Origin of the sequence: Buttiauxella cochleicola (genome assembly GCF_021283185.1) — a bacterium.
Classification (GTDB): domain Bacteria; phylum Pseudomonadota; class Gammaproteobacteria; order Enterobacterales; family Enterobacteriaceae; genus Buttiauxella; species Buttiauxella massiliensis.
The window spans coordinates 1-115343 of sequence record NZ_JAJSOS010000003.1; the positions used below are offsets into that span (position 1 = coordinate 1).

Sequence of the window (115343 nt, forward strand, 5' to 3'; positions counted from 1 at the left end):
TCACCTGCACGTCATTGCTGCCTTCGGAGAGTGCCGCAGTCGCCACCGGTACGGTATAGCGCAACTGGCCGTTTTCATCGGTCACCGTGCCATAGAAATTCTGGCCGTTGACGCTGACCACCACATGATCGCCTTCCTGCGCATCGCCGGACACCTCACCACTGATAAGTGTTGGCATACGGGATTCGGTGGCGTTCACCGTGTCGTCACCGGCCACCGTTTCGATGGTCAGGGCGTTATGCGCCTGCGTGTCCAGCACCACCGTTTTGTGCTCAATTGCCGTGGTGGCGTTACCTGCGCTGTCGGTGCCGGTCACCATCACCTGCACATCGTTACTGCCTTCGTTCAGTGCCTGGGTTGGCACCGGGATGTTATAGCGAAGCTGGCCGTTTTCATCGGTCACCACGTCGCCACGGAATTCGTGACCGTTGACGCTGACCACCACATGATCGCCTTCCTGCGCATCACCGGACACCTCACCACTGATAAGTGTTGGCATACGGGATTCGGTGGCGTTCACCGTGTCGTCACCGGCCACCGTTTCGATGGTCAGGGCATTATGCGCCTGCGTGTCCAGCACCACCGTTTTGTGCTCAATTGCCGTGGTGGCGTTACCTGCGCTGTCGGTGCCGGTCACCATCACCTGCACATCGTTACTGCCTTCGTTCAGTGCCTGGGTTGGCACCGGGATGTTATAGCGCAGTTGGCCGTTTTCATCGGTCACCACGTCGCCACGGAATTCGTGACCGTTGACACTGACCACCACATGGTCGCCTGCCTGCGCATCCCCGGACACCTCACCGCTGATAAGCGTCGGCATACGGGATTCGGTGGCGTTCACCGTGTCGTCACCGGCCACCGTTTCGATGGTCAGGGCGTTATGCGCCTGCGTGTCCAGTACCATCGTTTTGTGCTCAATTGCCGTGGTGGCGTTACCTGCGCTGTCGGTGCCGGTGACCATCACCTGCACATCGTTACTGCCTTCGGTCAGGGCATTTGTCGGCACCGGAATTTCGTAACGCAGGTGGCCGTTTTCATCGGTCACCGTGCCGTAGAAGTTCTGGCCGTTGACGCTGACCACCACATGGTCACCTGCATGTGCATCCCCGGAGACCTCACCGCTGATAAGCGTCGGCATACGGGATTCCGTGCGATTGACGATGTCGTCTCCCGCCACGGTTTCAATAGTCAGGGCATTATGTGCCTGCGTATCCAGTACGATAGTTTTGTGCTCGACCGCAATCGCCGTGTTGCCAACATTGTCGACGCCCGTAACCATCACCTGCACATCGTTGCTGCCTTCATTCAGTGCTGAAGTTGGCACTGGCACGGTATAACGCAGTTTGCCATTTTCATCAGCGACCACTTCGCCATTAAAGCTCTGGCCGTTAACGCTCACTACTACATGGTCGCCAACCTGCACATCACCGGTGGCTTCACCGCTGATAAACGTTGGCATACGGGATTCGCTACGGTTCACGGTGTCATCACCAGCAACCGTTTCGATCGTCAGAGCATTTTGTGCATGGGTATCGAGCGTGACATTGTGATGTTCAACAGCAATCGCTTCGTTACCCGCAGCGTCATGGCTAATTACCTGTACCTGAACATCATTGGCCCCTTCGTGAAGAAGACGAGTCGGAACCGGTACTTCATAGCGCAATTGGCCGTTATCATTAATCACAACGCCATGGAATTGCTGGCCTTGTACTGTAACGGTAATAGGATCACCTGCTTTAGCATCACCACCGACTTCACCAGCAATCAAGGTTGGCATACGAGATTCGCTGGCATTAACGACATCATCGTTAGCAACAGTTTCAATCGTGACTGAGTTATGAACATCGAGATCGATATCCACATGGTGATCGCTTGATGCCTGAGTCGTGTTCCCAGCCTCATCGGTGGAGGTCACAGTGGCATGAATATTCGGATTGGCCAGCAGCCCCTGAGTTGAGACATTAATCCGATAGCCAAGATTGCCATTACCGAGATCGATAACGACATCGTGATATTCCTTACCATCGACGGTTAATGTGATGGCATCGCCGATTTTTGCATCACCAGAGACGCTGCCGTGGACTGAGGTTTGCGGCTGATGTGATTCATTGATGTTAATAACGTTATCAGGCGTGACGCTATCGATGGTTATCTGGTCATGCAAATCAGTTACATCGATCACAGCATCCGTCGTGCTTTGCGCGGTGCGTCCGGAAACATCAGTAGCGGTAGCGACGACACTAATATCACCTTCAACCAAACCACTTAAATCAGGGTTTGCTGTCCAGTGGCCATTGTTCACCGGAACATCAATAGTAATTGTATTTTTTTGGCTATCGGTGAAGGTCAGCGTGATGTGGTTTTGATTACTGGTGCCGTTGATATTGGTATGGTTGATTTCATTTTTGTTAATAAAACCATCGTTACCGGCAAAATCATCAATGTGAACCAACGGTGGGAGCACCGGAGGTGAACCAGAGGAGCCCGCCGTTGTGAAACCATTTTCCGGCAGGTTAAGTTCAGGTGTTGGAGCCCCAATACCTGCCGTATTAAAACCGGCAGTAGGATCAACGATTTTCCCAGTCAAATCCAGCTGCACCAGGGTATGACCACCACCGCCACCTTCGATTTGCACCGGTGCTTCATTACCCGCTGCGGTTGCTTCTAATGCTTGTGTCGGGTCAGCGCCGTCAGCAATAGCTTTCTGTAACGATGCGACATCCTGAGTGTCATGCTCTGCATTACTTACTGCATTCAAGCCATGCTCACTCCAGTGGCTATTACGCCCGAGATCCAGGGTTTTACCATTTGGCAGCTCCATACTGACCGCGCCGCTGACTCCCGTGACAATCTCTTCACCACTATAGATTCTGTCGCCTTCTTTCAAGAGACGTTGTGAGCCGTCTGCTTCAACTACATAAACCAGACCAATTACTGCTTTAATCACACCAAGTAAATTGCTCACTATTACCTCTCTTGAATACTTTCGTTATTTTTATAATTGTTACTATTAATTAAATAACTAATAACATTATTTTCCCATTCATAAATCACCTCCAAATCAGAATGCCCATTAATGGACATTTCATTCGAAAGTAATTAATGAATGTAGAAAAAAACACAGTTATTAGAACTCTATTATCGGAGACTTGACTGAGCGTTAAATATAATCAAAAATGACGGAAAGTGAAACATCACATTACCGAACATTAAATTTCATTGCGAATGAAAGCTGCGTTTAATGTAATCAGATAAAAACCTCTGCACTTGTTAATTAATATGATGTTTCGTGTTAAAGCAGAAATGGATATAAGGCGTGATATAGGGATATCATTAATGCGCGCAATAAAGGCTTCATAAAATGCAGAAGTTTTCCCTTTTTATACTTGGTTGTTTATCAATACCATCAGTTAACGCAGCAACTTTACAAAATACCGTAAATCAAGCTTTATCCAGCCACCCGGAAGTGAATGCATCAGTAAATAGTCGTTATTCTGCAGAGCAGGATTTGCGGGCAGCCCGCGGTGGATATCTTCCTTCCCTGAATTTAGATGCTGAAGCAGGCCAGAAAAATATCAACGATGCTACCACGCGCGCGGGTGGTAGTAAGAGTGGGATGAATCTGTCTCCAAACGACGCCACAATTAGCCTCAACCAAAATGTGTTCGACGGTTTTGCGACGTCAAGTGAAGTTGACCGTCAAAAGGCAACCGTTGATTCCCGGGCTTTTAGCGTGCTGAATATCAGTGAAAATACCGCATTTCAGGTGGTTCAGGCCTATCTTGACGTATTGCAACGTCAGGAATATGTGCATCTGGCAGAAGATGATCTCGCCAACCATGAGCGCATCTACGACCAGATTCGTTTACGTACCGATCAAGGCGTTGGCCGCTCAGGCGATTTAATGCAGGCTGAAGCGCGTCTGGCGCAAGCTCGCAACAACTTGTTGACTGAGCAGACCAACCTCGAAGATGCCAATACTACATTCATGAGTGTGACCGGTGAAGCGCCTGAAAACCTGAGTCTGCCTGAAAGTATTAATGCCATCCTTCCAAAATCGCTTGAAGATGCCAAACGCATAATGGAAGACAACAGCCCGCTGCTGAAATCTGCCAATGCTGATATTCAGGCTGCTCGCCAGCAGTATGAAGCTTCAAAATCAACGTTTTATCCTCGTGTTGATGTGGCACTATCTCGCAGCATCAGTAATGACACCGACACGACTCGTGCCCATTCAGAAGAGTGGGAAGCGATGGTGAAACTGCACTACAACTTGTACCAGGGCGGCAGCGATAAAGCAGCAATGCAATCCCGCGCGTATCTGGAAAAACAAGCTCAGGACGTACGTAATAACACGCTGCGCCAGATGAACCAGGAAATTGGCCTGGCATGGTCAGCATTAAAAAGTGCCAGAGACCAAATTCCCGCAGCCACAGATTATGCCGACCGCAGCGTGAAAGTTCGTACCGCTTATCAGGATCAGTTCAGCCTGGGTGAGCGAACTTTGCTGGATTTATTGGATAGTGAAAATGAAGTATTCTCAGCTAAACGCCGCCTTGTTGAATTACGTTATCTGGAAATTTCGACGGGTTATCGTATTTGCGCGCGTACAGGTGAATTATTAAAAGCACTTAAAATTAATCCAGTGCCTGCAGGTCAACCAATAGACTCTCCAGAAAATAACTCATTACCTGAACTTAATTAGCATTTAATTAACTGAAATAGTTCCCCACTGAACTATTTCAGGATTAGTTCACTTTTTATTTTTTGCTAAATAGTTGCGTCAGGAACATTCCTATCAATGACTTCACAAGTTGAACACATGAATACAATGTCAGAGGCTCCTCCTGTAGAGGAGTCGCATTATCATGACCCGCGCAGTCGCAATGACGATCCATTGCTTGATTGCCTGCTGGTTCTTTGTTCTGTGCATGGTAAATCAGCAAGCCGCTCAACATTGAGTAGCGGGCTGCCGCTGGAGAACGATCGCCTGACGTTGGCTATTTTGCCTCGTGCCGCTGCTCGTGCTGGATTAAAAGCACGTGTCATCAAACGCTCGCTCAATAAAATCGCCGCCATGTCTCTGCCTGCGATACTTTTGCTGCGTGACGGTGGTGCCGCCGTACTGCTTGGCTGGAACGCAGATGGTACTGCTCGCATTATGCCAAGCGAGAGCGAAGGCGGTGAAATCAATATTGATGCAGCAGAACTTGAGAAAAGCTACGCAGGCCAGGTGATTTTCGCACATCCTCGCCATGAGTTTGACTTACAGTCTGAATCTTTCCTGCCACGGACAAAATCCTGGTTCAAAGACACGCTGATGCTTTCTCGCTATCTGTATATGGATGCGATATTAGCAAGCCTGCTGATCAACCTGATTGCGCTGGGAACTCCGCTGTTCACCATGAATGTGTATGACAGGGTTGTACCCAATCATGCCACGGTGACTTTGTGGGTCTTGGCCGTCGGTATTTGCATGGCGTTTGTTTTCGATTTGATCTTAAAAATGCTGCGCGGTGTCTGCCTGGACATTGCAGGTAAAAAGAGTGACCTGATTATCTCAGCCACGCTTTTTGAGCGTATTACCGGCATGGAGATGAAAGCGCGCCCAGCCCGTGTGGGTAGCTTTGCGCAAAACATTCATGAATTTCAGTCGCTGCGTGATTTCCTCTCATCTCTCACGTTGACCACACTCATCGATTTGCCGTTTACGCTGGTGCTGTTGCTGGTGATTGGCATTATCGGCGGGTCGCTCGCATGGATTCCTTTACTGACCTTCCCTATCGCGCTAGTGATTAGTTGGGCGTTGCAGAAACCGGTAAATGCCGCCGTTGCTAAAACCATGAGTTTGGCAAGCGAGCGCCAGGCATTGCTGATTGAAACACTCAGTGGCCTGGACGCTATCAAAGTCAACAACGCACAAAGCGAACGCCAGTATCAATGGGAACAAACTCTGGGCAGTTTAAGCCGCCTGGAGTTACGCGTTAAAACCTTATCCAGCTTCGCCAGCAACTTGACCGGATGGTTCCAGCAAATGTCTGGCGTCATCATGATTATCGTCGGCGTGTATATGATTATTGGCGGCAAGCTGAGCATGGGTGGCCTGATTGCCTGCTATATGCTTAATGGCCGTGCGCTGATGCCAATGGGCCAACTCACCGGGTTGATTGCCCGTTATCACCAGGCGCGTTTGACCATCAAAAACACCGAACAAATGATGTCGATGCCGCAGGAGAGACGCGATCATGAGCACCCTCTGAAGCGCGAAACATTCCGTGGCAGCATTGAGTTCAAAGATGTCGACTTCAGTTATCCCGAGCAGAAAAACCCTTCACTGCAAAAGATTAACCTGACTATTAAGCCTGGTGAGCGAGTAGGTATTATCGGCCGCAGCGGCTCAGGCAAGAGCTCGATTAGCAAGTTGATAATCAATCTATATCAGCCAACCAGCGGTAATATTTTGATCGACGATGTAGATGCTCGTCAGTTGGACGTCAACGATTTGCGCCACAGCATTGGTTATGTTCCTCAGGACATTCAGCTGTTTAATGGATCACTGCGCGATAACCTGATTTGTGGTGCCCGTTATGTTGACGATGAAACAATGCTGCGCGCCGCGGAACTTGCTGGCGTTAACGAATTCGCTCGTATTCACCCTGACGGCTACAACTTGCAAGTTGGCGAGCGTGGTATGCAGCTGTCCGGTGGGCAACGCCAGGCTGTTGCGCTGGCTCGCGCGCTCCTGCTGGAGCCACCAGTTCTGCTGCTTGATGAACCGACCAGTGCGATGGACAACACCAGTGAAGACAAGATTAAACAAGGTCTGGTGCCATTTGTCGCTGATAAAACGCTGTTACTCGTGACGCACAAAGCGTCGATGCTAACGCTGGTTGATCGACTGATTATTGTTGATAAAGGACGCATTATTGCTGATGGCCCTAAAGCCATTGTTATGGATGCGCTGAAGAAGGGTCAAATCAATGCGTCTCGCTGAGTTATTTACACGTTTACGCCCGCAAATTCGCAACTACTTCAAAGGTCGCGATGAAAACCAGGCCGATAACATTAACGAGGTGAGTCATGCTCTGATTGATGACTCGCCGCGCGTTATTCGCCTGACTCTTTGGACTATCCTGGTATTAGTCGTGCTGGCGTTCACTTGGGCTGGATTTGCCAAACTTGATGAGGTTACACGGGGTGAAGGAAAAGCCATCCCGTCATCACGCTTGCAAAAAATACAGAACCTGGAAGGTGGTATTGTCACCGAGCTGTATGTGCATGAAGGGCAAATCGTTGAAGCTGGCGCGCCGTTGATTCATCTGGATGACACTCGTTTTGCTTCAAACGTTGGTGAGACTGAAGCTGATAAGCTTGGCTTACAGGCTAAAATCGATCGTCTGGCTGCGGAAGCTGAAGACAAAGATTTTGTCATCTCTGATGAGATTTCTAAGAAGGCTCCTGATGTTGCACGTGGCGAACTGGATTTATTTAACAGTCGCCGTCGCCAGTTCCAGAATGAAATTGAAGGTCTTCAAGAGCAGCTAGTTCAGAAGAGACAGGAACTGCGTGATTTCCAGTCCAAACAGGAACAGTACAAAAACAGCCTTAGTTTACTGCAGCAAGAGATCAAAATGTCTGAGCCGCTGCTGGCATCAGGTGCAATTTCTAAAGTTGAAATCCTGCGTTTACGTCGTACTGAAGTGGAAACTAAAGGGCTGCTGGATTCCGTCACGCTTTCCATCCCTAAGTCTGCATCTGAGACAAAAGAGATTGAAAACAAGATTGGTGAAAGTCGTAACCGCTTCCAGAGCGATGCGCTTTCACAGCTTAACGAAGCACGCACGAATCTGAGCAAAGCAGAAGCCACTGGCAAGGCACTTGAAGACCGTGTCAATCGAACCATGGTGGTTTCGCCAGTTCGCGGTGTTGTCCAGCAAATTTTGGTTAACACCATCGGCGGTGTTATTCAGCCAGGCAGTGATTTAGTAGAAATCGTGCCACTGGATGACAAACTGCTTATTGAAGTGAAAATTCAGCCGCGTGACATTGCCTTCCTGCACCCAGGGCAACATGCCGTAGTGAAGTTCACCGCTTACGACTACACCACGTATGGCGGCCTGAATGGTGAACTGGTCCAGCTAAGCCCAGATACCGTGACGGATAAAGAAGGCCACAGTTACTACATTGCACGCCTGCGCACAGATAAGAACTACCTGGGAACCAAAGAGCATCCAATGGTCATCATTCCAGGTATGGTCGCATCAGTCGATATTATAACTGGTAAGAAATCGATTCTGAGTTATCTGCTGAAACCGATTATTCGCGCCAAAGCGGAAGCATTACGCGAAAGATAGAAACGATAAAAAAGCCGCAACAGATGATGTTGCGGCTTTTTTTATCGTGAAATTCAGTAGCTGGCTGGCGTTAAATACATAACACCCGGCTTTGTCTTATTGGGCATTAAACGAAGACAACTTCCCACGGTTCAGAGTCAATTTACCCTCGTTAACCAGTTCCTGAAGCACTTTATGGATAGCGCTACGTGAAATGTGGTTCCTACTGAGAATAAATGTATAGACTGATGTTTTTTCACGTATTTCAGGTTCAAGTGACCAAATGTGTTTCACGTGTTCCGTCACAATTTCGCGAATAGTTTTATGCGAACGCAGATTTTCACGCTGGAAATAACGCTGCAGATGGTTAGTCAGAATATCAAATGCATGTATCCATAGGTTTTTCTTGCTAAGCATCTCATTAGCATTAGCCGCATTCATTACCCACATCTCACAGTCCGTGTCACAACGCAGGTAATGAGACATCACATCATTACGCATCTGTGCCAGGCCAAGGATAGCGGGGGCGGTAAAGCTTACCGTAACAAGGTCATTTTCAACTCGGTAAACAGAGACAGAGCCTTTCTCAAGATAAAAAATGTTTCCATCTTTTTTCATTTCAATGCGCTGACGTTTTTTCCTCAGAGAGAAATAGGCGTTTTCAGATTTTTTAATCTCGTCTCCAATGAGCATTACAGATTCATCAAAATTAAGAATGGACATCAGCTTCTCTTACTCTAGTTATGGGATTGAGATTATCTCCTGGCACAAAGCAAAGGAGATCGCCCTAACGCAATCGATACCCCGTTACTCGTAACGTATATCAATATAGGACATTACGGCAAACCTGCGATTGGTAAGCCAGATTTTGAGGATTGTAGGATGGCGATTTGAAATGAATAACCTTATGAACTCCATGCCAAACAATATTCCACGCTCATGAACAACCGCATACATTATTATTACTTCATTATACAACTATGAAATAATCACTCAAAAAATCATATCAGGGCATATTGTTTTTCAAACAATCACAACTGTTATTCCATAAACAGCAGGGATTAAAAATAACTTGAAAAATAACATATATCAAATACAATGGCCAAATAATTGATATCACAATCACTGTATCAATCTTATCTTTGAACCAGGCAAAATCATTTTTCTTATACTTTATAACCTGCATCCAAAGCCATACAACTCTGAATAGCATAAACACCAGGGTTGAAACCCCATAAATACATACTATTAATTGAAATAGTTTATTCATTGGCTATATCCCCGTTGTTATGGTGAGACATCATCAACGAAGAGTAAAGGCGACTTAAATACTCAGGTATTAAATATCATTTTCAAATTTACACTATTGAGCATCTAACTCTGAGATACCATGCCTGCCCCCTCATGCTGCTCTGTCAGTGAGTATATTAATCTGAGGGCAGAAACGTAATTTTTTTAATCTTTGCGGTGGTAATTTTTTCTTTTCAGTTAAAAAAGAAGTAGCACATAACCATAACAAATTGATTTTAAATGATTTTTAACGTATAAAAATAGTTAACACTTGGTTAATCATAAGTATATTGATGATCCGAGAAGTACCTAAAGGGTAAAGTAGCTAAAAGGCTGGATTATTCCATGCCACATTGTGCTTATAATGGCAGGTGGAAAACCAGCCTGAGTCAACGAGAGTAGTGGCAACATGTCCGAAGCAGATAATCTATGTTATCTCATTGAAAACAAAATAGTATTTCTACCAGAGAAACAGTGTCTGGTACATACAGACAGCCATGAAGAGATAAAACTCAAGCCGACAGCCTCATTATGCCTACTGTTATTGCTCAGGAATCACACTAAGATTGTTACTCAGAATGAGTTACTCGCTTTCGCTTGGGGTGAAAGCCACAGACAGGTTAGCTTTAACGCCTTTTATCAAAGCATTCTCTCTCTGCGAAAGTCATTTTTACAAATGAATGTAGAGAAACAAATAATCACCACAATTCCTCGTAAAGGTCTTATCATTCAACAAGAAATAACCGTTGAAAAAAAACGGGATCATGTTGTACCTGAGGTTGAGATCGAACTTACAGAGCCGCACGCTGTAACAGATACGAATGGAATAGAAAATAAAAAACTGCCAAAGGTAAATCTGGCGGAAGCACTTATTATTATGTTTACCATCATAATAGTTGGGGTGCTTATCTACCCTAAAGTATCCAGCGAGAATTACTTTTCGGGTTATGTTGCTTCAAAAAAATATGATGGCCAATGCCACTATTTTTTAAATGATGATGCAAGTAACCATATTCGTCATGAGGATTTTATCAAGCAGCATCCTGAAATGTGCAGTGATGATAAATACCTCTATATAACGGCTTATCCTGAGACGAAAAATATTTCTATCATTACGTGCACTACCAATATGGAATTGTCACATGATAACTCCTGTCAGTCCGTCTATTATCCCCGGTACGATAGTAAATGAAGATGCTTAGCGCGATAGCCACTATCAGAAAACAAACACGTATCATTTTCCTGGTGTGTCTGGCGATACTCTCCGGTCTCGCGTTCTATCTATATATGCCCTCATACGAGAATCCGCACAGCATCGTATGCCGGTCGACGCTACAGATAGTTAGGGGTAATGCGTCATTTAGAGGCATTGTCGATTTCAAATCGGGTGACGGAAAAGGTATTGCAAACATTAACGGCATCATAAACGTCACGCCGCAGGAAGAGTATACGGTTCAGAGGACCATCCTCTTTACGCTTGCTGAGTATGGCCTCAGCCCCGTCTGGGTATCCCAGCAGATCATCATTTCCAACCGTGAAACCGTACCCGCTGCGATTCTGCAACAATTTTTCCCTGATTTTTATCTGAAAAACTCAGGAGTAAGCGATATCGATATTTTTAGGCTAAACAAGGATGCCGCTCTCCTCACCCGTGAAGACATTCCTTATTTATACTGCCAGAAGTATCAGCTTCCCGATGAAGAGTAACTTCGTACAAACATCTACAGCGACTTGAACTAAGTTAAATCATTTCAGGCATGTTTCAGCCCATTAAAAGACAACCAGTGCACGGATTGTCTTTTATTTGTGTAAATTAATAAAAATATCTTGAACATAATAAGTACCACGTTATTATCCACTCGCACATTAAGATGATAATAAACATGCAGCTTCCTAAAAGTAAACTTTAAGTTAAATATGTTATTTAATTATGATATCTCATTAGTCCTACTCGCAGTAATTATTGCGTGCCTGGCTTTTTATGTCTCTTTTTGGCTATGTAAAGCTGGCGCTCGAAAAAAACATTACTGTTGGCCTTTATTTAGTGGCCCAACTATGGGCTGTGGTATTTGGGTTTTACACTACATGGTGATGCAGGCCCATCATCATAGTCATATTATAAATTATAACATTAAGATAACGCTGGCCTCTTTACTCGTCGCTATTATTGGTTGTTCCCTGGGGTTTGGTTGCTTTTTATTCAAAAAATTACGCAAAAATCACTATCTCATTCCTGCATTGATATTTTCTGCCACCGCAGCATCCATGCACTACCTGGGAATGGCTGCAATCATCAATACAGGTGATTGGTATGTTAGCAATGCTCATATCACACTTTCGCTAATCGTTATTTTTATTACTTCATTAGGCATGCTGCGTTTAACCCATTTGATGTTGGTTATGACGAGTAAAAACGACAGCTACGCTAACTTCTGCCGACTGGGTGCCACTCTTACTCTTTGTACCGGTGTAGCAATCATGCACTTTTTAGGTACAAGTAAAATGAATATGGCACCAATGGCCTCCTCATTTATTAGCATAAAACATGATGATTACATCGAAAACACGATAGCTATGACGATGGTAATACTTATTACCCTGGTATTTATGTTAGCTATCTTCATCTGGTTTATTAATTTCAAAGAACATTTGAGTAATGAACTTCTCAAAAGAGAGTTAATTTCGAAGAATTTGCAATTAAAACAAATGACGCAACATGATTCATTAACTCAATTGCCTAATCGCCTTTATTTACAAAACCATTTGAACACTCTATTTGATAAACAAATGCAACCACTGTTCATTATGTTTATTGACCTTGACGGCTTTAAACGTGTTAACGACGTCTGGGGACATGCCATTGGTGATGAACTGCTGGTAAAGATATCTAAAATGCTCAGGAACGTTATTGGCAAGGGAGGATTTGTGGCAAGAATTGGTGGTGATGAATTCATCATCGTCGTTTGCGAAAAAACAGAGGATGCGGCGATCAAACTTGCCAAAAAATTGCTTTCAAGAATCTCAGATAGCTATGAACTCTCAGCAACAACAGTTGATTTCTTGTCTGCCAGTATCGGGATTTCTATTTACCCGGAGCATGGGCAAGATGTTGCCACACTTTTGAAAAAAGCCGATGTGGCGATGTATTACATAAAAGATAAAGGGAAAAACAATGTCATCTTTTATGATGAGATAGCAATGACATTGCCCACGTGATGCCAGGTTAATACCAAAGTGTATTAATAGAGCAAGATAGCCGAGTGTTAGTAACACTTTTTTTAAGCAATGGATGCTTGTAAATCATTCCAGATAGTGGAATTAGTAAAAAAGCAGACATTGATGATGAAATTTACTGCGTTATACAATAAGTACAAAGACAAATGGTGGGCTTTGCCACTTGTCCTCCCCTTCATTCTGTACCCTATAACTCAGTATATGAGTTCTTACGGCTACGTTGACGGTTTCGAGATACCTTTCTTTTATCTCAACATGGCACTGATGACAACCCTTACCATGATTTATGGTTTTAAGGCATTGCCAGGAATCATTCTATGCATATTTTACCGGGTAGCACCTGATCGCGGCTTTGAACCGGCAATTATGTCAGTACTACATTATTTTACTTCAACTGCAATAAGTTGTGCTGGTTACTATTATTTTACGGGTAAACGTGGCCGCGCAAGTTTTGGGCGTTACAATCTAACCTGGCAGCGTATTTTTTGGCTGGTATTTGTTAATGCCACTTTATTCTTAAACTATTTCCAGGCTGTGCTCTATTTGGGGATGTTTGGCGTGCATCAAACAATGATGTACATAACCCCATTCACCACGCGAACATTGATAAATTATCAGGGAATGCTGGTTGGGAATATGATTGGCTTGCCAATGTGTTATTTGGTAATTCGTTCGATCAGAACGCCATCATACATCAAGAAATATATTGAAAAAATCCGTAATCAAGTTGCAGAAGACCTGCGAGCGCTGGAACTCATTTGTCTATTTGGCGCACTGATATTGCTTACAGCGCTCATGATTTCGCCAATCAATCATAAACTAACACTGATAAACTCCGTATATACCCTGACATTACTGTTACCGGTCATGATTTGGGGAACACTACGTCTGGGCCATGCCGCCATTTCTCTCATTTGGTGGGTGTTATTGGTTGTACTAAGTAATAACTCTCAAAGTTATATCCCTCAAACAGCCGATTACAAGTTACACCTGGCCGTTGCAACATCCTGCTTTGCAGCATTTTCGATAACTATTACTTTGATGGCTATAAATATTTCACGACAACGTGCGTTAAATATTAAGTCCAAACGATTAATGAGCATCGATCCAGTTTTGCATCTACCAAACTTGCTGGCACTTGATGCAGATTTAAACAAAAACACTGTGTCTGTTTTATGCCAACTATATATTCCGGATCTTGAGTTATTGGGTCGCCATTATGGCTTACTCATGCAAGTGCAGTACAAACAACAACTGGCTCAGTTTTTAAAACCTGTACTGGAAAGTGATGAGCTTATTTATATCAGCTCTGGTCACGATTTAATCGTACGAATGTCCCCTTTAAATGCTGAAAAAAGAATCTCTGAGCTACACAACAAAGCCAAAACATTCCGTTATACCCGTGATGGGGTAAAGCTCTACCCACAAATTGGTTGTAGCTACTGCATCATTAACTACCCAGTGGGTCATCTATATTTATTAATTGGTGAATTACGAGCACTGGCAGAGATCTCCCTGACAACAAACTTGCCCGTGGATATGAGAAAGCAAAGCAGCCGCCAGGTACAAAGTCAGGTTAAAACTAAAGTCGACATGATGAATCAACTTCAATATGCGCTTGAGTTAGATCGGTTTGTTTTGATGGCTCAGCCAATAGAAAGTAAAAATGGTCACCGCTACCATGAAGTCCTGTTGAGAATGCTTGGTAGTAATGATGAACTTATTTTCCCGGATACTTTTTTACCGCTAGCAAATGAATTTGGCATGTCATCGAGCATTGATCTATGGGTGTTAAATAACACCATGAAATATATGGATGAAACACGTCATGCACGGCCAAACCAATGCTTCGCCATTAATCTGACCCCAGCATCAATCTGCCGCACAGATATGGCGCATCTCATTGAAAACATGCTAATTAAGTACGGTATTGCGCCTGAGCAGATCGTTCTGGAAGTGACCGAGACCGATGAACTTACCAACAACTTACAAGCAGATAAGACACTGGATGCACTACAGCGTTTAGGCTGTAAAATTGCTATCGATGATTTTGGAACGGGTTATGCGAGCTATGCGCGACTAAAAAACATGCAGGCAAATATACTCAAAATCGATGGTAGTTTTATCCACAATATTATTTCCAGTGAAATGGATTACAAAATCGTGGAATCTATTTGTGAGTTAGCAAGAATGAAAAACATGACGTTAGTGGCTGAATTTGTCGAAACTGAAGCTATTCAGAATGCTCTATTCCGCATGGGAATTGACTATGTTCAGGGCTACTTCATTGGTAAGCCTGCTCCTATCGAAACCTTACCGGCAACTGTTTAAGACATAAAATCAGGCAGCAGGAAGCGCAATACATGAGGTTTTCTGCTGTCGCCATGAATAATGATAAAGCAAATTCAGGACGTAAAAGTAGCGTATCGAATGGGTTCGTTGGATTCTAAATAGATTAGGAAAGGTATGCTGGAGCGGGTGAAGGGAATCGAACCCTCGTATGCAGCTTGGGAAGCTGCCGTTCTACCATTGAACTACACCCGCTTAAGAAGTGCGTAGGCATTATAGACGTTCAGCTTTCACTGGCAAGCGCCTTTTCATTTTATGTGGTTAATTATTAAGCGATTGTTTTTATTAGAGGCATGCGAATATCTAACCCTTGTTGGCAAATCATTTCCCTTGTGATTCCCTCACGTTTTCCCCTCGACCCAATAAGTTCTACAATGGTGAACTTTTTAAACTCACCGAGCCCTAAAATGATTGATGAGAACCGCCGCATACAGTCTGTTGAACGCGCAATGACAATACTTGAAGATATTGCCGCTGCAGGTGGTGTCGCTCGTTTAGCCGATTTGTCAGCACGGCTTAATTTGAACAAAAGCACATTACATGGACTGCTCAACACTCTCTCGGCTCTGGGCTACATAACCCGCAAAGGGACGCATTACGCACTAGGTTTGCGTTTGCGGGACATCTCGCAACCTCTGGCGGACGCTGATGAACAATTGCGGGAAGTATTTACGCCGGCTTTATTGAGAATGGCGAGATTAAGCGGGGAAACCAGCTATCTGGCAGCCCCTTGTGGCACGCGTGAGTACCTTTATATTGATGCTATCGAAGGTTGCAATAATCTACGGGTAGCCAGTCCGCGCGGCCGCCGTGAAGGGTTAACGACCTCCGCTATTGGCAAGATATTTTTAGCTAACGAACCTGAATTAGTGCGCAGTTTGCGACGAGCAAATCTCCTGCCGGCAAAACTTGAGCAGGAATTACATATCATCCGCGAGCAAGGCTATGCGCTCGACCTTGAGGAAGCTGAAGTGGGGCTAAATTGTCTGGCTATACCGCTTCGTCGGCAAGGATGCGTTATTGCAGCATTAGGTGTAGCAGCTCCTGCCAAACGTTTAAGCAAGCCAGCCTTAACAGCGCTGGCGATCGCATTCAACCAGGCTTAGTTCGGCATTATCAAACTTAGCCTCCAATCACCCTACCCATCTTCACAAATTGTTAGCTCACAGCAATCATTGGCGACTCTTTATCACATCAAGGAGTTTTCCAATGTCTGCTTTAAGTGAATCAACCGTTGTGCAAGTGATTGAGCGCGCCCGAAAGCTCGCTCAAGAGATGAATTTTGCTATTAATATCAGTGTTGTTGATGACGCAGGTCTACTGCGCGGTTTTTTGCGCATGGACAACGCAGTCCCGGGGGCTATTGATGTCTCAATCAAGAAAGCACGCACCGCAGCACTTTTTCGTACAGATAGCCTGACTCTTGGTGCAGATGCTCAGCCAGGTGGCGCAATTTATTCTCTGGAGTCCACTAACGGTGGGCTGATTAGTTTTGGCGGCGGCGTTGTGCTCTACGATGAACATAACCACGCGACTGGAGCAGTAGGTATTGCCGGTGCAACGGTAGAAGCCGATCAAATCATTGCGCTGGCCGCAGCCGGGAGAACATAAATGAGCACGCCACATCGTATTCATGCGGGTGTCTGGGCCCTGGCAGTTACTGCATTTGCTATAGGTGTGGCGGAGTTTATCGTCGTCGGCGTGTTGCCCGCCATAGCTCAGGATTTACATGTGTCTCTGGCTCAGGCCGGAAGCCTGGTCGGAACCTACGCGCTCGCGCTCGCCATTGGAACACCGATTGTCGTTCTTGGATTTGCGCGATTGCCGCGTAAACCATTGCTGCTGGCATTAGTGACAACCTTTCTTTTTGGTAACCTGCTATCAGCATTTTCTACCGACTATCACATGCTATTGCTGGGTCGCATCATCACAGCAATTGCACACGGCAGTTTCTTCGCTATCGGTGCCACTGTCGCAGCCCGATTAGCAGCACCTGGTGCTGCAAGCCGGGCAATTTCCGTTATGTTTGCAGGCCTGACGCTTGCGATGGTTATCGGTGTGCCATTAGGAAGTATGATTGGTAATGGGCTGGGCTGGCGTTTACCCTTTTTTGGGGTCGCAGTGTTAGCCGCAATTGCTCTGCTGGCAACGGCACGCTGGGTTCCGGTACTACCCGCGCAGAAGGCAGGCCCGGCGTTTATACAATTGTCTGCGTTAAAACAGCCCATGATTCTGGCGATGATGAGTATTACCGTACTAGGCTTTGGCGCAAGTTTTGCTGCCTTCACCTTTATCACCCCTATTTTGACTGGCATCAGTGGGTTTTCGACCCATAGTGCCAGCATGTTATTGGTGGTATTTGGCATAGCCACTTTAGTTGGAAACATGGCCGGAGGACGCTGGGCTGCAAGTCTCGGCTGGCCCACTGCGCTACGTCGTATGCTGCTGGGTCTGCTCGCGGTATTTGTGCTCCTGGTGCTCACCCTCTCCAGCAAACTGGCTGTTGTACCGCTGCTATTTATTTGGGGTGCACTGGCATTCGGGATGTCACCAGGTTTTCAGGCAGGAATGCTGGAAACAGCATCGCGCTGGACTCCTCGCGCAGTGGATTTTGCTTCAGCGTTGAATATCTCGGCATTTAACCTGGGTATTACTTTGGGTGAGATCCTGGGGAGTGGATTAGTGGCACAAAACAAGATTGCGCTAACGCCGTGGGCAGGAGTGCTGTTGGTGCTGGTTGCTCAAATCCCCCTCTTCTGGCTTACGGGTAAACACAATCAACGCACCTGATAGATAAAAGGGAAACCTCGCGGTTTCCCTTTCATTTTTAAGCGTGAGCTACCACTTTTTTCGGGAATACTATTAGAGCCACGATAGGTGAAACCACCATCAGCGCAAACACCCAGACAAAGCCCATTGTGAAGCTACCGGTTGCATCAATTGACCAGCCAATCAGTTGGCTGTTCGCGGTGGCGATAACGAATGTACATACCCAGAACGTCGACATTGTATAAGTCACAGTTTGAGTATTGGCCCCTTTTAATGTCTCTTTTGGGATAGAGAAAATAAAGGCAAACCAGGTCGCAAACACAAAGCCCGTCAGGAATGAACAAACCAGAATCAGAATGTCATTGGTTGCGAACAGCATAATAAAGGTGGTAATTGCCATCGCGATGCTGGTGCTAAACAACCAGTTTTTATAATGGTAGCCGCGAGCTTTGCAGAATGGTCCTGCAATCGCACCGAGCATAATCCCGACCTGGTTTACCGTGCCGCTCAGGTGAGCATGCGATTCTGGCGGCAGGTGCGCGTATTTGGCGTAGTAAAGCGGCAGGAAGGTGAACATGAAAATCATCATGATCATCGCGCCGACGTACTGGGCAATCATCCCCCACACCACGCGGTTAAAAATCGCATCTCTCATAATGCGCAGTTTATCCGTGCTGCCGTCGTGGCTTGCAGTAGTAACAGCAACTTCTTCATCGGTGAAGAAGATTAGCCACACAGCACCCAGAACCAGTGTAACCACACCATAGACCGCCAGCAGATTTCTCCAGCCACCAAAGTAGATAGACAAGCTACCTGCCAGCGTCAACGCGATAATGGTGCCGATGATATTGGAGGTGCAGTTCAGGCTGTTGAGCGCAGATGCGGTTTTGTTATCAAACAAACGTGCCACGGTCGGCACCAGTGAAACCAGGCAAATTGCACCGCCCAGGCCGCCCATAAAGCGAATAACTAACAGCAGGTCAAAATTATTGGTCCATGGGATAAATATCGATAACCCGGTAAGCACACAACCCAAAAGATAGGATTTCTTCGCACCCAATTGTGCCGTCAGAATTGACGTGCAGAAGGCACCAAGAATTTTCGCCCACAGAATCACATTCGACATCAACGCCGCATGAGAAACATCGATATTAAAATCAGCCATGATTTGCGGCATCACTGCACCGGTTGTCGCCCAGGCAGCACCAAAAACCATATAGACCGCATACAGAACAAACTCGATTATCCACTTATTCACGCAGAAACCTCCTGAGCGCTCAGAGTGATGATTTCCAGCAGCATTTCGCTTGCCAGGCGCAGGGATTCTGCAGGGAGAAACTCTTTGGTGGAGTGGAAATTATGAGCACCGGTAAAGATATTCACGGTAGGTAAACCGGCTGGAGTGATGACACTGCCGTCATACCCACCACGCATAATTAGCGGCTTCGGCTCGATTCCCAAATTGCGCATCGCCTGTTGAACACTGGCAATAATTTCCGGCTTTTTGTCGAGACCCGCTTTGACATTATCGTAAGTATCAGATAGTTCCAGAATAACATTGTCGTGGCCGTAGCGATTTTGGAGTTGTTCGGTAATTGAACGTAGTGTTGCTTTTCTATTCTGGTAGCCGTCGACTTCAAAATCACGCAGTGCAATTTCAAGCGTAGCACTGACGGTATTACCGCTAATTTTATTCACCCAGAAATAGCCTTCACGACCCTCTGTTAATTCAGGGCGTTCAGCTTCGGGTAATGCGTTAATCACTTCATTAGCGATTAATACGGCATTAACCAGTTTTCCTTTGGCGCTCATTGGATGGGCAGTCACGCCTTTAAAGGTCATTTTTGCGCTGCCTGCATACCAGTTTTCAACCACATATTCGCCGATACCACAGCAGTCGAGGCAAATACCAAAGTCAGCATTTAATGCGGCCACGTTTAATGCTTTAGCTCCGCGAATACCAATTTCTTCATCCGGGAGCAATACCAGTTTGATATCGCCATGTTTAAAGTCCGGTGTCGCAAGCATATAGCGAATAGCTTCGACGCCAGCGGCAATCGCGGCTTTGTCGTCAGCGCCCAACAGGCTGGTGCCATCGGTGGTAATGATCTCCTGGCCTATGTAGTCCAGCAATTCAGGGAATGCTTCAACGGTAATCGCATCGCCAGTCGCAGGCAGCACGATATCTGTACCGTCATAGTTTTTCACGCGTACAGCGTGGGTGTCATTCGCGTTATCTGGCGCTGTGTCGAGATGTGCAAAGAAGACAATGGAGGGCATTTCCGGGTTATTTGCGGCAAGGCTAAGAACGGTAATAGCATTATCGTTAATGGTGGTCTCAACAGCACTTTCAGTTGCGAACTCATCGGCAACAAGTTGCGCTAATTTGTACTGGTTTTCACAGCTAGGAAGTTGTTGATTATCTGCAACGGAAGTGGTGTTGATTGTTGTATACCTGATAAAGGTATTTATTATTTGGTCTGCATTGATACGTGTTGTCATTATTTGCTACTCACCATTAACATTGAATGGTTGGTAAATATCATAATTGCATCAACCTCGTCATATTCGTTATAACTCAGTTGTTATTTTGCAAAATATTAACCATTCATATTATGAATCGAAGTGTTTAGCATTATTAGTCAGGAAGGCGGGGTAATGCGTGATAGAGATCAATAGCGAGGGGATTTATTAAAAGCCAGATTCGCTCTGGCTTTTAATTATTAGCAGGAAGGTTTGCTGCCCATCGGAGGTAAATAACGCTGAGGATCAATCGCGTTTGCCCGGTAGCGAATCTGGAAGTGGAGATTCACAGAATCCGAACCGCTGCTACCCATGGTGGCAATTTTCTGCCCGGCAGTGACTTTCTGACTGGTGTTCACCAATGTCGTTTCGTTGTGCGCGTAGGCGGTGATGTATTCTTCGTTATGTTTGATCATCACTAAATTGCCGTAGCCACGAAGCTGGTTGCCGACGTAAACCACTGTTCCAGCGGCGGATGCGTAAATCGGTTGCCCGCGTTTTCCAGCTATATCAATACCTTTATTCCCACCATCACTATCGGAGAAAGGCGCAATCACTTTACCCGACGTCGGCCAGAGCCAGCATTTTGAGCCAACCGGAGGTGCAGCGACTTTCGCTACGCTACTTGTGGAAGATGAACGTGGTTTCGAGGTTTTCGCAACGGCTGTTTTCTTTGAAGAAGATGAAGAACCAGAGCTACTTTTAACACGGATTTTTTGCCCTATCTCCAGCGTATAAGGAGCAGGAATACCATTGAGGCGTGCCAGTTGGCCGACACTTGTGCCAGTCATGCGTGAGATTTTGGAAAGGGTATCGCCACGTTTGACAGTGTAAACCGAGCCGTTGTAACTGCCGGAGGATGCTTTAGAGCTGCCCGCTTTATTTGATGAACAAGCGACGAGTAACAGGCTTAGTAGGAGGATGAGGACATTGGGTGCCCATGTTCTGACTGTGCTTTCCTTGCTCAAACCAATCCTCTGAATACATTAACTAAAAAATGGGTTCCTCCCCGAAGGGAGGAACGAGCATAACTTACTTAACCGGGCGCAGAGCCGGGAACAAGATAACGTCACGAATGGTGTGGCTGTTAGTGAACAGCATAACCATACGGTCGATACCAATGCCCAGACCCGCCGTTGGTGGCAAGCCGTGCTCCAGTGCAGTCACGTAGTCTTCGTCGAAGAACATCGCTTCGTCGTCGCCTGCGTCTTTCGCATTAACCTGGTCAGCAAAGCGCTGTGCCTGATCTTCTGCATCGTTAAGCTCGGAGAAGCCGTTACCGATTTCACGACCACCGATGAAGAACTCGAAGCGGTCCGTGATTTCTGGGTTCTCGTCATTACGACGCGCCAGTGGAGAAACTTCTGCCGGGTATTCAGTAATGAAGGTCGGCTGAATCAGGTGGCTTTCAGCCACTTCTTCGAAGATCTCGGTGACTACACGGCCCAGACCCCAGCTCTTCTCGACTTTGATGCCGATAGCTGCTGCGATTTCCAGTGCTTTGCCCATATCGTCCAGATCTGCAATATCAGTTTCCGGGCGGTATTTTTTGATGGCTTCACGCATGGTCAATTTGGCGAATGGCTGGTCGAAGTCAAAGATCTCTTCGCCATACTTAACCTGCGCAGTACCCAACACGTCATGTGCCAGAGTACGGAACAGAGATTCGGTCAGCTCGATCAGGTCTTTGTAATCCGCATACGCCATGTAGAGTTCCATCATGGTGAACTCTGGGTTGTGACGCGGAGAAATACCTTCGTTACGGAAGTTACGGTTGATCTCGAATACGCGATCGAAGCCACCCACTACCAGGCGCTTCAGATACAGTTCCGGCGCAATACGCAGGTACATATCGATATCCAGCGCGTTGTGATGCGTGATGAATGGACGCGCAGATGCGCCACCCGGGATCACTTGCATCATTGGCGTTTCAACTTCCATAAAGCCACGTGCAACCATGAACTGACGGACGCCAGCCATAATCTGTGAGCGGATTTTAAAGGTGTTGCGGGATTCGTCGTTAGAGATCAGATCCAGGTAACGCTGGCGGTAGCGCGCTTCTTGATCCTGCAGGCCGTGGAATTTGTCCGGCAGCGGGCGCAGTGCTTTGGTCAGCAGGCGCAGTTCAGTACAGTGAATAGAAAGCTCACCAGTTTTGGTTTTGAACAGCTTACCGCGAGCACCCAGGATGTCACCGAGGTCCCATTTTTTGAACTGCTCGTTGTAGATGCCTTCTGGCAAATCATCACGCGCAACGTAAAGCTGAATGCGACCACCAACATCTTGCAGGGTAACGAAAGACGCTTTACCCATGATACGGCGAGTCATCATACGACCAGCAACGGCAACTTCAATGCCCAGCTCTTCCAGCTCTTCGTTCTCTTTCGCATCGAAGTCAGCGTGCAATTGGTCTGAGGTATGATCGCGACGGAAATCATTTGGGAAAGCAATGCCCTGCTCGCGCAGGCCTGCCAGCTTCTCGCGGCGTGCTTTCAGTTCATTATTAAGATCGACCGCTTCGGTACCCTGTGCTTGTTGTTCAGACATGTTGGTTCCTCATAACCCTGCTTTCAAACTTGCTTCGATAAATTTGTCCAGATCGCCATCCAGTACCGCCTGCGTGTTACGGGTTTCTACACCTGTACGCAAGTCTTTGATACGGGAGTCGTCCAGTACGTAAGAACGAATCTGGCTGCCCCAGCCGATATCCGATTTGTTGTCTTCCAGCGACTGCTTCTCAGCATTCTTCTTCTGCATTTCCAGCTCGTATAACTTCGCCTTCATCTGCTTCATCGCCTGATCTTTGTTCTTATGTTGCGAACGGTCGTTCTGGCACTGAGTCACTGTATTAGTCGGAAGGTGGGTAATACGCACCGCGGATTCTGTACGGTTAACGTGCTGACCGCCTGCGCCAGATGCACGATACACATCGATACGCAGATCCGCCGGGTTGATTTCGATATCAATATCGTCATCCACTTCTGGATAAACGAAGGCGGAGCTAAAGGAGGTATGGCGACGGCCGCCGGAATCGAACGGACTCTTACGAACCAGGCGATGGACGCCAGTTTCGGTACGCAACCAGCCAAAGGCATACTCGCCCTGAATGCGAATAGTCACCGATTTAATACCGGCAACTTCACCTTCAGACTCTTCAATAATTTCGGTTTTGAAGCCACGTGCTTCTGCCCAACGCAGATACATACGCATCAACATGCTGGCCCAGTCTTGCGCTTCGGTGCCGCCAGAACCTGCCTGAATGTCGATATAACAGTCAGCGCTGTCATATTCGCCGGAGAACATACGACGGAACTCCAGCTGTGCCAGTTTGGCTTCGAGCTGGTCTATCTCAACAATGGTTTCATTGAAGGTATCTTCGTCGTCGGCTTCGATGGCCAACTCCAGCAAGCCGTTAACATCTTCCAGCCCCTGAGTCATTTGGTCCAATGTATCGACAATGGCTTCCAGTGAAGAACGCTCTTTACCTAACGCTTGCGCGCGTTCAGGTTCGTTCCACACATCAGGCTGTTCCAGCTCTGCGTTTACTTCTTCCAGGCGCTCTTTCTTGGCATCATAGTCAAAGATACCCCCTAAGAACGTCGCTGCGCTCAGTGAGGTCCTGGATGCGGTTTTTTACCGGGTTAATTTCAAACATGGTCTGTATTATCTTATGTTGATGACAGAAGACGAAAATGCGGTCGTAGACCGGAAAGTTTACCGGAATTACGCCGCTTTTTATAGCTTTGTTGCCCGTTAATAGCCAAGTAATAGGGCTATAGAGGCCAGATATGATCGATTAACAACTGAACGCTGCGATTACCGCGAAACTCATTTACGTCCAGCTTGAAAGCCAATTCAACTTCACGCACGCCGTTATCCGGCCAGCATCCGGTATCCACATTGAAGGCAATGCCGTCAATCAGCGGGCCACCGCCGATGGGTTCAACCATCACTTTAAGATGGCGTTCGCCCACCAGCCGTTGTTGTAACAAACGGAATTTGCCGTCAAATAATGGCTCAGGGAACATCTGCCCCCACGGCCCGGCATCGCGCAGCATCTCAGCGGTTTCCAGCGTCATCTCTTGCGCGGAAATAGCACCGTCTGACCAAATCACGCCCTGAAGCAATGCGGGATCAAGCCATTCGCCGATCAGATCGCCAAAGCGCTGGCGGAACTCTTCAAATTTAGCTTCCTCCAGCGACAAACCTGCCGCCATCGCGTGGCCGCCAAATTTCAGCATCATGCCCGGATACAGAGTATCGAGACGCTCAAGAGCATCGCGCATATGCAAGCCTTGCACCGAGCGGCCAGAGCCTTTCAGCGTGCCGTCACCAGCGGGTGCAAATGCAATTACCGGGCGGTTAAAGCGCTCTTTGATACGTGAAGCCAGGATACCGACCACGCCCTGATGCCATTCCGGGTGGTACATCGCCAGGCCATATGGCAACTCATCATGGCTGTGCTCAAGTTGTTGGCACAGGGTTAGCGCTTCAACCTGCATGCCTTGCTCAATCTCTTTACGTGTCTGATTGAGTGCATCCAGCTCATTGGCCAACATCCGTGCTTCAGCAATATTTTCACTGAGCAGTAGCGCCACACCTACGGACATATCGTCCAGGCGCCCTGCCGCATTCAGGCGCGGACCTAACGCAAAACCTAAATCGCTGGCAGCAAGTTTTTGCGGCTCACGGTTAGCGACTTCCAGCAGTGCTTTAATACCAGGGCGACATTTGCCTGCACGAATACGGCTCAAGCCCTGCCAGGTCAAAATGCGGTTATTGGTATCAAGCGGAACAACGTCGGCCACGGTGCCCAATGCCACTAAATCCAGCAATTCTGCAATGTTTGGAATCGCCAGGCCCTGCTGTTCAAACCAGCCGCAATCACGCAGATGAGCACGCATTGCCAGCATCAGATAAAAGGCAACGCCAACACCGGCAAGTGATTTTGACGGGAACTCACAATCAACCAAATTTGGGTTAACGATAGCATCAGCCACCGGAAGTTCAGGCCCCGGCAGGTGATGATCCGTCACGACTACCGGAATGCCCAGTGCGTGAGCTCGTTCAACACCGCTATGGGAAGAGATCCCGTTATCAACGGTCAAAATCATCTGCGCGCCACGCGCATGAGCTTGATCCACTACTTCCGGACTCAAACCATATCCGTCGTCGAAACGGTTAGGTACGAGATAGCTAACGTTTTGGCACCCAAGGCTGCGCAGCCCCAACACACTTAACGCGGTGCTGGTCGCGCCATCGGCATCAAAATCGCCGACCACGATAATGCGCAAACCTTCACGGAAAGCGTTATGCAGTATCTCAACGGCTTTATCCATGCCATTAAGTTGTTGCCACGAAAGCATTCCCTTCACACTACGTTCAAGGTCTTGCTCGCCACGTACGCCACGGCTGGCGTACAGGCGCTTTAAAAGCGGATGCAGTTCCTGAGGCAGCACGACAGAATCATCAACGGTACGACGGCGAAGTTGTGTTTGCTGTTTCACCCGTTAACTACCCACCTACATTGGTAAGTTGCTGGTGTGCATCCAGCATTTGCTTCATCTCTTTCGGCCCCTGGTAGCCAGGAATAACCGTTCCGTTACTCAGCACAATTGCAGGCGTCCCCTGAATACCAAACTGCACGCCCAGGTTGTAATGGTTGGCGATATTCATATCGCAGGTCCCACCCGCAACAGCTTCTCCTTTCATCGCTGCATCAAATGCTTTTTTAGGGTCTTTTGCACACCAGATAGCTTTCATATCGTTTTCAGTCTGGCTTTGCAGACCCTGGCGTGGGAAGGCCAGGTAACGCACGGTAATACCTAGCGCGTTGTAGTCTTTCATCTCTTCATGCAGCTTGTGGCAATAGCCGCAGGTAATGTCGGTGAACACCGTAATGACGTGTTTCTCTTGCGGCGCTTTGTAAACGATCATCTCTTTTTCGAGCGCGTTCAGTTTACCCACCAGCAGCTGATTGGTGACGTTAACAGGCTGCGCGCCGCTCACATCGTACAGCGGCCCCTGAATAACGTGTTTACCGTCTTCGGTCACATACAAAACGCCGCTATCGGTTAATACCGTTTTCATGCCCGCAACAGGTGCTGACTGAATGTCAGCATTTTGCACGCCTAACTTAGCAAGAGACTGCTTGATTGCTGCGTCGTCAGCATGAACAAAACCGGACACAGAGACCGCTAATAATGGGAGCAGCCACAAACGCTTTTTCATGATGATTCCTTATCTTCTACCACTCACGCTCGTGGGTGGTGCTGTTGATGTAGCTGGCGTAACCGCTCTGTAGCTACATGCGTATAAATTTGGGTGGTGGACAAATCGCTGTGTCCAAGCAACATCTGTACGACTCGCAAATCCGCACCATGGTTCAGTAGATGCGTGGCAAATGCGTGTCGCAGAACATGTGGTGACAGCTTTTCGCTATCGATTCCAGCCTGCACCGCATAATGTTTAATGCGATGCCAGAATGTCTGGCGCGTCATTTGTTGGGCACGATTGCTCGGGAAAACGGTATCTATTGATACGCCATTGAGCAGCCATGGCCGCCCATGTTCCAGGTAGTTTTCCAGCCAGTAAACGGCTTCTTCACCCATTGGAACCAGACGTTCTTTATTGCCTTTGCCGATGACCCGCACAACTCCCTGACGTAGGCTGACATCACTCATCGTCAGCCCAACGAGCTCCGATACACGCAGCCCGGTAGCATACAATAATTCGAGCATCGCTTTGTCACGCAGCTCGATAGGCTGGTCGACACAAGGAGCTTGCAGTAGACGTTCTACCTGCGCTTCGCTTAAATCTTTCGGCAAACGCTGCGGTAGTTTTGGCGATGAAAGCATCACACTCGGGTCATCTTCGCGTAATTTTTCGCGGTAGAGATACTGAAACAACCGACGAATCGCGCTCAGCATACGCGCTGAACTTGTTGCTTTATAGCCACCTTCAAGGCGCTCAGCAAACAGCGACTGCAAATCGCCAGTTTGCACATTCAGCAGACTCAAAGAGTGACGTTCCAGCCACTCCGCCACCATCTTCAGATCCCGACGGTAGGAGTCTAACGTGTTTTGTGCCAGGTTCCGCTCAAGCCAGAGCGCATCAAGAAATTGTTCGATTCGGGCCAGATCCTGTTCCACTACAGCCTCACATTTGGCGAATTGTGTCCATTATGCATGATGCACAATGGGATCTGATACACTTGCAATCCTGCACGTTTTTAAAAGAGTTGTTAACGCGATGAACATTGGCCTTTTTTATGGCTCCAGCACTTGTTACACCGAAATGGCTGCCGAAAAAATTCGTGACATCATTGGCCCGGAACTGGTGACACTGCACAATCTGAAAGATGATTCACCAGCCATGATGGAACAATACGATGTGTTAATTCTCGGTATCCCCACCTGGGATTTCGGCGAATTACAGGAAGACTGGGAAGCCGTCTGGGATCAACTGGATAATCTGAATCTTGAAGGCAAACTGGTTGCGCTTTATGGCATGGGCGATCAGCTCGGCTACGGTGAATGGTTCCTTGATGCTCTGGGCATGCTGCACGACAAACTGGCCCCACGCGGCGCTCAGTTTATTGGCTATTGGCCAACTGAAGGCTATGAGTTTACTAGCCCTAAACCGGTTATTGCCGATGGGCAACTGTTCGTTGGCCTGGCGCTTGATGAAACCAATCAGTACGATTTAAGCGATGAGCGAATCGAAACCTGGTGTGAGCTAATTCTTGCAGAAATGGCCGAACATTTTGCCTGAAAGCTGTTTAAGCTTCCCCACTTCCACTCGCCTGTTGTTGCAGCATCAGGCGACGTAAATCACGCCACTCACCCGTGTCCATGCTATCAGCGGACAGCCATAAATGCTGGCAGCGTTTGCGCCCGACCCGGCGTAAGCGCAGCATCATGCCACTGCGTAAAACCCAAGGGGAACCAACGATTTCCCACTCCTGGTTTTGCCAACGCAGATGGTAGTCGGTCAGAAGTTTCATTTCGCCCTGGCAGGCATGGATGCGCCGCTGGCTGCGCACACTGTCAAATACAACCAGCGAAAGTAGCAGCATCCAGATTAGCGTATAGCTCATCGGCCACGGCATCAGCAGCACAAAAAGTGCCACCAGACCGTGTGCTAAAAGTGATAGCCATTGTGCACGCCAGGAGACGCGAAGATCAGATTGCCACAGGACCACGTTCTTTATTCCGTGTCTGAATCAGTGTCACCATCCGTTGCAGCTCTGTATCTGCGGGTTTGCCATGATTCATTAACCAATTGAACAGGTCTGGATCATCGCTTTCCAGCAAACGGACAAACAACTGCTTATCCTCAGTGCTTAACGAGTCATATTCATATTCGAAGAATGGCATAATCGAAATATCCAGCTCGCGCATTCCCCGGCGGCACGCCCAATGAATTCGGGCTTTGTTATTGATATCCATGTGCTCTTTCCTGGTTCTCTGACAAAGTAGGTACAAATGTTAGTGTAACGTGTTTTTATGGCACGCATTAAATGAATGTTACCGTTTGCGCGCTTTATCGTGAGAAAAATCTGTAATGCGTTGCTGTTGCATTAACCTTGCGAGAAAACGCGTAAGCGCACAACTCGCGTTATCAAACTGCTTGCATTGCCAAATGGCTCTTTTACCATTGAGCCAATTCATTTGCTCAAAACCCAGGGACATAACTATGGCTTTCACTCCATTTCCTCCGCGTCAGCCTACGGCCGCAGCCCGCCTGCCGCTAACACTCATGACTCTTGATGATTGGGCACTGGCAAGCGTGACAGGCAAAGATGCAGAAACCTACCTACAAGGCCAGGTCACGACCGACGTTGCACAACTGGCTGCAAATCAGCACACACTTTGCGCGCATTGTGACGCGAAAGGAAAAATGTGGAGCAACTTGCGCCTGTTCCATCGTGGCGAGGGTTTTGCCTTGATTGAGCGCCGCAACCTGCGTGATGCGCAGCTTGTTGAGCTAAAAAAATATGCAGTATTTTCCAAAGTCACCATCGCTCCAGATGATGAAAGCGTGCTGATGGGCGTTGCAGGTTTCCAGGCTCGCGCTGCGCTGGCTAATCTCTTTGCCACCTTGCCTGATGCAGAGAATCCGGTTGTACAAGAAGGTGCTACCACGCTCCTATGGTTCAACTTACCTGCCGAGCGTTTCATGCTGGTAACTGATGAATCTACCGCGCAAATACTGGCTGAAAAATTACAGGGTGAAGCACAGCGTAACGACAGCCAGCAATGGTTAGCTCTGGAGATTGAAGCTGGTATTCCGGTTATTGAACCGGTTAACAGCGCACAGTTCATCCCACAGGCCACGAACCTTCAGGCGCTGGGCGGAATCAGCTTCAAAAAAGGTTGTTACACCGGCCAGGAAATGGTGGCTCGTGCGAAATTCCGTGGCGCTAACAAGCGTGCTCTATGGTATCTCGCAGGCAAAGCCAGCCGCTTACCGGAAGCTGGTGAAGACCTGGAGTTGAAAATGGGTGATAACTGGCGTCGTACCGGTACGGTACTGGCAGCCAGCCAGCTTGATGATGGGCGAGTATTGGTTCAGGTTGTGATGAACAACGATCTGGAAGCCAATAGCGTGCTGCGCGTTCGTGATGATGTCGGCAGCGAGCTGGTTATTGAGCGACTGCCATATTCGTTAGAAGATGAGTAAAACAACCCGCCGTCGCCCTGCACATGGGGCGACGGATAATTAATGAATATAGAGATAAATCGCAAGGAAGTGGCATACACTGCCGCCGAGCACAAAACCGTGCCAGATTGCATGGTTGTAGGGAATACGCTTGCAGACGTAGAAAATCACTCCCAGCGAGTAAATCACCCCGCCAACTGCCAACAGCGTTACGCTGCCCGGCGCGAGTTTAATTACCATCTGATAAATAACTACCAACGATAACCAGCCCATCAGCAGATAAGTCACTAACGATAAAACCTTAAAGCGATGTGCGATGGTGAGCTTAAAGAGAATACCGGCCAGCGCCAGCCCCCAAATAACAACCATCAGCCCGCGCGCCAGAGGCGAATCCAGGCCCACGAGTAAAAAGGGCGTATACGTCCCGGCTATCAACAAATAAATTGCGCAGTGGTCAAATTTTTTCAGCCAGCGCTTGGCGGGTTGATGGGGAATCGCGTGATACAACGTTGATGCGAGAAACAGCAAAATCATGCTGCCGCCGTACAGGCTATAACTGGTTATTGCTGTCACACTTGCGTTAGCATCAACCGCCTGTATCAGTAACAAAACCAGCCCGACAATCCCAAAAACCAGTCCTATACCATGGCTAATACTGTTGGCGATTTCCTCGGCCATTGAATATCCTTTCGCTATCAATGGTTTGTCAGACATATGGCAACTCCCGGTGAGACAAAAAATGGATAATGCATTGCAACTCTACCCAAGATAATTCGAGTTGCATAAAGGCGGCGACGCAGTGAGTCCCCAGGAGCTTACTTGAGTAAGTGACGGGGGTGAACGAGGAAAGCCAACGCATATGCAGCTCGAAGAATGATGGGTAGAGCATAGCTGAGAACGATTCCAGCTAACACCTGTACGCTAAAATAAATCCATCAAAACTTATAACGGTATCGATACAATATATTCACACCAATAATTTACTAATGGAGCACCAGGATGACGCAGCTAGCTTTCGGCGCAATGAGTGAAGTGATTAACTTTCTGATGGAGATCGACAAGCTAAAACTTGTTGAGCGCCGCACTAAGATTATCGGTCATGGTCGCCCCGAGAACTCCGCTGAACATAGCTGGCATTTTGCCGTAGCAGCCATGAGTCTTGCTTCCTTCGCCCCAGAGAATGTTGATATTTCCCGCGTCGTCCAGATGGCATTACTGCATGATATCGTCGAGATAGATGTCGGTGATGTCCTGGTTTATGACCTTGCCGCTCGCGCAGCCATTGTCGAGAAAGAAGCCGTCGCAGCTGAAAGGTTGTTTGGATTGTTACCTGAACCACAGAGCACTCTGTTTTTACAGCTATGGCTGGAATATGAAGCCGGTGCCACCGCCGATTCTCGCTTTGCAGGAGCACTCGATAGAATCCTCCCTATCCTGCAAAATTTACATAACGATGGGCAAAGCTGGCGCGAGAATGGAATTTCGCTCGAACAAGTGTTGAAGCGCAACGCGCTGGTGGGCGAAAGCTGGCCCGAATTATGGCAACATGTCGTCGGTCATTTATATTCAGCGCAAGAAAAAGGCTGGTTAATTTAATTCGGGAAGACCCAGATGTTTACTCATGCAGCAATTGCCAATCTCAATGGCCTGGAAATGCTGGTCTATAATTTTGTCATCAAAAATCGTGACAAAGTGATGTACATGACAATCCGCGAGTTGGCTGATGCGGTGGGCGTTTCCACGACAACAGTGCTGCGTTTTTGCCGCAAGCTAAATTGCGAAGGCTATTCTGAATTTCGTGTGCGCTTTAAATTGTATCTTGAGCAAAATGATGAGCAGCTGGTTAATTTTGGCCCGAGTGAAATAATCAGCTTTTTTAAAAGCACTAATAATGAAGAGTTTGATAATTTAATTGATCGGGCAGTTGATATTATTTGTTCATCAGAACGAATTATATTTGTCGGAGCCGGCACTTCGGGTGCGTTGGCTAAATATGGTGCACGTTTCTTTTCTAATGTCGGAAAATTTAGTAACCATATTGATGACCCTTATTTCCCAGTCACTAATGATATGGCGAAAAATGCCCTGGCAATTGTGCTTTCAGTCTCCGGTGAAACAGAAGAGATCCTGCGCTTCGCCAGCCAGTTCAGCCTGCATAACTGTAAAGTGCTCTCCATTACCAGCCACGAGAACTCAGCGCTGGCAAAGCTTGCTGACTTTAATATCTCCTGGCACATTCCACTTACACGCGTTGGCGGGGTGTATGACATCACCACGCAAATCCCTGTCATTTATATTTTAGAGACCATCGGCCGTAAATTGGCTAAGAAAATGGCATAAAAAAACAGCCTGTTTTTTCCGTGTAACAAATCACATGAATCGTGATTTGTTATATCGTGACAATTAAATCTCATTTGCTAGACTCCAGACCAGAGCTTATTAATGCGCTGCCATTTTGTGATGTATCCCACATTATTTCTGGCACTGACAGTGAGATTACAAAATATGAAAAAACTGACTTTACCGAAAGATTTTTTATGGGGCGGTGCAGTTGCTGCACACCAGGTTGAAGGTGGCTGGAACAAAGAAGGTAAAGGCCCAAGTATCTGTGATGTGCTAACCGGTGGCGCTCATGGCGTGCCGCGTGAAATCACTCAGGAAGTTATCCCTGGAAAATATTACCCGAACCATGAAGCCATTGATTTCCATGGGCGTTACAAAGAAGACATCGCGCTGTTTGCAGAGATGGGCTTCAAATGCTTCCGCACCTCAATCGCCTGGACGCGTATTTTCCCGAAAGGCGACGAACTTCAGCCTAATGAAGAAGGGCTGAAATTCTATGACGACATGTTCGATGAATTGCTGAAATACAACATTGAGCCGGTTATCACCCTATCCCACTTTGAAATGCCACACCATCTGGTTACCGAATACGGTGGCTGGACCAACCGTAAAGTGGTCGATTTCTTTGTTCGTTTTGCCGAAGTGGTGTTTGAACGCTACAAGAGCAAAGTGAAATACTGGATGACCTTCAACGAAATCAATAACCAACGCAACTGGCGTGCGCCGCTGTTTGGTTATTGCTGCTCCGGCGTGGTTTACACCGAACACGATAACCCGGAAGAAGTGATGTATCAGGTGCTGCATCACCAGTTCGTGGCCAGCGCCATGGCGGTGAAAATTGGTCACCGTATCAACCCTGAGATGCAAATTGGCTGCATGCTGGCGATGGTGCCGCTATATCCTTTCTCCTGCAAACCAGAAGATCAAATGTACGCCCAGGAATCCATGCGCGAACGTTATGTGTTCACCGACGTGCAACTGCGTGGTTACTACCCTTCTTACGTGTTGAACGAGTGGGAACGCCGCGAATTCAATATCAAAATGGAAGCAGGCGATGAGCAAATTCTGCGTGAAGGCGTATGTGATTACCTCGGCTTCAGCTATTACATGACTAACGCCGTGAAGGCTGAAGGCGGTAGTGGTGATGCACTATCTGGCTTCCAGGGCAGCGTACCGAACCCGCACGTTAAAGCCTCTGATTGGGGTTGGCAAATTGACCCAGTTGGCCTGCGTTATGCGCTGTGTGAGTTGTATGAACGCTACCAGAAACCACTGTTCATCGTTGAAAATGGTTTTGGCGCTTACGACAAAGTGGAAGAAGATGGCTCAATCAACGACGATTACCGCATTGATTATCTGAAAGCTCATGTTTCCGAAATGATGAAAGCGGTCACGTATGACGGCGTAGATTTGATGGGATACACCCCGTGGGGCTGCATCGACTGTGTTTCGTTCACCACCGGTCAGTACAGCAAACGCTACGGCTTTATCTACGTGAACAAGCACGATGATGGTACTGGCGATATGTCTCGCTCACGCAAGAAGAGCTTTAACTGGTACAAAGAAGTGATTGCCAGCAACGGCGAAAACCTCTGATTAATTTGATCAATCTTGCGCCCCCATTTGCGGGGCGCTTTTAATTCAGGTAGGCAATCCAAAGCGGAAGCAGGCACCAGTTTCTGGTCTTTCCACCAGCGCAATATCGCTGCCGTGCAGTTGCAGCATCTGGCGCACAATCATCAGCCCTAATCCACCCACTCTGATATGTGACTGATTGACAATCGACGGGCGTACAAACAATCCCTCTTTCAGTTCCTGTGGGATACCCGGTCCACTATCGCTAATTTGCACCATCACTTTTTCGCCCTCTTTCCACAATCGGACGGCAACGGTTCCTTGCTCCGGCGTATGGCGAATCGCGTTATCCAGCAAATTCGTTAATACCCGCTCAATCATCCCCAAATCCGCATCAATTAACGGCAAGCCAGGCTGAATATCGGCCACCAGTTGCAACTGACGAGTTTGCGTCATCAGTTCGAATTTCTGGAAGACATCCTGTAGCAACTCGCTCAGACAAAAATGCTCTTTCTGCGGCTTCACAACGCCGTATTCCAGACGCGCCAGTTCAAATAATGATTGTGCAAGAGTCCGTACTTTCTGGCTCTGCGCTAAAGCGATTTCCAGATACCGTTTTTTCTCAGCTTCGGAAAGTGTTGCTGACATAACAGATAAGCTTTCCAGGTAACCGTGAAGAGAGGTCAACGGCGTGCGCAGGTCATGAGAAATATTGGCGATAAACTCACGGCGCAACTGGTCTTGCTGCGAAAGGCGGTGCCACTGTTCCGAAATCCGCCGCGCCATCATGATAACCCCCTGGCGTAACAGGCTAATTTCATCATTGCTGTGTACTTTTTCGCAGGGGAGCGCAGCCATCGCCTGCATTTCCGCCATGCCACCGGTTTCCAGCGCATTAACCTGACGTGAAAGCGAGCGCAGTGGCCGGGTAATCCAGCGAAATGCCAGCCCCCCAACAATCAAACCAAGCAACGCAACCAGACTGATAGAGAGCAGAACCACTTTAAACAACGTATTCGACTGCGCGTCGCTGGCAAGCGCATTGTAATTTTCACCAAGCAAAATGACATACAGATAGCCTTTCACCTGCCCGTTTTGCCGCATCGGAGCCACGCTAAACACTTTTTTGCCATCGATACTACGTGGATCATCACCATAGATCGGATACTGCCGATCGTTAAGTGCCGACTGGATCGGCTCCAGATCGACTTGATGGCGTTTAATATGATCCGGCGGAGCGGCATCGCCAATGATGTTGCCTTTATCATCCAACAGATAAACTTCAACGCTTGGGTTCACCGTCATCAGATGATCAAACAGTGTGCGCACAGAATCATTATTCAGCCCATCTTGCCCAAGCAGCGGGTAGCTCTGGTTGATGTGTTCAGCCAGTGAACCTGAAAGTTGTTGGATCACCGCCTGGCTGTACTGCGTGCTGGTGCGAATCTGCAGCCATCCCAGCAGGGAGCAAGAGGTAATGAGCAACAACGCAAAAACCAGAGTCAGGCGCTGTGAAAGAGTGAGTTTTCGCATGGTTTACTCGTGTCGCGGTGCGATGAATTTGTACCCTTTTCCCCACACCGTCAAAATGAATTCAGGCTCTGCGGGGTTATCTTCAATCTTGATGCGTAGCCGATTGATGTGCGTGTTTACCGTATGTTCATAACCTTCGTGTTGATAGCCCCAAACCTGGTTGAGCAAATTCAGCCGGGAGAAAACTTTGCCAGGGTGTTTGGCAAAAAACCACAGCAAGTCAAATTCGCGTGGCGTCAGTTCCACAGGCTGATTTCGTAAATGCACATCACGCGCCAGCGGGTCGATAGTCAGCCGTTCAAAAGTGAGCGTTCCTGCATCTTGCATCAGGTTTTGGCTCATTGCTTCCTGGCGGCGGAATAGTGCTTTCACACGAGCCACCAACTCCAGCATAGAAAACGGTTTAGCCAGGTAATCATCCGCGCCCAATTCCAACCCCAAAACCCGATGTGTTTCGCTTGAGCGCGCGCTGATCATCACGATCGGCGTATAGCGTGTCATGGTGCGGGCATGGCGACATATTTCCAGGCCATCAACGCCAGGCAGCATAAGATCTAAAATCAAGGCATCCCATCCACCCTGCTTAAGCAATTCCAGGCCCTGCGAACCATCGGCCGCATGGACAATTTCATATCCTTCTTCGCGCAAATGCAGTTGCAGAAGTTCTGCAATGTTTTCGTCATCCTCAACGATTAATAACTTTTTGGGCTTCATGACTCCGCCTTATTTCCGCCTGTTACCAGAAGTCTATACAACAAACCGACGTGGAGTTATCACATTTAATTTAACTTTTGGTGAGACTTTGGCGAACAGATTTAGGCCACACTCATTTCAACGCAATAACCGGAAATAAAACGATGGATACTCCAACGTTTCAGGTTAAACCCATTATCGTTCATCCGATGTGGTTGAGGATATGCCACTGGTTGAATGCACTAGCGATGCTTGTCATGGTGGCAAGCGGATGGCGGATTTATAACGCCTCGCCGCTGTTTAATTTTACTTTTCCAGCCGAGTTAACCCTCGGTGGTTGGTTAGGCGGTGCGTTGCAATGGCATTTCGCAGGAATGTGGCTCTTTGGCATTAATGGCGTGGTTTATTTGCTGATTAATATTTTCAGCGGCCGCCTGAAACGCAAATTCTGGCCTTTGTCGCCTCGTGAGTTAATCAAAGATTTTGTTGCAGCACTACGCGGAAAGCTAGCTCATGAAGATCTTAGCCACTACAACACCGTACAAAAACTGGCGTATCTGTTCGTGATATTCGACGGGATCATTCTTGTTTGTTCAGGTCTTGTGGTGTGGAAATCAGTGCAGTTTCCACTATTACGCGAATTACTTGGTGGTTATGACAACGCGCGTTTTATTCATTTTTATGCCATGTCTGGAATGGTGGGGTTTGTCATCATTCACCTGATTATGGTGGCGCTGGTGCCAAAAACTTTACTCGCCATGCTACGCGGACGATAAGGGAAAGAGATGAACAATAAAAATAAGTTTTTCTCTGACTCTGATAAAGCAGTCATTATTCACGATGCCACACAGGAAATTAATAAGCAGTTATCATCGGAAGGCCGCCGTCGTTTTTTAAAACAAGGTTTAACGCTGGGTGGTTTGATGATGCTAACCGGTTGCGATATTAGTGATAATCAATCGGTAGAAAACACATTAAGCCGTATTTCACGCTTTAATGACCGGGTGCAAGGCTGGTTATTTAATGCCAATGACCTGGCTCCGGTTTATCCGGAAAACATGATGACGCGCCCATTCCCCTTCAATGCTTTTTACAGTGAAGAGGAAGCACCTGTTGTTAATGGCGAGGCATACCGCCTGGAAATCGCCGGTTTAGTGGCTGATAAACGCCCGTGGACACTCGCCCAACTGCACCAGATGGCGCAGGTCAGTCAGGTGACACGGCATATCTGTGTTGAAGGCTGGAGTGCCATTGGCAAATGGGGCGGCGTGCCGTTCTCGCTATTTCTCAAAGGCATTGGTGCCGATTTAAATGCCCGTTATGTCAGCTTCAAATGCGCTGACGATTACTACACCAGTATTGATATGGCAACGGCGTTACATCCACAAACCATTATTGCATTAACTTACGACGGTGAAATATTGCCACGTAAATATGGTTTCCCCATGAAATTAAGAATGCCAACCAAGTTAGGTTATAAAAACCCAAAGCATATTTTGGTTATGGAAGTCACCAATCGTTATCCCGGAGGTTATTGGGAGGATCAGGGTTATAACTGGTTCGGCGGAAGTTAATACCCTTCATAATTCACTGTAGTTAATTAAACGATGAGGATATAAAAAATGAAAAAACTCTACACTGCTCTGATGTGCTCAGCATTATTCTTTGGCGTAACGGCTGCAAATGCTGCCGATAATATGACTAAAGATAATATGGGGAAAATGTCCCATGACTGCTCTAAAGACAGTATGAAAAAAGACTGCATGTCGAAAGATCCTATGTCAAAAGACGGCATGTCTAAGGATCATATGTCCAAAGACAAAATGTCTAAAGACAATATGGCTAAAGACGAGATGGGTAAAAAGTAATAACCCGAATAATGGCAGTTCACCGAAACATTCAGGTGACTGCCATTGATCTTATTTGCCACCCGCCAAATCCAGGAAACTTCCCGTCACGTAAGAGGCGTTATCGCTAAGCAACCAGGCGATGGCCTGTGCGACCTCTTCTGGCTGGCCGCCACGTCTCATCGGCAAGAGATCTTTTACGCGATCGACTCTCCCGGGTTCACCACCAGAAGCATGCATTTCGGTATAGATAAAACCTGGCCGCACGGCATTTACACGAATACCCTGCGCAGCAACTTCCAAAGAAAGCCCGGTGGTTAACGTGTCTACCGCACCTTTCGACGCCGCATAATCAACGTATTCACCCGGCGCACCTAAACGTGCCGCGGCAGACGACACATTAACAATCGCGCCCCCCTTTCCACCGTGGCGAAACGCCATGCGTTTTACGGCCTCCCGGCAACAGAGGAAATAGCCAGTGACGTTGGTCGCCAGCACGCGATTAATACGTTCAGCCGTCAGTTCTTCAATAGTGGATTGCTGGAACAAGATCCCGGCGTTGTTGACCAGCGCGGTCACCGGCCCAAAAGCATTGTCGATTTCGGCAAACATCGCCATCACTTGCAGTTCATCGGCAATATCCGCTTTGATGGCAAATGCCTTGCCGCTGTGCGCACGAATAACACTCACCACTTCATCAGCGGCTTGTTTGCTTTGCTGATAATTAACCACGACTTTGTAGCCAGCCTTTGCCAACAGGATAGCGGTCGCCCTACCAATGCCACGGCTTGCGCCCGTTACCAGAACCACGCCCATTTTGCCTCCTGATCTACAGATAAAACAAAGGGCACCGAAGTGCCCTTAAGAGTATATAGCGGGATAAATATTACTGATATTCGCTCATCGGCACACAAGAGCAGAACAGATTGCGGTCTCCGTATACATCATCCAGACGTTTCACAGTTGGCCAGTATTTATTGCTATGGCCTACCGGGAACACCGCCAGTTCGCGGGTATATGGATGCGTCCAGTCAGCAACAATTTCGTCCTGCGTGTGCGGCGCATTAACCAGCGGGTTATCTTCCAGCGGCCATTCACCACGCGCCACACGGTCGATTTCGGTGCGGATAGTCAGCATCGCGTCAATAAAGCGATCCAGTTCCAGTTTGCTTTCGGATTCTGTCGGCTCAACCATCAATGTTCCCGCAACCGGGAACGACATAGTTGGCGCATGGAAGCCGAAATCAATCAGTCGCTTAGCAATATCCAGTTCGCTGATGCCTGTCTCTTCTTTCAGTGGGCGAATATCGAGAATACATTCATGCGCCACATGGCCACTGCGCCCGGTATAAAGAATCGGGAAGGCGGATTTCAGGCGAGTCGCAATATAGTTAGCATTCAGGATTGCCGTCTGGCTTGCCTTTTTCAGCCCCTGCGCGCCCATCATGCGGATGTACATCCAGCTGATTGGCAGAATTGATGCACTACCAAACGGTGCTGCGGAAACCGCGCCCTGCTGGGTTAACATCTCTTCAATTTGCACCACGCTGTGGCCTGGTACGAACGGAGCCAGGTGCGCTTTCACCCCAATTGGACCCATACCTGGGCCGCCACCGCCGTGTGGAATACAGAAGGTTTTGTGCAGGTTGAGGTGCGAAACATCCGCGCCGATATAGCCCGGTGAAGTAATCCCCACCTGTGCGTTCATGTTCGCACCATCCAGGTAAACCTGGCCGCCGAACTGATGCACGATCTGGCACACTTCGCGAATAGTTTCTTCATACACACCATGGGTAGACGGGTAAGTCACCATGATACAAGACAGCGCATCGCCCGCTTGCTCTGCTTTAAGACGCAGATCGTGCAGATCGATGTTGCCTTGTTTATCGCAGGCAACCACCACCACTTCCATACCCGCCATTTGCGCCGACGCCGGGTTTGTACCGTGCGCAGAGCTTGGGATCAGGCATAGATTACGGCTGCCTTCGTTGCGGCTTTCGTGGTAGCGACGAATCGCCAGCAGACCCGCATATTCACCTTGTGCCCCAGAGTTTGGCTGCATACAAAGCGCGTCGTAACCAGTCAGTTTCACCAGCCAGTCAGACAGTTGGGAAATCATCTGGTGATAACCTTCCGCCTGGTTTGCCGGGCAGAATGGATGTAATTCTGAGAATTCAGGCCAGGTAATTGGGATCATTTCAGCCGCAGCATTCAACTTCATGGTGCAAGAACCGAGCGGAATCATCGCCTGGTTGAGCGCCAGATCTTTGCGTTCAAGCGAGTGCATGTAACGCATCATTTCGGTTTCGCTGTGGTAGCGATTGAACACTGGATGGGTCAAGATCGCGTCTTCACGCAACATGCCTTTCGGAACAGACAGGCTATCACCCGCAACGTTTTGGTCGAGTTTGTCGATATCCAGGCCGTGGTTGTCACCCAGTAAAACGGTGAACAGCGCCTGCACATCTTCACGGGTGGTCGCTTCATCAAGCGTAATGCCAACCGCGTTAAGAATATCGCTGCGCAGGTTGATTTCATTGGCTTCGGCACGAGCCAGCACACCGGCTTTATCGGTGACTTCGACACACAAAGTGTCGAACCAATGTTTATGACGCAGCACCAGCCCTTTTTGTTGCAGGCCAGAAGCCAGAATATCGGCCAGGCGATGAATGCGCCCTGCAATGCGTTTCAGGCCAGCCGGGCCGTGGAACACCGCATACAGGCTGGCGATGTTTGCCAGCAGAACCTGGGAGGTACAAATGTTGGAGTTGGCTTTCTCGCGGCGGATATGTTGTTCGCGAGTTTGCATCGCCATGCGCAGCGCGGTGCGGCCCGCGGCATCGCGAGAAACGCCGATAATACGGCCTGGCATGGAACGCTTGAATTCATCGCGTGCAGCAAAGAATGCGGCATGCGGGCCGCCGTAGCCCATTGGCACGCCGAAACGCTGTGCGGAACCAAACACGATGTCGGCACCTTGCTTGCCTGGTGCGGTCAGCAGAACCAGCGTCATAAAGTCAGCGGCAACACTCACGATGACTTTACGTTGTTTCAACTCGCTAATTAGCGCGCTGTAATCATGTACTTCGCCGGTGGTGCCCACTTGTTGCAACAGCACACCGAACACGTCCTGGTGATCCAGCACTTTCGCGGCGTCGTCAACAATCACGTCAAAGCCAAAGGTTTCAGCACGGGTGCGCACCACATCCAGCGTTTGCGGGTGTACGTCAGCGGCAACAAAGAAGCGGTTGGCGTTTTTCAGTTTGCTGACGCGCTTAGCCATTGCCATGGCTTCGGCAGCAGCGGTCGCTTCGTCGAGCAGGGAAGCGGAAGCGATATCAAGGCCGGTTAAATCCAGTGTCACCTGCTGGAAGTTCAACAGCGCTTCAAGACGGCCTTGTGAAACTTCTGGCTGATACGGTGTGTAGGCGGTGTACCAACCTGGGTTTTCGAGCATGTTACGCAGGATCACCGGCGGAGTTTGCACCGCGGTATAACCCATACCGATATACGTTTTAAAGCGCTTGTTACGGCTGGCGATGGTCTTTAATTCAGCCAGGGCCGCGAATTCAGTTGCAGCCTCACCCACCTGTGGTGGCTCGGCAAGCTGGATATCTGCCGGAACGATCGAAGCGATCAGCTCGTCTAACGAACGAGCGCCCACCGTCTCCAGCATTTCGTGTTGCTGCTGTGCGTCTGGTCCAATGTGACGGTCGATAAACGCTTCGTGATTTTCAAGCTGACGTAAAGACTGGGTCATGAGCGGTGATTCCTGAAGTGTTTCCCCTCACCCGAGAGGATGAGGGGATAAAAGATTTATTCGTCTTCTAACAGAGCTTCGTACGCGGTTGCATCCAGCAAACCATCCAGTTCGGACTCGTCGCTAGCTTTGATCTTGAAGATCCAGCCCGCCGCGTATGGCTCGCTGTTGATTAGCTCAGGCGAGTCGCTCAGCTCAGTATTGACTGCGATGATCTCGCCGCTGATTGGCGCGTAAATATCGGAAGCCGCTTTTACAGATTCGGCAACGGCGCAATCATCACCAGTGCTGACTGTTGCGCCCACTTCTGGCAGGTCGACAAACACCATATCGCCCAGCAGCTCTTGCGCGTGCTCGGTGATACCAATGGTGTAAGTACCATCAGCTTCTTTACGCAGCCACTCGTGTTCTTTGCTGTATTTCAATTCGTTCGGCACATTGCTCATTGTTTTTCTCCTGATTTCAAATTCACTGCGCGACAGCTTTACCGCCGCGAACAAAAATTGGTTTGGTTACTTTGACCGGCATTTCTCGGTTGCGGATTTGAACAATGGCGGTTTCGCCGATGCCCGCAGGAACGCGTGCCAGAGCAATGCTGTAACCTAACGTCGGCGAGAAGGTCCCGCTGGTGATAACGCCTTCACGGATGTTGCCTGATTCATCAGTAAAACGAACAGGCAGCTCATTACGTAATACGCCTTTATCCGTCATGATCAAGCCTACGAGCTGCTCGGTGCCTCTTTCGCGCTGGAGCTCCAGCGCTTCACGACCGATGAAATCACGGTCTTCTGGCTGCCAGGCGATCGTCCAGCCCATGTTGGCGGCCAGCGGTGAAACGCCTTCGTCCATTTCCTGGCTGTATAAGTTCATGCCCGACTCCAGACGCAGAGTATCGCGCGCGCCCAGGCCGCATGGCTTCACGCCAATCTCAACCAATTGCGCCCAAAACTCGGCCGCTTTTTCGTTTGGCATGGCAATTTCGTAACCTGCTTCGCCGGTATAACCGGTGGTCGCAATAAACAGATCGCCCGCCTGAACACCGAAGAATGGCTTCATACCTGCAACCGCTTTGCGTTGTTCTTCAGTAAATAGCTGCGCGGCTTTTGCCTGAGCATTTGGCCCCTGAACTGCAATCAGCGACAGGTCATCACGCACGGTGACTTCAACCGCGAACGGTTCGGCGTGTTGATTGATCCAAGCCAGATCTTTTTCGCGAGTGGCAGAGTTCACCACCAGGCGGAAGAAGTCTTCGGTCTGGAAATAGATAATCAGGTCATCGATAACACCGCCGGAAGCGTTGAGCATGGCGGTGTAGAGGGCTTTACCAGGCTGGGTCAGTTTGGCTACGTCGTTTGCGACGAGATAACGCAGGAATTCGCGGGTACGGCTGCCTTTCAGGTCAACGATGGTCATGTGGGAAACATCGAACATTCCGGCATCGTTACGCACCGCATGGTGCTCATCAATCTGCGAGCCATAGTGCAATGGCATCATCCAGCCGTGGAAATCCACCATGCGCGCACCGCAGAGATTGTGCTGTTCAAACAAAGGGGTCTTTTGAGTCATTTTTTCCTCTTTAACCATCTGGTTGAAAAGCGCTGTTCGCTTTTCTTTTCGTCAGACGAAACCCAGCATCGCCACCGATCCCGATAGCGACGCAAACGTTACCTTTTGCCTGAACTTACCATTGAATGAGGGAGTAAACCATAAGGCTAAAACGGTCATTGCATTAGCTTATGACCAAAACAGAAGGTACATGATGCAGAGCATTCATCTGGAAAAATGCGAGACACTACGCATAAACAGGAAGTGTTTTCGTCAGAATTTAGCGTTAGCTAACATTTACCACCATTTCAGAAACAAATTCACTACATCGCTAAAAACGTGGGATGAGAAAAAGTAATCCGAAATAATAGGTGAGATTAGAATTTTTCAAATGAGGAGGGTGTTTCCCTTTCCAATAAAAGGAAAGGGAAATGTGACGTAGTTATCTTAACCAATTCGGTAAATCGTGTAGGCCCATCGCCTGCTTAACAAGTTGCGGTTTTACACCCGGAAGCGTATCCGCCAGTTTCAGACCGATATCGCGCAGCAGTTTCTTCGCCGGATTGCTTCCAGCAAACAGATCGCGGAAACCCTGCATACTGGCAAGCATCATCGCCGCACTATGTTTACGGCTACGCTCGTAGCGACGCAGATACAAATACTGCCCGATGTCTTTGCCCTGGCGGTGCAAACGACGCACTTCATCAATCAGCTCAGCGGCATCCATAAACCCAAGATTCACACCCTGCCCGGCTAACGGATGAATGGTGTGTGCCGCATCGCCGACCAGCGCCAGACGGTGAGCCGCAAAATTGCGCGCGTAACGGCCTGTCAGCGGGAACACCTGGCGTTCGCTTTCAACACTGCACAAACCAAGGCGCATATTGAATGCTACGGACAGCGCCTGGTTAAATTCTTCATCGCTTGCCTGTTGCAAACGTTCAGCTTCCAGCGGCGGCAATGACCAGACAATTGAACATAAATGCGGGTCACTTAATGGCAGGAAGGCCAAAATCCCTTCGCCATGAAACACCTGACGAGCCACTGCTTCATGGGGTTCGGCGGTACGGATGGTGGCAACCAAAGCATGATGGCGATAATCCCAAAAAGTGAGCGGGATATCGGCCTGGTTGCGCAGCCAGGAGTTGGCACCATCAGCCCCGACGACCAAACGCGCGGTGAGCATTGCGCCGTCTTTTAGCGTTATGAACGCCTCGTTTTCCCCCCACGCAACCTGTTGTAATTCGGCAGGAGCCATTAGGGTGACATCACTGCACTGCTCAGCTCGTTGCCACAATGCATAATGAATTACCGAGTTTTCGATAATGTGTCCAAGATGACTAAAACCAAAGGATTTATCGTCAAAAGCGATATGCCCGAAGCTGTCTTGATCCCACACTTCCATGCCGTGATAGCAACTGGCACGTTGGGCAACAATTTTTGGCCATGCACCAAGATGAGTGAGCAATTTTTCGCTGGCAGCATTGATGGCCGAAACACGCAAAGCGGGTGCAGATTCAAGTGCCAGCGGCTTTGGGAGATGGTTCTCCAGCACCGCAACACGCAAACCACTGCCTTGCAAGCCACAGGCAACCGCCAGCCCAACCATGCCACCACCAACAATCGCCACATCAACGCTTTGCAAATTGACTCTCCTTTAACATTCTTAAACCTGCTCACCAGGCGTATATGTTGCAGCCAGTTTGGATCGGGAGTGCGCGGAGAAACCGGAGCGTACTAAAGTACGTGAGGATTTCGAGCACATTCCCGGGGCAAAATGGCAAATAAATAAGACTGGTGGCAGGTTTTAACGCGCAACCCAGCCTAGCGTACGCTGCGCCAGCGCATCACGTGCAGGGGTAAAATGTTCCATCGCCATCAGCCCAAGATTTCGTCCAACAACCAGCGGAGCCCAACGGTTGGCGAACAGCCGAACTAAGCCATCGGTCACGCCAATGGTGGCATTTTTATCTTCATAACGGCGCTGCTGATATTGCGCCAGCACGCCGTAGCCGCCAATATCCTGAGATGCTTCATGTGCAACAGCCAGATTTTCAGCAAGCGACATCACGTCGCGCAAACCAAGATTAAAGCCCTGCCCGGCAATCGGGTGCAGAGTTTGCGCGGCATTTCCCACCAGCGCAAGGCGGTGAGAAACCGCCTGCGAAGCAGTAGTCAGTGCCAGAGGATATTGCGCCCGCGCACCGGCATGCGTGATGCGCCCAAGCCGCCAGCCAAATGCGCGTTGCAGTTCATTGCAGAACCGCTCGTCATCCCACTGCGCAATTTCAGCCTGAGCCGCCAGAGGATGGCACCACACCAGCGAACAGCGCCCATCAGACATTGGCAACATTGCCAGCGGCCCATGCTCGGTGAAGCGCTCAAACGCCCGCCCGTTATGCGGTTGCGAAGTGGTGATATTGGCGATCACCGCCACTTGCCGATAATCCTGCTGCTGCCAGGTCATGCCACACTGCGCGGCAAGCGCCGAGCGCGAACCATCTGCAGCCACCAACAATTGGCCTTCAATACATTCGCCATTATCGAGCTTAACGCTCACTTTATCGGTTTCGCGAGTAAAGGACGCGACACGTTGCGGGCAATGCAATGTCACGCCCGGCGCTTTACGCAGTAAAGCAAATAAACGCAGACCGACATCGTGCAGCTCAACCACCTGCCCTAACGCCGGGATTTGGTAATCCTGCGCTTCGAGAGTGACGAACCCCGCATGCCCACGATCGCTGACATGAACTGTAGTAATCGCCGTCGCGCACTCTTTGAGAGCAGGCCACACGCCGATGCGCGTCAGCTGCTGGCAGGTGCCCTGCGCGATGGCGATTGCGCGGGCATCAAAACCGGGATGCGCCGCTGATTCTGGCGCTGCCGCTTCAATCAAATGAACCGGCAGTTTTCCGTGGGTTAGATGCGATATCGCCAGCGCAAGCGTCGCACCCGCCATACCGCCCCCGACAATAATCACGCTCATGACTGACGCGCCGCCGCCATTAATGCTTCGATATCGTCTGCCGATTTCACCACGCTGGCCGTCAGGTTTTCGTTACCGTCGACGGTGATAAGAATATCGTCTTCAATACGAATACCAATGCCACGGTACTCGGCAGGCACATCTGCATCTGGTGCAATGTATAAACCGGGTTCAACGGTAATAACCATTCCCGGCTCAAGAAGGCGAGAACGATCCTGCCCGTATGCGCCTACGTCGTGTACATCCAGCCCCAGCCAGTGGCTCAGGCCGTGCATAAAGAACGGGCGATGGGCGTTGTCAGCAATCAGTTGATCAACCTCACCTTTGAGAATGCCGAGCTTCACCAGCCCGCTAATCATAATGCGCACCACTTGCGTGGTAACTTCCTGCATCGAGGTGCCTGGGCGGTAGAGTTGTAGAGCAGTTTCAAGGGATTCGAGAACGATGTCGTAAATTGCACGCTGCGGAGCGCTGAATTTGCCGTTCACCGGGAAGGTACGGGTGATGTCACCGGCATAGCCTTTGTATTCGCAACCGGCGTCGATTAAGACCAAATCGCCATCACGCATTTGGCTTTCATTTTCGGTGTAATGAAGAATACAGGCGTTTTCACCGCTGCCGACAATGGTGTTGTAAGACGGGAAGCGCGCACCGTGGCGGTTAAATTCGTGAAGGATTTCGCCTTCAAGCTGGTATTCAAACATCCCCGGACGACATTTTTCCATCGCACGGGTGTGCCCGAGTGCCGTGATTTCCCCGGCGCGACGCAAAGCGACTATCTCTTCTTCCGACTTAAACAGGCGCTGCTCGTGAACCCACGGACGCCAGTCGGTCAATGTCGCGGGGGCGGCAAGATTCTGGCGCGAGCCACGGCGCAGTTTATCAAGGGCTGCAAAAACGATGGTATCGGCATGAGCGTATTCGCCCTGCGCGTGGTAGACCACATCCAGACCGTTCAGCAACTGGTGTAACTGCTCATCAATTTCGGAAAATGCCAGCGCACGGTCGACGCCCAGTTTTTCGGGTGCCGCTTCCTGGCCAAGGCGACGCCCAAACCAAATTTCTGCGGTTTTATCGCGCAGGCGATTGAACAGCACGCTGTGATTATGGGTTTCGTCGCTTTTAATCAGTACCAGTACAGCTTCAGGTTCGTTAAAACCGGTGAAGTACCAGAAATCGCTGTTCTGGCGATACGGATATTCGCTGTCTGCACTGCGAGTGGCCTCGGGTGCGGCAAAGATAAGCGCCGCACTGGCCGGAGCCATTTTGGCCAACAACGCCTGACGGCGACGGAGAAATTCGTGCTGATTCATTACACCTCCTGGAGCGATACCTTTCGTCGTTTTTAGTGTAGCGTTGGTTTCTGCACTTCCGGCGCGGTCGGAACCGGGCGAGTAAAGGTGTCGTGGCACAGCAACGCGGCAACTCGCACGTACTCGATGATCTCTTCGAGCGACATTTCCAGCTCTTCTTGATCTTCGTCTTCGTCGTAGCCCAGCTGCGCGATGTTACGCAAATCGTCGATAGCTTCGCCGGTTTCGCCGGTGACTTTATCGAGCTTAGGCTGCGTTACGCCAAGGCCCAGCAGGAAGTGGTTTACCCAACCCGCCAGTTCATCGGCACGCTGGAATACGGTAACGTCGTCGCCGTCGGGCAGGTAAAGCTGGAACAGGAAACCGTCATCTTCCAGCGAATCGCTCGTTGCACCGTGCATCTGGCGCAATGTATCGGCAAGGTTTTGACCAAAGGCCAGCCCTTCGTTTGTCAGGTCGTGTAGCTGTGGCTGCCAGCTGGTATCTTTGTTGCCACCACACAGCATGCCGCTAATCAGGCCGTGCATTTCGGAGGCCGTCAGACCCACACCTTGTTGGTTCAATAGTTGGCCGACTAAGTCATAGTCAGGCATAGTGTTCTGTATAGACATGCGCATTCGCCATCGTTGGCAGGGATAGTTCATGTTATGCTACCACCAGGGACCCCAAGGCACCAGAAAAGGGCTTGTATCTTCATTTCGGGATAGCTATAGTGACGCCCCTTTCGTTACCAGGTACGGTAAACGAAGGCAGGCGAGTTAACAGCAGGAAGGTGGCATGTCTGCACAACCAGTCGATATCCAAATTTTCGGTCGTTCATTGCGCGTGAATTGTCCGCCTGAACAACAGGATGCACTGAATCTTGCGGCGGAAGAGCTTAATCAACGGTTGCAAGATTTAAAAGTTCGCACTAGAGTCACAAATACTGAGCAGTTAGTTTTCATCGCAGCACTGAACATTTGCTACGAGTTGGCTCAGGAAAAATCGAAAACCCGCGACTACGCTTCCAATATGGAAGAACGTATTCGGATGTTACAGCAGACCATCGAACAAGCGTTGCTTGAGCAAGGTCGCATAACAGAAAGACAGGGTCCAAATTTTGAATAACACTTCACAGTTACCTATGGTAGAGTAACTTTGAAGACCAAATTTCTCTGAGATGTTTGCATGCGGGCCAGTCCCCTGAGCCGATATTTCATACCACAAGAATGTGGTGCTCCAGATTCTGTGAGCATGCTCGGTCCGTCCGAGAAGCCTGATGATTCTGACGCTGCATTCACCTTGAACCAAGGGTTCAAGGGTTACAGCCTGCGGCGGCATCTCGGAGATTCCCTCTTTCTACCAAATTAGTCATCACCATGACGAAAATTCAGCTAATCCCATCGCTTCGCTCAGAAATCCGGCAACATATTCGGCAACGACGCCGCGCACTCACTCCAACTGAACAACACCATTTTGCTGAACTTGCCGCTGCGCGCATGCTTGCTTATGAGCCTGTTGCGAAAGCTGCGACGGTCGCTGTGTTTTTGTCGTTTGACGGTGAGCTGGATACCACGCCATTAATCCGCGCCTTATGGCTCGCGGGGAAAACCGTTTACCTGCCCGTCCTGCATCCCTTTAGTAATGGCAATTTGCTGTTCCTGCGTTATGCCGAGGATAGCCATCTGGTGATGAATCGTCTGAAAATCCTTGAGCCTAAACTTGATGTGCGTGACGTACTGCCGCTGGATAAACTGGATGTGCTGATTACGCCGCTGGTGGCATTCGACGAGCAAGGGCAAAGACTGGGAATGGGTGGTGGTTTTTACGATCGTACGTTGCAGAACTGGCAGCAGCATGGCTTATGGCCGGTTGGGCTGGCACATGATTGCCAGCACGTTCCGGCGTTACCCGCGCAAGAGTGGGATATCCCGCTGCCTGCAGTGGTCACGCCATCGCGTATCTGGCAGTGGTAAACTCAGGCTACACGCAGTTTCAGTAACTGCTTTGTGTGCCAGTATTGCAGTATCAAAACCGTAAACAGCGCGCCGAGAAGCGCACAAAACATATCTGATTGCGTGTCCCAGACATCGCCCTGCGTACCCAAAAACTCATCTGCTCCCTGCCCTAATGACAACGCCGCCGCCCATTCAATGAGTTCATAAACCGCACTGATGGCGAGCGCGACACAGCACACCAGAAACGCGATCATTTTGCGTCCACGAACATAGCCACCCCGAACCAGAATTTCTCGCGCCGCCAGTGCGGGAACCAGACCCTGGAAAAAATGGCCGAGTTTGTCATACGGGTTGCGGCTCAGGCCGAACCATTCCTGCACATCAAAGCCAATGGGTACTTTCGCGTAGGTATACAAACCGCCGACCATCAAAATAATGGCGTGGAAGAAAATCAGCGTATACAGAAGCGGAGTCAGCGGGTAACGAGCATGAGTTGCTAAAAGCAGAGGGACGATAATAATGACCGGCGTGACTTCCATCAGCCAGGTAAGCCTGTCTGCGGTGCTAAGGCCCGTATAGATGAGAATCAACAGCAGGATAAAGGCACCGGATTTTAAGAATGTACTGGTCATGTTGTTTCGCCGCCTGGCTAAAAGCGTAACTATCAGTGGGCAGGGTGAAAAAAACAACTCAGGAAAGGGATTTTGAGAATAAAACGGGAGCCCTGGTGGACTCCCGTAAACTTGAAACTAGTAAAGCAGACGAGCGCGAATAGTGCCTGGAATCGCCTTCATAGATTTCAGTGCAGCTTCAGCAACATCTTCTTCAGCATCCACATCAATAACTACATAACCCATTTGCGGAGTGGTTTGCAGGTACTGAGCGGCAATGTTGATGCCTTGCTCGGCAAAAATCTGGTTCAGCGCGGTCAAAATGCCCGGACGGTTTTCATGAATGTGCAGCAAACGGCTGGTGCTTCCACCGTGTAGTGGCAGGGAAACCTCTGGGAAGTTAACCGCAGACAACGTTGAACCGTTATCAGAGTATTTTGCCAGCTTGCCAGCGACTTCAAGACCGATGTTTTCCTGCGCTTCCTGGGTAGAGCCGCCGATGTGCGGAGTCAGGATCACGTTATCAAACTCACACAGTGGTGACGTAAACGGGTCACTGTTAGTCGCAGGCTCAGTTGGGAACACATCGATTGCCGCGCCAGACAGATGCTTACGTGCTAAAGCATCACACAGGGCAGGAATATCTACTACAGTGCCACGTGCGTCATTGATGAGCAGCGCGCCCGGCTTCATTAGTGCCAGTTCATTGGCGCCAATCATATTTTTAGTGGAAGCATTTTCAGGCACATGCAGGCTGACTACGTCGCTCATATTGAGCAAATCGGACAAGTGCTGCACCTGAGTGGCATTGCCTAGCGGCAGTTTGTTTTCGATATCGTAGAAGAAAACGTTCATGCCAAGCGCTTCAGCCAAAATACCCAACTGAGTCCCGATATGGCCGTAACCAATGATGCCGAGTTTCTTGCCGCGCGCTTCATAAGAACCCACAGCCACTTTATTCCACACACCACGATGTGCTTTAGCATTAGCTTCTGGCACACCACGAATCAGCAGCAACAGTTGGCCAATAACCAGTTCAGCAACAGAACGCGTGTTGGAGAACGGGGCATTAAACACTGGCACGCCGCGTTTAGCCGCAGCATTAAGGTCAACCTGGTTAGTACCGATGCAGAAACAGCCCACAGCCACCAGCTTTTCAGCTGCAGCCAGAACATCTTCAGTTAAGTTAGTGCGGGAACGCAGACCAATGAAATGCGCATCACGGATCGACTCTTTAAGGGCTTCGCTGTCCAGCGCGCCTTTGTGGTATTCAATGTTGGTATAGCCTGCTGCGCGAAGGTTATCCACGGCTTTCTGGTGTACGCCTTCCACCAGCAGGAATTTAATCTTGTCTTTATCCAGTGATACTTTTGCCATTTCCCGACCCTATTTTTAGAACTGATGTTGTGCTGTGTGATAAGACACCCTTCTGCCAAAATATCAAAAAATACGGGCGGGGCAATATAAACGATTGCGCACTCATCTGGTCAAAAAAGGAATAAGCCATAACCGGCAGCAGAAAATGCTAAGTAGAAGAGAGAACCAGGAATGAAAAGTAGACAGTTGTTAATAATGTGACATATGTCACCAAATTTGGCGTTAGATTATTTTGTCATTTTTTATTCGGGTATGGGGCGCTTGTCACGCCCCAACCAGATCATTTCACAATGGTTTTCACGCCATCGGCAGTACCAATCAACGCAACATCCGCGCCACGGTTAGCAAACAGGCCGACAGTCACGACACCAGGTATGCCGTTAATCGCATTTTCCAATGCAATTGGCTCGGCAATGCTCAGGCCATAAACATCAAGAATAATGTTGCCGTTATCGGTCACCACGCCCTGGCGGTATTCAGGGCGACCGCCCAGTTTGACCAGTTGGCGAGCCACACAGCTACGCGCCATTGGAATCACCTCAACCGGCAGCGGGAAGTTACCGAGGATACCCACCTGCTTAGACGCATCAGCGATACAGATAAACTTTTCCGCCACAGACGCGATGATTTTTTCGCGGGTAAGAGCGGCACCACCGCCTTTAATCATTTGCATCTGGCCATTGATCTCGTCTGCGCCATCAACGTAGATGCCCAGTGAGTCAACTTCGTTAAGATCGTAAACCGTGATACCAAGGCTTTTCAATTTGGCGGTAGAAGCGTCGGAGCTAGAAACAGCACCATCAATTTGATGCTTGATAGTCCCGAGAGCATCAATAAAGTGTGCGGCCGTTGAACCGGTACCCACACCAACGATCGTGCCTGGTTGCACGTATTGTAATGCTGCCCAGCCAACTGCTTTTTTCAGTTCATCCTGCGTCATGGTTTTTTGCCTGTGCTGTGAAAACTGACGCGCATTATAGAGCAAGCTTCAAAAAAATGTCCTGCGATTGCCGTAATACTCAGGCGAACTTTGCGGTTTTGGTCTGGATCAGCGGCAAATTTATGTCATAGTGCTGGGATAACAAAAACAGGAGTTAGCTAACAACAATGAAACGCCCGGACTATAGAACACTACAGGCGCTGGATGCAGTCATTCGTGAACGTGGATTTGAGCGCGCGGCACAAAAGCTCTGCATTACTCAATCCGCCGTTTCACAGCGTATCAAGCAACTGGAAAATATGTTCGGCCAACCATTGTTAGTGCGCACCGTGCCACCTCGTCCAACCGAGCAAGGACAAAAGCTATTGGCGTTATTGCGCCAGGTGGAATTGCTTGAAGAAGAGTGGTTGGGCGATGAACAAACCGGTTCCACACCACTCCTGCTGTCACTTGCGGTCAACGCCGACAGTCTGGCAACCTGGCTGCTGCCAGCGCTCGCTCCTGTTCTTGCAGACTCCCCTATCCGCCTGAATCTTCAGGTTGAAGATGAAACCCGAACGCAAGAACGCCTGCGTCGTGGTGAAGTAGTCGGTGCGGTGTCCATTCAGCCACAGCCGCTGCCAAGCTGCCTGGTCGACAGACTGGGCGCGTTAGATTATCTGTTTGTCGGTTCGAAAGATTTTGCCGCTCGCTATTTCCCGAACGGCGTCACGCGTTCTGCCCTGCTAAAAGCCCCTGCTGTCGCGTTTGACCATCTCGACGATATGCACCAGGCGTTCTTGCAGCAAAACTTCGATTTGTCACCTGGCAGCGTGCCGTGCCATATCGTTAACTCGTCGGAAGCCTTCGTACAGCTGGCGCGCCAGGGCACCACATGCTGCATGATTCCGCATCTGCAAATTGAAAGAGAGATTAACAGCGGCGAGCTGATTGACCTGACGCCGGGCCTGATGCAGCGTCGAATGTTGTACTGGCACCGCTTCGCGCCTGAAAGCCGCATGATGCGCAATGTCACCGATGCACTTCTCGAGTACGGGCATAAAGTTCTACGACAGGACGCAGAATAGAAGAAGGCCGCTAATATTTAGCGGCCTTCTTGTTTTGTCGGGTGACGCTAACGCTTATCCGACCTACATTTTTGCAGTTTTGTAGGGTGGATAAGCGCAAACGGCATCTACCATTTATTGTGCTGGCTGCTCGCTCTTAGCGCGTTCCAGCTCAAATACCACATCAACCTGATCATCAAACTGAATAGTTTGCTGATCGTAGGTATCCTGGGCCGATACTGGTGGAGCGGCGTCAGCTTTCATCATCCGCACCATCGGTGCTGGCTGGTAGTTAGAGACGTGGTAACGCACGCTATAAACTGGGCCCAACTTGCTGCTAAAGCCTTCGGCCAGCAGTTTTGCCTGGCGAACGGCATCGTCGATAGCGGCTTTACGCGCTTTGTCTTTGTATGCTTCCGGGTTCGCAACACCCAGAGAAACAGAACGAATTTCGTTAAGACCTGCTTTTAATGCGCCATCAAGCAACTCGTTCATTTTGTCGAGTTTACGCAGCGTGACATCCACCTGACGCACGGCAATGTAGCCTTTAAGCTGCGTTTTACCATCCTTCAGGTATTCATATTCTGGCTGAGTACGAAGATTGGCAGCATTGATGTCTTTCTTCTCGATGCCACTTTGCTGCAAGAATGTCAGGTATTGTGCAACACGATCGTCAGCCTGTTTTTTAGCTGATGCAGCATCTTTGGCTGACACATTGACTTCGATTGCGAGCTTAGCAATGTCAGGAACAGCATCCACGCTTGCGGTGCCGGATGTCACGACATGTGGGCCATTTGGCAACTCATCGGCCAACGCCGGAACCGAACCTAATCCCACTAAAGCGGCTAATGCCAGGGTTTTAAACTTCACTGTAATTCCTCCATGCTACATTCCACTGTCATTACGCCCGCAAAATACACGGACGTCTGGCAGCAAGCTTAGCCTGGAATAGTCAGTTGTCTATCAGATAAAGGCTAATTAGCCTATCAGGGTAGTGATATGGCGTATGCCATCTGCCGCCAGTTGTAAGGCAATAACCCACATCACCACGCCAACCACGCCATTAATAATGCGCTGAGCTTTCGCGGTACGCAGACGCGGTGCCAGCCATGCCGCCAGCAGTGCCAGGCCGTAAAACCACAGGATGGACGCACTCACGGTACCTAATGCAAACCAGCGTTTCGGTTCATCAGCCAGTTGCCCGCCGAGACTCCCCAGCACAACAAAAGTGTCCAGATAAACATGCGGATTAAGCCAGGTCACCGCCAGCACGGTGGCAATAATTTTCCAGCGCCCTTGCTTCATAACCTCAGCTGACGCCAGCTCAACGCTGCTACTCATCGCGGTACGCAATGCGCCCCAGCCATACCAAATGAGGAATGCCACACCGCCCCATGTGACGATAGCCAGCAGCCATGGCGACTGCATCAGCAGCGCGCTACCGCCAAATATCCCACCGCAAATCAGCAGTACATCGCTAATTGCACAGAGGGAGGCAATCATCAGATGATACTGGCGGCGAATGCCCTGGTTCATCACAAACGCATTTTGTGGTCCCAGCGGCAGGATTAACGCAGCACCCAATGTAAGACCTTGAAAAAAATAAGATAACACGATGATTCACTCTTTAATGTTCAGCAATTAAAGAGGAGTGTAATGGGGAAAAATTATTAGAGGAAATGGATAATTTTAATGGTTTATAAGTATTACTAATGAAAAATGGGCCAGCCTGAACTGGCCCCAGAAAATCACTGTTACGCAGCCTCTTTCACGCGTTTGAAATTCACATCCATTTGCGGATAAGGGAAGCTGATTCCCTGTGCATCAAACTCGCGTTTAACGCGTTCCAGCACATCCCAATAGACGTTTTGCAGGTCACCGCTGTTGCTCCAGGCACGCACCACAAAGTTAATGGCTGACGGCCCAAGCTCATTAAGACGCACGGTGATTTCGCGGTCTTTCAGCACGCGCTCATCGCTGTTGATGATATCTGTCAGGATTTGCTTCACCTGGTCGATATCCGAATCGTACGCCACGCCGATGATAAATTCGTTGCGGCGCACCGGTTCGCGGGAGAAGTTAATAATATTGCCGGCGATGATTTTGCCGTTTGGCACCACAACGATTTTGCCGTCCACAGTGCGCAAAGTGGTGGAGAAAATCTGCACGTTCAGCACGGTTCCGGCGATACCGCCGAGATCGACATATTCACCCGCGCGGAATGGACGGAAAGTCACCAGCAACACGCCTGCCGCCAGGTTAGAAAGCGAACCTTGTAACGCCAGACCAATGGCTAAACCTGCGGCACCGAGTACCGCGATAACGGAAGCAGTCTGCACGCCAACGCGCCCGAGCGCAGCAATTAACGTAAATGCGATGATGCCGTAACGCACCAGAGCGGAAAGGAAATCAGCTACCGTCGCATCAATACCACGCGCCAACATCACACGGTTAATCGTATTGGAAACCACGCGAGCCACGATCATCCCGACGATGATTATCGCAATCGCCGCCACAATGTTGACCGCATAGCTCAGCAGTAACGCCTGGTTGCGTACCAGCCAGCCTCCAGCATTATTAATACTGTCTACTACGTTGAGATCTTCCATTCACGGTTCCTTGTCATTACTGAAATTTGCGCCTGAAAGGCACAACAGAGACTTTAAAGGGTAAACAAAACAAGCGAATGTGCCAAGTTAGTCACAAATTTGGCCGAAAAAAACCCGCACGAGGCGGGTTCAGGAGAGTGAATAAATGCAGCGAGGTATCAGATCGAGTGCGTAAAGGTGCGAGAAATCACATCCTGTTGCTGTTCTCGCGTCAGAGCATTAAAACGCACCGCATAGCCGGAAACGCGGATGGTCAGCGTCGGGTAGTTTTCCGGATGCTCAACGGCATCAAGCAGCATTTCCCTGTTCATGACGTTTACATTCAGATGCTGGCCGCCTTCAGTTCGCACATCGTGATGGAAATAACCATCCAGCAATCCTACCAGGTTTAACTGGCGCACGGCGTCATCACGCCCTAATGCCGCAGGAACAATCGAGAAGGTGTAAGAGATACCATCTTTGGCGTAACTGAACGGCAGTTTGGCGACCGACGTTAATGAAGCCACAGCACCTTTCCGATCCCGCCCGTGCATTGGGTTCGCACCTGGTGCAAATGGCATTCCGGCACGGCGACCATCTGGCGTGTTACCCGTTTTTTGCCCATACACCACGTTCGAGGTGATCGTCAGGATCGACTGAGTCGGCACCGCGTTACGATAAGTTGGCAGCGCCTGGATCTTCTTCATAAAGCGCTCAACCAGATCGCAGGCAATGACATCAACACGATCGTCATTATTGCCGTATTGCGGGTACTCGCCTTCAATAACGAAATCAACCGCCAGCCCGTTCTGATCGCGCACCGGTTTCACCGTCGCGTATTTGATTGCGGAAAGCGAATCCACCGCCACCGAGAGCCCGGCAATACCACATGCCATTGTGCGATAAACATCCCGGTCGTGCAGCGCCATCAGCGAGGCTTCGTAGCTGTATTTATCATGCATATAGTGGATGAGATTAAGCGCCGTGATGTATTGCGCCGCCAGCCAATCCATAAAGTGGTCGAGGCTGCTCATCACCGTTTCATAATCCAGAACATCGTCCAACAACATTGGCATTTTTGGGCCGACCTGGATTTTCAGTTTTTCGTCCATCCCGCCGTTGATGCAATACAGCAAAGTTTTGGCGAGGTTGGCGCGTGCACCAAAAAACTGCATCTGTTTGCCGATAACCATCGGGCTGACGCAGCAGGCAATCGCGTAGTCGTCACTCTCGAAATCGCAACGCATCAGGTCGTCGTTTTCATATTGTAGCGATGACGTTTCGATGGAAACTTTAGCTGCATACACTTTGAATGGTTTCGGCAGCGCTTCCGACCACAGAATCGTCAGGTTCGGCTCCGGCGCAGGCCCCATGGTGTACAGCGTGTTCAGGTAGCGATAGGCATTTTTGGTAACCAGTGTTCGCCCATCCAGTCCCATTCCACCGATGACTTCTGTCGCCCAGATTGGGTCGCCGGAAAACAGCGAGTCGAACTCTGGCGTACGCAAGAAGCGCACCATACGGATCTTCATAATGAAATGATCGACCAGCTCTTGAGCCTGCAGCTCAGTCAGCAATCCCGATTTCAGATCGCGTTCAATATAAATATCGATAAACGTGGTGGTGCGGCCCAGTGACATCGCTCCACCATTTTGCGATTTCACCGCAGCCAGATAAGCAAAATAGAGCCATTGCAGCGCTTCTTGTGCATTGTTGGCAGGGCGTGAAATATCAAAGCCATAGTTCGCCGCCATCTCCTGGATTTGTAACAGTGCGCGGCGGTGTTCAGACAACTCTTCGCGCAGGCGTATCACGGCCTCCAGGTTTTCACCGCGCTCAAGCTGGCCCTGTAGATCGGCAAACTGCAATTCACGCTCGCGTACCAGATACGCAATCCCGTAAAGCGCCACACGGCGGTAATCACCGATGATACGTCCGCGCCCGTAACCGTCCGGTAAGCCGGTCAACACTCCCGATTTACGGCAACGCAGGATATCCGGTGAATAAACGTCAAATACGCCCTGGTTATGGGTTTTACGCAGTGAGGTGAACTGGTATTCGAAGTCTGCATCCATTTCACGACCATAAGCTTCGAATGAGCTTTTGATCATATTGATGCCGCCATACGGATGGAGGGCACGCTTCAGCGGTTTATCGGTTTGCAAACCAACAATTTTTTCACGCTCTTTGAGAATATAGCCCGGTGCATGGGCGGTAATCGTGGTGGCAATATTGGTATCGAAATCCACCGGGGCATGGGTGGCATTTTCGATACGAATACCGTCCATGACCTTTTCCCACAGCGCCGTGGTTGCAGGAGTGGCTCCCGCTAAAAATGATTCATCGCCTTCATACGGGGTGTAGTTATGCTGGATAAAGTCCCGCACATTAATACTTCTTTTCCATTCATCGCCCGAGAATTGCTGCCAGGCATGGGAATAATTATCGCTGGTAATATTAATATCGACTTTCATTACTTCATTCCTTTAAAGCATATTATTAATTCAGGCATATTCTGCGAGGCGGCTTTCTTGACCTAATTGCAGGGCATCAAGCGCAATCATTTTCTCTTCGTTAGTCGGAATAACAGCGCAAATAATTGCTGAACTATCGCTGGAAATAATTCGTTGTCCGATTCGGTTAGGCTGGTTATTTCTTTCAGTATCCAGTTCAATCCCAAATACCCGTAACCGTTCTGAAACCAGTCGGCGAATAAGAATGGAGTTTTCACCAATGCCACCGGTAAAAATAACGCCATTAAAACTTTCTAATGCCGCGGCATGCGCGCCAATGGTTCGGGCGATTCGATGAACAAAGGTTTTAATCGCCAATTGCGCCTGTTCATTGCCTTCGTGCCAGGCTTTTTCCAGGGTGCGTAAATCAGATGACAAACCTGAAAGACCTAATAACCCGGACTCTTTATTGGCGACCTGTTCCATGTCATCCAGCGATTGCCCGGTCTGGCGGGCAAGCCAGGCCATAGCGCCGAAATCCACATCGCCGCAGCGCGTGCCCATAATCAGCCCTTCGAGCGGCGTCATGCCCATCGACGTATCAACGCTTTCGCCATTCTGCACCGCGCAAACCGAAGCGCCATTTCCTAAGTGAGCAATCACCAACCCCGATTTTGCTGACTCCAGGCCGGGTAGTTCGCTCGCCTGCTGGGAAACGTAACGATGTGAAGTGCCATGGAACCCATAGCGGCGCACACCGTACTCTTCAAAGTAACGATATGGCAGGCCGTACAAATAAGCTTCGGGCTTTAGCGTCTGATGGAAACTAGTATCGAATACCGCGACTTGAGGAATGCCAGGGAAACGAAGCCGTGCAGATTCCACGCCGTGTAAATTGGCATAATTGTGCAGCGGTGCCAAAGTTGAAACCTGGCGAATTTTTTCTATAACGTCATCGGTAATTAATACCGACTCGCTAAATAAAGAACCACCGTGAGCAATACGGTGGCCAACAAAGGCCACACTATCAATTAAATGACGTTTCTCAAGTTCAGCAGATATTGCCGCAAGTGCCTCTTCATAATTCTGGTGAGCCAGAATAACTGGCTCTCCATCATTTACCGTTAAAAATGCACGCTCGGTATTAATACCTTCGCAAATTCCAGATAAAAGCACGTCGCAAGTTTCTGCATCTAACACTGAAAACTTAACCGAAGAAGAACCACAGTTAATCGTCAACACTACCGGGTATTCATTCATTTTTAAATTCCACTCGTCCTGAGTAAGTAATTAGATAAGCTTGTAGACAATATTTAGAATGGTCAGCAAACCAATTACTGTGACAAAAATGTTTTCGGTTCTGCCTTTATATTTCGCCAGCGCAGGGGTTTTGCGAATGGCATACATTGGCAGCAGGCAAAGAAGAGAGGCAATTATCGGCGCACCCATAGCTTCAATCAAATCGAGGATGTTCGGGTTGGCATAAGCCACAACCCAGGTCGACCCCATAATAAAGACCATACTGATGAGATTGAGTTTGCCCCCGGAGACTTTGGTTTTATCGCCCTTAAAGCCAAACTTAAGAACCAGACCATTAAGCCCTTCGAGTGTGCCGAGATAGTGGCCGAAGAAGGATTTGAAGATAGCGACCAGGGCAATAATAGACGCACCATACTCAAGCGTAGTGGCGAAGGTAGACTTCGAACCTGACATCGATGAGAAGTGGTTTGCCAGATAAGAAAGCACCGGAATGTTTTGCGCTTTTGCTTCGGCCATATTTTGCGGTGAAAGCGTGAATAAGCAGCTGAAGGCGAAGAACATTACAACAGCCACCATCAACATGCTGGCACGGGAGATAATTTTCGAGCATTTGTCTTCGGTGTACTGCCTGCCGAAGTCCTTCTCATACTCTTCGCGTTTGGAAACCACAAACGAAGAGACAATCGGTGAGAAGTTAAAGGAGAAAACCATGATGGAAATACCGAGCCATACGGTCACAAGAATGCCGTCACTGCCGGTAAACGAAATATCGCTGAGACTCACCTGATCGATAACCGCAGAGTTCCAGTAAGGGATCAGCGAGACGGAAATCAGGATTAGGCAGGCAATGAACGGGAACACCAGATAGCTCATGACTTTGACCATCAGGTCTTTGCCAAAATAGATAACAAAAGCCATCAACAGCAGCAGGAACAGCGCCACCACACCGCGGTTTAGCGGCATGAGTTGCAGCTGGTTTTCCCAGAAAGTCATAAAGGTGTTGGTAATCGTAACGCCGTAAATCCACAGCAACGGGCAAATGGCAAAGAAGTACAGGAAGGTAATGACCACACCACCTGTCTTACCAAAATGCTCTTCTACCGTTTCGGTAATATTTCCAGAAGGGTTGCTGCCCGACAGACACAGGCGTGCTAATGCGCGGTGGCAATAAAATGCAATGGGATAAGCCAGGAATAGCATGATCAATATTGGAATTAAACCGCCGTAGCCTGCACGGATCGGGAAGAATAAAACCCCGGCACCGATTGCGGTGCCAAATAAGCCTAATGTCCAGGTGGTGTCAGATTTGCGCCATTGCGATACAGCTTTTTGGCCAATAAGGGTTGCATCAGTATTACTCATAATAGAGTTCCTTTAATAATTCAATATCCGTTATATTTCGGGTTACACATTTATTATCCTGAGTGCAACCCGAATTAGTTGGCTATATCAAATATCTGCTGATCCTGTGATTTGCGAAACACGCGAGAGATCGATGTTTCCGCCGGAGATAATGCTTACTGTTTTACGGCCTTTAATATAATGATCCAACTTGCCACTCAATAAAGCTGCAGTGGCCAGTGCGCCAGCGCCTTCAGTAACAACTTTATTGCGTTGGATTAGCGCCACCATACTGTTGCGAATTTCATCTTCACTGACTAATACAATATCGGTAACTAATTTCTTCACGATTTCATAAGTTATTCTGCCAGGACGGGAAACATCACAACCATCGGCTAATGTCCCTGAAGTACGGTGTGCCATCAGCTCACCTTTATAAAACGATGCGGCCATACCATGCACATTTTCAGCCTGCACACCGATAATATTAATTGTCGGGTTGATTGATTTAATCGCCAACGCAATACCTGCGATTAATCCACCACCGCCAATCGGCACGATAACGTTATCTACATCATATAAATCTTCAAGAATCTCGAGGCCGATGGTGCCTTGCCCGGCAATAACATGTTCATCATCGTACGGCGGTATGAAGATACGCCCTTCCATCTCAACAATTTCGCTAACCTTAGCGATGGTGTCGTTGAAGTTATCACCGTGCATCACTACCTGTGCTGAGTAATCGGTAGTTGCTGCCACTTTAGATTTCGGTGCACCGTTAGGCATCACCACCTTGCCATTGATTCCCAGAATAGCGCAGGAAAGTGAAACCCCTTGCGCGTGGTTGCCAGCAGAGCAAGCCACTACCCCTTTTTTTCTCTCTTCTTCAGTTAAGGAGCTAAGTTTATTAAAAGCACCACGTATTTTAAATGAACCTGTACGCTGCATATTTTCAAATTTCAAAAATATCTCGCCCTTGCAGCATTCGCTGAGATAATTAGAACGGGGCATCCCTGTTTTATATATATATCCAGCGAGTCTTTTCTTCGCTTCAAGAACATCAATAATAGTAACAGGAAGTTCATAGTCGATATGCATGTTGACCTCAACATTAAAAAGCTAAAACAATACCGGAGGTGACGGATTATTAGATCAATCACCTTGAATGAGTTATATGTTTATCAATTAATTGAATTAGGCTAAGCAACTTCAGTTAATTTATTAAATTGAAATTGGCTACGCAATGAATGTTTTTTGGCAAGCTCAACTAATGTGGCAGCAGATCTATTAATTCGATAATTTTTAGACCAAACGGCTGCATAACGTGCGACAGGTAATTTATCTTCAACCGGAATTTTAATAAATTGATTTGACCCAAATGGAGAAATCATATCGCGTGGAATAACAGTGAGGAAACCAGCATTGAGTACCAGATTATAAATTGTGACTACTGAGTCCGTTTTTACGATGTTCTCGCTTTTAATATTGTTCTTTTTCAGTGTTGTCAAAAGCTCGCTGTAATATCCCATTTCCGTTTGTGGCAAAACCCATTGCTCATGGCTTAATGCGCTAAGCGTGGTTGTCCCTTTCACTACCCGCGTTCGGTCGGCAACCAAAACAAATTCTGACTCGAACAAGGGTTCAATGTGCAAATCTTGAAGCAGCATTTCGTCGCTCAATGAGCCAATCGCAAAGTCCAGGCGACCATCGCGGATAGCGGGCAAGAAAGAGGAAAGCTGGGCTTCGAACATTGAAACCTGTGCCTGTGGGAAAAGCTGTTTAAACTCTTTCATCATGCCAGGCAAAAAAGTAAAACCGATAAGCGACGGGTAGCCAAACGACACATCCACAACGCTATTGCCTACCATACGATTCATTTCACTACACATATTACGTAATTCACGGGTGATGGTTTCTGCGTGAGTCAGCAATACTTTCCCTGCTTCAGTTAATTTAACGCCGGTATTTTTTCTAATAATAAGCTCTAGGCCGAAATAGCTTTCCATCTCACTTATAATTTTACTGACGGCAGGTTGGGTCAGGCTCAATTGCTTGGCCGCAGAACCAAATGATCCACTCCTCACCACTTCCTGAAAAACAAGCAGGTGTTGTGTCTTAGGTAAGGTATTATTGTCCATGTGAATCTGCGCCTATTAACGTTCCATGCAGCAGATCATATCGAATTATGTATGAGTTGTAGTGTGCAGTGACTCACAATTACCAGAGCGTTAATCGTACGCAAAGCAAACAAACGTATTTAATTCTTTAAAATCAACACGTTGAACATTCACCATTTGCCTTTTACATGACTAAGGTCAACCTTAGCTGGAGTAATAAAATAAAGTTATGGTGATAATAAAATCGTATCTGTACAAATAACTCCCACTTTTATAGTTACTTATAATAAAAATAAAATAATCTCATAAAGTTGCTGAAATAAATAACGCTCAGAAAGATCTCGCATCAGAAAATAGTGTTTCTATTATCAGTTTATTTCAAATCAAAATGCTGGTTATTTAAGCTAAGGCTGAAAATAAAATTTTCTTTAGGGTACAAAAAAGCCCGCACGAGGCGGGCCAGATTCAAGCGTTTAGCGCTTCAAATTACAGAACGTCTACTGCGTTCAGTTCTTTGAAAGCTTGCTCCAGACGGGTGATCATAGAAGTCTGTGCAGAACGCAGCCATACGCGCGGATCGTAGTATTTCTTGTTCGGCTGGTCTTCGCCTTTCGGGTTGCCCAACTGACCTTGCAGATACGCTTCGTTAGCTTTGTAGTAGCTCAGGATACCTTCCCAAGTTGCCCACTGGGTATCGGTATCGATGTTCATTTTGATAACACCGTAGCTCACGGAATCTTTGATTTCTTGAGCAGTAGAACCGGAACCGCCGTGGAATACGAAGTTCAGGGAGTTGTGCGGCAGGTTGTGTTTCTTAGAAACATAATCCTGAGAATCGCGCAGGATAGTCGGGGTCAGAACCACGTTACCTGGTTTGTAAACACCGTGCACGTTACCGAAAGAAGCAGCGATGGTGAAACGTGGGCTGATTTTGCTCAGTTCGGTATAAGCGTAATCAACGTCTTCTGGCTGAGTGTACAGAGCAGAAGCGTCCATATGGCTGTTATCTACGCCATCTTCTTCGCCGCCGGTGCAACCCAGTTCAATTTCCAGAGTCATGCCCATTTTAGACATACGCTCCAGGTATTTAGAGCTGATCGCGATGTTTTCTTCCAGAGACTCTTCAGACAGGTCGATCATGTGAGAAGAGAACAGTGGTTTGCCAGTTGCTGCAAAGTGTTTTTCACCCGCGTCTAACAGGCCATCGATCCACGGCAGCAATTTCTTAGCGCAGTGGTCAGTGTGCAGGATTACTGGCACGCCGTAATGTTCAGCCATCTGGTGTACGTGATGTGCGCCAGAGATAGCACCCAGGATTGCAGCGCCCTGAGGAACGTCAGTTTTCACGCCTTTACCAGCGATGAATGCAGCACCACCGTTAGAGAACTGAACGATAACTGGAGCTTTAACTTTCGCAGCAGTTTCCAGAACGGCGTTGATAGAGTCGGTGCCTACGCAGTTAACTGCTGGCAGAGCAAAGTTGTTCTCTTTTGCTACCTGGAAAACTTTCTGTACGTCATCACCGGTGATAACACCTGGTTTTACGAAATCAAAAATCTTAGACATGTTTGTCGTCCTGTATCGTCGCATTTAGAAAAAACGTTTGTGCCGCCGCATACTTTACAGTGGCATAAAATCAACGGGCAGGTTAAACCTGCCCGGAATCATTACTTCTTAGCGCGCTCTTCGAGCATCGCTACTGCTGGCAGGACTTTGCCTTCCACGAATTCGAGGAATGCGCCGCCACCAGTGGAGATGTAGGAGATCTTGTCAGCAATACCGAACAGGTCGATTGCTGCCAGAGTGTCGCCGCCGCCTGCGATAGAGAATGCTTCGCTATCTGCGATTGCATTAGCAACGATTTCAGTCCCTTTACGGAAGTTCGGGAATTCGAACACGCCAACCGGGCCGTTCCACAGAATGGTTTTTGCATTCTTCAGGATTTCAGCCAGTTGCTGCGCAGATGCATCACCGATATCCAGGATCTGCTCGTCAGATTTCACGTCGTTTACAGATTTCAGAGTTGCAGTAGCAGTCTCAGAGAACTCAGTTGCAACGCGAACGTCTGCAGGTACTGGGATATCACAGATAGTCAGCAGGCGTTTAGCTTCGTCAACCAGGTCTGCTTCGTACAGAGATTTACCTACATTGTGGCCTTGAGCAGCAACGAAGGTGTTCGCGATGCCACCACCAACAATCAGCTGGTCAGCGATTTTGGACAGGGAATCAAGAACAGTCAGTTTGGTAGAAACTTTAGAACCGCCAACGATAGCAACCATTGGACGAGCTGGTTCTTTCAGTGCTTTACCCAGTGCGCTCAGCTCTTCAGCCAGCAGCGGGCCTGCACAAGCGATGTCTGCAAATTTGCCAACGCCGTGAGTAGAAGCCTGTGCACGGTGAGCAGTACCGAAAGCGTCCATTACGAATACGTCACACAGTGCAGCGTATTTTTTAGACAGAGTTTCGTCGTCTTTCTTTTCGCCTTTGTTGAAGCGAACGTTTTCCAGAACAACCAGCTCACCTTCAGCAACTTCAACGCCGTCGAGGTAATCTTTAGCCAAACGAACCGGGGAAGACAATTTGTCTTTCAGGTAGTTAACAACCGGCAGCAGAGAGAATTCTTCGTTGTACTCGCCTTCAGTCGGACGACCCAGGTGAGAAGTTACCATCACTTTAGCGCCTTGCTTCAGGGCCAGTTCGATAGTTGGCAGTGATGCACGGATACGTGCGTCAGATGTCACTTTCCCTTCTTTAACTGGTACGTTCAAATCTGCACGGATCAGAACGCGCTTACCAGCCAGATCCAGATCGGTCATCTTAATTACAGACATGGTGAATCCTCTCGTTGATTCTTAAAGTTTTGCGAACGCATATGCGCTCTACCTGAAACCACTTGCGGCCATGACTAACGTCGTGTCGAGCATTCGGTTAGCAAAGCCCCATTCATTATCACACCAGACTAGAGTTTTAATCAGATGTTGCCCACTGACCCGGGTTTGTGTGCCATCAATAATGGCACTATGCGGATCATGGTTAAAATCAGTCGAGACCAACGGTAATTCCGTATAGTCAACTATACCATGAAATGAATCTCGTGCTGCTTTTTGCAGCAACTTGTTGACTTCATTGGCTTTAACTGCATTTTTCACCGTCACGCTTAAATCTATCGCCGTGACGTTGATGGTAGGAACTCGCACCGCGATCGCTTCAAAACGATCGTTAAATTTCGGGAAAATACGTGCGATACCAGCAGCAAGACGCGTATCAACTGGAATAATAGACTGGCTGGCAGCACGGGTGCGGCGCAAGTCTGGATGATAGGCGTCAATAACTTGTTGATCATGCATGGCCGAATGAATGGTGGTGACTGTGCCCCACTCAATACCGTAAGCATCATCAAGGAGTTTGATTATTGGAATGATGCAGTTTGTGGTGCAAGAGGCATTTGAAACAATGCGATGCTCAGCAACCACACTTTCATGATTCACACCGTAAACAACGGTGGCGTCGAGATCGTTACCGCCTGGATGAGAGAAGAGGACTTTTTTAGCACCGGCTGCCAGATGAGCTTCACCGTCTGCACGGGAGCCAAACACACCGGTACAATCGAGCACCACATCAACGCCCAGTTCACGCCACGGCAAATTAGCAATTTCCGGTTCGTGCAAAATACGGATGGCGTCGTCGCCTACCCATAACTGGTCGCGCTCCTGACGGACGTCCCAGGCGAAGCGGCCATGGCTGGTGTCATACTTCAACAGATGCGCCATACCCGCAGCATCAGCCAGTTCATTGATTGCTACGACGGTAATTTCCGCACGGCGACCGGATTCGTACAAAGCACGTACCACGTTGCGCCCAATGCGACCGAAGCCATTAATTGCTATGCGTACGGTCATATCTCTCCTGCCAGAATCCCTGAGACTAAGTGGCTGACAGAGTAATCCAGCAATCGTCTGAGGGGAATCCTCGCACTATTGAAACTGCATTTGTTTGCTTAATTGTCGAACATTTAGTCGACTGAAACGCTTCAGCTATGGTAAGCGAAACAGGGAATAAATGGAACGTTACCCCAGGACAGGCAACTAATCTTCTGACACAGGTCACATTTTCGATGGAATAACTGCAACGAATTAAAGGCTAAGGACGAATAGTAGCCAGCGTAAACAAGCAACCACTCATACTCACAGGCTTTAGAGCATGATCGGATTAAAAGATGAAGGACAAACGCCACCACCGAGCAGCGTTTGTCCTTTATGCACTGAATATATGCACTCAATTAAAATTCGATTCGAGCACCCAAGTTATAGCGACGCCCTTCGACCAGCCCGTAATCACCCCATTGGGTGATGCGTTGTGGATCGGCATCAAACATGTTGTAAATCCCTGCCATCAACTGCGTGTGCTTGTTCAACTGATAACGCGCGCCGAGATCAACCATCGTCCAGGCTTCGTAGTCAATATGATCGCCAGTATCGCGGTTGCTGCTGCGATAATTCGCTTTGCTCCACAAATCCAACGCTTCGGTAGCCGACCAGGTCAGCGACACGTTTGCCATATGGCTCGGGTAGTCATTCAACGCGTAGCCTTTATTTACGCCTGTTTTCTGCTCGCTGTGGTTATAGGTGTAGTTTGCGTTAGCTTTTACCGTTTCAGTCATCTGCCAGTCCGCATTAAGCTCAACACCATAGACATCGGCTTTGCCGACGTTAAAGTATTTGCTGATGGAGTCTGCTTTATAGCCGTTCATCTGGCACTGGTTAGTCGCCGTCGTTTCGCAAATCGTCTCTTCGGAGATTTTATCTTTGAATTGGGTATAGAAAACCGTGCCGTCTAACGCCAGCCTCTCTCCTGCCCAGTACAGGCCGAGTTCGGAGTTGACGCTTTTCTCTGGTTTCAGGTCATCGTTACCTACGGTCAAATACGGGTACGGCGGTAATGAGCCACGTGGCGTAACAAAATCAGCGGAGGTTTCGCGCAGCTCAGGTTTTTTATAGCCTGCGGATACACCGCCTTTCAGAGCCCAGGCATCCGTAATCGCCCAGTTGCCATAAAGTTTTGGCGTGATGTGTGTACCGAAATAGTTGTCGCGATCCATACGTGCGGATGTGGTCAGCGTAAAGTCGCCAATTTGCCAACCATCTTCAGCGAACAGCGCCCAACCATTGCGACTGATTTTGGTCACCGGTTCAACGCCAGGCGCTTCTTTACTGGAAACAGCGAACTGGTCGTTAAGTTCTTCACGCGTGAAGTTAGCCCCAACGGTGAGTTTGTGATTATCGAATGTGAAAGTCGTCTGGCTGTTGGCAACGTAGTTTTCGGTCTCAATGTACTGTGGAGCATCGCCATCCAGGCTGTATTTTGAGCGCCCTTTCTCGTAGTTGATGTAGTTTTTTGTCGCGATAGTGCCTTCAGCGTACCAACCACTATGGCTTAGCGTCACCGCATCACGATCAAACTTCCACATCCACGGTGCATTATCGCGGTTTTTCTTTTGCTCGCCGGAGACAACGTTCAGATCAAATAAGTTTGTTTCATTGGCCGCAAGGCCTACGGTCATATCAATTGATTTACGATCGTTCTTGCTGAAGTAATTATTGCGCTCGTCGTCGCGACGATTAAGCCAGTCGGCGGCGACGCTAATACCCAGCACGTCGGGCACAATAGGCCCCATGGCGAACAAATTCATCTGGTTGGTATTACCGAATGAACTGTCTTCCTGAAGGAAAGTATTGGCCGCCAATGCTCCGGTCCAGTCCTGCACGCCGTAAGGTTTTTTGGTGATAACGTTAACCACACCACCGATCGCATCGGAGCCATACAACGATGACATGGGCCCACGAATCACTTCAATTCGTTCGATAGCTTCCATCGGTGGCAGGAAATTAACTTCAGCACCAATATCTTGCCCATAAGGGCGCGACTCACCGGTATTTTGTTTGACGCTGTTGACCATAAACGCGGTATAGCTTGAGTCCATACCCCGCATCATAATACTGCCGGTCGCCATATCACTCGAACCACTACCGATATTAACGCCTGGTAAATCCTGAATAGCTTCGGCAACATTTCTGTTTGGTTTTTCATCGAGCTGTTTTCGGTCAATAACGGAAATGGTGGCTGGGGCATCTTTTTTCTGCTGAGAAAAACCCGACGCAGTCACCACCATTTGATCTTCATTTTCGTTAAGAGAAGCGTTATTTCCCTCGGCTAACACTGTAAGCATTGAGCCTCCAGCCAGCACCGCTATTCCTGCCACTGTGCGTGCCAACACCAACCGCTTATTATTTCCCATTTTTTAATTACCTGAGATATTGAAAAAAGCCTGCCGGCCCTGTGAATTTTCACCACAGGGCTTTATTGTTCTTTTAATTAAAAGTGGATTAGATTTTGTCGAGATTGACTTTAATAATGTAATCCGGTTTTTTGCCCATCTCTTTTTCGCCCTGTTTCACGCTGGCGTAAAGAGTGTGGCCATCTGCTGAAAGCGCAAGGCTATTAGGCAAGGCCGACGTCGTAATGCTAGCTTTTACTTTGTAAGTGTCGCCGTCGACAACGCTTATCAGCTGTGCATTACGGTGAGTGATATAAACTTCGTTGCGGCCACTGTTGTACATCACTGCCAGAGAGTTAATCACCTTAATACGATCAATGATTTTCCCGTCTTTTAGTGAAACCACCAACACATCCGGTAAATCGGGATCGGTAATAAATGCACGCTCTTTTTTATTATCCAGCGCGATATTTAAGAAGAAGTGTTTTTTCTGGGGGTCAACTTTAACACGTGAAATAATTTTATTATCGCTGGCATCAAGCGTAATAAATTCCCCACTGCCGTTTACAGCATAAACTCGCCCTTTATCTTCATCGACAGTCAGCCCGGTTGGATATTCACCCATATTTTCAATGGTCGCAATATGCTGTTGTTTTTGCGTGTCGATAACCCAAATAATACCTTGCTGAGCAACGCCGGAGACATATAAGCGCTGGTGTTTTTTATCGAGCGCCATTTCACGGGTGTGAACGATTTCTTTGGGATTGCTGATATCACTCAGTTGAACCGTTTTAATCTCTTTATCAGTGCGTGTATCGATAAGAGTGACGGACCCTTCAAGGGTGTTACCGATATACAAAATATGGTTTTCTTCATCCAGCACAGTGGCAAATGCGCGTCGCTCAGTAGTGATTTTTCCCGTTGTCTTCAGCGTCTCTGGGTTCAGTTTATAGACAAGACCATCAGTTTTATCTTTATCAAACGAAGGGGCAGAGGCGGCGAACAGAACGTTTTGAGAGGCGTCATATGCCAACTCATACACGCCATTTCCCATAGGGACGGTAAGAAAATCCTTTTCAGGGAGTGGTTTAGCGCTCGCGCTCAGTGAGTTCATCAATAGTGCGATGGTTAAAGCAATGAAGCCCGATTTTTGGTATCCGTACAAAGTATGTCGATTCATTTACTTAGATTCACATTTATTTACGAATGTGAATGATAATGATTTTCAATTGCGTTATCAACAACAGATAAAAAAAAGGCCAGCAATCTATCTTGCTGGCCTTTCATGTATGACGTTTTACAGAACGGCTTTAGCCTGTTTCACTACGTTTGCAACGGTGAAACCAAACTCTTCAAACAGAAGCTCAGCAGGTGCTGACTCACCAAAGGTGGTCATGCCCACAACAGCGCCGTTCAGGCCAACGTATTTGTACCAGTAGTCAGCGATGCTGGCTTCGATAGCAACACGCGCAGCAACTGCTTTCGGCAGCACGGCTTCACGGTACGCTGGATCCTGTTTGTCGAACGCATCGGTAGACGGCATAGAAACCACGCGCGCCTTGATGCCTTCAGCAGTCAGTTGATCCCAGGCTGCAACAGCCAGTTCAACTTCAGAACCGGTTGCAATCAGAATCAGCTCAGGCGTGCCTGCACAATCTTTCAGAACGTATGCGCCACGAGCGATATCCGCCAGTTGCTGTTCAGTACGATCCTGCTGTGCCAGGTTCTGGCGGGAGAAGATCAGCGCGGTCGGGCCGTCGTGACGTTCTACAGCGTATTTCCACGCCACCGCAGATTCAACCTGGTCACATGGGCGCCATGTGCTCATGTTTGGCGTCACGCGCAGGGCAGCAAGCTGCTCTACAGGCTGGTGAGTTGGGCCATCTTCGCCCAGACCGATTGAGTCATGGGTGTAGACCATCACCTGGCGTTGCTTCATCAGAGCTGCCATACGCACCGCGTTGCGTGCATATTCAACAAACATCAGGAAGGTAGAGGTGTACGGCAGGAAACCACCGTGCAGCGCGATACCGTTCGCAATCGCCGTCATACCGAATTCACGTACACCATAATGGATGTAGTTACCGGCCAGATCTTCATTGATTGCTTTAGAGCCAGACCAGATAGTCAGGTTAGAAGGCGCGAGGTCAGCGGAGCCGCCGAGGAATTCAGGCAGCAGGTGGCCGAATGCTTCGATGGTGTTCTGAGACGCTTTACGGCTGGCGATTTTTGCTGGGTTAGCCTGCAGGTTCTTGATGAACTCCTGCGCTTTAGCTGCGAAATCAGCAGGCATGTCGCCTTTCATACGACGGGTAAATTCAGCAGCTTCTTGCGGGAAGGCTTTAGCATATGCGGCGAACTTCTCGTTCCATGCTGCTTCTTTCGCCTGGCCTGCTTCTTTTGCATCCCACTGAGCATAGATCTCAGAAGGGATTTCGAATGGCGCATGTTTCCAGCCCAGCGCTTCGCGGGTCAGTGCGATTTCCGCGTCACCCAAAGGTGCGCCGTGGGAATCGTGCGTACCGGCTTTGTTTGGCGAACCGAAACCGATGATGGTTTTGCACATCAGCAATGAAGGTTTGTCAGTAACCGCTTTAGCTTCTTCAACAGCGCGTTTGATTGCGTCTGCATCGTGACCGTCAACGCCGCGCACTACATGCCAGCCGTAAGCTTCAAAGCGTTTTGCGGTATCGTCGGTGAACCAGCCTTCAACGTGGCCGTCGATAGAGATACCGTTGTCATCATAGAAGGCAACCAGTTTACCCAGACCCAGCGTACCCGCCAGAGAGCAAACTTCATGGGAGATACCTTCCATCATGCAGCCATCACCCATAAAGGTGTAGGTGAAGTGGTCAACGATGTCGTGACCTGGACGGTTGAACTGTGCTGCCATGGTGCGTTCAGCAATTGCCATACCCACTGCGTTCGCAACACCCTGGCCCAGCGGGCCAGTTGTGGTTTCAACACCAGCGGTGTAGCCCACTTCCGGGTGACCCGGAGTTTTGGAATGCAGCTGACGGAAGTTTTTCAGTTCTTCAATCGGCAGGTCATAACCTGTGAGGTGCAGCAAGCTATAGATCAGCATTGAGCCGTGGCCGTTAGACAGCACGAAGCGGTCACGGTCAGCCCATGCAGGGTTCTGCGGGTTATGGTTCAGGAAATCGCGCCACAGGACTTCGGCAATGTCGGCCATACCCATAGGGGCGCCCGGGTGACCGGATTTGGCTTTTTGTACTGCGTCCATGCTGAGTGCACGAATAGCATTGGCAAGCTCTTTACGAGAGGACATTTTGACTCCAGATCGGATGGTTGAAGGTCAGGCCTTGACTACTATGCGTTATGGGCTACGCCCAAAAAATTGCCATCAATGTACCGCAAGCGATGTGCCATGTACATGGAGCATCCTTTTGTCTGGTTAAGAAATCTCTGGAACCTGCTCGCATGTTGCGCAAGTTGCTGCGCGAGTTTGGCTAACTTCTTTATACTGAAGCGACTAGCCAATGGTTTGTGGCTAAATCACCTCTGAGCAGTTATCACTAATTAAGGATATTGGCATGAAATTGCGCCCAATTTTATTAAGCCTGAGCGTTGCTGCCCTACTGAGCGGCTGCCAGAACATGGACTCTAACGGTCTGCTCGCTTCCGGTGCGGAAGCATTTCAGGCGTACACATTAAGTGATGCGCAGGTGAAAGAGTTGAGTGACAAATCTTGTGCGGAGCTCGACAGCAAAGCCAGCATCGCACCAGCCAGCAGCGAATATGCTAAACGTCTCAGCAAAATTTCCTCAGCCCTGGGCGACAACATCAACGGCATGCCGGTGAACTACAAGGTGTACGTCACCAAAGATGTGAACGCCTTTGCGATGGCTAACGGCTGTATCCGCGTATACAGCGGACTGATGGACATGATGAACGATAACGAAGTCGAAGCAGTTATCGGCCACGAAATGGGTCACGTCGCGCTCGGCCATGTGAAGAAAGGGATGCAGGTTGCGTTGGGTACTAACGCAGCACGCGTAGCAGCAGCATCAGCGGGCGGTGTGATTGGTAGTTTATCGCAGTCACAACTGGGTGATTTGGGTGAGAAGCTCGTGAATGCGCAGTTCTCCCAGCGCCAGGAGTCTGAAGCTGATGACTACTCGTATGATTTGTTGAGGAAACGTGGAATCAACCCAATTGGCCTGGCAACCAGTTTTGAGAAGTTAGCGAAAGCAGAAGAAGGCCGCCAAAGCTCAATGCTTGATGACCACCCCGCTTCAGCCGAACGTGCGCAACATATTCGCGACCGTATGGCGGCGGATGGTTTGAAGTAATTTCAGTCAACTAATAAGCACTTCAGGCGTTATTGTCGCAGACAGTTTGAACCCGGACCGCGCGCAGCCACCGGAGCGTACACTCAGTACGTGAGGATGGCGAGCACTGCCCGGGTTCAAAATGGCAAGTAAAATAGCCTGATTACTCGCCTTTCTTGGCAGCCTGGATATACAACATTTCTAACGCCAACGTTGCGCCAGCCAGTGCGGTGATTTCGGACTGATCGTAAGCCGGAGACACTTCCACAACGTCCATACCCACGATGTTCAGGTCTTTCAAACCACGGACCAGTTTCAGCGCGCGGTCAGTCGTCAAACCACCGATAACCGGAGTACCAGTACCTGGTGCGAAAGCCGGGTCGATACAGTCGATATCAAAGGTCAGATAAACCGGCATATCGCCAACAATCTGCTTAACCTGAGCCAGCACGTCGTCAACAGTGCGGTCGTTAACCTGGCCGGCATCCAGCACGGTGAAACCGTTGTCTTTATCGAACTCAGTACGAATACCAATTTGCACAGAGTGGTTCGGGTCGATCAAACCTTCTTTAGGTGCGGTGTAGAACATGGTGCCGTGGTCGAACTCGCAACCATTCGCATAGGTATCGGTGTGCGCATCGAAATGTACCAGCGCCATTTTACCGAAGTGCTTCGCGTGGGCACGCAATAGCGGCAAAGTCACAAAGTGGTCACCACCGAAAGAGAGCATTCGCTTGCCGGCAGCCAGCAGTTTTTCTGCGTGAGCTTGCAGACGTTCGCTCATGTCACGCGCATCACCGAAGGCGTAAACCAGGTCGCCACAGTCCACAACATTCAAGCGCTCGCGCACGTCGAAATTCCACGGGAAGCGGTTACCTTCCCATGCCAGGTTGGTAGACACCTGACGGATTGCCGCAGGGCCATGGCGTCCACCTGCACGGCCAGACGTTGCCGCATCAAAAGGAACGCCAGTGATAACCCAATCAGCATCGCTGTCGTATGGCATAAAGTTCAGCGGAAAACGTAAAAAACCGAAGGCATTGGATACCAGGGAATTGTCGTACTGATGGCCTAAGGTGCTCATGGTTTGACCTCACGATGATGGTAATGATTAGCAAAAAAAAGTCCCCTCCGCGTCGTTAAACCCGACGAGGAAGGGACTGTATTCATTCAGACTGCTTGTTGGCGCGGATTATCGCCGAATGTAGCCTTATTTGTATACTCATTACTCTAGTAATTCGCGTTGCAGGTAGGCGGTAAGTGAGTGCAGCCAACACCCCTGCGACTCGAAGTACGCCGAGTAATTTACTCGTCTTCTAAGTAAGTATAGCCATACAACCCAGCCTCAAACTCTTCGAGGAACTGCTGCTGTAATGCCGCATCCAGATCGGTCTGTTTAACCTGATCGCGGAAATGCTTCAGCAAAGTTTTCGGATCAAGCTGAACATATTCCAGCATGTCAGCAACGGTATCGCCTTCATCAGAAAGCTCCACTTCTACGCTGCCGTCAGGGAAGACAAACACGTCAACCGCTTCGGTATCGCCAAACAGGTTGTGCATGTTGCCCAGAATTTCCTGGTATGCGCCAACCATGAAGAAGCCCAACAGCGGTGGATTTTCTGCATCGTATTCTGGCATCGGCATGGTCGTCGCAATACCGTCACCGTCGATGTAGTGATCGATAGCACCGTCTGAGTCACAAGTGATATCCAGCAGTACCGCGCGGCGCTCAGGAACCTGGTTCAGCCCTTCAAGCGGTAACACCGGGAACAGCTGGTCGATGCCCCACGCATCCGGCATCGACTGGAACAGCGAGAAGTTGACGTAAATCTTATCCGCCATACGCTCTTGCAGTTCATCGATGATTGGGCGGTGCGCACGGTTACTTGGGTCGAGCAGACGCTGAATTTCATGGCACATGCTCAGATAAAGCTGCTCCGCCCAGGCACGTTCTTGCAAGGAGAAACTCCCCGCTGAGTAACCAGTATGGATATCATGCAGATCATTCTGGCTATCGTGCAGCCATTCACGCAGCGAGCGACGGTTGTTCGGCTCATGCATTTCGCCCCAGGTTTCCCACATGCTTTGCAGCGCACGGGACGCATCTGCAGCCGGAGCCGTTGGCGTGGTGTATTCGTTACGCTCAACACCGATGATGTTAGACACCAGAACGGTGTGGTGCGCGGTCACAGCACGGCCAGATTCGGTGATAACCGTTGGGTGCGGCAGGCCGTTTTCTTCACACGCGTCGCCAATCGCCCAAATGATGTTGTTCGCATATTCGTTCAGGCCATAGTTGACCGAACAATCGGACTGAGAACGCGTGCCTTCATAGTCCACGCCCAGACCGCCGCCGACATCGAAGCATTCGATGTTGACGCCCATCTTGTGCAGTTCAACGTAGAAACGGGCAGATTCACGCACGCCAGTGGCGATATCGCGAATGTTTGCCATTTGCGAGCCGAGGTGGAAGTGCAGCAATTGCAGGCTGTCGATACGTCCGGCTTCACGCAACATTTCAACCAGTTGCAGAACCTGCGTTGCTGCCAGGCCAAATTTGGATTTCTCACCACCAGAAGACTGCCATTTGCCGGAGCCTTGTGACGCCAGACGCGCACGCACGCCAAGACGTGGCACTACATTCAGGCGCTCTGCTTCTTCCAGTACGATGCGGATTTCTGACATCTTCTCGATGACCAGATAAACCTTGTGGCCCATCTTCTCGCCGATCAACGCCAGGCGGATGTATTCACGGTCTTTATAGCCGTTACACACAATAACTGAACGCGTCATACCGGCATGGGCCAGAACCGCCATCAGTTCCGCTTTAGAACCCGCTTCCAGGCCCAGAGGTTCACCGGAATGAATCAGTGATTCAATTACGCGACGGTGCTGGTTCACTTTGATTGGATAAACGAGGAAATAGTCGCCGTTGTAGCCATAGGATTCACGAGCACGTTTGAACGCTGCATTTATAGAACGCAGGCGGTGCTGCAAAATCTGCGGGAAGCAGAACAGTGCAGGTAAACGCTGCCCCTGTGCTTCACGGGCTTTTACGAGTTCAGCGAGATCAACACGCGCTTCCGGGACATCCGGGTCCGGGCAAACGGTAATGTGGCCGAGTTCGTTGACGTCGTAATAGTTATTGCCCCACCAGGCAATGTTGTAAGTACGCAGCATCTTGCTGGCTTCCTGGGAACTCATGGCAACCTCCTGCATGGAGCGGTGTACATCCTGCTCGCCCACTGACGAACCCGAAACAGAAGAGATTTTGTCAGACATGGCGAACCTCAAATTTAAACGAATGTGCAAAACAGTTGACTACTATCGCAGGGGTATCCCGCAATAACAACCCATTAACAGCGCGTAAAAGCAGCATAAGACGCTGACAGACTAACTGTGCGACCGGTTTCTTTTTCATATCATAGTAAAACACGTAACCGAACTCCGTTGCGCGGAGCGGCGAAACCACGAGAATACTCTTATCGATGACAAGAGAGCCCAAGTTCTGAATTTCGAGGGTTTAAAAACCGGCCCGAGAATCCATCGATGCGCCAAGATGGGAATAACATCGGAAGGAATGCAGCTGTAGCAAAGAATTGCTGGATGCGAGGAGCATATGCACGACCTGGACGGTCGCCAGAGTTTGCGAATTAAAGCGGTTTTTCAATCGTATCACCTCCACGCATACGGTTTGGGTATGCGACAAGCCAAAGCTCAGAAATTTGCTCAACCCGGCTGGAAGTGGGCAACACAAAAACTGTGTGCTTGTTGAATGAGCCGCGCGCGCCGCTTTATACCGATAACAGACGCAAATTGCAAAGTAAAAATCCCTGGATTGCGGCACTGTCAGTAAAATTTGCCACCCGAGATTATTTGCGCAGACTTGCAGGCGTAAAAATCACTGGTAATCTGATTAATGGATAACCTAGAATAGACGTCCAGATGTTAATCCATCTATACCGATTAACTGTTAGACTGCCTGAAATGAAACCTGTGGTGAAAACTCAAGTTACCAGTACATCGCACTGGTTCGAGCGCCGATAAACAGCAGTCTGCACTAACCTAATTCTCTTAGGGTGAATAAAACATGGCCAAACACCTCTTTACGTCCGAGTCTGTATCAGAAGGGCATCCCGATAAAATCGCTGACCAAATCTCCGATGCGGTGCTTGATGCGATCCTGGAACAGGATCCAAAAGCGCGCGTAGCTTGCGAAACTTACGTGAAAACCGGCATGGTTCTGGTTGGCGGTGAAATCACCACCAGCGCCTGGGTTGATATCGAAGAGATCACTCGTCAAACGATTCGTGAAATCGGCTACGTGCATTCTGATATGGGCTTTGATGCCAACTCTTGCGCAGTGCTGAGCGCTATCGGTAAGCAGTCCCCGGATATCAATCAGGGCGTTGACCGTACTGACCCGCTGGAGCAAGGTGCAGGCGACCAGGGCCTGATGTTTGGTTATGCGACCAACGAAACCGACGTGCTGATGCCAGCGCCAATCACTTACGCACACCGTCTGGTTCAACGCCAGGCTGAAGTTCGTAAGAATGGCTCACTGCCATGGTTGCGTCCGGATGCAAAAAGCCAGATCACCTTCCAGTATGACGACGGTAAAATCGTTGGCATCGATGCGGTTGTGTTGTCTACTCAGCATTCAGAAGATGTTGCGCTTAAAACGCTGCAAGAAGCTGTGATGGAAGAGATCATCAAGCCAGTTCTGCCAGCAGAATGGTTGAATGCTTCCACTAAATACCACATCAACCCAACAGGCCGTTTTGTTATCGGTGGCCCAATGGGTGACTGCGGTCTGACCGGTCGTAAAATTATCGTTGATACCTACGGCGGCATGGCTCGTCACGGCGGCGGTGCATTCTCTGGTAAAGATCCATCTAAAGTGGACCGTTCTGCAGCGTATGCGGCACGTTATGTGGCGAAAAACATCGTTGCTGCTGGCCTTGCTGACCGCTGTGAAATCCAGGTTTCTTACGCAATCGGCGTTGCTGAGCCAACTTCCATCATGGTTGAAACCTTCGGTACTGAGAAAATCTCTACCGAGCAATTGACCCTGCTGGTACGTGAGTTCTTCGACCTGCGTCCGTACGGCCTGATTCAGATGCTGGATCTGCTGCACCCAATCTACAAAGAAACCGCAGCATACGGTCACTTTGGTCGTGAGCATTTCCCTTGGGAAAAAACCGACAAAGCAGAATTGCTGCGTGATGCTGCTGGCCTGAAATAACTCCTCGCCAATTCACCATCAAACTTTAAAGGCCAGCGCTTCGCTGGCCTTTTTCATTTTTCACTCCCCTTCAGTACTTAAACCCTCTTCCCGCAAAATCTCTCGTAACAAACAACACCAGTGGAAACGGTTACATTGTCGTTAACAAGGCATTAATTAAGACAGTTCTGCATGACAACATTTTGTTGCTGCGCTAGTTACAAAACATTTCAGATTAGTCTTGCATGGAAAATTTTGGTTTTATTTTCTACACTCAATTCACTGTTTTAATTAAATAAATTATACATACAGTTCTTGACACTAGTGTAACCGATTACACTAACGTGAGTTGAATCACACAATTTTACGTCGCGTTAACCTAACCTTAATAGCGAGATATCCCCCAAATTATTCAACTGGAGAGCACTATGCCTGAAATAAAAAAACAAGGGCGCTCGAACAAAAGCATGACCTTTTTTGTCTGTTTTCTTGCAGCCCTGGCCGGTTTGTTATTTGGCCTCGATATCGGTGTGATTGCCGGTGCGTTACCGTTTATCGCTAAAGATTTCCAGATAACTGCGCACCAGCAAGAGTGGGTTGTGAGTTCGATGATGTTTGGTGCCGCTGTCGGTGCCGTTGGCAGTGGTTGGCTCTCCTTCCGCATCGGGCGTAAATACAGCCTGATGATTGGCGCAGTACTTTTCGTTGCAGGTTCACTGTGCTCGGCTTTTGCACCGAACACTGAAATTCTGATTCTCTCCCGTGTCTTGCTCGGCCTGGCAGTCGGTGTTGCGTCTTATACCGCCCCGCTTTACCTGTCAGAAATTGCTCCTGAGAAAATCCGTGGCAGCATGATCTCGATGTACCAGTTGATGATTACCATCGGTATTCTTGGCGCTTACCTTTCCGATACAGCTTTCAGCTATAACGGCTCATGGCGCTGGATGCTGGGTGTTATCACCATTCCTGCTTTGATCTTGCTTGTAGGCGTCTTCTTCCTGCCAGACAGCCCACGTTGGTTCGCCGCAAAACGTCGCTTCCATGATGCTGAGCGTGTCCTGATGCGCTTACGTGACACCAGTGCCGAAGCAAAACGCGAACTGGAAGAAATCCGTGAAAGCCTGAAGGTGAAACAAAGCGGCTGGTCATTGTTTAAAGAAAACAGCCACTTCCGTCGTGCCGTGTTCCTGGGTGTTCTGCTTCAGGTGATGCAACAGTTCACCGGTATGAACGTCATCATGTATTACGCACCGAAAATCTTTGAAATCGCCGGTTTCACCAACACTACGCAACAAATGTGGGGCACGGTAATCGTCGGCCTGATTAACGTTCTGGCGACCTTTATTGCCATCGGCCTGGTTGACCGCTGGGGCCGTAAACCCACGCTGGTGCTGGGCTTCATGGTGATGGCAGTGGGTATGGGCGTGCTTGGCACCATGCTGCATATCGGTATTCATTCCCAGGGCGCGCAATACTTCGCTATCGCCATGCTGCTGATGTTTATCGTTGGTTTTGCAATGAGTGCCGGCCCGCTGATTTGGGTACTGTGTTCTGAAATCCAGCCGCTTAAAGGGCGTGATTTTGGTATCACTTGCTCAACCGCCACCAACTGGATTGCGAACATGATTGTCGGTGCAACGTTCCTGACCATGCTTAACACGCTGGGCAATGCGAATACCTTCTGGGTATACGCCGCGTTGAACCTGTTCTTTATTGTTCTCACTGTGTGGCTGGTTCCGGAAACTAAACACGTTTCCCTGGAACACATCGAACGTAACCTGATGAAAGGTCGCCGGTTACGTGAGATTGGTGCTCACAACTAAGCAATAGCCGCCCTTCTCCTTAACGGGAGAAGGGCTTGCACCCTGCACCACCTCGCACTATTCTTTGCCGCTATGAAATCCCCAAGACTCCCCATCGCCATCCAACAAGCCGTTATGCGTTGCCTACGGGAAAAGCTTCAACAGGCAAATCTGCACTTAGGCCGTAACTACCCGGAACCGAAACTGGTATATCAGCAGCGAGGCACTGCTGCGGGCACCGCATGGATGGATAGCTACGAAATCCGCCTCAACCCGGTGTTGTTAATGGAAAACCAGCAAACCTTTATTGATGAGGTGGTGCCGCACGAACTGGCTCATTTGTTGGTGTGGAAACACTTTGGGCGCGCAGCGCCACATGGCAAAGAGTGGAAATGGATGATGGAAACAGTACTTGGTGTTCCTGCCCGCCGGACACATAAGTTTGAAGTGCAATCCGTTCGCAAAAACACCTTCCCGTATCGCTGCCGTTGCCAACAACATCAGTTGACGGTACGCCGTCATAACAAAGTTTTGCGCGGCGAATCAGAATACCGCTGCGTGCAATGTGGCGACCTGTTAAAACCTGACGTTACAACTCCCTGTAATTAAAAATATTATTCATAAAGTTTCCTGATTTAGCTTATTGAATCCCAATAAAGCTTCAAGTACCGTGCGAGCACGTTTTAAAAAGGATTCTGGAAATGTCTCGCAAAATTTCTTTGGCTGTTGCACTTGTTGCAGCCCTCTGCTCTTTCTCTACGTTCAGCGCCGGTATCAATAATTTCTCTCAGGCAAAAGCGGCTGGTGCCAAAGTGAATGCCGACGCGCCAGGTGACTTTTACTGTGGATGTAAAATTAACTGGGAAGGGAAAAAAGGTGTTCCCGATCTAGCGTCATGCGGCTACAAAGTGCGTAAAAATGAAAACCGCGCCTCACGTATCGAATGGGAACATGTTGTTCCAGCCTGGCAATTCGGCCATCAGCGCCAGTGTTGGCAAGATGGTGGCCGTAAAAACTGCGCTAAAGACCCGGAATATCGCAAGATGGAAAGCGATATGCATAACCTGCAACCGGCGGTTGGTGAAGTGAATGCTGACCGTAACAACTTTATGTATAGCCAGTGGAATGGCGGTGAAGGCCAGTATGGACAATGTGCCATGAAAGTGGACTTTAAAGAGAAGATTGCCGAGCCACCAGCGCGAGCCCGTGGCGCCATCGCCCGCACCTACTTCTATATGCGTGACCAATATCAGCTCAACCTTTCTCGCCAGCAAACCCAACTATTTGAGGCGTGGAATAAGCAATATCCAGTCACCACCTGGGAGTGTGAGCGCGACGAACGCATCGCTAAAGTTCAGGGCAATCATAACCCTTATGTGCTGCGGGCTTGCCAGGCACAAAACAGCTAACCTACACTAGCGGGAATTGTTATCACTGTTCCCGCTTTTGGATATTAAAAACCATGCGTATACCCCGCATTCATCACCCTGAACTCCTTTCCGTCGGCCAGGACATAGCACTTTGCGAAGATGCAGCAAACCATGTTGGTCGCGTACTGCGCATGAGTGCAGGCCACGCGTTGCAATTGTTTGACGGCAGCAATCAGATTTTTGAGGCTGAAATTGTTCAGGCCGATAAAAAAAGCGTGCGGGTCAAAGTCCTGAGCGCAAATGTTGATGACCGTGAGTCCCCACTTCATCTACATCTCGGTCAGGTGATGTCGCGCGGTGAAAAGATGGAATTCACTATTCAGAAAGCAGTCGAGCTGGGTGTGAACGTGATTACGCCTTTGTTTTCCGAACGCTGTGGCGTAAAACTGGATGCCGAGCGCCTGAATAAGAAGCTCGGCCAGTGGCAGAAAATTGCTATTGCAGCCTGCGAGCAATGCGGTCGAAATATCGTGCCGGAAGTGCGCCCGGCGATGGATCTTGAAGTGTGGTGTGCTGAAGAAGATGCGAGTCTGAAGCTCAATCTGCATCCTCGTGCCAGCGCCAGTATTAATACATTGCCGCAACCTGTTGAACGTGTGCGCCTGCTAATTGGCCCGGAAGGCGGTTTAACGGCGGATGAAATTGCCATGACCGCACGTCACCAGTTTACTGATATTCTGTTGGGACCTCGCGTTCTGCGTACTGAGACTACCGCGCTCACCGCCATTACCGCGCTGCAAGTGCGTTTTGGCGACCTGGGCTAAAAACTGGTACAAGGCTATCTTTTTTGCCATTCTGGCCTTGGGCAGTGCTCGCATTCTCACGTACTAATGTACGCTGCGAATACTGCGCGCTGTCCGCACCCAGACTGCCCGCAACGATAACGCCCTGTAGCCAGCTTTAATGGAGAAAAACAATGATCAAGCTCGGCATCGTGATGGACCCCATCGCAAACATTAACATCAAGAAAGACTCAAGCTTTGCCATGCTGCTGGAAGCACAGCGCCGTGGTTATGAACTGCATTACATGGAAATGGCCGATCTGTATTTGATCAACGGCGAAGCACACGCACGCACTCGCCTGGTCACTGTCGAGCAGAACTACGATAAATGGTACAAATTTGGTAGTGAGCAAGACATCCAGCTTGCCGATCTCGACATCATATTGATGCGTAAAGATCCTCCGTTTGATACCGAATTTATCTACGCGACGTACATTCTTGAGCGCGCCGAAGAACAAGGCACGTTGATCGTTAACAAACCGCAAAGTCTGCGCGATTGTAACGAAAAGCTGTTCACCGCCTGGTTTGCTGATTTGACGCCAGAAACGCTGGTGACACGCAACAAAGCGCAGCTTAAAGCGTTCTGGCAAAAGCACGGTGACATTATCCTCAAGCCGTTAGATGGCATGGGTGGCGCTTCAATTTTCCGTGTTAAAGAAGGCGACCCTAACATTGGTGTTATCGCGGAAACGCTGACTGAACTCGGCAACCGGTACTGCATGGCGCAAAATTACCTGCCTGCGATTGTCGATGGCGACAAGCGTGTTCTGGTGGTTGATGGCGAACCTGTGCCGTATTGCCTGGCGCGTATTCCACAAGGTGGCGAAACTCGTGGCAACCTGGCAGCAGGTGGCCGTGGCGAACCGCGCCCATTGACCGAAAGCGACTGGGAAATTGCCCGTCGTGTTGGCCCTACTCTTAAAGCGAAAGGGTTGATTTTTGTTGGCCTGGATATCATCGGCGATCGCCTGACTGAGATTAACGTCACCAGTCCAACCTGTATTCGTGAAATCGAAGCTGAATTCCCGGTTTCTATAACTGGCATGTTGTTTGATGCTATCGAGACACGTCTGGCAAAATAGTCCTGTGAGCGGGTTTAGCCCGCTCAGTAGTGATAAACTGACTGCTCGCTTTTTCAACCGGAACCAGAACCTCTGACAATGAATTTACAGCATCACTTTCTAATTGCCATGCCGGCGCTCCAGGACCCATTGTTTAAGCGTGCTGTCGTTTATATTTGCGAATACAACGAAGACGGAGCGATGGGGATAATCATTAATAAACCCCTCGAAAATCTCAAGGTTGACGGTGTCCTGCAAAAACTAAAGATCGACCCGGAGCCACGTGACCCAGCTATTCGCCTTGATAAGCCTGTTTTTATTGGCGGCCCGCTGGCGGAAGACCGTGGTTTTATTTTGCATTCCGCCCCAGACTGTTTCGCCTCCAGTATCCGTATTTCAGATGACACGGTGATCACCACATCTCGCGATGTCCTGGAAACCATCGGCACGGCAAAACAGCCTGCGGATGTGATTGTCGCACTCGGTTATTCCTCGTGGGAAAAAGGCCAACTGGAACAAGAGATTCTGGACAATGCGTGGCTAACAGCTCCGGCAGATGCCTCTATTCTTTTCCACACCCCGATTTCTGAACGCTGGCGTGAAGCCGCAAAATTAATCGGCATTGATATCCATAACATGCCAAGTGAAGCGGGACACGCCTGATGAGCAGTGGAACTTTATTAGCCTTTGATTTCGGTACCAAAAGTATTGGTGTCGCCATCGGCCAACGCATTACCAGGACGGCACGCCCCTTAACTGCACTGAAAGCACAAGACGGCACACCCGACTGGAACGTTATCGAGAAAATCCTCAAAGAGTGGCAACCCGATGAAGTCGTCGTAGGCTTGCCACTGAATATGGATGGCACCGAGCAACCACTCACCGCACGTGCACGTAAATTTGCCAACCGCCTGCATGGCCGCTTTGGCGTAAAAGTCTCTTTGCAGGATGAACGCCTCAGCACCGTGGAAGCACGCGCTGGGTTATTCGAGCACGGCGGTTTCCGCGCCCTCAATAAAGGCAGTATTGACTCTGCATCGGCAGTTATCATTCTTGAAAGCTGGTTTGACTATAATCCTTAGTCTTTTTTGTTGTCAGGCATGTCTGAAGACTCATTAATCAGCTCATGCCTTGCTGCGACCGCCAGAAAATGACTGCGATCCCGGTAACCCGATGATGGCTGTTTTACACGGTTATCAATTCGTTCCAAAAGGGCATCTGGCAGTGAAATATTGATCCGCTGCTGCTTTCCTTCCAGGGCTGACAAATCCACATCCACGAGCAGCCACTGGCTACAATACGCATATTCTGGATTTGCCGCGTAGACGAATGGCCCGGCATCTTTAAGCTGGGTGATATCCATACCGCGCTCAACCATTAGATCAACAATCAACAAAATGGCTTCGCGTACCATTTCTGCGATTTCATCCTGATAATCTGCCGCTGATACACAGCCAAACTCATCATTGCATAACGCCGGCACAACCAGACCGAACGCTTCGTTCTCGTTTGCAGGCATCTCCACGCCAACAGAAAAAAACATAGGTAATCTCCGTGAGTTGGGAATCATATTCCCGCGCGTTTACGAATGGATCTGACAGTACCGATGGGAAGATCTTTCTTTGGATGCGGAACCGGGAAAGTTTTCCCAGTATTTGGCGACCACCATATCCAGTGGCTGCATCCAGAATTTCTGGCGGGTTCGCATCCTGCGGCCTTCAGTTCCTTAATAAGGTCAGAAGAATTCATGGTTTTCTCCTGATGGAAAAACAATACACACCAATACACACAGAGGCAATAATTTTAACCATCATTTTTTTCCCCATCGGCAATACGACCTTCCGCACGTAACACCGCTTCACCTTGAGCAAAACTTTGCATGCCATACTGCTGTCCAGTTTGAATCTGCCCCGGTAATTGGTGGGTTTTCCCTTCACGGATAAGGCTCGCCACGGCGGGTGTATTAACCAGTAATTCGAACACTGCCGCCCTCCCTCCACGGCTATCAGGCAATAATTTCTGCGCCAGCACTGCTTTTAAACTGCCCGCCAGTTGGCTACGCACCATGTTTTTTTCTTCTGCGGGAAAGACGTCTACGAGACGCTCCACGGCTTGCGCCGCCCCGCGAGTATGGAGTGTGGCTAATACCAGATGCCCGGTTTCTGCTGCAGTAAGCGCAAGGCGTATAGTTTCGCTGTCGCGCAATTCCCCCAGCAAAATAACGTCTGGATCTTCGCGAAGTGCCGCACGTAAACCGGCGGCAAACGATCGGCAATGCCGACCAGGCTCCCGCTGTTGAATCAAACAACGCTGCGAGTAGTGAACAAACTCGATAGGATCTTCCAGTGTGAGAATATGCCCGTCGAGCTGATGATTTAGGTGGTCTACCATCGCGGCAAGCGTGGTGGATTTCCCACTGCCTGTGGCCCCCGTTACCAGAATCAATCCATCAGCAGATTTTAGTAATTCCGGGACAATGGCAGGAACGTTTAGCGATTCAAGTTTTGGAGTGTGGGAAGCGAGTATCCGCAGTGCGAGTGAGTCCCCCTGCAACTGGTGAAAAGCATTGGCACGCAGCCGCGTACCGCTCGCGAGGGTGACAGCAAAATCCAATTGCCCATGCTCTTCCAGCTCTTCTCTTTGCCCGTTTGTCAGCCAGGCACCCAGCAACGTTGCTGGGGCTGGCGCGTTTTCAGGCACAGGTTCAAGCCGCCCTCGTCTGCGCCAACGAGCAGGAAGCTGCGCGCACAGGTGTAGATCAGAGACATTATGCTTTACACTAAGGGCCACAATTTCTTCGATATCCATATCACTTTCCAACCTATGAACGAGATAGCGCACAATCTGGCACAGGTTCAGAACAAAATCCTGACGGCAACTGAACGCTGCGGCCGTGCTCCAGAAGAAGTTACTCTGCTTGCAGTCAGCAAAACGAAGCCTGCGAGCGCCATCGCAGAAGCCGTTGCTGCCGGACAACGTATTTTTGGTGAAAACTACGTGCAAGAAGGCGTGGACAAAATTCGTTACTTTACCGAAAACGGTGAGATCCCACTGGAATGGCACTTTATCGGCCCATTGCAGTCGAACAAAAGCCGTCTGGTTGCTGAACATTTTGACTGGTGCCACACCGTCGATCGTTTGCGAATTGCAACTCGCCTGAGCGAACAGCGCCCAACTGAGCTGCCGCCGCTTAACGTACTGATTCAAATTAATATTAGTGATGAGCAAAGCAAATCCGGCATTGCGCTCAGTGAGCTTGATGCACTGGCGGCTGATGTCGCTGCTCTGCCGGGTTTGGTGTTACGAGGTTTGATGGCAATTCCTGCCCCTGAACCTGATTACGAGCATCAGTTAGCGGTTTGCCAGAAAATGGCAGACGCTTTCACATCGCTCAAAAACCGTTATCCAACGGTTGATACGTTGTCCCTGGGCATGACCGATGACATGGACGCCGCGATTGCTGCAGGCAGCACCATGGTGCGCATTGGAACCGCTATTTTCGGCGCGCGGGATTACCCTGCTCGTTAATTCATTATAATTGTTGAGGAACGCCATGCTGACGTTGACTTTCCTGGTCAAAACGCTGATTGAACTGTATGTAATGGTGCTGCTGATTCGCATCTGGATGCAGTGGTCACGTTGTGATTTTTATAATCCTTTTGCACAGTTTATCGTCAAGATTACTCAACCGATTGTCGGGCCACTGCGCCGGGTAATTCCATCCATTGGCCCGATTGATACATCTTCATTGTTGCTGGCGTTTATTCTCACCACATTGAAGTACCCGGTTTTGCTGCTCATTCAGGTTGGCGCATTGTCGCTTGACCCGATGAACTTGCTTGTTGGCTTGTTATCACTGCTCAAATCCGCCGGTACGCTGGTGTTTTGGGTGATTATTATCCGCTCGCTGATGAGCTGGATAAGCCAGGGCCGCAGCCCAATTGAATACGTTTTGATGCAACTAACTGAGCCAATGATGGCGCCAATTCGCCGCGTGCTTCCAGCCATGGGTGGCATCGATTTTTCAGCGATGATCGTCATTTTGATTCTCTATGCGCTGAATTACCTCGGCATGGACTTGTTCCCGGGGCTTTGGTATTTGCTGTGAGTGCAGTGAGTCTTAACTCTGACGGGCTGGTTTTACGGCTGTATATTCAGCCTAAAGCCAGCCGGGATAGTATTATTGGGCTGCATGGCGACGAGCTAAAAGTCGCCATCACCGCCCCGCCGATAGACGGCAAAGCCAACGCTCATCTGGTAAAATACCTGGCTAAGCAGTTCAAAGTTGCCAAAAGCCAGGTGCTGCTTGAGAAAGGCGAACTGGGCCGTCATAAACAAATTAAGATTATCGACCCGCAACACATCCCGACGGAAGTCGCGGCTTTGCTCGAATAATTAGCCAATTTCACAGGATTTTCTCACTATGCAAAAAGTTGTCCTCGCGACCGGTAACGCCGGTAAAGTGCGTGAACTCGCCGATTTACTGGGCGATTTTGGTCTGGATGTCGTGGCGCAAACTGAGCTGGGCGTTGAGTCAGCCGAAGAAACCGGCCTGACGTTTATCGAGAATGCGATTCTGAAAGCACGCCATGCATCACAAGTTACCGGCCTGCCTGCAATTGCCGATGACTCCGGTCTGGCTGTTGATGTGCTTGGTGGCGCGCCGGGGATTTACTCCGCACGCTATGCAGGTGTTGATGCCTCAGATCAGCAGAACCTGGAAAAGTTACTCACTACATTGAAAGATGTGCCGGACGAGCAACGTAAAGCGCGATTCCATTGTGTGCTGGTGTATATGCGCCACGCAGAAGATCCAACGCCACTCGTGTGTCACGGTAGCTGGGAAGGTCAGATTACCCACGAAGCTGCAGGCCAGGGTGGCTTTGGCTACGACCCTATTTTCTTCGTCCCGAGTGAAGGCAAAACTGCCGCTGAACTGACTCGTGATGAAAAACGTGCGATTTCCCACCGTGGACGCGCACTAAAACTGTTACTGGAAGCAATGAAAAATGGCTAATTTGCCACCTCTGAGTCTCTATATTCACATCCCGTGGTGCGTACAGAAGTGCCCCTACTGTGACTTCAACTCTCATGCACTCAAAGGCGACGTACCGCACGACGAGTATGTCGCCCACCTATTGCGCGATCTGGAAAATGACGCGCCAATGGCACAAGGACGTGAAATAAAGACCATCTTTATTGGTGGCGGTACGCCGAGTCTGCTTTCAGGCGAGGCGATGCAAAACCTGCTCGACGGTGTGCGTGCTCGCCTGCCGTTGGCAGCAGATGCGGAAATCACTATGGAAGCTAACCCCGGGACGGTAGAAGCAGACCGTTTCGTGAGTTACCAGCGCGCCGGCGTGAACCGCATTTCTATCGGTGTGCAGAGTTTCAGCGAACCGAAACTCAAGCGCCTGGGGCGTATTCACGATTCTGGCGAAGCAAAGCGTGCAGCACATCTGGCTAGCGGGCTTGGCTTGCGCAGCTTTAACCTGGATCTCATGCACGGCTTGCCGGATCAATCTTTGGAAGAGGCGCTCGACGATTTGCGCCAGGCGATTGAGCTCAATCCTCCGCATCTTTCGTGGTATCAGCTGACGATTGAGCCGAATACTTTGTTTAGCTCACGCCCGCCAAAATTGCCGGATGATGACGCGTTATGGGATATTTTCGAGCAAGGCGACAAGCTGTTGACCGCTGCGGGATATCAGCAATATGAAACCTCAGCCTATGCAAAACCGGGTTACCAATGCCAGCACAATCTGAACTACTGGCGCTTTGGTGATTACCTGGGGATTGGCTGCGGTGCGCACGGTAAAGTTACATTTCCAGACGGCCGTATTTTGCGCACCGCAAAAACACGCCATCCGCGCGGTTATATGGAAGGTAAATACCTCGATAAGCAGCACGATGTTGAACAAGCCGACAAGCCATTCGAGTTCTTTATGAACCGTTTCCGCCTGCTGGAAGCAGCGCCACGCAACGAATTTAGCCTGTATACCGGGCTTGATGAGTCGGTGATTCGTGCGCAGTTAGACGAAGCAATTGCGAAGGATTATTTGGTTGAGACAGAAGATTTTTGGCAGATTACCGAGCACGGAAAGCTGTTTTTGAATTCGTTATTAGAGATTTTTCTGGCCGACTGATTAGCTGTCGGATGACGCGCAACGTCATCCGACATTATTTCAGCTTAAATATTCTTCACCCGGCTGGTCAAAATCAACGCCAGCACCGACAGCCCGGCAATCAGCCAGTACACCGAATGGTGCCCAAAACTTTCCGCCAGTGCTCCCTGTAAAACACCCGCCAGAATCACGCCCGTCGAAATACTGTTAGTAAACAGGGTAGTCGCCGAACCCGGCCTGCCGGGCATTAAATCCTGGAACCACAACATCCCGATTCCCGCGACAATGCCGATAAACACCGCATTAAACAGCTGGAGAAGGATTAACGCAGTGCGGCTATGGAACAGAATCAAACCAACGTAAAACAACACACCAGCCGCCACAGCAATTACCATCATACGGCGTTTACCAAAACGCTTAACGTAGTAACCTGCAAGGATCATAGCCGGGATCTCAAGCCCCGCAGCCGTTCCCATCAAAAGCCCCGCCAGTGATTCAGGTAACCCTAAATCACTACTGACCCACAGAGGCATATCAATGATGTACATGGTGTTGCAGGTCCACATCAGCATCGAGGCGATAAACAACATACGGACGTTTTTATCTTTCCAGCCGCTGACTTGTGTGAGGGCAACATCCGCGGGCTGCTCAATCCTTGCAACTGAAGGAAGTGCGAAGAAGATGAGCGCGAGCGAGATAACGAAAATCCCGGCCGCGATAAGAAACATAGTGGTAAAACCGTAGTTTAGCGCCAGCATAAACGATAATGGCGGCCCGATAACCCACGCAAGGGAGAGCTGAGCACGCATGATTGAGCTGAACATCACCACTTCACGTGCTGAGTTATCTGCATACTCACGAGCAAGAGCGAAGATTTGTGGCATCGCCGTGTTGGCAATAGACGCGAACATAACGCCAATGGTGATTAACGTCAGGTAATGGCGGTTAAAAGCAAACAACACGCAGTTTGCCACGGCCATAACGCAGCAAACCATAATCAGTTTTCGCCTGTCGCCCCGGTTATCTGAACGCTTCGCCAACGCAAGGCTGACGAGGATCCCGGCTATCGCATTAACGGTATAAAACATCCCAACCCAGAATGGGCGCACTTCTACTTCGCGACTTAAAAACAGGCTAAGAGTGGGCGCCTGGAGTGCTCCCGCAATCCCCATCATAAAAGCTACTGCCATAAACGCAGCGTATACCGGGTTGAGGCGTCGTCCTCGTGTCAAAAACCACAGCATGCAGAAATTCCTTTTGTTCGAGCGCTCATTGGGTGTGCAAAACGTAAACTATACCCTACTAACGGGTATAAAAAAGCCAGCAGGAACAATCTGCTGGCCAGGTGAAATTCACCAATTCTCAGTCACACATGTATCAACGAGTTAGTGCTCCACGGTCACGGAAGTTGTCACCTCCCACTGCATTAAGTCCTCAAGCATCCTTAAACGTTGCGTTGCTGTCAGGCGAGCCAGCCATCCAGCAGAAACATTTTGTGTTGCGGCAAAATACTGATGATAGAACTTAATAACTGGTGACCGTTTCATATACATCTCCACTTCCTCGTTTCAACGTTGATGATTATTGGCGTAATATGAGGAAAGTTAAATTGATGAGTTTCTGACGGGAGTTCCTCTTTTATGTCCAGCAGTCGTCTGCAACAACAGTTCATACGTTTATGGCAAAACTTTGAAGGTAAGCCGCAGGAAACCACGCTCAATGAGCTGGCAGATCTGCTGAATTGCTCCCGTCGCCATATGCGTACGCTGCTTAGTGCAATGCAGGAAACGGGTTGGCTCAGTTGGAAAGCAGAGGTCGGGCGCGGCAAGCGTTCACAGCTGGAATTCCTGTATACAGGCCTTGCACTCCAGCAACAGCGGGCTGAAGATCTTCTTGAGCAAGACAGGATCGATCAACTGGTGCAGATCGTTGGTGATAAAGCCGCTGTACGCCAAATGTTGATTTCACATCTTGGCCGCAGCTTCCGCCAGGGTCGGCATATCCTGCGCGTTCTCTATTACCGTCCACTGTTAAATCTGTTACCAGGCTCGGCTTTACGTCGTTCAGAAACCCATATTGCCCGCCAAATTTTCAGCGGCTTAATTCGTATAAATGAGGAAAATGGGGAACTGGAAGCAGATATTGCCCATCACTGGCAGCAAATTTCCCCATTACACTGGCGTTTTTATTTGCGCCCCGGCATTCATTTTCACCATGGCCGCGAGCTGGACATGCTGGATGTGGTCACCTCTTTACAGCGGATTAACGCGCTGCCGCTGTATTCGCACATTACGCAAATCACCTCACCTACCGCGTGGACACTGGATATCACCCTTTCGCAACCGGACAACTGGTTGCCGTGGTTGCTGGGTAGCGTTCATGCCATGATTCTGCCCCGTGAATGGCAAACCCTAAGCAATTTTTCACGCCAGCCAGTCGGTACTGGGCCGTACTCCGTTGTGCGCAATAATACTAACCAGCTGAAGATTCAGGCTTACGATGATTACTTCGGCTATCGCGCATTGATTGACGAGGTAAATTTCTGGGTATTGCCAGAGATCGGTGAAGATGTCAGTTGCGCAGTGCAACTATCGGGCATGCCTGACAGTGAAAAAGCCGTCGAAAGCCGCCTGGAAGAAGGTTGCTATTACATTTTGTTTGATAGACGCTCCAAATCTGGCAGTAATGACGACGTTCGCCGCTGGCTAAGCCATATGTTGGCCCCCATTCATCTGCTTTATAGCGCGGGAGCTCAAAACCAGCAGTACTGGTTCCCGGCGTATGGTTTACTGCCGCGCTGGCACCACGCACGTCCACAACCGGTGTTTGAAAAACCTGCTGGTCTGGAATCTGTAACGCTGACGTTTTACCGCGATCACGTCGAACACCGGGTTATCAGTAAAGTCATGGAGGAACTGCTGGCTCGCGCAGGCGTTAAGCTTGTGGTGCAGGAAGTCAGCTATGAGGAGTGGCACCAGGGCAATGCCGAAAGCGATATCTGGCTTAACAGCGCAAACTTCACTCTGCCTTTAGAATTCTCCCTTTATTCGCATCTGTATGAAGTCCCTCTGATTCAAAAATGCATCGAAAATGACTGGGAAACCGATACCCGGAAATGGCACAACGGCGAGCTTTCTTTGCCTGAATGGTGCCAGAAGCGAGTTGAAAACAATGATATTTTGCCATTAATCCACCATTGGTTGCGCATTGAAGGGCAGCGCAGTATGCGCGGCGTGCGTATGAACACGCTCGGCTGGTTTGACTTTAAATCGGCATGGTTTGCACCACCGGAACCTTAATACTTCCGATTCATTCACAGAATCATTACAATGCACGCGTTCTCAACGGGGTGCTAAGACGAAAGTCTGGCTGAGATAATACCCGTCGAACCTGATCCGGATAACGCCGGCGAAGGGATTTGAGGCTCAATTCTCAAAGTCCTTTGCCACCCCTAATTTAAAGAGGTGCAAAGTGTTCAAAAAATTCCTGCCGTTACTGGCGCTCGTCGCCGCCCCTGTTTTCGCCAAACCCCTGCTGACTGTTTACACCTACGACTCTTTCGCTGCCGACTGGGGCCCAGGCCCTGCGGTAAAAAAAGCCTTTGAAGCAGACTGCAATTGCGAGCTGAAATTCGTCGCACTCGAAGATGGCGTGTCACTGCTTAACCGTCTGCGCATGGAAGGTAAAAACAGCAAAGCCGACGTGGTTCTGGGACTGGATAACAATCTGCTGGAAGCGGCTGCGCAAACCAAACTGTTCGCGCCGAGCAACGTTGACACTGGTTCACTAAAAATCCCAGGTGGCTGGAATAACAATACGTTTGTGCCGTCCGATTACGGCTATTTCGCTTTTGTGTATGACAAAAACAAACTCAAAAACCCGCCGAAAAGCCTGAAAGAACTGGTCGAAAGTGACCAAAAATGGAAAGTGATTTACCAGGATCCACGCACCAGCACCCCAGGTCTCGGCCTGCTGTTATGGATGCAAAAAGTATATGGCGACAAAACGCCTGAAGCCTGGGCGAAACTGGCCAAAAAAACCGTTACCGTCACCAAAGGCTGGTCTGAGGCTTACGGCCTGTTCCTCAAAGGCGAAGGCGACCTGGTGATGAGCTACACCACCTCTCCGGCATATCACATCATCGAAGAGAAAAAAGATAACTACGCGGCAGCCAATTTCAGCGAAGGACATTACTTGCAGGTGGAAGTTGCGGGTCGCCTGGCTTCAAGCAAGCAGCCAGAGTTGGCAGCGAAATTCATGAAGTTCATTACCACGCCTGAGTTCCAGAACACCATTCCAACCGGCAACTGGATGTACCCGGTCACAGACGTGAAATTGCCAGAAGGCTTTAATGGTCTGGTAAAACCGCAAACCACGCTGGAATACAGCGCCCAGGATGTCTCAAAACAACGCGCCAGCTGGATTAGTGAATGGCAACGCGCCGTCAGCCGCTAATTCCCGGCTGGCTGATTCCAGGGCTATGCGCCGCCACTCTCGTGGTAGCCGTAGCCCTGGCGGCTTTTCTGGCGCTGTGGTTTAACGCGCCGCAAACCGATATCCGCGCGTTGGTGCAGGATAGCTATTTGTGGCACGTACTTCGCTTTTCCTTCTGGCAGGCATTTCTTTCAGCCACCCTTTCGGTGTTCCCGGCCATTTTTCTTGCCCGGGCACTTTACCGACGCCGTTTCCCTGGGCGATTAGCACTGTTACGTCTGTGCGCCATGACGCTGGTTTTGCCAGTATTGGTGGCAGTGTTCGGTATTCTGACGGTGTATGGCCGTGAAGGCTGGCTGGCCTCACTGTGCGCCTGGCTTGGCATCGAATGGGGGTTCTCACCCTATGGCCTGAAAGGCATTTTGCTGGCCCACGTCTTTTTCAACCTGCCAATGGCGACACGCCTGCTGCTTCAAGCGCTGGAAAATATCCCCAGCGAACAACGACAGGTCGCCGCACAGCTTGGCATGCAGGGTTGGAACTTCTTCCGTTTTGTCGAATGGCCGTGGCTACGCCGTCAGATTCTTCCTGCCGCCGCGTTAATTTTTATGCTCTGCTTCGCCAGTTTTGCCACCGTGCTTTCGCTCGGCGGCGGGCCGCAAGCAACCACCATTGAACTGGCCATCTTCCAGGCACTCAGTTATGACTACGACCCTGCTCGTGCGGCACTGCTCGCAATAGTACAAATGGTTTGCTGTCTTGGCCTGGTGCTGATGAGCCAACGACTCAGTAAAGCCATTCCTGTGGGTATCAGCCAAATGCAGGGCTGGCGTGACCCGCAAGATAACCTGCACCGGAAACTGTGCGACGGATTGTTAATTTCACTCGCACTGTTGCTGCTGTTGCCTCCGCTGCTGGCAGTCATCATTGATGGCATCAACAGTGGTTTTAACAGCGTGCTTTCCCAGCCGATTCTCTGGCAGGCATTATTCACCTCGTTAAGAATTGCAGTCGGCGCGGGATTGATAAGCGTAGTTATCACGGTAATGCTGCTGTGGAGTTCGCGGGAATTGCGCCTGCGTAACCGCGCATTTGCCGGGCAGGCGCTGGAGTTAAGCGGCATGCTAATCCTCGCGATGCCGGGTATCGTGCTGGCGACCGGCTTTTTCCTGCTGCTCAATAACACGGTAGGTTTGCCGCAATCCGCCGATGGCATTGTGATTTTCACCAATGCATTAATGGCGGTTCCCTACGCCCTGAAAGTGCTGGAAAACCCGATGCTGGATGTGGCGGAACGCTACAACAAGCTGTGCCAGGCGCTGAATATCAGCGGCTTAAACCGCCTGCGTTATATCGAGTTGCGCGCCCTGAAGCGCCCACTGGCGCAAGCGCTGGCATTTGCCTGCGTGCTGTCGATTGGTGATTTTGGCGTAGTGGCGCTGTTCGGGAATGAAGATTTCCGCACGCTACCGTTCTACCTATATCAGCAAATTGGTTCATATCGCAGCCAGGATGGTGCCGTTACCGCGCTAATCCTGCTGATACTGTGCTTTGCTTTATTCACATTGATTGAAAAACTTCCGGGACGCCATTCCCAAAATGATTCAGGTTGCAGGAAGGCGACAAGTGAATGAAGCCAGGGAACATAGAAAACTATGTGACCTGGATGAAAGAAAGCAGCCAACACACCTGCAACTTGAAGGATGAAGGGAATGCTAACGCTAACTGATATAACCTGGCTCTATCACCATTTACCGATGCGCTTTTCGATGCAAATTAACGCTGGAGAGCGCGTTGCGGTGTTGGGGCCTAGCGGGGCGGGGAAAAGTACGCTGCTGAGTTTAATTGCCGGTTTTCTCGCACCTGCCAGCGGGCAGATTATGCTTAATGGCAATAACCATACGGCGACGGCACCCGCACAGCGCCCGGTGTCGATGCTGTTCCAGGAGAACAATCTTTTTAACCACCTGACTGTGCGCCAGAACATTGGGCTGGGGTTAAATCCTGGCCTGAAGCTTAATGCCGCACAGCTCGAACGTCTGGCAACAATTGCCAGCCAAATGGCGATAAGCGATTTACTCGACAGGCTGCCAGCGCAGCTTTCTGGCGGTCAGCGCCAGCGTGTCGCCCTCGCCCGCTGTCTGGTACGTGAACAACCGATTTTGCTGCTCGATGAGCCATTTTCAGCACTCGACCCGGCACTACGCCAGGAGATGCTGCAACTGCTTGATAATCTATGCCGCCAGCAACAACTGACGCTATTGATGGTGTCACACAGTATTGAAGATGCAGCGCGAATCGCTGAAAGAAGTCTTGTTGTGGTCGATGGCCGTATCGCCTGGGATGGCGACACGGCAACCTTATTAAGCGGAGAAGCTAGCGCATCAGCGCTGTTAGGAATTAGTGTTGCCCGGTGAGCACTTTCCAAAGAATGCTGCGGTAAATCGGCATCATCGGGTGCATCTGGATTGCAACAAAGCTCCCCAAGGCCAGCACCGTCATTGTTGGTGCTAACCAATGCAAACGAGAACGTGGCAAGTACTGTGTTAAACGGTCAGTACTTGCTTTACCACTGCGCCACCAGCGCCAACACAACCATCCCGCTAGCCACAGCCCCAGTGCTACTAGCAGCAAGAGCCATTTAAAGCTGCTACTTTGCATATCCGCAGGAATATCAATCGCGGCACCCGCCAGAATCCCCGGCAAGAAGTAGATGGGTGGCCAGAAAATGCAGCCAATAATGTTCGGGATGATAAATTTAGAAACCGGGAGGTCTAGCATGCCTGCGACCATCGGCACCAGCGGGCGTGTCGGGCCAACAAAACGGCCGACCAGGATGGTAAACATGCTGTGCTGATGCAGCGCATGCTCGGTTTTATCCAGCAGCGCTTTGTTCTTTTTCATAAACGACCAGCGATGCAGTGGCCCTTTAAAGCGGCCTCCCAGCCAGAACGAAATCCAGTCGCCCAACAGGCAACCGACAATTCCGGCAGCCCAGGCGTGATAAAAGCCCACCTGACCGCCACCAATCAGCGCGCCAAGCCCTGCCATCATGACTGTACCAGGAAGGATTAGCCCGACCAGCGCAAGTGATTCCAGAAAGGCCACCAGCATCACCGCGAAAAGTGAATACGCCACTGACTGAGTAATAAAGTGTTCCAGCAAAGCTTCCATAAAGCATCCGTCGAGAAACGAGTGGGCGATTCTCCTGAGTGATGAGACAACCGTCAAGACATGATTTGTGTCATCCAATTATAGTTACCCAAAGTAATTCGGGCTGTATCGCAGCGGCAAGAGAACGAGTCCCGATGAGCTTACTCAAGTAAGTGATTCGGGTGAGTAAACGCAGCCAACAAAGAGACAGCGTGAAGTACGAAGGGTAAAGCTACTCACAGCCTGCACGGAATTCACTCGGGCTGGCACCGGTACATTTCTTAAAGACGCGAGAAAAATAGAGCTGGTCTTCAAAACCGACATTGCGCCCGACGCTGGCAATCGGCATGCGGGTCGTGCTCAACAACAGTTTTGCCTGCAGGATGCGTTGGTCTTCGCGCCAGCTTAAAACACTGACACCAAGCTGCTGACGGAACAGATGCGACAGACGTGAAGGCGATAAACAGACATGCTGCGCCACACCTGCAATATCAAAATGGTTATCGGCCAGATGGTCGCTGATGTACTGGCAGGCATCGCGAACGCGGTTATCAAGCGGTGGATTGAGGGATGCGCTCAGCACTTCCATACGCCGCAACAACAGCTGCTCTAATAGGTTAATCGCCAGTAATTCGGCGTAGCGCCCTTCTGCCTGCCCGGATTCAATTATCTGGCCAAACAACTGTGAAAAATTCTGCTGATGGGCGTCATCAGGACGGAAGAAACCGGTATGCGCAAAGATAGGGTCCCAGTTTAGCCACTCCTGCCAATACGCACGCGGGCGGAAGTAAACCCACTGGTGATACCACTCTTTGCTATCCGGAGCGCGGCCATAGTGATGCACCTCACCCGGGGGGAACAACAGAATATCGCCAGGGCGGCAAACGTAGTTTTTACCCTGATTATTGATAACTCCTTCACCCTTCACCGTTAAATTCAGGATGTAACCTTTCATTCCTAACGGGCGGTCGATGAAAAAATCCAGCGGCCCTTCGGCTTCAATCGGCGTTAATCCCGCGACTAAATGGGCATTAAAAGAGTACCCCGGCAACAGTGGGTCATTTTGCATTTCAGCCATCTACAAGCTCGCTATTCAAGAAGGGTGTAGAAACAATTTGTCCATATCCGTGCTATTCCTTGCCAGGGCAACACTGTCTGAACCGTAAACCGTCCGATTCTCATCATAAAGCCGCAATTTACCTGCACCTATGCTTTTTATCTGACAACCTGGGGGTTTTAAGAAGATAACCAATGTGTTTATAAAAGTAGCAGAAATATCCACATCGATTATTTGCGGGGCGTCACACTTCTCAACGGCACAGCACATTTCTCCATAACTACAGCGAATACGACCTGACTGTTTTTCTGCATAAAAACTAATGTCATTTCCATAGATAACAGGTCAGGGAGTTTAAAAATGTCGATTGCGCTGGGCCTCGATTTTGGTAGCGATTCTGTTCGCGCTTTAGCCGTTGATTGTGAAAACGGTGCAGAGCTTGCGACCAGTGTGGAATGGTATCCGCGCTGGCAAGAAGGCCAATACTGCGACGCCCCAAATAACCAGTTTCGCCATCACCCACGAGACTATATTGAGTCCATGGAACGGGCAGTAAAAACCGTTCTCGCCGAACTGACTGCCGATCAACGCGCCCGGGTTTGTGGCATCGGCGTTGACAGCACCGGCTCAACACCCGCGCCAATTGACGCTAACGGGAATGTGCTGGCACTCACCCCAGAATTTGCCGACAACCCGAACGCCATGTTCGTGTTGTGGAAAGATCATACTGCGGTTGAAGAAGCCGAAGCGATTACCCGCTTGTGCCACCAGCCTGGGAAAAATGACTATTCCCGTTATATCGGCGGCATTTACTCCAGCGAATGGTTCTGGGCAAAAATCCTGCACGTTACCCGTGCCGACCAAAAAGTAGCGCAAGCTGCTGTGTCTTGGATTGAATTATGTGACTGGGTCCCGGCGCTGCTTTCCGGCACCACTCGTCCGCAGGATATTCGCCGTGGCCGCTGTAGCGCCGGGCATAAATCCTTGTGGCATGAAAGCTGGGGCGGTCTGCCTCCGGCGAGTTTCTTTGATGAGTTAGATCCGGTGATTAACCAGAATCTGGCCTACCCGATGTTTACCGAAACCTGGACTGCGGATGTTCCGGTGGGCAACCTTTCCGCCGAATGGTCTGAGCGCCTTGGTTTGCCACAAAGCGTGGTAGTTTCCGGTGGCGCGTTTGACTGCCATATGGGTGCCGTTGGGGCTGGTGCGCAGCCGAACACGTTGGTGAAAGTTATCGGCACTTCTACTTGCGACATTTTGATTGCTGACAAATCCACCGTTGGCGACCGCGCAGTAAAAGGTATTTGTGGGCAAGTTGATGGTAGCGTGATCCCTGATTTTATCGGCCTCGAAGCCGGGCAATCGGCATTCGGCGATATCTACGCCTGGTTTGGCCGTGTCCTTGGCTGGCCGCTGGAACAACTGGCGCTTGCGCATCCGGAACTGAGCGAACAAATCAACGCCAGCAAGAAGCAGTTGCTGCCAGCGCTTACTGAAGCTTGGGCGAAGAATCCTTCCCTTGAACATCTGCCGGTAGTGCTCGACTGGTTTAACGGCCGTCGCACCCCGAATGCCAACCAGCGCCTGAAAGGTGTAATCACCGATTTAAACCTGGCGACAGATGCACCCGCGCTGTTCGGTGGGCTGATTGCCGCAACCGCCTTTGGTGCCCGGGCGATTATGGAATGCTTCACCGAGCAAGGAATTCCCGTCACTAACGTGATGGCACTTGGCGGTATTGCACGCAAATCCCCGGTCATCATGCAGGTCTGCGCTGATGTACTGAATCGCCCGCTACAGATTGTCGCTTCTGACCAGTGCTGTGCATTAGGCGCGGCCATTTTTGCCGCTGTTGCCGCGGGTATTCACGCAGATATTTCCCGCGCCCAACTCGCCATGGCCAGCCAGATTGAAAGCACACTGCAACCCGATTCTCAACGCGCCGAGCGCTTTGAACAGCTCTATCGCCGTTACCAGCAATGGGCGATTAGCGCGGAACAACACTATCTCCCTTCTGCCCCAGCTGCGGTTACTCGTGTAGCTCAGGCCACTGTGACCCATTAAGGACATGACGATGAACATTTTTGAACAATATGAAGTGTGGTTTGTAATTGGCAGCCAGCATCTCTACGGTGCGGAAACGTTGCGTCAGGTGAATCAACACGCCGAGCAGGTTGTGAATGCGCTCAACAAAGAAGCCAAACTGCCGTGCAAACTGGTGTTAAAACCATTGGGCACGTCGCCGGATGAAATTACCGCTATCTGCCGCGATGCCAGCTACAGCGATAAATGTGCCGGAATGGTGGTGTGGTTGCACACCTTCTCGCCGGCAAAAATGTGGATCAACGGCCTGAGCATCCTGACCAAGCCGCTGCTGCAATTCCATACCCAGTTCAATGCGCAAATCCCATGGGGCAGCATTGATATGGACTTTATGAACCTGAACCAGACCGCGCATGGCGGCCGCGAGTTCGGTTTCATCGGCGCACGTATGCGCCAGCAGCACACAGTGGTGACCGGTCACTGGCAAGATCCGCAAGCCCATCAACGCATTGGTTCCTGGATGCGCCAGGCGGTGTCAAAACAAGATACTCGTCAGCTAAAAGTGGTGCGTTTTGGCGACAACATGCGTGAAGTTGCCGTGACCGATGGCGACAAAGTTGCCGCGCAGATGAAGTTCGGTTTCTCAGTCAATACATACGCCGTTGGCGACCTGGTTCAGGTCGTGAATGCTGTTAGCGACGGCGACGTCAATGCGCTGGTCGATGAATACGAAAGCAGCTATCGCCTGACAGCCGCCGCGCAAATCAACGGCGATAAACGCCAAAACGTACTGGATGCCGCGCGCATCGAACTGGGAATGAAACAGTTCCTTGAGCAAGGCGGATTTAATGCCTTTACCACCACATTTGAAGACCTGCACGGCCTGAAGCAACTTCCAGGCCTGGCAGTGCAACGCCTGATGCAACAAGGCTACGGCTTTGCGGGCGAAGGCGACTGGAAAACCGCCGCTCTGCTTCGCATCATGAAGGTGATGTCAACCGGTCTGCAGGGCGGCACCTCTTTCATGGAGGACTACACCTATCACTTTGAAAACGGCAACGATATGGTGCTCGGTTCCCATATGCTGGAAGTTTGCCCATCCATTGCTCTTGCTGAAAAACCAATCCTTGATGTTCAACACCTGGGGATCGGTGGCAAGGACGATCCTGCACGTTTGATCTTCTCCACCCAAACTGGTCCGGCACTTAACGCGAGCCTTATTGATCTGGGCGATCGTTTCCGTCTGCTGGTGAACTGCGTTGATACCGTTGAAGCTCCTCACCAGTTGCCGAAACTTCCTGTGGCGAATGCACTGTGGAAAGCGCAGCCGGATCTGCCAACCGCTTCTGAAGCATGGATCCTGGCTGGTGGTGCGCACCACACCGTGTTCAGCCAGTCTCTGACGCTTGACGATATGCGCCTGTTCAGCGAACTGCACGGTATCGAACTGGCGGTTATTGATAACGACACCCGCCTGCCTGCGTTTAAAGATTCGCTGCGCTGGAACGAGGTTTATTACAGCTACAAACGTTAGTCAGGAGAACGGTGGATGGCGCGTGCGCTTATCCACCCTACAACTTCAAGTAGGTCGGATAAGCACACGCGCCATCCGACACTAATTTGACCGGGACTTAATATGTTAAAAGATCTCAAACGTCAGGTACTCGAAGCGAATCTCGCGCTGCCGAAACATAATCTGGTGACGCTCACCTGGGGCAATGTCAGCGCGGTGGATCGCGAGCGCGGTGTGCTGATCATCAAACCGTCCGGTGTCGATTACAGCGTGATGACGGCAGAAGATATGGTGGTGGTGAGTCTCGAAACCGGCGAAGTGGTTGAAGGTAATAAGAAACCTTCGTCCGACACACCAACCCACCGCCTGCTGTACCTGCAATTTCCGCACATCGGCGGTATCGTCCATACCCACTCGCGCCACGCGACCATTTGGGCGCAGGCCGGGAAATCCATTCCCGCAACGGGCACCACCCACGCGGATTACTTCTACGGCACCATTCCTTGCACCCGCAAAATGACCGATGAAGAGATCAATGGCGATTACGAATGGCAAACCGGCGAAGTGATTGTAAAAACTTTTGCTGAGCGTGGAATCGACGCAACACAGATGCCCGGCGTGCTGGTGCATTCACATGGCCCGTTTGCCTGGGGAAAAGATCCGGTCGATGCGGTACATAACGCTATTGTGTTGGAAGAAGTGGCCTATATGGGCATATTCTGCCGCCAACTTGCGCCGGAATTACCTGATATGCAGCAAACTCTGCTCGATAAACACTACCTGCGTAAACATGGTGCAAAAGCCTATTACGGGCAGTGAACACTGTATATAAAAGCAGTAACCCCTGACAAAGTGGTCTATAATCAGACCACTTTTTCCTTTATGAGAATGCAGCGTGTCGCAAGCTCGTCAGGGGTTTCTACTTACGCGTCACTGGCGAGATACCCCGCTCGGTACTGAAGTTGAATTTTGGCTGGCAACAGATGATGGCCCGGTAAAAGTGCGCCTGCCGCGCCAGGAATCGGTCGCATTTATCCCACAGTCACAACAAGCAGAAGCCGCACGTTTACTTGAGCGCGAATGCCAGTATCGGCTCACACCGTTGCCCCTCAAAGATTTCCATCGTCAGCCCGTTTGCGGCCTTTATTGCCGCCAGCATCGCCAGCTTATGCGTATCGAAAAACTGTTGCGCGATGGCGGCATCAGAGTTTACGAAGCCGATATTCGCCCACCAGAGCGCTTTTTGATGGAGCGCTTTATTACCGCCCCGGTGTGGTTTAGCGGTGAGCAGCGCAACAACCTGGTGGTTGAAACAAAGCTAAAACCCGCGCCGGATTACCGCCCACCGCTGAAATGGGTGTCGCTGGATATCGAAACCACTCGCCACGGCGAACTGTATTGCATCGGCCTGGAAGGTTGCGGGCAGCGTATCGTTTATATGCTTGGCCCGGAAAATGGCGACGCCAGCGGGCTGGATTTTACGCTGGAATATGTAGCCAGCCGTCCTTTACTTATCGAAAAACTTAACCAGTGGTTTGCCAAACACGACCCCGATGTGTTGATTGGCTGGAATGTAGTGCAGTTCGATTTGCGCGTGCTGCAAAAAATGGCCGAGCGCTATCAGGTGCCACTGCGCCTTGGGCGTGAAAACAGTTTGCTGGAATGGCGCGAGCATGGTTTCAAGCAAGGTGTGTTTTTCGCACAGGCCGCAGGGCGCGTGATTATCGATGGTATCGAAGCACTGCGATCTGCCTTCTGGAATTTCTCCTCATTTTCTCTCGAAACTGTTTCTCAGGAACTACTCGGCGAAGGTAAAGCGATTGATAACCCGTGGCAGCGGATGGACGAAATTGACCGTCGTTTTGCCGAAGATAAGCCGGCACTTGCGAAGTACAATCTTAAAGACTGCGAGCTTGTAACGCGGATTTTCCACAAAACCGAACTAATGCCATTTTTACTAGAGCGGGCAACGGTCAACGGTTTGCCGCTTGACCGCCACGGCGGCTCTGTTGCAGCATTTGGTCATCTGTATATTCCACGCATGCACCGTGCCGGTTATGTTGCTCCAAATCTTGGAGATGTGCCTCCGCAGGCGAGCCCTGGCGGGTATGTCATGGACTCGCGCCCAGGCCTTTATGACTCAGTGTTAGTACTCGATTACAAAAGTCTTTATCCGTCGATTATTCGCACATTTCTTATCGACCCGGTTGGCCTGGTTGAGGGGATGGCGCACCCGGAAGCTGAGCATTCCGTTGATGGTTTTCTTGGCGCGCATTTTTCCAGGAATACGCATTGCCTGCCCGAAATCGTCGGGCAAATCTGGTCTGGTCGCGATGAAGCCAAACGTCATGGCAACAAGCCATTGTCCCAGGCGCTGAAGATCATTATGAATGCGTTTTACGGGGTGTTGGGCACCAGTGCCTGCCGCTTCTTTGATCCTCGCCTTGCCTCGTCGATCACCATGCGTGGGCATCAGATCATGCTACAAACCAGGGAGCTGATTGAATCTCAGGGCTACGACGTGATTTACGGCGATACGGATTCCACGTTTGTCTGGCTGAAAAAAGCCCGCTCAGAAGAAGATGCGGCGCGTATCGGCCAGCAATTAGTGAATCACGTTAATGCGTGGTGGAAAGCGCATCTGCAAGAAACCCAGCAGCTAGACAGTAAACTTGAACTGGAATACGAGTCCCACTTTTGCCGCTTCCTGATGCCAACCATTCGTGGCACGGTTGAAGGTTCCAAAAAACGCTACGCAGGAATGATTCAGGAACATGACAAGCAGCGCATGGTGTTCAAAGGACTGGAAACCGTGCGTACTGACTGGACGCCGCTGGCCCAGGAGTTCCAGAAAACACTTTATTTGCGCGTGTTCCGTAACGAGCCATATCAGGATTATATCCGTGAAACTATCGCCAGTTTGATGGCCGGTGAGCTTGATGAGCAGTTAATTTACCGTAAACGTCTGCGCCGGCCGTTAAGCGAATATCAAAAAAATGTGCCGCCACATGTCCGTGCCGCTCGGCTCGCTGATGAGCATAATCAACGGCTTGGGCGTGCGCCTCAATATCAGAACCGTGGGACCATTAAGTATGTGATTACAACCAACGGCCCTGAACCCGTGGATTACCAGGAATCCCCCCTGGACTATGATCATTACCTGACCCGCCAGCTTCAGCCCGTCGCTGAAGGAATTTTACCTTTCCTCGAGGATGACTTTGCTACACTGATGACAGGGCAGTTAGGGTTATTTTGAGAAACTCTAAATAATTCAAAGTGCAACCAGGCGGCAAGGGAACGAATCCCCTGGAGCTTACTAGAGTAAGTGACTGGGGTGAGTGAGTGCAGTCAACGCAGTTGCAATTTGAAGTATGACGAGTTGGTGACGAATGCGTTTGCTTCCAGTACCATAGCGCCCTCCTGAATCATCCTTAAATCTACTTTTGAACTACCGCCCCCTTTGCGCGCGGTCGTTTTACTATTGCCTGCAAATCTTAGTAACTGATAATAGAGCCGAAATCTTATGCCTTTTACACTTGGTCAACGTTGGATCAGCGATACCGAAAGCGAACTGGGACTGGGAACCGTGGTCGCTTTAGACACACGTATGGTAACCCTGCTCTACCCTGCCACCGGTGAAAATCGACTGTACGCCAGAAATGACTCACCTATCACACGCGTGATGTTTAACCCGGGTGATACCGTCACCAGCCATGAAGGTTGGCAACTCAAAGTTGATGAAGTTAAAGAAGAAAACGGCTTACTTGCCTACATCGGTACGCGCCTGGATACAGAAGAAGCCGGTACCATGCTGCGCGAAGTGTTCCTCGACAGCAAACTGGTGTTCAGCAAGCCGCAAGACCGTCTTTTTGCCGGGCAAATTGACAGAATGGACCGCTTCGCCCTGCGTTACCGTTCCCGCGTTTACCAAAGCGAGCAGTATCGCCAACCCTGGAGCGGCTTGCGCGGCATGCGCACCAGCCTGATCCCACACCAGCTAAACATTGCCCACGATGTAGGTCGTCGTCATGCGCCACGCGTATTGCTGGCTGACGAAGTCGGTTTAGGGAAAACGATTGAAGCCGGGATGATTTTGCACCAGCAGTTGCTGGCTGGCAGCGCTGAACGCGTATTGATCGTGGTGCCGGAAACCCTGCAACACCAGTGGCTGGTTGAAATGCTCCGCCGCTTTAATCTGCGTTTTGCTCTCTTTGATGATGAGCGTTATGCCGAAGCCCAGCACGACAGCGATAACCCATTCGAAACAGAACAACTGGTTATCTGTTCGCTTGATTTCGTGCGCCGCAGTAAGCAACGCCTTGAGCATCTTTGTGATGCCGAGTGGGATTTGATGGTGGTCGATGAAGCCCACCATTTGGTGTGGAGCGAAAATGTCCCAAGCCGTGAATATCAGGCCATTGAACAACTGGCAGAACATATTCCAGGTATTTTGCTATTAACCGCAACGCCTGAGCAGTTGGGCCTGGAAAGCCACTTCGCCCGTCTGCGTTTACTGGACCCGAGCCGCTTCCACGATTTCGAGCAATTTGTTGAAGAGCAGCAACACTACCGCCCGGTGGCCGATGCCGTTGCGCTGCTGCTGGCAGGCAATCACTTGACCAACGATCAGCTCAATATGCTGAGTGAATTGATTGGCGAGCAGGATATCGAGCCTCTGTTGCAAACCGCGAACAGTGACCGTGAAGGTAGTGATGCGGCGCGCAAGGAGCTGATTTCCATGCTGATGGACCGCCATGGCACCAGCCGTGTGTTGTTCCGTAACACCCGTAATGGCGTTAAAGGTTTCCCGAAACGCGAACTGCATACCATTCGTTTGCCACTGCCGCTGCAGTACCAAACCGCGATTAAAGTGTCCGGCATTATGGCCGCACGTAAATCCGTGGAAGAGCGTGCACGCGATATGCTCTATCCGGAGCAGATTTATCAGGAATTTGAAGGTGATAGCGGCACGTGGTGGAACTTCGACCCGCGTGTCGAATGGCTGATGGGTTACCTGACAAGCCACCGCTCTCAGAAGGTGCTGGTGATTTGTGCCAAAGCCGCGACAGCATTACAGCTCGAACAAGTTCTGCGTGAACGCGAAGGTATTCGTGCCGCAGTATTCCATGAAGGCATGTCCATCATCGAGCGTGACCGTGCAGCCGCATGGTTTGCCGAAGAAGACACCGGCGCTCAGGTACTGCTGTGTTCAGAGATTGGTTCCGAAGGCCGTAACTTCCAGTTCGCAAGCCAGTTGGTGATGTTTGATCTGCCGTTTAACCCGGACCTGCTGGAGCAGCGTATTGGCCGTCTGGACCGTATCGGCCAAGCGCACGATATCCAGGTTCACGTTCCTTACCTTGAGAAAACTGCGCAATCAGTACTGGTGAAGTGGTTCCACGAAGGTCTGGATGCATTCGAACACACTTGCCCTACCGGCCGCACAATTTACGACAGCGTTTATCCGCAACTGATTCAGTATTTAGCAGCTCCTGAAAATACCGACGGTTTCGATGCGCTTATCAAGCAATGCCGTGAACAGCATGATGCGCTGAAGATTCAGTTGGAACAGGGCCGTGACCGCCTGTTGGAAATTCACTCTAACGGCGGTGAGAAATCACAAGCGTTAGCAGCGTCTATTTCCGAGCAGGATAACGACACCAATCTGGTGAGTTTTGCTCTCAACTTGTTCGACATCGTCGGTATTAATCAGGATGACCGCGGCGACAACATGGTGGTGCTGACCCCTGGCGATCACATGCTGGTGCCTGATTTCCCGGGACTTCCGGAAGACGGTTGTACGATTACCTTTGAGCGTGAAGTGGCCCTGTCGCGTGAAGATGCGCAGTTTGTGACATGGGAACACCCGATCATCCGTAATGGTCTGGATCTGATTCTGTCTGGCGATACTGGTAGCTGTGCACTCTCTTTGTTGAAAAACAAAGCACTGCCTGTGGGGACATTATTGCTGGAGCTGATTTATGTTGTTGAGGCAAAAGCGCCGAAGCAATTGCAGCTCAACCGCTTCCTGCCGCCAACGCCAGTGCGTATGTTGGTGGACAAAAATGGTACCAACCTTGCTGCTCAGGTTGAGTTTGAAAGTTTTAACCGCCAGCTCAGCACGGTGAATCGTCACACTGGCAGCAAATTGGTGAATGCAGTTCAGCAAGATGTTCACGCTATTTTGCAATTGGCAGAAGAGAAAGTGGAAGCTGCAGCGCAAGTGTTGATCAAAGCTGCTCGTGAAGAAGCTGATGAGAAACTGAGTTCCGAGCTCTCCCGTCTGGAAGCACTAAAAGCGGTGAACCCAAACATTCGTGATGATGAACTCGAAGCAATCGAAAGCAACCGTCAGCAAGTGTTGGAAAGCCTCGCGCAAGCTAACTGGCGTCTTGATGCTTTACGTCTGATTGTGGTGACACACCAATAATGTTAATGGAACCCTATAACCCGCCCATCGATCCCTGGCTGGTCATCCTTTATCAAGATGACCACATCATGGTGGTCAATAAGCCTTCGGGCTTGTTGTCTGTGCCAGGCCGTCTGGATGAGCATAAAGACAGCGTGATGACGCGCATTCAGCGTGACTTCCCGCAGGCAGAATCGGTGCATCGTCTGGATATGGCGACCAGCGGCGTGATTGCCGTGGCGCTGACGAAAGCGGCAGAGCGCGAGCTGAAACGCCAGTTTCGTGAACGTGAGCCGAAGAAGCAGTACGTGGCGCGGGTTTGGGGCCATCCACAGCCGGAAGAAGGCCTGGTGGATTTACCGCTAATTTGTGACTGGCCGAACCGGCCAAAGCAGAAAGTGTGTTATGAAACCGGAAAAGCGGCGCAGACGGAATATCAGGTTCTGGATTATGCAGCGGATAACACGGCTCGAGTGCTGTTAAAACCGATTACCGGACGCTCACATCAGTTACGCGTTCATATGCTGGCACTGGGTCATCCCATTCTTGGCGATCGCTTCTACGCTACACCGGAAGCACTGGCAATGGCTCCGCGTTTACAGCTTCATGCTGAAATGCTGACCATTACCCATCCCGAGTATGGAACACCCATGACGTTCCGCGCGCCGGCAGACTTCTAAAAAAAAGCCTCTCAACTTGAGAGGCTTTTCAATTACTTAAATCCTTTCGCCGTCTTAATCAGATCGTACGCTTTCTGGATTTCCTGCGCTTTCTGCTTGGCCATCTCCATCATCTCTGGCGGTAAACCTTTAGCAACCAGCTTATCAGGGTGATGCTCGCTCATTAATTTGCGATATGCACGCTTAATGGCAGTCGCATCATCAGTGCTTTTAACGCCGAGTACATTGCACGCATCTTCGAGTGTCGGACCACGCTGTTGCTGGAAACCACCGCCTTGCGACTGGTTGTATCCACCACCAAATTGCTGCCCGCCTTCCATCATGCGTAAGAACTGATCGAACTGAATGCGTGAAATGCCAAGCTCTTCCGCAATAACGTACAACACTTCCCGTTCGTTAGGGTGCAAAGAGCCATCAGCAAACGCCGCCTGGATTTGAATTTCAAGAAACATCCGAATCAGGTCAAAGCGGCCAAAGCATACGCTGCGTAACTGACGCATTTTTTCACGTAGCGGGTAGCCATTTTCTTTGCCAACACGAAACGCATGTTGTGCTGCACTACGCGCATCACCATGTAATTGCATGCGATCCATTAATAGCGAGGCTATTTGGATGTCTGCTTCTGTGACGCGCCCTTTTGACTTAGTCAGGTGGCCCATCACTTCAAATGTGGTGCTAAAAAACAGTGACTGACGCTGTTGTTGGTTAGAAAACCATGACTGACGACGGCTACGCACCTTATCGATGGCATGGCCAATCAGCAATCCTAAAACCACACCCCAGAAGCCACCACCCATAATTAGTGCTATTGCGACACCGAGTACTTTTCCCCAATACTGCATATACTCCCCAAATCGTCATGCCGTCGGCTAGAATTTGCTTTATCATACCCGTCATTGATAGCGGTGCCTAACGGCACTCTGCTGAACGGGAAGGATTAACACTAGCGCTGTGGTGATGAGTAAGTTAGTCTCTGACCGTTTGCCGACGCTAAGCCATTGATGATGGAACAACGAATAACACGTATGAAAAAACGTATTCCCACCTTGCTGGCCACCTTGATTGGCGCAGCGCTGTATAGTCAACAAGGTATGGCTGCCGATCTTGCGTCGCAGTGTATGCTTGGTATCCCAAGTTACAATCGCCCTTTAATTCAGGGAGATACCAACAACCTACCCGTTACTATAAATGCCGATCACGCAAAAGGAAATTATCCTGATGATGCGGTGTTTACTGGCAATGTTGATATTCAGCAAGGCAATAGCCGCCTACAGTCTGATGAAGTGTTGCTACACCAAAAACAGGTTGAAGGTCAGCCGGACCCTGTCCGCACGGTCGATGCTGTCGGCAACGTACACTACGATGATAATCAGGTTATTCTTAAAGGGCCAAAAGCCTGGTCAAACCTGAACACCAAAGATACCAACGTCTGGGAAGGTGACTACCAAATGGTAGACCGCCAAGGGCGAGGTACTGCCGATCTAATGAAACAGCGCGGCAATAATCGCTACACCATTCTGGAAAATGGCACATTTACTTCCTGTTTGCCGGGTTCTAATACCTGGAGCGTTGTGGGAAGTGAAGTGATTCAGGACCGTGAAGAAGAAGTCGCGGAAATCTGGAATGCCCGTTTCAAACTGGGCCCGGTTCCAGTCTTCTATAGCCCTTATCTGCAGTTGCCAATCGGTGATAAACGTCGTTCCGGCTTCCTGATCCCAAATGCGAAGTACAGTACCAATAATGGCCTTGAGTTTTCTCTGCCGTATTACTGGAACATCGCACCAAACTTTGATGCCACAATCACTCCACACTATATGGAGCAACGTGGTACTCAATGGCAGAATGAATTCCGTTACTTGACCAAAGCTGGTGCGGGTATTATGGAATTCGACTACCTGCTGTCTGATGAGGAATACAAAGACGATACCGCGAAGAACCCTGAAGGGGATGAACGCCGCTGGTTGTTCTACTGGAATCACAGAGGTGTGATGGATCAGGTGTGGCGTTTTAATATCGACTACACCAAAGTCAGCGATCCTAGCTACTTCAACGACTTTACTTCGCAATATGGTTCCAGTACTGACGGTTATGCCACGCAGAAATTTAGTATTGGTTATGCCGTCGAAAACTTCGACGCCACCCTTGCGACAAAACAGTTCCAGATATTTGAGTCTCAACAAAATAGTGGTGCAAATTCATATAGCGCTCAGCCGCAGTTGGATATGAACTACTATCGAAATGACGTTGGACCTTTTGATACGCGTATCTATGGTCAGGCAGTTAAGTTTACTAACTTTAATAACAACATGCCGGAAGCTACACGCTTGCATGTTGAGCCAACCATTAGCCTACCGTTATCCAATGGTTGGGCGAGCCTGAATACCGAAGCCAAGCTGATGGCAACACACTATCAGCAGGATAACCTCGAAAAATACGAAAAAAACGTAAATAAAAACAGTAAATTAGAATCCTCGGTTAACCGTACCCTGCCTCAATTCAAAATGGACGGGAAGCTGATTTTCGACCGTGATATGGACTCTGCTGCAGGATGGGCGCAAACCCTTGAGCCACGCGTACAGTATCTGTATGTGCCGTATCGTGACCAAAGTAACATCAACAACTATGATTCTGCGCTGTTGCAATCTGACTACTCAGGCTTATTCCGTGATCGTACTTACGGCGGCCTTGACCGTATAGCTTCAGCCAACCAGGTCACCACGGGGGTTACAACTCGTGTTTATGATGACGCAGCGGTTGAACGTTTTAATGTTTCTGTTGGTCAAATCTACTACTTCACCGAGTCTCGTACTGGTGATGAAACGATTAACAGTGAAAAAGGTGACGAAACAGGTTCTGTGGTATGGGCTGGTGATACCTATTGGCGCATGACTGACCGCTGGGGCTTACGCGGTGGCGTACAGTACGATACACGCCTTGATAATATTGCGACCGGTAACGGCGTTATCGAATATCGTAAAGATAACGATCGCCTGGTACAATTTAACTACCGTTACGCAAGCCCTGAATACATCGGTGCTACTGTTTCTAAAATCGACATCAATAAAGACCAGTACAAAGATGGCATCTCACAAGTTGGGATGACAGCGAGCTGGCCTATCGTTGATCGCTGGTCTGTTGTTGGAGCGTATTACTACGATACCAATGCACAACAAGCGGCTGATTCCATGTTAGCCGTGCAGTACAACTCTTGCTGTTATGCGATTCGTTTAGGTTATGAGCGCAAAATTAACGGTTGGGAAGATAACCAAAGCAAATACGACAACGTAATTGGCTTTAACATCGAGTTACGTGGCCTGAGTTCCAACTACGGCCTGGGCACACAGCAGATGTTGCGTTCAAACATTCTGCCGTATCAGAGCTCGATGTAATTCACTTTGACTTGAATTAGCAGTCCGCTTTGCGGCTAAGAAATGGAAAAAGTATGAAGAATTGGAGAACGCTGCTTCTCGGTGTCGTCCTGGTGGCGAACACCTCTTTCGCGGCCCCACAAGTGGTCGATAAAGTTGCAGCCGTAGTGAATAACGGTGTGGTACTGGAAAGTGACGTTGACGGCATGATGCAGTCAGTGAAGAGCGGCGCCCAACAGGCCGGGCAACAGCTTCCTGACGACAACACTCTGCGTCATCAAATTCTGGAACGTCTGATCATGGACCAGATCATGCTGCAGATGGGTCAGAAAATGGGCGTTAAAGTGACGGATGAGCAGCTTGATAAAGCCATTGCTGATATCGCCGCTCAGAACAAAATGAACATGGACCAGATGCGTAGTCGTCTGGCCTATGACGGCGTTAATTACAATTCTTACCGTGCTCAGATCCGCAAAGAGATGACCATTTCGGAAGTGCGTAATAGTGAAGTTCGTCGTCGCGTATCTATACTGCCGCAGGAAGTTGATTCCCTTGCGCAGCAGGTGGGTAGCCAAAACGATAGCAGCACCGAACTTAACCTGAGCCACATCCTGATTCCATTGCCGGAAAACCCTACTTCTACTCAGGTAGACGATGCGGAAAAACAAGCGCGTGACATTGTTTCACAAGCTCAAAACGGCGGTGATTTCGGCAAACTGGCAATCACCTACTCTGCTGACCAGCAAGCACTGAAAGGTGGTCAAATGGGTTGGGGCCGTATCCAGGAACTGCCAACTATTTTCGCTCAGGCATTAGGGACAGCGAAAAAAGGTGATGTAATCGGTCCGATTCGTTCAGGTGTTGGTTTCCATATCCTGAAAGTGAACGATCTGCGTGGCCAGAGCCAGAGCATTTCTGTGACTGAAGTTCATGCACGTCATATCTTACTGAAATCATCGCCAATCATGAGTGACGACCAGGCTCGAGCTAAGTTAAACCAGATTGCAGCTGATATTAAGAGTGGAAAAACGACCTTCGCTGCGGCAGCAAAATCGTTCTCTGAAGATCCAGGTTCAGCAAACCAGGGCGGTGACCTGGGTTGGGCTGCTACCGATATCTACGATCCTGCCTTCCGTGATGCACTGTCGAAAATGCATAAAGGTGAGTTGAGCGCACCGGTTCACTCCTCCTTCGGCTGGCACTTGATCGAACTTATGGATACTCGTAGCGTTGATAAGACTGATGCTGCGCAGAAAGACCGCGCGTATCGCATGCTGTTCAACCGTAAGTTCTCTGAAGAAGCACAGACCTGGATGCAAGAACAACGCGCATCTGCTTATGTGAAAGTCATAGGTAGCAATGGCTAATATCCAACGTGTAGTTATCACTCCCGGCGAACCAGCCGGGATTGGTCCTGATCTGGTCATCGCGCTGGCACAGCGCGACTGGCCTGTCGAAGTGGTTGTCGCAGCGTCTCCCGAATTACTCCTGGAACGTGCAGCTCTTCTCGGTCTTCCTCTTCAGCTCATTCCTTACTCGCCTGACGCTCCTGCAAGCCCGCAAACTGCCGGAACACTCACCATACTGCCCATAGCCCTACGAGCCCCCGTCAAACCGGGGTTGCTTGATGTGAAGAACGGTAAGTATGTGGTGGATATGTTGGCTCGGGCATGTGATGGTTGTATCAAGGGTGAATTTGCAGCACTGATCACCGGGCCGGTACATAAAGGCATCATTAACGATGCTGGTATTCCCTTTATCGGGCATACCGAGTTTTTCGAAGAGCGATCGCACAGCGAAAAAGTCGTGATGATGCTGGCGACCGAAGAACTTCGCGTTGCGCTGGTGACGACACATCTGCCGCTTAAAGCCATTAGTGATGCGATAACGCCAGAATTATTACGCCAGATAATCACCATCCTGTATCATGACCTGCAAACCAAGTTTGGTATCGCGCAGCCACATGTACTGGTTTGTGGCCTCAACCCCCATGCCGGGGAAGGTGGCCACATGGGTACTGAAGAAATTGATACCATCATTCCAGTACTGAATGAAATGCGTGGTCTTGGAATGAAGCTTTCTGGCCCGCTACCGGCAGATACGCTGTTTCAGCCTAAGTATCTCGATAACGCCGATGCAGTGTTGGCGATGTACCACGACCAGGGCTTACCTGTACTCAAATATCAGGGCTTTGGTCGGGCGGTAAATATCACACTAGGCTTACCTTTTATCCGCACTTCGGTTGACCATGGCACCGCGCTAGATCT

At 49.7% G+C, this 115343-nt stretch carries 99 protein-coding genes, 1 tRNA gene, 1 other RNA gene and 1 riboswitch (1 of these 102 running past the window's edge); of the genes, 49 read left to right on the forward strand and 52 right to left on the reverse strand.

All coding sequences use genetic code 11. The features are described 5' to 3' along the window. On the reverse strand, nucleotides 1–2965 hold a 2965-nt coding region (locus tag LVQ76_RS05355; protein ID WP_232921174.1), incomplete at its 3' end, for a retention module-containing protein. Between the two features lie 396 nt (nucleotides 2966–3361). On the opposite strand from LVQ76_RS05355, the gene LVQ76_RS05360 reads away from it, so the two are divergent. From LVQ76_RS05360 to LVQ76_RS05370, 3 genes are all read left to right on the forward strand, one after another. Continuing rightward, nucleotides 3362–4705 carry a TolC family outer membrane protein gene (locus LVQ76_RS05360; protein ID WP_232921175.1) on the forward strand — a complete coding sequence of 448 codons (1344 nt, stop codon included), beginning with the start codon at nucleotides 3362–3364 and terminating at the stop codon, nucleotides 4703–4705. Nucleotides 4706–4822: 117 nt separating this feature from the next. After that, on the forward strand, nucleotides 4823–6994 hold the full coding sequence (locus LVQ76_RS05365) for a type I secretion system permease/ATPase (RefSeq protein WP_232864711.1): 2172 nt from the start codon (nucleotides 4823–4825) through the stop codon (nucleotides 6992–6994). Further along, complete coding sequence (locus LVQ76_RS05370; RefSeq protein ID WP_232904588.1) at nucleotides 6981–8354, forward strand: HlyD family type I secretion periplasmic adaptor subunit; 1374 nt, start codon at nucleotides 6981–6983, stop codon at nucleotides 8352–8354. Before LVQ76_RS05365 ends, LVQ76_RS05370 begins: the two co-directional genes overlap by 14 nt. 96 nt (nucleotides 8355–8450) lie before the next feature. Here LVQ76_RS05370 and LVQ76_RS05375 read toward each other — a convergent pair whose 3' ends face one another. Further along, nucleotides 8451–9056 (reverse strand): helix-turn-helix domain-containing protein, encoded by a 606-nt coding sequence (locus LVQ76_RS05375; protein WP_151993213.1) that lies wholly within the window; start codon nucleotides 9054–9056, stop codon nucleotides 8451–8453. Between the two features lie 976 nt (nucleotides 9057–10032). Here LVQ76_RS05375 and LVQ76_RS05380 point away from each other — a divergent pair. The 4 genes from LVQ76_RS05380 (at nucleotide 10033) to LVQ76_RS05395 (ending at nucleotide 15188) form a co-directional block, all read left to right on the forward strand. After that, complete coding sequence (locus LVQ76_RS05380; protein ID WP_232864527.1) at nucleotides 10033–10815, forward strand: winged helix-turn-helix domain-containing protein; 783 nt, start codon at nucleotides 10033–10035, stop codon at nucleotides 10813–10815. Next, nucleotides 10812–11330 carry a hypothetical protein gene (locus LVQ76_RS05385; protein WP_193216217.1) on the forward strand — a complete coding sequence of 173 codons (519 nt, stop codon included), beginning with the start codon at nucleotides 10812–10814 and terminating at the stop codon, nucleotides 11328–11330. The genes LVQ76_RS05380 and LVQ76_RS05385 overlap by 4 nt, the downstream gene beginning before the upstream one ends. A gap of 348 nt (nucleotides 11331–11678) precedes the next feature. Beyond that, nucleotides 11679–12839 carry a sensor domain-containing diguanylate cyclase gene (locus LVQ76_RS05390; protein ID WP_232904586.1) on the forward strand — a complete coding sequence of 387 codons (1161 nt, stop codon included), beginning with the start codon at nucleotides 11679–11681 and terminating at the stop codon, nucleotides 12837–12839. Between the two features lie 123 nt (nucleotides 12840–12962). Continuing rightward, entirely contained in the window at nucleotides 12963–15188 is a 2226-nt protein-coding gene (locus LVQ76_RS05395) for a sensor domain-containing phosphodiesterase (RefSeq protein WP_232864529.1), read from the forward strand. 139 nt (nucleotides 15189–15327) lie between these two features. Here the strand turns inward: LVQ76_RS05395 and LVQ76_RS05400 are convergent. Next, a tRNA-Gly gene (locus LVQ76_RS05400) sits at nucleotides 15328–15401 on the reverse strand. 212 nt (nucleotides 15402–15613) lie between these two features. Between LVQ76_RS05400 and LVQ76_RS05405 the strand changes: the two genes are divergently transcribed. The 3 genes from LVQ76_RS05405 to LVQ76_RS05415 all read left to right on the forward strand — a co-directional run bounded on the left by LVQ76_RS05405 (nucleotide 15614) and on the right by LVQ76_RS05415 (nucleotide 17996). Then, the gene (locus tag LVQ76_RS05405) at nucleotides 15614–16312 is read left to right on the forward strand and encodes an IclR family transcriptional regulator (protein WP_232921176.1); all 699 of its coding nucleotides are present in this window, start codon (nucleotides 15614–15616) and stop codon (nucleotides 16310–16312) included. Between the two features lie 103 nt (nucleotides 16313–16415). Then, on the forward strand, nucleotides 16416–16817 hold the full coding sequence (locus LVQ76_RS05410; RefSeq protein ID WP_232864531.1) for a GlcG/HbpS family heme-binding protein: 402 nt from the start codon (nucleotides 16416–16418) through the stop codon (nucleotides 16815–16817). After that, nucleotides 16818–17996 carry an MFS transporter gene (locus tag LVQ76_RS05415; RefSeq protein ID WP_232921177.1) on the forward strand — a complete coding sequence of 393 codons (1179 nt, stop codon included), beginning with the start codon at nucleotides 16818–16820 and terminating at the stop codon, nucleotides 17994–17996. A gap of 37 nt (nucleotides 17997–18033) precedes the next feature. Here LVQ76_RS05415 and LVQ76_RS05420 read toward each other — a convergent pair whose 3' ends face one another. The 8 genes from LVQ76_RS05420 to xerD all read right to left on the reverse strand — a co-directional run bounded on the left by LVQ76_RS05420 (nucleotide 18034) and on the right by xerD (nucleotide 27649). After that, nucleotides 18034–19233, reverse strand: a complete 1200-nt coding sequence (locus LVQ76_RS05420; RefSeq protein ID WP_232904582.1) for an MFS transporter — start codon at nucleotides 19231–19233, stop codon at nucleotides 18034–18036. Then, nucleotides 19230–20477, reverse strand: coding sequence for a peptidase T (gene pepT / locus LVQ76_RS05425; RefSeq protein ID WP_232864534.1), 1248 nt, complete (start codon nucleotides 20475–20477; stop codon nucleotides 19230–19232). The genes LVQ76_RS05420 and pepT overlap by 4 nt, the downstream gene beginning before the upstream one ends. Before the next feature lie 221 nt (nucleotides 20478–20698). Further along, the gene (actS, locus tag LVQ76_RS05430; RefSeq protein ID WP_151993204.1) at nucleotides 20699–21466 is read right to left on the reverse strand and encodes an amidase activator ActS; all 768 of its coding nucleotides are present in this window, start codon (nucleotides 21464–21466) and stop codon (nucleotides 20699–20701) included. A 64-nt stretch (nucleotides 21467–21530) separates the two neighbouring features. Next, nucleotides 21531–23045, reverse strand: coding sequence for a lysine--tRNA ligase (lysS, locus tag LVQ76_RS05435; protein WP_151993203.1), 1515 nt, complete (start codon nucleotides 23043–23045; stop codon nucleotides 21531–21533). 9 nt (nucleotides 23046–23054) lie between these two features. Then, nucleotides 23055–24153, reverse strand: a protein-coding gene (prfB, locus tag LVQ76_RS05440; protein WP_122974007.1) for a peptide chain release factor 2 whose coding sequence is annotated in 2 segments (ribosomal slippage) — nucleotides 23055–24077 and nucleotides 24079–24153 — 1098 coding nt in all. Because the reading frame shifts where the segments join, the coding sequence is not laid out codon by codon here. A gap of 118 nt (nucleotides 24154–24271) precedes the next feature. Continuing rightward, the gene (gene recJ, locus LVQ76_RS05445) at nucleotides 24272–26005 is read right to left on the reverse strand and encodes a single-stranded-DNA-specific exonuclease RecJ (protein ID WP_232921178.1); all 1734 of its coding nucleotides are present in this window, start codon (nucleotides 26003–26005) and stop codon (nucleotides 24272–24274) included. A 7-nt stretch (nucleotides 26006–26012) separates the two neighbouring features. Then, nucleotides 26013–26729, reverse strand: coding sequence for a bifunctional protein-disulfide isomerase/oxidoreductase DsbC (gene dsbC / locus LVQ76_RS05450; protein ID WP_232921179.1), 717 nt, complete (start codon nucleotides 26727–26729; stop codon nucleotides 26013–26015). Nucleotides 26730–26752: 23 nt separating this feature from the next. Next, entirely contained in the window at nucleotides 26753–27649 is an 897-nt protein-coding gene (xerD, locus tag LVQ76_RS05455) for a site-specific tyrosine recombinase XerD (RefSeq protein WP_134184556.1), read from the reverse strand. A gap of 100 nt (nucleotides 27650–27749) precedes the next feature. Here xerD and fldB point away from each other — a divergent pair, with 100 nt between their 5' ends. Further along, nucleotides 27750–28271 (forward strand): flavodoxin FldB, encoded by a 522-nt coding sequence (gene fldB / locus LVQ76_RS05460; RefSeq protein WP_154150580.1) that lies wholly within the window; start codon nucleotides 27750–27752, stop codon nucleotides 28269–28271. A gap of 7 nt (nucleotides 28272–28278) precedes the next feature. Here the strand turns inward: fldB and LVQ76_RS05465 are convergent, their stop codons facing one another. Both LVQ76_RS05465 and sdhE read right to left on the reverse strand, forming a co-directional pair. After that, entirely contained in the window at nucleotides 28279–28701 is a 423-nt protein-coding gene (locus LVQ76_RS05465) for a protein YgfX (RefSeq protein ID WP_232864538.1), read from the reverse strand. Then, nucleotides 28682–28948, reverse strand: coding sequence for an FAD assembly factor SdhE (sdhE, locus tag LVQ76_RS05470; protein WP_064513590.1), 267 nt, complete (start codon nucleotides 28946–28948; stop codon nucleotides 28682–28684). The genes LVQ76_RS05465 and sdhE overlap by 20 nt, the downstream gene beginning before the upstream one ends. Before the next feature lie 247 nt (nucleotides 28949–29195). On the opposite strand from sdhE, the gene ygfZ reads away from it, so the two are divergent. Beyond that, nucleotides 29196–30182, forward strand: coding sequence for a tRNA-modifying protein YgfZ (gene ygfZ, locus LVQ76_RS05475; RefSeq protein WP_151993197.1), 987 nt, complete (start codon nucleotides 29196–29198; stop codon nucleotides 30180–30182). A gap of 39 nt (nucleotides 30183–30221) precedes the next feature. Here the strand turns inward: ygfZ and trhA are convergent, their stop codons facing one another. After that, entirely contained in the window at nucleotides 30222–30875 is a 654-nt protein-coding gene (gene trhA, locus LVQ76_RS05480; RefSeq protein WP_151993196.1) for a PAQR family membrane homeostasis protein TrhA, read from the reverse strand. Between the two features lie 285 nt (nucleotides 30876–31160). Here trhA and LVQ76_RS05485 point away from each other — a divergent pair, with 285 nt between their 5' ends. The 3 genes from LVQ76_RS05485 to LVQ76_RS05495 all read left to right on the forward strand — a co-directional run bounded on the left by LVQ76_RS05485 (nucleotide 31161) and on the right by LVQ76_RS05495 (nucleotide 34100). After that, nucleotides 31161–31757 (forward strand): HD domain-containing protein, encoded by a 597-nt coding sequence (locus tag LVQ76_RS05485; RefSeq protein WP_232921180.1) that lies wholly within the window; start codon nucleotides 31161–31163, stop codon nucleotides 31755–31757. Between the two features lie 15 nt (nucleotides 31758–31772). After that, complete coding sequence (locus LVQ76_RS05490) at nucleotides 31773–32501, forward strand: MurR/RpiR family transcriptional regulator (protein WP_064513598.1); 729 nt, start codon at nucleotides 31773–31775, stop codon at nucleotides 32499–32501. Between the two features lie 165 nt (nucleotides 32502–32666). Further along, on the forward strand, nucleotides 32667–34100 hold the full coding sequence (locus LVQ76_RS05495) for a 6-phospho-beta-glucosidase (RefSeq protein WP_151993194.1): 1434 nt from the start codon (nucleotides 32667–32669) through the stop codon (nucleotides 34098–34100). A gap of 45 nt (nucleotides 34101–34145) precedes the next feature. Here LVQ76_RS05495 and LVQ76_RS05500 read toward each other — a convergent pair whose 3' ends face one another. Beyond that, complete coding sequence (locus tag LVQ76_RS05500; protein WP_232864540.1) at nucleotides 34146–35612, reverse strand: sensor histidine kinase; 1467 nt, start codon at nucleotides 35610–35612, stop codon at nucleotides 34146–34148. 3 nt (nucleotides 35613–35615) lie between these two features. Then, the gene (locus tag LVQ76_RS05505; protein ID WP_232864541.1) at nucleotides 35616–36326 is read right to left on the reverse strand and encodes a response regulator transcription factor; all 711 of its coding nucleotides are present in this window, start codon (nucleotides 36324–36326) and stop codon (nucleotides 35616–35618) included. A 143-nt stretch (nucleotides 36327–36469) separates the two neighbouring features. Here LVQ76_RS05505 and LVQ76_RS05510 point away from each other — a divergent pair, with 143 nt between their 5' ends. From LVQ76_RS05510 to LVQ76_RS05520, 3 genes are read left to right on the forward strand one after another with little or no spacing between them, the layout of a single operon-like run. Beyond that, a complete protein-coding gene (locus LVQ76_RS05510) occupies nucleotides 36470–37081 on the forward strand; it encodes a cytochrome b/b6 domain-containing protein (protein ID WP_232921181.1) in 612 nt (203 codons plus the stop codon). 9 nt (nucleotides 37082–37090) lie between these two features. Further along, nucleotides 37091–37879: a molybdopterin-dependent oxidoreductase gene (locus LVQ76_RS05515; RefSeq protein WP_232921182.1), complete on the forward strand. Its 789-nt coding sequence runs from the start codon at nucleotides 37091–37093 to the stop codon at nucleotides 37877–37879. Nucleotides 37880–37927: 48 nt separating this feature from the next. After that, nucleotides 37928–38173 carry a pentapeptide MXKDX repeat protein gene (locus LVQ76_RS05520; RefSeq protein WP_232864544.1) on the forward strand — a complete coding sequence of 82 codons (246 nt, stop codon included), beginning with the start codon at nucleotides 37928–37930 and terminating at the stop codon, nucleotides 38171–38173. 51 nt (nucleotides 38174–38224) lie between these two features. Here the strand turns inward: LVQ76_RS05520 and LVQ76_RS05525 are convergent, their stop codons facing one another. From LVQ76_RS05525 to LVQ76_RS05560, 8 genes are all read right to left on the reverse strand, one after another. After that, nucleotides 38225–38968 (reverse strand): SDR family oxidoreductase, encoded by a 744-nt coding sequence (locus tag LVQ76_RS05525; protein ID WP_232921183.1) that lies wholly within the window; start codon nucleotides 38966–38968, stop codon nucleotides 38225–38227. Between the two features lie 70 nt (nucleotides 38969–39038). Then, nucleotides 39039–41912 (reverse strand): aminomethyl-transferring glycine dehydrogenase, encoded by a 2874-nt coding sequence (gene gcvP, locus LVQ76_RS05530; RefSeq protein ID WP_232904573.1) that lies wholly within the window; start codon nucleotides 41910–41912, stop codon nucleotides 39039–39041. 56 nt (nucleotides 41913–41968) lie between these two features. Beyond that, nucleotides 41969–42358, reverse strand: a complete 390-nt coding sequence (gene gcvH / locus LVQ76_RS05535; protein ID WP_151993186.1) for a glycine cleavage system protein GcvH — start codon at nucleotides 42356–42358, stop codon at nucleotides 41969–41971. 22 nt (nucleotides 42359–42380) lie between these two features. Then, entirely contained in the window at nucleotides 42381–43478 is a 1098-nt protein-coding gene (gene gcvT, locus LVQ76_RS05540) for a glycine cleavage system aminomethyltransferase GcvT (RefSeq protein WP_232921184.1), read from the reverse strand. A gap of 421 nt (nucleotides 43479–43899) precedes the next feature. After that, the gene (ubiI, locus tag LVQ76_RS05545; protein ID WP_232921185.1) at nucleotides 43900–45102 is read right to left on the reverse strand and encodes an FAD-dependent 2-octaprenylphenol hydroxylase; all 1203 of its coding nucleotides are present in this window, start codon (nucleotides 45100–45102) and stop codon (nucleotides 43900–43902) included. Between the two features lie 162 nt (nucleotides 45103–45264). Continuing rightward, the gene (ubiH, locus tag LVQ76_RS05550; RefSeq protein ID WP_232921186.1) at nucleotides 45265–46443 is read right to left on the reverse strand and encodes a 2-octaprenyl-6-methoxyphenyl hydroxylase; all 1179 of its coding nucleotides are present in this window, start codon (nucleotides 46441–46443) and stop codon (nucleotides 45265–45267) included. Beyond that, complete coding sequence (pepP, locus tag LVQ76_RS05555) at nucleotides 46440–47756, reverse strand: Xaa-Pro aminopeptidase (RefSeq protein WP_232921187.1); 1317 nt, start codon at nucleotides 47754–47756, stop codon at nucleotides 46440–46442. Before pepP ends, ubiH begins: the two co-directional genes overlap by 4 nt. Nucleotides 47757–47788: 32 nt before the next feature. Next, complete coding sequence (locus tag LVQ76_RS05560; RefSeq protein WP_151993181.1) at nucleotides 47789–48367, reverse strand: YecA/YgfB family protein; 579 nt, start codon at nucleotides 48365–48367, stop codon at nucleotides 47789–47791. A 166-nt stretch (nucleotides 48368–48533) separates the two neighbouring features. Here LVQ76_RS05560 and zapA point away from each other — a divergent pair, with 166 nt between their 5' ends. From zapA to LVQ76_RS05575, 3 genes are all read left to right on the forward strand, one after another. Continuing rightward, nucleotides 48534–48863, forward strand: coding sequence for a cell division protein ZapA (gene zapA, locus LVQ76_RS05565; RefSeq protein WP_034457736.1), 330 nt, complete (start codon nucleotides 48534–48536; stop codon nucleotides 48861–48863). A 41-nt stretch (nucleotides 48864–48904) separates the two neighbouring features. Then, a non-coding RNA gene (gene ssrS / locus LVQ76_RS05570) (6S RNA) lies at nucleotides 48905–49088 on the forward strand. 26 nt (nucleotides 49089–49114) lie between these two features. Next, the gene (locus LVQ76_RS05575; protein ID WP_232904568.1) at nucleotides 49115–49711 is read left to right on the forward strand and encodes a 5-formyltetrahydrofolate cyclo-ligase; all 597 of its coding nucleotides are present in this window, start codon (nucleotides 49115–49117) and stop codon (nucleotides 49709–49711) included. A 2-nt stretch (nucleotides 49712–49713) separates the two neighbouring features. On the opposite strand, the gene LVQ76_RS05580 is transcribed toward LVQ76_RS05575, so the two are convergent. The 3 genes from LVQ76_RS05580 to rpiA all read right to left on the reverse strand — a co-directional run bounded on the left by LVQ76_RS05580 (nucleotide 49714) and on the right by rpiA (nucleotide 52621). After that, nucleotides 49714–50325, reverse strand: a complete 612-nt coding sequence (locus tag LVQ76_RS05580) for a DUF2238 domain-containing protein (RefSeq protein WP_232921188.1) — start codon at nucleotides 50323–50325, stop codon at nucleotides 49714–49716. A 117-nt stretch (nucleotides 50326–50442) separates the two neighbouring features. Continuing rightward, nucleotides 50443–51681 (reverse strand): phosphoglycerate dehydrogenase, encoded by a 1239-nt coding sequence (gene serA / locus LVQ76_RS05585; RefSeq protein WP_232864552.1) that lies wholly within the window; start codon nucleotides 51679–51681, stop codon nucleotides 50443–50445. Nucleotides 51682–51961: 280 nt separating this feature from the next. Continuing rightward, nucleotides 51962–52621: a ribose-5-phosphate isomerase RpiA gene (gene rpiA / locus LVQ76_RS05590; RefSeq protein ID WP_232864553.1), complete on the reverse strand. Its 660-nt coding sequence runs from the start codon at nucleotides 52619–52621 to the stop codon at nucleotides 51962–51964. Nucleotides 52622–52788: 167 nt separating this feature from the next. Here rpiA and argP point away from each other — a divergent pair, with 167 nt between their 5' ends. Beyond that, nucleotides 52789–53688 carry a DNA-binding transcriptional regulator ArgP gene (argP, locus tag LVQ76_RS05595; protein WP_064513636.1) on the forward strand — a complete coding sequence of 300 codons (900 nt, stop codon included), beginning with the start codon at nucleotides 52789–52791 and terminating at the stop codon, nucleotides 53686–53688. Nucleotides 53689–53802: 114 nt separating this feature from the next. On the opposite strand, the gene LVQ76_RS05600 is transcribed toward argP, so the two are convergent. From LVQ76_RS05600 to tkt, 14 genes are all read right to left on the reverse strand, one after another. Further along, a complete protein-coding gene (locus tag LVQ76_RS05600) occupies nucleotides 53803–54537 on the reverse strand; it encodes an oxidative stress defense protein (RefSeq protein ID WP_151993177.1) in 735 nt (244 codons plus the stop codon). A gap of 108 nt (nucleotides 54538–54645) precedes the next feature. Then, nucleotides 54646–55281 (reverse strand): arginine exporter ArgO, encoded by a 636-nt coding sequence (argO, locus tag LVQ76_RS05605; RefSeq protein ID WP_232921189.1) that lies wholly within the window; start codon nucleotides 55279–55281, stop codon nucleotides 54646–54648. Between the two features lie 140 nt (nucleotides 55282–55421). Further along, entirely contained in the window at nucleotides 55422–56276 is an 855-nt protein-coding gene (mscS, locus tag LVQ76_RS05610) for a small-conductance mechanosensitive channel MscS (protein WP_151993175.1), read from the reverse strand. A 158-nt stretch (nucleotides 56277–56434) separates the two neighbouring features. After that, a complete protein-coding gene (gene pflB / locus LVQ76_RS05615; RefSeq protein WP_232921190.1) occupies nucleotides 56435–58729 on the reverse strand; it encodes a formate C-acetyltransferase in 2295 nt (764 codons plus the stop codon). A gap of 30 nt (nucleotides 58730–58759) precedes the next feature. Next, complete coding sequence (gene tdcD, locus LVQ76_RS05620) at nucleotides 58760–59968, reverse strand: propionate kinase (protein ID WP_232921191.1); 1209 nt, start codon at nucleotides 59966–59968, stop codon at nucleotides 58760–58762. Nucleotides 59969–59998: 30 nt separating this feature from the next. Beyond that, a complete protein-coding gene (tdcC, locus tag LVQ76_RS05625; RefSeq protein WP_151993172.1) occupies nucleotides 59999–61330 on the reverse strand; it encodes a threonine/serine transporter TdcC in 1332 nt (443 codons plus the stop codon). A gap of 87 nt (nucleotides 61331–61417) precedes the next feature. Next, on the reverse strand, nucleotides 61418–62407 hold the full coding sequence (gene tdcB, locus LVQ76_RS05630) for a bifunctional threonine ammonia-lyase/L-serine ammonia-lyase TdcB (protein ID WP_064513651.1): 990 nt from the start codon (nucleotides 62405–62407) through the stop codon (nucleotides 61418–61420). A 101-nt stretch (nucleotides 62408–62508) separates the two neighbouring features. Then, nucleotides 62509–63447, reverse strand: coding sequence for a transcriptional regulator TdcA (gene tdcA, locus LVQ76_RS05635; protein ID WP_232921192.1), 939 nt, complete (start codon nucleotides 63445–63447; stop codon nucleotides 62509–62511). 465 nt (nucleotides 63448–63912) lie between these two features. Then, nucleotides 63913–64992 carry a class II fructose-bisphosphate aldolase gene (fbaA, locus tag LVQ76_RS05640; protein ID WP_064513655.1) on the reverse strand — a complete coding sequence of 360 codons (1080 nt, stop codon included), beginning with the start codon at nucleotides 64990–64992 and terminating at the stop codon, nucleotides 63913–63915. A 101-nt stretch (nucleotides 64993–65093) separates the two neighbouring features. Further along, complete coding sequence (pgk, locus tag LVQ76_RS05645) at nucleotides 65094–66257, reverse strand: phosphoglycerate kinase (RefSeq protein WP_154150633.1); 1164 nt, start codon at nucleotides 66255–66257, stop codon at nucleotides 65094–65096. Nucleotides 66258–66305: 48 nt separating this feature from the next. After that, a complete protein-coding gene (gene epd, locus LVQ76_RS05650; RefSeq protein ID WP_232921193.1) occupies nucleotides 66306–67325 on the reverse strand; it encodes an erythrose-4-phosphate dehydrogenase in 1020 nt (339 codons plus the stop codon). A 380-nt stretch (nucleotides 67326–67705) separates the two neighbouring features. Next, on the reverse strand, nucleotides 67706–69652 hold the full coding sequence (locus tag LVQ76_RS05655; RefSeq protein WP_370640070.1) for a TonB-dependent receptor domain-containing protein: 1947 nt from the start codon (nucleotides 69650–69652) through the stop codon (nucleotides 67706–67708). A 157-nt stretch (nucleotides 69653–69809) separates the two neighbouring features. Continuing rightward, the gene (yncE, locus tag LVQ76_RS05660) at nucleotides 69810–70880 is read right to left on the reverse strand and encodes a 7-bladed beta-propeller protein YncE (protein WP_232864561.1); all 1071 of its coding nucleotides are present in this window, start codon (nucleotides 70878–70880) and stop codon (nucleotides 69810–69812) included. 117 nt (nucleotides 70881–70997) lie between these two features. Next, entirely contained in the window at nucleotides 70998–72989 is a 1992-nt protein-coding gene (gene tkt, locus LVQ76_RS05665) for a transketolase (RefSeq protein ID WP_232864562.1), read from the reverse strand. A gap of 265 nt (nucleotides 72990–73254) precedes the next feature. On the opposite strand from tkt, the gene loiP reads away from it, so the two are divergent. Next, nucleotides 73255–74013, forward strand: a complete 759-nt coding sequence (loiP, locus tag LVQ76_RS05670) for a metalloprotease LoiP (protein WP_034457774.1) — start codon at nucleotides 73255–73257, stop codon at nucleotides 74011–74013. Nucleotides 74014–74155: 142 nt separating this feature from the next. On the opposite strand, the gene speB is transcribed toward loiP, so the two are convergent. The 3 genes from speB to yqgB all read right to left on the reverse strand — a co-directional run bounded on the left by speB (nucleotide 74156) and on the right by yqgB (nucleotide 77413). Then, nucleotides 74156–75076, reverse strand: coding sequence for an agmatinase (speB, locus tag LVQ76_RS05675; RefSeq protein ID WP_034457777.1), 921 nt, complete (start codon nucleotides 75074–75076; stop codon nucleotides 74156–74158). Nucleotides 75077–75297: 221 nt separating this feature from the next. After that, nucleotides 75298–77274: a biosynthetic arginine decarboxylase gene (speA, locus tag LVQ76_RS05680; RefSeq protein ID WP_151993158.1), complete on the reverse strand. Its 1977-nt coding sequence runs from the start codon at nucleotides 77272–77274 to the stop codon at nucleotides 75298–75300. Beyond that, a complete protein-coding gene (yqgB, locus tag LVQ76_RS05685) occupies nucleotides 77267–77413 on the reverse strand; it encodes an acid stress response protein YqgB (RefSeq protein ID WP_147295624.1) in 147 nt (48 codons plus the stop codon). The genes speA and yqgB overlap by 8 nt, the downstream gene beginning before the upstream one ends. Nucleotides 77414–78082: 669 nt before the next feature. Here yqgB and metK point away from each other — a divergent pair. From metK to ruvX, 8 genes are all read left to right on the forward strand, one after another. Continuing rightward, nucleotides 78083–79237, forward strand: coding sequence for a methionine adenosyltransferase (gene metK / locus LVQ76_RS05690; RefSeq protein WP_034457781.1), 1155 nt, complete (start codon nucleotides 78083–78085; stop codon nucleotides 79235–79237). A gap of 407 nt (nucleotides 79238–79644) precedes the next feature. Beyond that, complete coding sequence (locus LVQ76_RS05695; RefSeq protein WP_232921195.1) at nucleotides 79645–81039, forward strand: sugar porter family MFS transporter; 1395 nt, start codon at nucleotides 79645–79647, stop codon at nucleotides 81037–81039. A 72-nt stretch (nucleotides 81040–81111) separates the two neighbouring features. Beyond that, a complete protein-coding gene (locus LVQ76_RS05700) occupies nucleotides 81112–81627 on the forward strand; it encodes a SprT family zinc-dependent metalloprotease (RefSeq protein WP_232921196.1) in 516 nt (171 codons plus the stop codon). 92 nt (nucleotides 81628–81719) lie between these two features. Then, nucleotides 81720–82427, forward strand: a complete 708-nt coding sequence (gene endA, locus LVQ76_RS05705) for a deoxyribonuclease I (RefSeq protein ID WP_232904558.1) — start codon at nucleotides 81720–81722, stop codon at nucleotides 82425–82427. 53 nt (nucleotides 82428–82480) lie between these two features. Next, nucleotides 82481–83212: a 16S rRNA (uracil(1498)-N(3))-methyltransferase gene (gene rsmE, locus LVQ76_RS05710; protein WP_151993154.1), complete on the forward strand. Its 732-nt coding sequence runs from the start codon at nucleotides 82481–82483 to the stop codon at nucleotides 83210–83212. Nucleotides 83213–83364: 152 nt separating this feature from the next. Next, a complete protein-coding gene (gene gshB / locus LVQ76_RS05715; protein WP_232921197.1) occupies nucleotides 83365–84312 on the forward strand; it encodes a glutathione synthase in 948 nt (315 codons plus the stop codon). A gap of 78 nt (nucleotides 84313–84390) precedes the next feature. Then, on the forward strand, nucleotides 84391–84954 hold the full coding sequence (locus LVQ76_RS05720) for a YqgE/AlgH family protein (protein WP_151993152.1): 564 nt from the start codon (nucleotides 84391–84393) through the stop codon (nucleotides 84952–84954). Further along, complete coding sequence (gene ruvX / locus LVQ76_RS05725; protein ID WP_034457792.1) at nucleotides 84954–85373, forward strand: Holliday junction resolvase RuvX; 420 nt, start codon at nucleotides 84954–84956, stop codon at nucleotides 85371–85373. Before LVQ76_RS05720 ends, ruvX begins: the two co-directional genes overlap by 1 nt. On the opposite strand, the gene LVQ76_RS05730 is transcribed toward ruvX, so the two are convergent. From LVQ76_RS05730 to LVQ76_RS05740, 3 genes are read right to left on the reverse strand one after another with little or no spacing between them, the layout of a single operon-like run. Continuing rightward, nucleotides 85370–85834, reverse strand: coding sequence for a type II toxin-antitoxin system HicB family antitoxin (locus tag LVQ76_RS05730; protein WP_232864566.1), 465 nt, complete (start codon nucleotides 85832–85834; stop codon nucleotides 85370–85372). The genes ruvX and LVQ76_RS05730 overlap by 4 nt on opposite strands. A 23-nt stretch (nucleotides 85835–85857) precedes the next feature. Continuing rightward, on the reverse strand, nucleotides 85858–86040 hold the full coding sequence (locus tag LVQ76_RS05735) for a type II toxin-antitoxin system HicA family toxin (RefSeq protein WP_232921198.1): 183 nt from the start codon (nucleotides 86038–86040) through the stop codon (nucleotides 85858–85860). Between the two features lie 54 nt (nucleotides 86041–86094). After that, entirely contained in the window at nucleotides 86095–87099 is a 1005-nt protein-coding gene (locus tag LVQ76_RS05740) for a type IV pilus twitching motility protein PilT (RefSeq protein WP_232904555.1), read from the reverse strand. A 15-nt stretch (nucleotides 87100–87114) separates the two neighbouring features. Here LVQ76_RS05740 and LVQ76_RS05745 point away from each other — a divergent pair, with 15 nt between their 5' ends. From LVQ76_RS05745 to hemW, 5 genes are read left to right on the forward strand one after another with little or no spacing between them, the layout of a single operon-like run. Beyond that, nucleotides 87115–87819, forward strand: coding sequence for a YggS family pyridoxal phosphate-dependent enzyme (locus tag LVQ76_RS05745; protein WP_232921288.1), 705 nt, complete (start codon nucleotides 87115–87117; stop codon nucleotides 87817–87819). Between the two features lie 25 nt (nucleotides 87820–87844). Then, entirely contained in the window at nucleotides 87845–88399 is a 555-nt protein-coding gene (locus LVQ76_RS05750; protein ID WP_232864568.1) for a YggT family protein, read from the forward strand. Further along, nucleotides 88396–88686, forward strand: coding sequence for a DUF167 family protein YggU (gene yggU, locus LVQ76_RS05755; protein WP_064513708.1), 291 nt, complete (start codon nucleotides 88396–88398; stop codon nucleotides 88684–88686). The genes LVQ76_RS05750 and yggU overlap by 4 nt, the downstream gene beginning before the upstream one ends. Before the next feature lie 28 nt (nucleotides 88687–88714). After that, nucleotides 88715–89308, forward strand: a complete 594-nt coding sequence (locus tag LVQ76_RS05760; RefSeq protein WP_232921199.1) for an XTP/dITP diphosphatase — start codon at nucleotides 88715–88717, stop codon at nucleotides 89306–89308. Continuing rightward, a complete protein-coding gene (hemW, locus tag LVQ76_RS05765) occupies nucleotides 89301–90437 on the forward strand; it encodes a radical SAM family heme chaperone HemW (protein ID WP_232864570.1) in 1137 nt (378 codons plus the stop codon). Before LVQ76_RS05760 ends, hemW begins: the two co-directional genes overlap by 8 nt. 44 nt (nucleotides 90438–90481) lie before the next feature. On the opposite strand, the gene LVQ76_RS05770 is transcribed toward hemW, so the two are convergent. Both LVQ76_RS05770 and sgrT read right to left on the reverse strand, forming a co-directional pair. Then, the gene (locus tag LVQ76_RS05770; RefSeq protein ID WP_232921200.1) at nucleotides 90482–91660 is read right to left on the reverse strand and encodes a sugar efflux transporter; all 1179 of its coding nucleotides are present in this window, start codon (nucleotides 91658–91660) and stop codon (nucleotides 90482–90484) included. Nucleotides 91661–91801: 141 nt separating this feature from the next. Next, on the reverse strand, nucleotides 91802–91963 hold the full coding sequence (gene sgrT, locus LVQ76_RS05775; protein ID WP_232904553.1) for a glucose uptake inhibitor SgrT: 162 nt from the start codon (nucleotides 91961–91963) through the stop codon (nucleotides 91802–91804). 93 nt (nucleotides 91964–92056) lie between these two features. Between sgrT and sgrR the strand changes: the two genes are divergently transcribed. From sgrR to thiQ, 4 genes are all read left to right on the forward strand, one after another. Next, on the forward strand, nucleotides 92057–93715 hold the full coding sequence (gene sgrR / locus LVQ76_RS05780) for an HTH-type transcriptional regulator SgrR (protein WP_232864573.1): 1659 nt from the start codon (nucleotides 92057–92059) through the stop codon (nucleotides 93713–93715). 36 nt (nucleotides 93716–93751) lie between these two features. Continuing rightward, nucleotides 93752–93851: riboswitch (TPP riboswitch) on the forward strand. Between the two features lie 36 nt (nucleotides 93852–93887). Then, nucleotides 93888–94871, forward strand: a complete 984-nt coding sequence (gene thiB / locus LVQ76_RS05785; protein WP_232921201.1) for a thiamine ABC transporter substrate binding subunit — start codon at nucleotides 93888–93890, stop codon at nucleotides 94869–94871. Then, complete coding sequence (thiP, locus tag LVQ76_RS05790; protein ID WP_232921202.1) at nucleotides 94847–96484, forward strand: thiamine/thiamine pyrophosphate ABC transporter permease ThiP; 1638 nt, start codon at nucleotides 94847–94849, stop codon at nucleotides 96482–96484. Before thiB ends, thiP begins: the two co-directional genes overlap by 25 nt. A gap of 78 nt (nucleotides 96485–96562) precedes the next feature. Continuing rightward, a complete protein-coding gene (gene thiQ / locus LVQ76_RS05795) occupies nucleotides 96563–97267 on the forward strand; it encodes a thiamine ABC transporter ATP-binding protein ThiQ (RefSeq protein WP_232921203.1) in 705 nt (234 codons plus the stop codon). Here the strand turns inward: thiQ and LVQ76_RS05800 are convergent. Both LVQ76_RS05800 and araC read right to left on the reverse strand, forming a co-directional pair. Continuing rightward, a complete protein-coding gene (locus LVQ76_RS05800; protein ID WP_232864577.1) occupies nucleotides 97251–98024 on the reverse strand; it encodes a DedA family protein in 774 nt (257 codons plus the stop codon). The genes thiQ and LVQ76_RS05800 overlap by 17 nt on opposite strands. Nucleotides 98025–98235: 211 nt before the next feature. Further along, on the reverse strand, nucleotides 98236–99081 hold the full coding sequence (gene araC, locus LVQ76_RS05805) for an arabinose operon transcriptional regulator AraC (RefSeq protein ID WP_151993138.1): 846 nt from the start codon (nucleotides 99079–99081) through the stop codon (nucleotides 98236–98238). 339 nt (nucleotides 99082–99420) lie between these two features. On the opposite strand from araC, the gene araB reads away from it, so the two are divergent. The 6 genes from araB (at nucleotide 99421) to rluA (ending at nucleotide 109708) form a co-directional block, all read left to right on the forward strand. Beyond that, nucleotides 99421–101127, forward strand: coding sequence for a ribulokinase (gene araB, locus LVQ76_RS05810; protein ID WP_232921204.1), 1707 nt, complete (start codon nucleotides 99421–99423; stop codon nucleotides 101125–101127). 10 nt (nucleotides 101128–101137) lie between these two features. Beyond that, nucleotides 101138–102640 carry an L-arabinose isomerase gene (araA, locus tag LVQ76_RS05815; protein WP_232864579.1) on the forward strand — a complete coding sequence of 501 codons (1503 nt, stop codon included), beginning with the start codon at nucleotides 101138–101140 and terminating at the stop codon, nucleotides 102638–102640. A gap of 102 nt (nucleotides 102641–102742) precedes the next feature. Beyond that, complete coding sequence (araD, locus tag LVQ76_RS05820; protein WP_232864580.1) at nucleotides 102743–103438, forward strand: L-ribulose-5-phosphate 4-epimerase; 696 nt, start codon at nucleotides 102743–102745, stop codon at nucleotides 103436–103438. A gap of 76 nt (nucleotides 103439–103514) precedes the next feature. Beyond that, the gene (gene polB / locus LVQ76_RS05825) at nucleotides 103515–105875 is read left to right on the forward strand and encodes a DNA polymerase II (protein WP_232921205.1); all 2361 of its coding nucleotides are present in this window, start codon (nucleotides 103515–103517) and stop codon (nucleotides 105873–105875) included. Between the two features lie 267 nt (nucleotides 105876–106142). After that, complete coding sequence (gene rapA, locus LVQ76_RS05830) at nucleotides 106143–109049, forward strand: RNA polymerase-associated protein RapA (RefSeq protein ID WP_232921206.1); 2907 nt, start codon at nucleotides 106143–106145, stop codon at nucleotides 109047–109049. Continuing rightward, the gene (gene rluA / locus LVQ76_RS05835; protein ID WP_232864583.1) at nucleotides 109049–109708 is read left to right on the forward strand and encodes a bifunctional tRNA pseudouridine(32) synthase/23S rRNA pseudouridine(746) synthase RluA; all 660 of its coding nucleotides are present in this window, start codon (nucleotides 109049–109051) and stop codon (nucleotides 109706–109708) included. Before rapA ends, rluA begins: the two co-directional genes overlap by 1 nt. A gap of 32 nt (nucleotides 109709–109740) precedes the next feature. On the opposite strand, the gene djlA is transcribed toward rluA, so the two are convergent. Then, nucleotides 109741–110550 (reverse strand): co-chaperone DjlA, encoded by an 810-nt coding sequence (djlA, locus tag LVQ76_RS05840; protein WP_151993131.1) that lies wholly within the window; start codon nucleotides 110548–110550, stop codon nucleotides 109741–109743. A gap of 183 nt (nucleotides 110551–110733) precedes the next feature. On the opposite strand from djlA, the gene lptD reads away from it, so the two are divergent. The 3 genes in view from lptD to pdxA are tightly spaced (at most 53 nt apart) and all read left to right on the forward strand, a layout consistent with a single transcriptional unit that may run on beyond the window. Next, nucleotides 110734–113097 (forward strand): LPS assembly protein LptD, encoded by a 2364-nt coding sequence (gene lptD / locus LVQ76_RS05845; RefSeq protein ID WP_232921207.1) that lies wholly within the window; start codon nucleotides 110734–110736, stop codon nucleotides 113095–113097. A 53-nt stretch (nucleotides 113098–113150) separates the two neighbouring features. Beyond that, nucleotides 113151–114443, forward strand: a complete 1293-nt coding sequence (surA, locus tag LVQ76_RS05850) for a peptidylprolyl isomerase SurA (RefSeq protein WP_064513744.1) — start codon at nucleotides 113151–113153, stop codon at nucleotides 114441–114443. After that, nucleotides 114436–115343: the 5' portion of a 4-hydroxythreonine-4-phosphate dehydrogenase PdxA gene (pdxA, locus tag LVQ76_RS05855; protein WP_232864585.1), read on the forward strand. It continues 82 nt past the right edge of the window; only the first 908 of its 990 coding nucleotides appear in the window; it begins with the start codon at nucleotides 114436–114438; its stop codon lies beyond the right edge, outside the window. Before surA ends, pdxA begins: the two co-directional genes overlap by 8 nt.

Bases quoted from the DNA above. Each gene is read 5' to 3' on its own strand.
- LVQ76_RS05360 (WP_232921175.1), top strand. From the start codon at position 3,362: ATGCAGAAGTTTTCCCTTTTTATACTTGGTTGTTTATCAATACCATCA.
- LVQ76_RS05365 (WP_232864711.1), top strand. From the start codon at position 4,823: ATGAATACAATGTCAGAGGCTCCTCCTGTAGAGGAGTCGCATTATCAT.
- LVQ76_RS05370 (WP_232904588.1), top strand. From the start codon at position 6,981: ATGCGTCTCGCTGAGTTATTTACACGTTTACGCCCGCAAATTCGCAAC.
- LVQ76_RS05375 (WP_151993213.1), bottom strand. From the start codon at position 9,056: ATGTCCATTCTTAATTTTGATGAATCTGTAATGCTCATTGGAGACGAG.
- LVQ76_RS05380 (WP_232864527.1), top strand. From the start codon at position 10,033: ATGTCCGAAGCAGATAATCTATGTTATCTCATTGAAAACAAAATAGTA.
- LVQ76_RS05385 (WP_193216217.1), top strand. From the start codon at position 10,812: ATGAAGATGCTTAGCGCGATAGCCACTATCAGAAAACAAACACGTATC.
- LVQ76_RS05390 (WP_232904586.1), top strand. From the start codon at position 11,679: ATGGGCTGTGGTATTTGGGTTTTACACTACATGGTGATGCAGGCCCAT.
- LVQ76_RS05395 (WP_232864529.1), top strand. From the start codon at position 12,963: ATGATGAAATTTACTGCGTTATACAATAAGTACAAAGACAAATGGTGG.
- LVQ76_RS05405 (WP_232921176.1), top strand. From the start codon at position 15,614: ATGATTGATGAGAACCGCCGCATACAGTCTGTTGAACGCGCAATGACA.
- LVQ76_RS05410 (WP_232864531.1), top strand. From the start codon at position 16,416: ATGTCTGCTTTAAGTGAATCAACCGTTGTGCAAGTGATTGAGCGCGCC.
- LVQ76_RS05415 (WP_232921177.1), top strand. From the start codon at position 16,818: ATGAGCACGCCACATCGTATTCATGCGGGTGTCTGGGCCCTGGCAGTT.
- pepT (WP_232864534.1), bottom strand. From the start codon at position 20,477: ATGACAACACGTATCAATGCAGACCAAATAATAAATACCTTTATCAGG.
- lysS (WP_151993203.1), bottom strand. From the start codon at position 23,045: ATGTCTGAACAACAAGCACAGGGTACCGAAGCGGTCGATCTTAATAAT.
- dsbC (WP_232921179.1), bottom strand. From the start codon at position 26,729: ATGAAAAAGCGTTTGTGGCTGCTCCCATTATTAGCGGTCTCTGTGTCC.
- fldB (WP_154150580.1), top strand. From the start codon at position 27,750: ATGAACATTGGCCTTTTTTATGGCTCCAGCACTTGTTACACCGAAATG.
- sdhE (WP_064513590.1), bottom strand. From the start codon at position 28,948: ATGGATATCAATAACAAAGCCCGAATTCATTGGGCGTGCCGCCGGGGA.
- ygfZ (WP_151993197.1), top strand. From the start codon at position 29,196: ATGGCTTTCACTCCATTTCCTCCGCGTCAGCCTACGGCCGCAGCCCGC.
- trhA (WP_151993196.1), bottom strand. From the start codon at position 30,875: ATGTCTGACAAACCATTGATAGCGAAAGGATATTCAATGGCCGAGGAA.
- LVQ76_RS05485 (WP_232921180.1), top strand. From the start codon at position 31,161: ATGACGCAGCTAGCTTTCGGCGCAATGAGTGAAGTGATTAACTTTCTG.
- LVQ76_RS05490 (WP_064513598.1), top strand. From the start codon at position 31,773: ATGTTTACTCATGCAGCAATTGCCAATCTCAATGGCCTGGAAATGCTG.
- LVQ76_RS05495 (WP_151993194.1), top strand. From the start codon at position 32,667: ATGAAAAAACTGACTTTACCGAAAGATTTTTTATGGGGCGGTGCAGTT.
- LVQ76_RS05500 (WP_232864540.1), bottom strand. From the start codon at position 35,612: ATGCGAAAACTCACTCTTTCACAGCGCCTGACTCTGGTTTTTGCGTTG.
- LVQ76_RS05505 (WP_232864541.1), bottom strand. From the start codon at position 36,326: ATGAAGCCCAAAAAGTTATTAATCGTTGAGGATGACGAAAACATTGCA.
- LVQ76_RS05510 (WP_232921181.1), top strand. From the start codon at position 36,470: ATGGATACTCCAACGTTTCAGGTTAAACCCATTATCGTTCATCCGATG.
- LVQ76_RS05515 (WP_232921182.1), top strand. From the start codon at position 37,091: ATGAACAATAAAAATAAGTTTTTCTCTGACTCTGATAAAGCAGTCATT.
- LVQ76_RS05520 (WP_232864544.1), top strand. From the start codon at position 37,928: ATGAAAAAACTCTACACTGCTCTGATGTGCTCAGCATTATTCTTTGGC.
- LVQ76_RS05525 (WP_232921183.1), bottom strand. From the start codon at position 38,968: ATGGGCGTGGTTCTGGTAACGGGCGCAAGCCGTGGCATTGGTAGGGCG.
- gcvP (WP_232904573.1), bottom strand. From the start codon at position 41,912: ATGACCCAGTCTTTACGTCAGCTTGAAAATCACGAAGCGTTTATCGAC.
- gcvH (WP_151993186.1), bottom strand. From the start codon at position 42,358: ATGAGCAATGTGCCGAACGAATTGAAATACAGCAAAGAACACGAGTGG.
- gcvT (WP_232921184.1), bottom strand. From the start codon at position 43,478: ATGACTCAAAAGACCCCTTTGTTTGAACAGCACAATCTCTGCGGTGCG.
- ubiH (WP_232921186.1), bottom strand. From the start codon at position 46,443: ATGAGCGTGATTATTGTCGGGGGCGGTATGGCGGGTGCGACGCTTGCG.
- pepP (WP_232921187.1), bottom strand. From the start codon at position 47,756: ATGAATCAGCACGAATTTCTCCGTCGCCGTCAGGCGTTGTTGGCCAAA.
- LVQ76_RS05560 (WP_151993181.1), bottom strand. From the start codon at position 48,367: ATGTCTATACAGAACACTATGCCTGACTATGACTTAGTCGGCCAACTA.
- zapA (WP_034457736.1), top strand. From the start codon at position 48,534: ATGTCTGCACAACCAGTCGATATCCAAATTTTCGGTCGTTCATTGCGC.
- LVQ76_RS05575 (WP_232904568.1), top strand. From the start codon at position 49,115: ATGACGAAAATTCAGCTAATCCCATCGCTTCGCTCAGAAATCCGGCAA.
- LVQ76_RS05580 (WP_232921188.1), bottom strand. From the start codon at position 50,325: ATGACCAGTACATTCTTAAAATCCGGTGCCTTTATCCTGCTGTTGATT.
- serA (WP_232864552.1), bottom strand. From the start codon at position 51,681: ATGGCAAAAGTATCACTGGATAAAGACAAGATTAAATTCCTGCTGGTG.
- rpiA (WP_232864553.1), bottom strand. From the start codon at position 52,621: ATGACGCAGGATGAACTGAAAAAAGCAGTTGGCTGGGCAGCATTACAA.
- argP (WP_064513636.1), top strand. From the start codon at position 52,789: ATGAAACGCCCGGACTATAGAACACTACAGGCGCTGGATGCAGTCATT.
- mscS (WP_151993175.1), bottom strand. From the start codon at position 56,276: ATGGAAGATCTCAACGTAGTAGACAGTATTAATAATGCTGGAGGCTGG.
- pflB (WP_232921190.1), bottom strand. From the start codon at position 58,729: ATGAAAGTCGATATTAATATTACCAGCGATAATTATTCCCATGCCTGG.
- tdcD (WP_232921191.1), bottom strand. From the start codon at position 59,968: ATGAATGAATACCCGGTAGTGTTGACGATTAACTGTGGTTCTTCTTCG.
- tdcC (WP_151993172.1), bottom strand. From the start codon at position 61,330: ATGAGTAATACTGATGCAACCCTTATTGGCCAAAAAGCTGTATCGCAA.
- tdcB (WP_064513651.1), bottom strand. From the start codon at position 62,407: ATGCATATCGACTATGAACTTCCTGTTACTATTATTGATGTTCTTGAA.
- tdcA (WP_232921192.1), bottom strand. From the start codon at position 63,447: ATGGACAATAATACCTTACCTAAGACACAACACCTGCTTGTTTTTCAG.
- fbaA (WP_064513655.1), bottom strand. From the start codon at position 64,992: ATGTCTAAGATTTTTGATTTCGTAAAACCAGGTGTTATCACCGGTGAT.
- pgk (WP_154150633.1), bottom strand. From the start codon at position 66,257: ATGTCTGTAATTAAGATGACCGATCTGGATCTGGCTGGTAAGCGCGTT.
- epd (WP_232921193.1), bottom strand. From the start codon at position 67,325: ATGACCGTACGCATAGCAATTAATGGCTTCGGTCGCATTGGGCGCAAC.
- LVQ76_RS05655 (WP_370640070.1), bottom strand. From the start codon at position 69,652: ATGCTTACAGTGTTAGCCGAGGGAAATAACGCTTCTCTTAACGAAAAT.
- yncE (WP_232864561.1), bottom strand. From the start codon at position 70,880: ATGAATCGACATACTTTGTACGGATACCAAAAATCGGGCTTCATTGCT.
- tkt (WP_232864562.1), bottom strand. From the start codon at position 72,989: ATGTCCTCTCGTAAAGAGCTTGCCAATGCTATTCGTGCACTCAGCATG.
- loiP (WP_034457774.1), top strand. From the start codon at position 73,255: ATGAAATTGCGCCCAATTTTATTAAGCCTGAGCGTTGCTGCCCTACTG.
- speB (WP_034457777.1), bottom strand. From the start codon at position 75,076: ATGAGCACCTTAGGCCATCAGTACGACAATTCCCTGGTATCCAATGCC.
- speA (WP_151993158.1), bottom strand. From the start codon at position 77,274: ATGTCTGACAAAATCTCTTCTGTTTCGGGTTCGTCAGTGGGCGAGCAG.
- yqgB (WP_147295624.1), bottom strand. From the start codon at position 77,413: ATGAAAAAGAAACCGGTCGCACAGTTAGTCTGTCAGCGTCTTATGCTG.
- metK (WP_034457781.1), top strand. From the start codon at position 78,083: ATGGCCAAACACCTCTTTACGTCCGAGTCTGTATCAGAAGGGCATCCC.
- LVQ76_RS05695 (WP_232921195.1), top strand. From the start codon at position 79,645: ATGCCTGAAATAAAAAAACAAGGGCGCTCGAACAAAAGCATGACCTTT.
- LVQ76_RS05700 (WP_232921196.1), top strand. From the start codon at position 81,112: ATGAAATCCCCAAGACTCCCCATCGCCATCCAACAAGCCGTTATGCGT.
- endA (WP_232904558.1), top strand. From the start codon at position 81,720: ATGTCTCGCAAAATTTCTTTGGCTGTTGCACTTGTTGCAGCCCTCTGC.
- rsmE (WP_151993154.1), top strand. From the start codon at position 82,481: ATGCGTATACCCCGCATTCATCACCCTGAACTCCTTTCCGTCGGCCAG.
- gshB (WP_232921197.1), top strand. From the start codon at position 83,365: ATGATCAAGCTCGGCATCGTGATGGACCCCATCGCAAACATTAACATC.
- LVQ76_RS05720 (WP_151993152.1), top strand. From the start codon at position 84,391: ATGAATTTACAGCATCACTTTCTAATTGCCATGCCGGCGCTCCAGGAC.
- ruvX (WP_034457792.1), top strand. From the start codon at position 84,954: ATGAGCAGTGGAACTTTATTAGCCTTTGATTTCGGTACCAAAAGTATT.
- LVQ76_RS05730 (WP_232864566.1), bottom strand. From the start codon at position 85,834: ATGTTTTTTTCTGTTGGCGTGGAGATGCCTGCAAACGAGAACGAAGCG.
- LVQ76_RS05735 (WP_232921198.1), bottom strand. From the start codon at position 86,040: ATGAATTCTTCTGACCTTATTAAGGAACTGAAGGCCGCAGGATGCGAA.
- LVQ76_RS05740 (WP_232904555.1), bottom strand. From the start codon at position 87,099: ATGGATATCGAAGAAATTGTGGCCCTTAGTGTAAAGCATAATGTCTCT.
- LVQ76_RS05745 (WP_232921288.1), top strand. From the start codon at position 87,115: ATGAACGAGATAGCGCACAATCTGGCACAGGTTCAGAACAAAATCCTG.
- LVQ76_RS05750 (WP_232864568.1), top strand. From the start codon at position 87,845: ATGCTGACGTTGACTTTCCTGGTCAAAACGCTGATTGAACTGTATGTA.
- LVQ76_RS05760 (WP_232921199.1), top strand. From the start codon at position 88,715: ATGCAAAAAGTTGTCCTCGCGACCGGTAACGCCGGTAAAGTGCGTGAA.
- hemW (WP_232864570.1), top strand. From the start codon at position 89,301: ATGGCTAATTTGCCACCTCTGAGTCTCTATATTCACATCCCGTGGTGC.
- LVQ76_RS05770 (WP_232921200.1), bottom strand. From the start codon at position 91,660: ATGCTGTGGTTTTTGACACGAGGACGACGCCTCAACCCGGTATACGCT.
- sgrT (WP_232904553.1), bottom strand. From the start codon at position 91,963: ATGAAACGGTCACCAGTTATTAAGTTCTATCATCAGTATTTTGCCGCA.
- sgrR (WP_232864573.1), top strand. From the start codon at position 92,057: ATGTCCAGCAGTCGTCTGCAACAACAGTTCATACGTTTATGGCAAAAC.
- thiP (WP_232921202.1), top strand. From the start codon at position 94,847: ATGGCAACGCGCCGTCAGCCGCTAATTCCCGGCTGGCTGATTCCAGGG.
- thiQ (WP_232921203.1), top strand. From the start codon at position 96,563: ATGCTAACGCTAACTGATATAACCTGGCTCTATCACCATTTACCGATG.
- LVQ76_RS05800 (WP_232864577.1), bottom strand. From the start codon at position 98,024: ATGGAAGCTTTGCTGGAACACTTTATTACTCAGTCAGTGGCGTATTCA.
- araC (WP_151993138.1), bottom strand. From the start codon at position 99,081: ATGGCTGAAATGCAAAATGACCCACTGTTGCCGGGGTACTCTTTTAAT.
- araB (WP_232921204.1), top strand. From the start codon at position 99,421: ATGTCGATTGCGCTGGGCCTCGATTTTGGTAGCGATTCTGTTCGCGCT.
- araA (WP_232864579.1), top strand. From the start codon at position 101,138: ATGAACATTTTTGAACAATATGAAGTGTGGTTTGTAATTGGCAGCCAG.
- araD (WP_232864580.1), top strand. From the start codon at position 102,743: ATGTTAAAAGATCTCAAACGTCAGGTACTCGAAGCGAATCTCGCGCTG.
- rapA (WP_232921206.1), top strand. From the start codon at position 106,143: ATGCCTTTTACACTTGGTCAACGTTGGATCAGCGATACCGAAAGCGAA.
- rluA (WP_232864583.1), top strand. From the start codon at position 109,049: ATGTTAATGGAACCCTATAACCCGCCCATCGATCCCTGGCTGGTCATC.
- djlA (WP_151993131.1), bottom strand. From the start codon at position 110,550: ATGCAGTATTGGGGAAAAGTACTCGGTGTCGCAATAGCACTAATTATG.
- lptD (WP_232921207.1), top strand. From the start codon at position 110,734: ATGAAAAAACGTATTCCCACCTTGCTGGCCACCTTGATTGGCGCAGCG.
- surA (WP_064513744.1), top strand. From the start codon at position 113,151: ATGAAGAATTGGAGAACGCTGCTTCTCGGTGTCGTCCTGGTGGCGAAC.